This window comes from Actinomadura spongiicola (assembly GCF_003432485.1).
Classification (GTDB): domain Bacteria; phylum Actinomycetota; class Actinomycetes; order Streptosporangiales; family Streptosporangiaceae; genus Spirillospora; species Spirillospora spongiicola.
In genome coordinates this window covers 222346-335858 of record NZ_QVNQ01000005.1, presented here as the reverse complement: position 1 = coordinate 335858, position 113513 = coordinate 222346, and the positions used below count along the sequence as shown (strand labels likewise).

The 113513-nt window shown below is 72.2% G+C and carries 105 protein-coding genes, 2 tRNA genes and 1 riboswitch (2 of these 108 only partly in view); of the genes, 56 read left to right on the top strand and 51 right to left on the bottom strand.

The window, feature by feature from the left end:
• A protein-coding gene (locus tag D0T12_RS18025; RefSeq protein WP_233526145.1) for an ATP-binding protein crosses the window boundary here: on the bottom strand, window positions 1-497 show its 5' portion. 61 nt of this gene lie to the left of the window's left edge; 497 of the gene's 558 nt are visible here — the first part of the coding sequence; the start codon lies at window positions 495-497; its stop codon lies beyond the left edge, outside the window.
• 116 nt (window positions 498-613) lie between these two features.
• On the bottom strand, window positions 614-1279 hold the full coding sequence (locus D0T12_RS18020; RefSeq protein WP_117401093.1) for an MBL fold metallo-hydrolase: 666 nt from the start codon (window positions 1277-1279) through the stop codon (window positions 614-616).
• 187 nt (window positions 1280-1466) lie between these two features.
• Here D0T12_RS18020 and D0T12_RS18015 point away from each other — a divergent pair, with 187 nt between their 5' ends.
• The 3 genes from D0T12_RS18015 to D0T12_RS18005 all read left to right on the top strand — a co-directional run bounded on the left by D0T12_RS18015 (window position 1467) and on the right by D0T12_RS18005 (window position 6623).
• Window positions 1467-1958: a hypothetical protein gene (locus D0T12_RS18015; protein WP_147339538.1), complete on the top strand. Its 492-nt coding sequence runs from the start codon at window positions 1467-1469 to the stop codon at window positions 1956-1958.
• Between the two features lie 4 nt (window positions 1959-1962).
• A complete protein-coding gene (locus D0T12_RS18010) occupies window positions 1963-5832 on the top strand; it encodes a tetratricopeptide repeat protein (RefSeq protein ID WP_117400756.1) in 3870 nt (1289 codons plus the stop codon).
• A 95-nt stretch (window positions 5833-5927) separates the two neighbouring features.
• The gene (locus D0T12_RS18005; protein WP_117400755.1) at window positions 5928-6623 is read left to right on the top strand and encodes a Crp/Fnr family transcriptional regulator; all 696 of its coding nucleotides are present in this window, start codon (window positions 5928-5930) and stop codon (window positions 6621-6623) included.
• 25 nt (window positions 6624-6648) lie between these two features.
• Here D0T12_RS18005 and D0T12_RS18000 read toward each other — a convergent pair whose 3' ends face one another.
• Window positions 6649-7395, bottom strand: a complete 747-nt coding sequence (locus D0T12_RS18000) for a maleylpyruvate isomerase family mycothiol-dependent enzyme (RefSeq protein ID WP_158581525.1) — start codon at window positions 7393-7395, stop codon at window positions 6649-6651.
• 279 nt (window positions 7396-7674) lie between these two features.
• Here D0T12_RS18000 and uvrA point away from each other — a divergent pair, with 279 nt between their 5' ends.
• The 3 genes from uvrA to D0T12_RS17985 all read left to right on the top strand — a co-directional run bounded on the left by uvrA (window position 7675) and on the right by D0T12_RS17985 (window position 11858).
• On the top strand, window positions 7675-10512 hold the full coding sequence (gene uvrA, locus D0T12_RS17995) for an excinuclease ABC subunit UvrA (protein WP_117400753.1): 2838 nt from the start codon (window positions 7675-7677) through the stop codon (window positions 10510-10512).
• Between the two features lie 317 nt (window positions 10513-10829).
• Window positions 10830-11234 (top strand): Rieske (2Fe-2S) protein, encoded by a 405-nt coding sequence (locus D0T12_RS17990; RefSeq protein WP_117400752.1) that lies wholly within the window; start codon window positions 10830-10832, stop codon window positions 11232-11234.
• Between the two features lie 102 nt (window positions 11235-11336).
• Entirely contained in the window at window positions 11337-11858 is a 522-nt protein-coding gene (locus D0T12_RS17985) for a Rieske (2Fe-2S) protein (RefSeq protein ID WP_117400751.1), read from the top strand.
• Here D0T12_RS17985 and D0T12_RS17980 read toward each other — a convergent pair.
• Window positions 11845-13002: a mechanosensitive ion channel family protein gene (locus tag D0T12_RS17980; protein ID WP_158581524.1), complete on the bottom strand. Its 1158-nt coding sequence runs from the start codon at window positions 13000-13002 to the stop codon at window positions 11845-11847. The two genes, D0T12_RS17985 and D0T12_RS17980, sit on opposite strands and share 14 nt — an antisense overlap.
• A gap of 126 nt (window positions 13003-13128) precedes the next feature.
• Here D0T12_RS17980 and uvrC point away from each other — a divergent pair, with 126 nt between their 5' ends.
• The 10 genes from uvrC (at window position 13129) to D0T12_RS17930 (ending at window position 23765) form a co-directional block, all read left to right on the top strand.
• The gene (gene uvrC / locus D0T12_RS17975; protein ID WP_117400749.1) at window positions 13129-15102 is read left to right on the top strand and encodes an excinuclease ABC subunit UvrC; all 1974 of its coding nucleotides are present in this window, start codon (window positions 13129-13131) and stop codon (window positions 15100-15102) included.
• Window positions 15099-15977 (top strand): RNase adapter RapZ, encoded by an 879-nt coding sequence (rapZ, locus tag D0T12_RS17970; RefSeq protein WP_117400748.1) that lies wholly within the window; start codon window positions 15099-15101, stop codon window positions 15975-15977. The genes uvrC and rapZ overlap by 4 nt, the downstream gene beginning before the upstream one ends.
• Window positions 15978-16033: 56 nt before the next feature.
• Window positions 16034-16987 (top strand): gluconeogenesis factor YvcK family protein, encoded by a 954-nt coding sequence (locus tag D0T12_RS17965; protein ID WP_117400747.1) that lies wholly within the window; start codon window positions 16034-16036, stop codon window positions 16985-16987.
• Between the two features lie 62 nt (window positions 16988-17049).
• On the top strand, window positions 17050-18030 hold the full coding sequence (whiA, locus tag D0T12_RS17960; RefSeq protein WP_117400746.1) for a DNA-binding protein WhiA: 981 nt from the start codon (window positions 17050-17052) through the stop codon (window positions 18028-18030).
• Between the two features lie 160 nt (window positions 18031-18190).
• Entirely contained in the window at window positions 18191-19195 is a 1005-nt protein-coding gene (gene gap / locus D0T12_RS17955; RefSeq protein ID WP_117400745.1) for a type I glyceraldehyde-3-phosphate dehydrogenase, read from the top strand.
• Between the two features lie 79 nt (window positions 19196-19274).
• Window positions 19275-20462, top strand: a complete 1188-nt coding sequence (locus D0T12_RS17950; protein WP_117400744.1) for a phosphoglycerate kinase — start codon at window positions 19275-19277, stop codon at window positions 20460-20462.
• A 3-nt stretch (window positions 20463-20465) separates the two neighbouring features.
• Entirely contained in the window at window positions 20466-21260 is a 795-nt protein-coding gene (gene tpiA, locus D0T12_RS17945) for a triose-phosphate isomerase (protein ID WP_117400743.1), read from the top strand.
• A gap of 150 nt (window positions 21261-21410) precedes the next feature.
• Window positions 21411-21647 (top strand): preprotein translocase subunit SecG, encoded by a 237-nt coding sequence (gene secG / locus D0T12_RS17940; RefSeq protein WP_117400742.1) that lies wholly within the window; start codon window positions 21411-21413, stop codon window positions 21645-21647.
• A gap of 87 nt (window positions 21648-21734) precedes the next feature.
• On the top strand, window positions 21735-22103 hold the full coding sequence (locus D0T12_RS17935; protein ID WP_117400741.1) for an RNA polymerase-binding protein RbpA: 369 nt from the start codon (window positions 21735-21737) through the stop codon (window positions 22101-22103).
• A 250-nt stretch (window positions 22104-22353) separates the two neighbouring features.
• A riboswitch (ZMP/ZTP riboswitch) is annotated at window positions 22354-22438 on the top strand.
• 55 nt (window positions 22439-22493) lie between these two features.
• Window positions 22494-23765, top strand: coding sequence for a serine hydroxymethyltransferase (locus tag D0T12_RS17930; protein WP_117400740.1), 1272 nt, complete (start codon window positions 22494-22496; stop codon window positions 23763-23765).
• A gap of 3 nt (window positions 23766-23768) precedes the next feature.
• On the opposite strand, the gene D0T12_RS17925 is transcribed toward D0T12_RS17930, so the two are convergent.
• The gene (locus D0T12_RS17925; protein ID WP_117400739.1) at window positions 23769-24551 is read right to left on the bottom strand and encodes a class I SAM-dependent methyltransferase; all 783 of its coding nucleotides are present in this window, start codon (window positions 24549-24551) and stop codon (window positions 23769-23771) included.
• A gap of 118 nt (window positions 24552-24669) precedes the next feature.
• Between D0T12_RS17925 and D0T12_RS17920 the strand changes: the two genes are divergently transcribed.
• On the top strand, window positions 24670-25341 hold the full coding sequence (locus tag D0T12_RS17920) for a carboxymuconolactone decarboxylase family protein (RefSeq protein ID WP_117400738.1): 672 nt from the start codon (window positions 24670-24672) through the stop codon (window positions 25339-25341).
• The gene (locus D0T12_RS17915; protein ID WP_117400737.1) at window positions 25334-25942 is read left to right on the top strand and encodes a GNAT family N-acetyltransferase; all 609 of its coding nucleotides are present in this window, start codon (window positions 25334-25336) and stop codon (window positions 25940-25942) included. The genes D0T12_RS17920 and D0T12_RS17915 overlap by 8 nt, the downstream gene beginning before the upstream one ends.
• On the opposite strand, the gene D0T12_RS17910 is transcribed toward D0T12_RS17915, so the two are convergent.
• Both D0T12_RS17910 and D0T12_RS17905 read right to left on the bottom strand, forming a co-directional pair.
• A complete protein-coding gene (locus D0T12_RS17910) occupies window positions 25939-26703 on the bottom strand; it encodes an isocitrate lyase/PEP mutase family protein (protein WP_117400736.1) in 765 nt (254 codons plus the stop codon). The genes D0T12_RS17915 and D0T12_RS17910 overlap by 4 nt on opposite strands.
• A 100-nt stretch (window positions 26704-26803) precedes the next feature.
• Window positions 26804-27559, bottom strand: a complete 756-nt coding sequence (locus D0T12_RS17905) for an aspartate/glutamate racemase family protein (RefSeq protein ID WP_117401092.1) — start codon at window positions 27557-27559, stop codon at window positions 26804-26806.
• Window positions 27560-27657: 98 nt separating this feature from the next.
• Here D0T12_RS17905 and D0T12_RS17900 point away from each other — a divergent pair, with 98 nt between their 5' ends.
• Window positions 27658-28212: a helix-turn-helix domain-containing protein gene (locus D0T12_RS17900; RefSeq protein WP_117400735.1), complete on the top strand. Its 555-nt coding sequence runs from the start codon at window positions 27658-27660 to the stop codon at window positions 28210-28212.
• On the opposite strand, the gene D0T12_RS17895 is transcribed toward D0T12_RS17900, so the two are convergent.
• Entirely contained in the window at window positions 28209-28937 is a 729-nt protein-coding gene (locus D0T12_RS17895) for a phosphodiesterase (RefSeq protein ID WP_117400734.1), read from the bottom strand. The genes D0T12_RS17900 and D0T12_RS17895 overlap by 4 nt on opposite strands.
• Before the next feature lie 47 nt (window positions 28938-28984).
• Here D0T12_RS17895 and pdxR point away from each other — a divergent pair, with 47 nt between their 5' ends.
• Complete coding sequence (pdxR, locus tag D0T12_RS17890) at window positions 28985-30364, top strand: MocR-like pyridoxine biosynthesis transcription factor PdxR (protein ID WP_117400733.1); 1380 nt, start codon at window positions 28985-28987, stop codon at window positions 30362-30364.
• 4 nt (window positions 30365-30368) lie between these two features.
• Here pdxR and D0T12_RS17885 read toward each other — a convergent pair whose 3' ends face one another.
• Both D0T12_RS17885 and D0T12_RS17880 read right to left on the bottom strand, forming a co-directional pair.
• Window positions 30369-31037: a response regulator transcription factor gene (locus tag D0T12_RS17885; RefSeq protein WP_117400732.1), complete on the bottom strand. Its 669-nt coding sequence runs from the start codon at window positions 31035-31037 to the stop codon at window positions 30369-30371.
• 16 nt (window positions 31038-31053) lie between these two features.
• On the bottom strand, window positions 31054-32178 hold the full coding sequence (locus tag D0T12_RS17880; protein WP_117400731.1) for a sensor histidine kinase: 1125 nt from the start codon (window positions 32176-32178) through the stop codon (window positions 31054-31056).
• Window positions 32179-32312: 134 nt separating this feature from the next.
• Between D0T12_RS17880 and D0T12_RS17875 the strand changes: the two genes are divergently transcribed.
• Both D0T12_RS17875 and D0T12_RS17870 read left to right on the top strand, forming a co-directional pair.
• Window positions 32313-33815 carry an alpha/beta hydrolase gene (locus tag D0T12_RS17875; RefSeq protein WP_117400730.1) on the top strand — a complete coding sequence of 501 codons (1503 nt, stop codon included), beginning with the start codon at window positions 32313-32315 and terminating at the stop codon, window positions 33813-33815.
• Between the two features lie 199 nt (window positions 33816-34014).
• Window positions 34015-34386, top strand: a complete 372-nt coding sequence (locus D0T12_RS17870; RefSeq protein ID WP_117401091.1) for a VOC family protein — start codon at window positions 34015-34017, stop codon at window positions 34384-34386.
• Between the two features lie 44 nt (window positions 34387-34430).
• Here D0T12_RS17870 and D0T12_RS17865 read toward each other — a convergent pair whose 3' ends face one another.
• The 3 genes from D0T12_RS17865 to D0T12_RS17855 all read right to left on the bottom strand — a co-directional run bounded on the left by D0T12_RS17865 (window position 34431) and on the right by D0T12_RS17855 (window position 36546).
• Entirely contained in the window at window positions 34431-35009 is a 579-nt protein-coding gene (locus D0T12_RS17865) for a dihydrofolate reductase family protein (RefSeq protein ID WP_117400729.1), read from the bottom strand.
• Window positions 35010-35073: 64 nt separating this feature from the next.
• Window positions 35074-36075 carry an RNA polymerase subunit sigma-70 gene (locus D0T12_RS17860; protein WP_117400728.1) on the bottom strand — a complete coding sequence of 334 codons (1002 nt, stop codon included), beginning with the start codon at window positions 36073-36075 and terminating at the stop codon, window positions 35074-35076.
• Window positions 36076-36090: 15 nt separating this feature from the next.
• Complete coding sequence (locus D0T12_RS17855; protein ID WP_199487522.1) at window positions 36091-36546, bottom strand: MarR family winged helix-turn-helix transcriptional regulator; 456 nt, start codon at window positions 36544-36546, stop codon at window positions 36091-36093.
• Window positions 36547-36627: 81 nt separating this feature from the next.
• Here D0T12_RS17855 and D0T12_RS17850 point away from each other — a divergent pair, with 81 nt between their 5' ends.
• Window positions 36628-38133: an MDR family MFS transporter gene (locus D0T12_RS17850; RefSeq protein WP_158581523.1), complete on the top strand. Its 1506-nt coding sequence runs from the start codon at window positions 36628-36630 to the stop codon at window positions 38131-38133.
• Here D0T12_RS17850 and D0T12_RS17845 read toward each other — a convergent pair.
• From D0T12_RS17845 to tkt, 12 genes are all read right to left on the bottom strand, one after another.
• Window positions 38130-38792 carry a response regulator transcription factor gene (locus D0T12_RS17845; RefSeq protein WP_117400725.1) on the bottom strand — a complete coding sequence of 221 codons (663 nt, stop codon included), beginning with the start codon at window positions 38790-38792 and terminating at the stop codon, window positions 38130-38132. The genes D0T12_RS17850 and D0T12_RS17845 overlap by 4 nt on opposite strands.
• Window positions 38793-38801: 9 nt before the next feature.
• Window positions 38802-39230, bottom strand: coding sequence for a pyridoxamine 5'-phosphate oxidase family protein (locus D0T12_RS17840; protein ID WP_117400724.1), 429 nt, complete (start codon window positions 39228-39230; stop codon window positions 38802-38804).
• 73 nt (window positions 39231-39303) lie between these two features.
• On the bottom strand, window positions 39304-40455 hold the full coding sequence (locus D0T12_RS17835; RefSeq protein ID WP_117400723.1) for a sensor histidine kinase: 1152 nt from the start codon (window positions 40453-40455) through the stop codon (window positions 39304-39306).
• A 69-nt stretch (window positions 40456-40524) separates the two neighbouring features.
• Window positions 40525-40857 carry a cupin domain-containing protein gene (locus D0T12_RS17830; protein WP_117400722.1) on the bottom strand — a complete coding sequence of 111 codons (333 nt, stop codon included), beginning with the start codon at window positions 40855-40857 and terminating at the stop codon, window positions 40525-40527.
• Window positions 40858-40899: 42 nt separating this feature from the next.
• Window positions 40900-42093 carry a L,D-transpeptidase gene (locus tag D0T12_RS17825; RefSeq protein WP_233526144.1) on the bottom strand — a complete coding sequence of 398 codons (1194 nt, stop codon included), beginning with the start codon at window positions 42091-42093 and terminating at the stop codon, window positions 40900-40902.
• A 116-nt stretch (window positions 42094-42209) separates the two neighbouring features.
• Complete coding sequence (pgl, locus tag D0T12_RS17820; protein ID WP_117400721.1) at window positions 42210-42950, bottom strand: 6-phosphogluconolactonase; 741 nt, start codon at window positions 42948-42950, stop codon at window positions 42210-42212.
• Complete coding sequence (locus tag D0T12_RS17815) at window positions 42947-43891, bottom strand: glucose-6-phosphate dehydrogenase assembly protein OpcA (RefSeq protein WP_117400720.1); 945 nt, start codon at window positions 43889-43891, stop codon at window positions 42947-42949. The genes pgl and D0T12_RS17815 overlap by 4 nt, the downstream gene beginning before the upstream one ends.
• 18 nt (window positions 43892-43909) lie before the next feature.
• Window positions 43910-45460, bottom strand: a complete 1551-nt coding sequence (gene zwf / locus D0T12_RS17810; protein ID WP_233526143.1) for a glucose-6-phosphate dehydrogenase — start codon at window positions 45458-45460, stop codon at window positions 43910-43912.
• Window positions 45461-45662: 202 nt separating this feature from the next.
• Entirely contained in the window at window positions 45663-47360 is a 1698-nt protein-coding gene (locus D0T12_RS17805) for a phosphoheptose isomerase (RefSeq protein WP_117400719.1), read from the bottom strand.
• A gap of 134 nt (window positions 47361-47494) precedes the next feature.
• Window positions 47495-49174 (bottom strand): glucose-6-phosphate isomerase, encoded by a 1680-nt coding sequence (locus tag D0T12_RS17800; RefSeq protein WP_117400718.1) that lies wholly within the window; start codon window positions 49172-49174, stop codon window positions 47495-47497.
• Window positions 49171-50286, bottom strand: coding sequence for a transaldolase (gene tal, locus D0T12_RS17795; protein ID WP_117400717.1), 1116 nt, complete (start codon window positions 50284-50286; stop codon window positions 49171-49173). Before tal ends, D0T12_RS17800 begins: the two co-directional genes overlap by 4 nt.
• 51 nt (window positions 50287-50337) lie before the next feature.
• Window positions 50338-52389 carry a transketolase gene (tkt, locus tag D0T12_RS17790; protein WP_407642095.1) on the bottom strand — a complete coding sequence of 684 codons (2052 nt, stop codon included), beginning with the start codon at window positions 52387-52389 and terminating at the stop codon, window positions 50338-50340.
• A 536-nt stretch (window positions 52390-52925) separates the two neighbouring features.
• On the opposite strand from tkt, the gene D0T12_RS17785 reads away from it, so the two are divergent.
• From D0T12_RS17785 to D0T12_RS17775, 3 genes are read left to right on the top strand one after another with little or no spacing between them, the layout of a single operon-like run.
• Window positions 52926-53963 (top strand): heme o synthase, encoded by a 1038-nt coding sequence (locus tag D0T12_RS17785; protein WP_199487521.1) that lies wholly within the window; start codon window positions 52926-52928, stop codon window positions 53961-53963.
• A 33-nt stretch (window positions 53964-53996) separates the two neighbouring features.
• Entirely contained in the window at window positions 53997-55226 is a 1230-nt protein-coding gene (locus D0T12_RS17780) for a PrsW family intramembrane metalloprotease (protein ID WP_117400715.1), read from the top strand.
• A gap of 48 nt (window positions 55227-55274) precedes the next feature.
• Complete coding sequence (locus tag D0T12_RS17775; protein ID WP_233526142.1) at window positions 55275-56276, top strand: COX15/CtaA family protein; 1002 nt, start codon at window positions 55275-55277, stop codon at window positions 56274-56276.
• 4 nt (window positions 56277-56280) lie between these two features.
• Here the strand turns inward: D0T12_RS17775 and polX are convergent, their stop codons facing one another.
• The 5 genes from polX to D0T12_RS17750 all read right to left on the bottom strand — a co-directional run bounded on the left by polX (window position 56281) and on the right by D0T12_RS17750 (window position 61640).
• Window positions 56281-58005, bottom strand: coding sequence for a DNA polymerase/3'-5' exonuclease PolX (polX, locus tag D0T12_RS17770; RefSeq protein ID WP_117400713.1), 1725 nt, complete (start codon window positions 58003-58005; stop codon window positions 56281-56283).
• Window positions 58006-58078: 73 nt separating this feature from the next.
• Window positions 58079-58888 carry a proteasome subunit beta gene (gene prcB / locus D0T12_RS17765; protein WP_117401087.1) on the bottom strand — a complete coding sequence of 270 codons (810 nt, stop codon included), beginning with the start codon at window positions 58886-58888 and terminating at the stop codon, window positions 58079-58081.
• Window positions 58889-58980: 92 nt separating this feature from the next.
• Window positions 58981-59919 carry an EamA family transporter gene (locus D0T12_RS17760; RefSeq protein ID WP_117400712.1) on the bottom strand — a complete coding sequence of 313 codons (939 nt, stop codon included), beginning with the start codon at window positions 59917-59919 and terminating at the stop codon, window positions 58981-58983.
• A 3-nt stretch (window positions 59920-59922) separates the two neighbouring features.
• Window positions 59923-60639, bottom strand: a complete 717-nt coding sequence (locus tag D0T12_RS17755; protein ID WP_117401086.1) for an ABC transporter permease — start codon at window positions 60637-60639, stop codon at window positions 59923-59925.
• A 62-nt stretch (window positions 60640-60701) separates the two neighbouring features.
• Window positions 60702-61640, bottom strand: a complete 939-nt coding sequence (locus tag D0T12_RS17750) for an ABC transporter ATP-binding protein (protein WP_117400711.1) — start codon at window positions 61638-61640, stop codon at window positions 60702-60704.
• 209 nt (window positions 61641-61849) lie between these two features.
• Between D0T12_RS17750 and D0T12_RS17745 the strand changes: the two genes are divergently transcribed.
• The 13 genes from D0T12_RS17745 to D0T12_RS17685 all read left to right on the top strand — a co-directional run bounded on the left by D0T12_RS17745 (window position 61850) and on the right by D0T12_RS17685 (window position 74107).
• Complete coding sequence (locus D0T12_RS17745) at window positions 61850-63091, top strand: arginine deiminase (protein WP_117400710.1); 1242 nt, start codon at window positions 61850-61852, stop codon at window positions 63089-63091.
• Window positions 63092-63130: 39 nt separating this feature from the next.
• Window positions 63131-64126: an ornithine carbamoyltransferase gene (gene argF, locus D0T12_RS17740; RefSeq protein ID WP_456318667.1), complete on the top strand. Its 996-nt coding sequence runs from the start codon at window positions 63131-63133 to the stop codon at window positions 64124-64126.
• 44 nt (window positions 64127-64170) lie between these two features.
• A complete protein-coding gene (gene arcC, locus D0T12_RS17735) occupies window positions 64171-65106 on the top strand; it encodes a carbamate kinase (RefSeq protein ID WP_117400709.1) in 936 nt (311 codons plus the stop codon).
• Window positions 65103-66563 carry an amino acid permease gene (locus D0T12_RS17730; RefSeq protein WP_199487520.1) on the top strand — a complete coding sequence of 487 codons (1461 nt, stop codon included), beginning with the start codon at window positions 65103-65105 and terminating at the stop codon, window positions 66561-66563. The genes arcC and D0T12_RS17730 overlap by 4 nt, the downstream gene beginning before the upstream one ends.
• Window positions 66560-67504: a universal stress protein gene (locus tag D0T12_RS17725; protein WP_117400708.1), complete on the top strand. Its 945-nt coding sequence runs from the start codon at window positions 66560-66562 to the stop codon at window positions 67502-67504. The genes D0T12_RS17730 and D0T12_RS17725 overlap by 4 nt, the downstream gene beginning before the upstream one ends.
• A gap of 135 nt (window positions 67505-67639) precedes the next feature.
• The gene (locus D0T12_RS17720) at window positions 67640-68368 is read left to right on the top strand and encodes a helix-turn-helix transcriptional regulator (protein WP_117401083.1); all 729 of its coding nucleotides are present in this window, start codon (window positions 67640-67642) and stop codon (window positions 68366-68368) included.
• A complete protein-coding gene (gene sufB, locus D0T12_RS17715) occupies window positions 68365-69777 on the top strand; it encodes a Fe-S cluster assembly protein SufB (protein WP_117400707.1) in 1413 nt (470 codons plus the stop codon). Before D0T12_RS17720 ends, sufB begins: the two co-directional genes overlap by 4 nt.
• Window positions 69777-70910 carry a Fe-S cluster assembly protein SufD gene (gene sufD / locus D0T12_RS17710; protein ID WP_117400706.1) on the top strand — a complete coding sequence of 378 codons (1134 nt, stop codon included), beginning with the start codon at window positions 69777-69779 and terminating at the stop codon, window positions 70908-70910. The genes sufB and sufD overlap by 1 nt, the downstream gene beginning before the upstream one ends.
• Entirely contained in the window at window positions 70910-71227 is a 318-nt protein-coding gene (locus tag D0T12_RS17705; RefSeq protein ID WP_117400705.1) for a bifunctional 3-phenylpropionate/cinnamic acid dioxygenase ferredoxin subunit, read from the top strand. Before sufD ends, D0T12_RS17705 begins: the two co-directional genes overlap by 1 nt.
• 25 nt (window positions 71228-71252) lie before the next feature.
• Window positions 71253-72017: a Fe-S cluster assembly ATPase SufC gene (gene sufC / locus D0T12_RS17700; protein WP_117400704.1), complete on the top strand. Its 765-nt coding sequence runs from the start codon at window positions 71253-71255 to the stop codon at window positions 72015-72017.
• On the top strand, window positions 72014-73276 hold the full coding sequence (locus tag D0T12_RS17695; RefSeq protein ID WP_117400703.1) for a cysteine desulfurase: 1263 nt from the start codon (window positions 72014-72016) through the stop codon (window positions 73274-73276). Before sufC ends, D0T12_RS17695 begins: the two co-directional genes overlap by 4 nt.
• A 55-nt stretch (window positions 73277-73331) precedes the next feature.
• A complete protein-coding gene (gene sufU, locus D0T12_RS17690; RefSeq protein ID WP_117400702.1) occupies window positions 73332-73790 on the top strand; it encodes a Fe-S cluster assembly sulfur transfer protein SufU in 459 nt (152 codons plus the stop codon).
• Entirely contained in the window at window positions 73787-74107 is a 321-nt protein-coding gene (locus tag D0T12_RS17685) for a metal-sulfur cluster assembly factor (protein WP_117400701.1), read from the top strand. The genes sufU and D0T12_RS17685 overlap by 4 nt, the downstream gene beginning before the upstream one ends.
• A gap of 54 nt (window positions 74108-74161) precedes the next feature.
• Here D0T12_RS17685 and D0T12_RS17680 read toward each other — a convergent pair whose 3' ends face one another.
• The 3 genes from D0T12_RS17680 to D0T12_RS17670 form a co-directional block, all read right to left on the bottom strand.
• On the bottom strand, window positions 74162-74755 hold the full coding sequence (locus D0T12_RS17680) for a Uma2 family endonuclease (RefSeq protein ID WP_158581522.1): 594 nt from the start codon (window positions 74753-74755) through the stop codon (window positions 74162-74164).
• Window positions 74756-74943: 188 nt separating this feature from the next.
• Window positions 74944-76077, bottom strand: coding sequence for an EAL domain-containing protein (locus tag D0T12_RS17675; protein ID WP_233526140.1), 1134 nt, complete (start codon window positions 76075-76077; stop codon window positions 74944-74946).
• A gap of 70 nt (window positions 76078-76147) precedes the next feature.
• On the bottom strand, window positions 76148-76543 hold the full coding sequence (locus tag D0T12_RS17670; protein WP_117400699.1) for an ABC transporter permease: 396 nt from the start codon (window positions 76541-76543) through the stop codon (window positions 76148-76150).
• A gap of 151 nt (window positions 76544-76694) precedes the next feature.
• On the opposite strand from D0T12_RS17670, the gene D0T12_RS17665 reads away from it, so the two are divergent.
• From D0T12_RS17665 to D0T12_RS17655, 3 genes are read left to right on the top strand one after another with little or no spacing between them, the layout of a single operon-like run.
• Window positions 76695-77333: an AIM24 family protein gene (locus D0T12_RS17665; protein ID WP_233526139.1), complete on the top strand. Its 639-nt coding sequence runs from the start codon at window positions 76695-76697 to the stop codon at window positions 77331-77333.
• On the top strand, window positions 77333-77986 hold the full coding sequence (locus tag D0T12_RS17660) for an AIM24 family protein (protein WP_117400697.1): 654 nt from the start codon (window positions 77333-77335) through the stop codon (window positions 77984-77986). Before D0T12_RS17665 ends, D0T12_RS17660 begins: the two co-directional genes overlap by 1 nt.
• Window positions 77987-77988: 2 nt before the next feature.
• Window positions 77989-78750, top strand: coding sequence for an AIM24 family protein (locus tag D0T12_RS17655; protein ID WP_117400696.1), 762 nt, complete (start codon window positions 77989-77991; stop codon window positions 78748-78750).
• A 48-nt stretch (window positions 78751-78798) separates the two neighbouring features.
• Here D0T12_RS17655 and D0T12_RS17650 read toward each other — a convergent pair whose 3' ends face one another.
• Window positions 78799-79602 (bottom strand): VOC family protein, encoded by an 804-nt coding sequence (locus D0T12_RS17650; RefSeq protein WP_117400695.1) that lies wholly within the window; start codon window positions 79600-79602, stop codon window positions 78799-78801.
• A gap of 297 nt (window positions 79603-79899) precedes the next feature.
• Here D0T12_RS17650 and D0T12_RS17645 point away from each other — a divergent pair, with 297 nt between their 5' ends.
• Together D0T12_RS17645 and D0T12_RS17640 are read left to right on the top strand one after the other, a co-directional pair.
• Window positions 79900-81498: an ABC-F family ATP-binding cassette domain-containing protein gene (locus D0T12_RS17645; protein WP_117400694.1), complete on the top strand. Its 1599-nt coding sequence runs from the start codon at window positions 79900-79902 to the stop codon at window positions 81496-81498.
• 116 nt (window positions 81499-81614) lie between these two features.
• The gene (locus D0T12_RS17640) at window positions 81615-81827 is read left to right on the top strand and encodes a helix-turn-helix domain-containing protein (protein ID WP_021596738.1); all 213 of its coding nucleotides are present in this window, start codon (window positions 81615-81617) and stop codon (window positions 81825-81827) included.
• Window positions 81828-82010: 183 nt separating this feature from the next.
• Here the strand turns inward: D0T12_RS17640 and D0T12_RS17635 are convergent, their stop codons facing one another.
• Complete coding sequence (locus D0T12_RS17635; protein ID WP_233526138.1) at window positions 82011-83945, bottom strand: Xaa-Pro dipeptidyl-peptidase; 1935 nt, start codon at window positions 83943-83945, stop codon at window positions 82011-82013.
• A gap of 285 nt (window positions 83946-84230) precedes the next feature.
• Between D0T12_RS17635 and D0T12_RS17630 the strand changes: the two genes are divergently transcribed.
• The gene (locus tag D0T12_RS17630; protein WP_233526175.1) at window positions 84231-86240 is read left to right on the top strand and encodes an ABC transporter ATP-binding protein; all 2010 of its coding nucleotides are present in this window, start codon (window positions 84231-84233) and stop codon (window positions 86238-86240) included.
• A 5-nt stretch (window positions 86241-86245) separates the two neighbouring features.
• Here D0T12_RS17630 and D0T12_RS17625 read toward each other — a convergent pair whose 3' ends face one another.
• Window positions 86246-87202, bottom strand: coding sequence for a sulfotransferase (locus D0T12_RS17625; protein WP_117400692.1), 957 nt, complete (start codon window positions 87200-87202; stop codon window positions 86246-86248).
• A gap of 102 nt (window positions 87203-87304) precedes the next feature.
• On the opposite strand from D0T12_RS17625, the gene D0T12_RS17620 reads away from it, so the two are divergent.
• The 3 genes from D0T12_RS17620 to D0T12_RS17610 all read left to right on the top strand — a co-directional run bounded on the left by D0T12_RS17620 (window position 87305) and on the right by D0T12_RS17610 (window position 90178).
• Entirely contained in the window at window positions 87305-88084 is a 780-nt protein-coding gene (locus D0T12_RS17620) for an SIR2 family NAD-dependent protein deacylase (RefSeq protein WP_117400691.1), read from the top strand.
• An 88-nt stretch (window positions 88085-88172) separates the two neighbouring features.
• Window positions 88173-89279, top strand: a complete 1107-nt coding sequence (locus tag D0T12_RS17615; RefSeq protein ID WP_233526137.1) for a S66 peptidase family protein — start codon at window positions 88173-88175, stop codon at window positions 89277-89279.
• Entirely contained in the window at window positions 89276-90178 is a 903-nt protein-coding gene (locus tag D0T12_RS17610) for a hypothetical protein (RefSeq protein WP_117400690.1), read from the top strand. Before D0T12_RS17615 ends, D0T12_RS17610 begins: the two co-directional genes overlap by 4 nt.
• A gap of 334 nt (window positions 90179-90512) precedes the next feature.
• Here D0T12_RS17610 and yczE read toward each other — a convergent pair whose 3' ends face one another.
• Entirely contained in the window at window positions 90513-91139 is a 627-nt protein-coding gene (yczE, locus tag D0T12_RS17605; RefSeq protein ID WP_117400689.1) for a membrane protein YczE, read from the bottom strand.
• A 93-nt stretch (window positions 91140-91232) separates the two neighbouring features.
• Between yczE and yczR the strand changes: the two genes are divergently transcribed.
• Complete coding sequence (gene yczR / locus D0T12_RS17600) at window positions 91233-92696, top strand: MocR-like transcription factor YczR (RefSeq protein ID WP_117400688.1); 1464 nt, start codon at window positions 91233-91235, stop codon at window positions 92694-92696.
• 350 nt (window positions 92697-93046) lie between these two features.
• On the opposite strand, the gene D0T12_RS17595 is transcribed toward yczR, so the two are convergent.
• The 4 genes from D0T12_RS17595 to D0T12_RS17580 form a co-directional block, all read right to left on the bottom strand.
• On the bottom strand, window positions 93047-93481 hold the full coding sequence (locus D0T12_RS17595; protein WP_117400687.1) for a CBS domain-containing protein: 435 nt from the start codon (window positions 93479-93481) through the stop codon (window positions 93047-93049).
• Window positions 93482-93620: 139 nt separating this feature from the next.
• Entirely contained in the window at window positions 93621-95234 is a 1614-nt protein-coding gene (locus D0T12_RS17590; protein ID WP_117400686.1) for a phytoene desaturase family protein, read from the bottom strand.
• Between the two features lie 50 nt (window positions 95235-95284).
• Complete coding sequence (gene fdhD, locus D0T12_RS17585; RefSeq protein WP_117400685.1) at window positions 95285-96097, bottom strand: formate dehydrogenase accessory sulfurtransferase FdhD; 813 nt, start codon at window positions 96095-96097, stop codon at window positions 95285-95287.
• A gap of 50 nt (window positions 96098-96147) precedes the next feature.
• A tRNA-Sec gene (locus D0T12_RS17580) sits at window positions 96148-96243 on the bottom strand.
• A gap of 142 nt (window positions 96244-96385) precedes the next feature.
• Between D0T12_RS17580 and selD the strand changes: the two genes are divergently transcribed.
• Complete coding sequence (selD, locus tag D0T12_RS17575) at window positions 96386-97378, top strand: selenide, water dikinase SelD (RefSeq protein ID WP_233526136.1); 993 nt, start codon at window positions 96386-96388, stop codon at window positions 97376-97378.
• 82 nt (window positions 97379-97460) lie between these two features.
• Entirely contained in the window at window positions 97461-97763 is a 303-nt protein-coding gene (locus D0T12_RS17570; protein ID WP_117400683.1) for a GlsB/YeaQ/YmgE family stress response membrane protein, read from the top strand.
• Here the strand turns inward: D0T12_RS17570 and D0T12_RS17565 are convergent.
• Together D0T12_RS17565 and D0T12_RS17560 are read right to left on the bottom strand one after the other, a co-directional pair.
• Window positions 97760-99643 carry a propionyl-CoA synthetase gene (locus D0T12_RS17565; protein ID WP_117400682.1) on the bottom strand — a complete coding sequence of 628 codons (1884 nt, stop codon included), beginning with the start codon at window positions 99641-99643 and terminating at the stop codon, window positions 97760-97762. The two genes, D0T12_RS17570 and D0T12_RS17565, sit on opposite strands and share 4 nt — an antisense overlap.
• A 178-nt stretch (window positions 99644-99821) precedes the next feature.
• Window positions 99822-101264 (bottom strand): MFS transporter, encoded by a 1443-nt coding sequence (locus D0T12_RS17560; RefSeq protein WP_117400681.1) that lies wholly within the window; start codon window positions 101262-101264, stop codon window positions 99822-99824.
• A gap of 239 nt (window positions 101265-101503) precedes the next feature.
• Here D0T12_RS17560 and D0T12_RS17555 point away from each other — a divergent pair, with 239 nt between their 5' ends.
• Both D0T12_RS17555 and D0T12_RS17550 read left to right on the top strand, forming a co-directional pair.
• Window positions 101504-103267: a SelB domain-containing protein gene (locus tag D0T12_RS17555; protein ID WP_117400680.1), complete on the top strand. Its 1764-nt coding sequence runs from the start codon at window positions 101504-101506 to the stop codon at window positions 103265-103267.
• Between the two features lie 62 nt (window positions 103268-103329).
• A complete protein-coding gene (locus tag D0T12_RS17550; protein ID WP_117400679.1) occupies window positions 103330-104523 on the top strand; it encodes an RtcB family protein in 1194 nt (397 codons plus the stop codon).
• Between the two features lie 348 nt (window positions 104524-104871).
• Here the strand turns inward: D0T12_RS17550 and D0T12_RS37400 are convergent, their stop codons facing one another.
• The 5 genes from D0T12_RS37400 to D0T12_RS17530 all read right to left on the bottom strand — a co-directional run bounded on the left by D0T12_RS37400 (window position 104872) and on the right by D0T12_RS17530 (window position 108893).
• A complete protein-coding gene (locus D0T12_RS37400; RefSeq protein WP_407642094.1) occupies window positions 104872-105069 on the bottom strand; it encodes an HNH endonuclease in 198 nt (65 codons plus the stop codon).
• A gap of 378 nt (window positions 105070-105447) precedes the next feature.
• The gene (locus tag D0T12_RS17540) at window positions 105448-106812 is read right to left on the bottom strand and encodes a TROVE domain-containing protein (protein WP_117400677.1); all 1365 of its coding nucleotides are present in this window, start codon (window positions 106810-106812) and stop codon (window positions 105448-105450) included.
• Window positions 106813-107163: 351 nt separating this feature from the next.
• A tRNA-Ser gene (locus D0T12_RS35385) sits at window positions 107164-107234 on the bottom strand.
• 265 nt (window positions 107235-107499) lie between these two features.
• Window positions 107500-107949 carry a hypothetical protein gene (locus D0T12_RS17535; protein WP_117400676.1) on the bottom strand — a complete coding sequence of 150 codons (450 nt, stop codon included), beginning with the start codon at window positions 107947-107949 and terminating at the stop codon, window positions 107500-107502.
• Window positions 107950-108086: 137 nt separating this feature from the next.
• Window positions 108087-108893: an alpha/beta hydrolase gene (locus tag D0T12_RS17530; protein ID WP_117400675.1), complete on the bottom strand. Its 807-nt coding sequence runs from the start codon at window positions 108891-108893 to the stop codon at window positions 108087-108089.
• Between the two features lie 140 nt (window positions 108894-109033).
• Here D0T12_RS17530 and moaA point away from each other — a divergent pair, with 140 nt between their 5' ends.
• From moaA to D0T12_RS17515, 3 genes are read left to right on the top strand one after another with little or no spacing between them, the layout of a single operon-like run.
• Window positions 109034-110023 carry a GTP 3',8-cyclase MoaA gene (gene moaA / locus D0T12_RS17525; protein WP_199487517.1) on the top strand — a complete coding sequence of 330 codons (990 nt, stop codon included), beginning with the start codon at window positions 109034-109036 and terminating at the stop codon, window positions 110021-110023.
• A 5-nt stretch (window positions 110024-110028) separates the two neighbouring features.
• Window positions 110029-110583, top strand: a complete 555-nt coding sequence (gene mobA, locus D0T12_RS17520) for a molybdenum cofactor guanylyltransferase (RefSeq protein WP_117400673.1) — start codon at window positions 110029-110031, stop codon at window positions 110581-110583.
• 51 nt (window positions 110584-110634) lie between these two features.
• The gene (locus tag D0T12_RS17515; protein ID WP_117400672.1) at window positions 110635-110907 is read left to right on the top strand and encodes a DUF6457 domain-containing protein; all 273 of its coding nucleotides are present in this window, start codon (window positions 110635-110637) and stop codon (window positions 110905-110907) included.
• A 292-nt stretch (window positions 110908-111199) separates the two neighbouring features.
• Here the strand turns inward: D0T12_RS17515 and D0T12_RS17510 are convergent, their stop codons facing one another.
• The 3 genes in view from D0T12_RS17510 to D0T12_RS17500 are tightly spaced (at most 46 nt apart) and all read right to left on the bottom strand, a layout consistent with a single transcriptional unit that may run on beyond the window.
• Window positions 111200-111439 (bottom strand): hypothetical protein, encoded by a 240-nt coding sequence (locus D0T12_RS17510; protein ID WP_117400671.1) that lies wholly within the window; start codon window positions 111437-111439, stop codon window positions 111200-111202.
• Between the two features lie 46 nt (window positions 111440-111485).
• Window positions 111486-112838, bottom strand: a complete 1353-nt coding sequence (locus D0T12_RS17505; protein ID WP_117400670.1) for an FAD-dependent oxidoreductase — start codon at window positions 112836-112838, stop codon at window positions 111486-111488.
• Window positions 112828-113513 carry the 3' portion of a tryptophan 2,3-dioxygenase gene (locus D0T12_RS17500; RefSeq protein ID WP_117400669.1) on the bottom strand. It continues 130 nt past the right edge of the window, so only the last 686 of its 816 coding nucleotides appear in the window; the start codon falls outside the window, past its right edge; its stop codon occupies window positions 112828-112830. The genes D0T12_RS17505 and D0T12_RS17500 overlap by 11 nt, the downstream gene beginning before the upstream one ends.

The window sequence follows — 113513 nt, the reverse complement described above, 5'->3', positions numbered from 1 at the left end:
GACGCGGGCGGGAGCGGGTCGCCGCCACGGGCGCGGTCGACGAGCGGCTGCCAGCGGCGGCAGTGCCGGGCGAACGTCGCGGCGGTGACGACGCGGCCGCGGGCGATCTGCCCGGCGCGGGCGGTGGACGGGTCCACGTCGAGAAGGATGAGGTGGAGCCGGTTGCCGCGCCGCCGGGTCAGCCACGCGAAGAAGTGCAGGATGTGCGGCCAGGTGCCGCGGGTGTGCGCGACGACGCCGTGGCCCGCGATGATCGCGCGGGCGATCCGCCACACATGGGTGGTGTGGATGAGCGGCGTGCGGACCCGCGCGGGCAGGAAGCGCAGGCCCCGGGACCACCAGTTGCGGGCCTGGCGGGAGTCGATCACCCGGACGTCGCCCGCCGGGACGGGGAGCGTCTCGTCCCCGTCCAGGTCGTACAGGCGGTCGAGGAGGGTCGTCTTGCCCGCCCCCGGAAGCCCGGCGACGAGGACCAGGGAGCCCGCCGGGTAACTCAAGACAGGTCCCGGGTCCACCGCTTGGAGTTCGTGGATGGTCTTCTCCTGGTATCGGCCCGAAGTGTGGTTGAAGCAACGAACACCCGTGACCCGATGTTCCGTACGGGAGGCGGGGATCACCAACCGCGCGAGCGCCATTCGGGAAGCGAGGGACGCTCGCGACCGAGCGTGGAGTCCTTGCCGTGACCCGGGTAGAACCAGGTGGCGTCCGGGAGCCGGTCGAAGACGCGTTCCTCGACGTCCGAGAGCAACCGCGTGAAACGCGTCGGGTCGCCCCACGTGTTGCCGACGCCGCCGGGGAACAGGCTGTCGCCGGTGAACAGGTGCGGACGGTCGGCCAGTTCGCCCCCGGCGTCGTACAGCAGCGCGATCGAGCCGGGCGTGTGGCCGCGCAGGTGGATGACCTCCAGGGTCGCGTCGCCCACCTGGACGGTGTCGCCGTGCTCGACCGGCTCGGCGACCGGCTCGGGCAGCGCCTCGGCGTCGCGGGGATGGGCCACGACGGGCGCGCTGGTGGCGCGGACCACCTCGCTCAGCGCCTTCCAGTGGTCCTGGTGGCGGTGCGTGGTGACGATCCGCGCGAGCGGCCCGTCCCCGATCAGTTCCAGCAGGCGGGACGCCTCGTTGGCCGCGTCGATGAGCAGCTGCTCGCCGGTGGCGGCGCAGCGCAGGATGTAGGCGTTGTTGTCGTACGGGCCGACCGCCACCTTCGTGACCGTCAGGCCGGGCAGTTCCCGGACGTCGGGACGGCCGCCGACGTCGACGTTGCCGGTGTAGGTCAAGGAGTCCTCCCGTCGATCGTTGCGCTGACCATCTTCCAGCATCGGCCACCGTGATCTCCGCGAGATCCGGTACGAGGGCCGAATGAGTCACCAGACGCAGCCGAACCGTGCGCTCGTGGACGGACACGTCCGACTTGTGGGCGCACCATGGTCATTGGAAGATCAGGTGAGTGAGGACGGTGAAGGGTTGGTTACCTCATTCCGCCCCGGACCGGACAGGGAGACGCCGGAGGACATCCTCGGGCACGCCTGCACCCTGGTCCGGCTCTGCGGCCGGGACTCGGCCATCGCGGCGGTGTTCCTCGCCCTGGTCCTGGCCGGGACCGTGTCCCGGCTGGCGGCGGGCGTCCCCGGCCTCGCGGCGCTGGCGCTGCTCCCCGTGCTGGCCACGGCGTTCGTGATCTCGGCGTCGTACGCGGTCCGGTCGCGGCGGACGCTGGTGTCGGTGCTCGCCGAGGTCCGCGGCCGCACCGGCTCCCCGGTCGACCCGGGCGTGCCGTGGACGCCGTTCGGGTCCGCGGTCGCGCTGGACGACCGGGTCCGCGACGGGGAGCTGCGGCGGCTGCTGTCGGCGGCGCACCGCTGCGGCGAGCTGTCCTGGCAGGCCGTCGCGTGGGCGGCGGCCACCTCGGTGCTGTTCCTGTTCTGGACGCTGGCGGCGGCGATGGCGGGAGGGTGACCGGGTGATCGACGACGTGCTCTCCGGCGGGACGGCCCCCCACGCCACCCGGTTCAGCCTGGACGTCCGGCGCGGCAGCTTCTGGGAGCGGCTCGCCCCCACCGACCGGCAGGCCCTGCGCGCCATGGGGCGGCGCACCGACATCCCGCCCGGCGGGATGCTGTGCCACCAGGGGTCGGTCGCGCCCGCCGTGTACGTGGTGTTCAAGGCGTCGCCGCGCGCCGCGAGCAACGCGGTCGCCAAGGAGTTCGTCGACTCCAGCGACGGCGACGAGTCGATCATCGACCTGTTCGGGGCCGGGGACATCGTCGGCGTCCTCGGCCCGTGGGGGCATCCGCAGCGCGGCACGGTCGCCGCGCTCGACCATGTCGCGGCGCTGCGCGTCGACCGCCGCAAGTTCCGCAGCCTGCTCGCGGCCAGCCCGCAGGTCGCCGAGGCGATGATGCACGCCATCTCCGAGAGCGTCACCTACGGCGGGCGCCGGCACGCCGTCCGGGCCGCCGACCATCCACAGCGCCTCGCCTATCACCTGCTGGAGCTGGCGCACCGGTTCGGCGAGCCCGCCCCCGGGCAGGGGACGCGAATCCCGCTGAAGCTCAGCCAGGCGGAGCTGGCGAACTGGTCGGGCATCTCGCGGGAGACGCTGGTGCGATGGTTCCGGCTGTGGCGCGCCCGCGGGATCCTCGACAGCAGGCCGCGGCCGCTGACCGTCCTCGACACCGAACGGCTGCGCCGCGCCGCGAGCCCCTGGGGCGACGAGTGGCCCGCCGCCGAACGCGAACCCGGTCGGGAACGGCCCGAACCCACGACCGGCGCCGGGATCGCGGCGCGCGAACCGGTCCGCCTCCAGAGCCCGCCGCAGGTTCTGCTGCCCGCCGACAACCCCTACTTCGCGGGCCGGGCCGTCAGCCTCGGCAAGCTGGACCTGCTGGTGGGCCAGTCCGAATGGCCGCGCGCCGTGATCGTCCAGGGCATGGCCGGCGTCGGGAAGACGACGCTGGCGCTGCACTGGGCGCACCGGGTCGTCGACCGGTTCCCGGACGGCGTCCTGTTCGCCGACCTGCGCGGCACCCGCCGCAACCCCGTCACCCCGGCGGAGGCGATGGGGCAGGTGCTGCGCGCCGCGGGCGTGCCCGGCGACCAGCTGCCCCGGGCCGCCGCGGAGCTGGAGGCGCAGTGCCGGTCGCTGCTGGCCGACCGGCGGATGCTGCTGATCCTCGACAACGCCTCACGGCCCGAGCAGATCCGGCCGCTGCTGGCCGCTGCGACGTCCGGGCTGGTGGTCGTCACGAGCCGGCGGCGGCTGCCGGCGCTCCTGGAGGGCGCCGACATCCGGACGCTGGAACTGCGGGAGATGGCGACGCAGGAGGCCGTCGACCTCATCGCGGGCGTGCTCGGGCCGGGCGACGCCCGCGTCCGCGACGAGCACCGGGCGATCGAGCGGCTCGCCCGCGAGTGCGGGCACCTGCCGCTGGCGCTCGGCGTCATGGCGGGACGGCTCGCCGAGAACCCCGGCGAGTCCATCGCCGCGACCGTCCGGGAGCTGGCGGCGCGGGACGCGCAGGACGCGCCGCCGTACGGGCCGGGCCTGACGGGCGCGGGGCTGAGCGAGGGCGCGGCGCACGGCGCGTCCGGGCCGGGCCTGCAGGCCGTGCTCAGCCCGACGTTCGACGTCGCCTACCGCAGCCTGCGCGGCGACCAGCGGGAGGCGTTCCGCAGGCTCGGCCTCGTCACCGGCCCCGACTTCACGCCCGCCGCGCTCGCCGCCCTCCAGGACCGCACGGTCGCCGACGCCCGCGAATGCCTGGAGGGCCTCCGGCAGGCCTACCTCGTCCAGGACGTCGGGCCCGGCCGCTACCGGATGCACGACCTGCTGCGCGACTTCGCCCGCGAGCGCGGGCTGCGGGAGGACTCCGACGGCGAGCTGCTGACGGCGCAGCGGCGGCTGCTGGCCGGCTACCTCGCCGAGGCCCGCGCGGCCGGGGCGGCGCTGGCGGTGCGGCCCCGGCCCGCCGTGCACCGGGGGGAGGCGCGCAGCCGCCCGGCGGGCGCCGCCGAGCGCGCCACCGGGCTCGCCTGGTTCGAGTCCGAGCGCCGCAACCTCGTCGCCGCCGTCCACCAGGCCGCCCGGCTCGGCCTGCACCGCACGTGCTGGGAACTCGCCGACGCCCTCTTCGACTTCCAGGAGTTCCGGCGCTACAGCGAGGACAACATCGCCGTGCACCAGGCGGGCCTGCACGCCGCCCGCGCCGAGGAGGACTGGGCGGCGGCCGCCGTCATGCTGCACAACCTCGCCACGGCGCACTTCGAGCTCGGCGACTCCGTGCAGGCCATCGGGTACGGGGAGGACGCCCGGCGCGGGTTCCGGGCCGTCGACCCGCCCGACCGGTACGGGGAGGCCGTCACCCTCGCCACCCTCGCCGACGTGCACCTGGCGCTCGGCCGCTACCTGACGGGGATCGAACGTGCGCGCCGCTCCCTGGCCATCCACGCGAACCTGCGCGAGGAGGCGGAAGGCGGGGGCGGCGGCGCGGACGCCGGGATCGCCCGAGGCCACGACACCCTCGCCCGGGCCCACCTGGGCCTCGGCGACTACGAGCGGGCGCTGGACCACGCGGCCGAGGCGCTCGGCGTTCGGCGCCGGATCGACGACCAGCCGGGCGTGGCCGAGACCCTTCTCACGGTCGCGCAGGTGCACCGGCGGCAGGGCAGCGTCCACGAGGCGGTCTCGCACGCGCTGGAGGCCCTCTACATCCGGCAGGAACTCGCCGACATGCACGGCGCCGCGCAGGCCCTGACGGAGCTGGCGCGGATGAACGCCGTGCTCGGCCTGCGCGACATGGCCCGCAAGGACGCCGAACAGGCCCTGCGCACCTACCGGGCCCTCGGCGCGCGCCACGGCGAGGCCCGGGCGCTCACCACGCTCGGCATGCTGATGTGCGACGCCGCGAACTTCGTGGAGGCCTTCACCTACTGCGGTCAGGCGCTGCGCCTGCACCGCGACACCAGCGACCGGCACGGCGAGGCGGAGGCCCTCGCCCAGATCGGGATCGTCCACTGGCGCCTTGGCCGGTACCGGGAGTCGCGCGAGCATCTGCTGCGGGCCCTGGAGATCCGCCGCGAGATCGGCGACCAGCACGGCGAGGCCCACGACCTGGAGCACCTGTCGGTCGTCATGCGCCGCCTCGGCCGCCACCAGGAGGCGTTCGTCCTCGGCCTGGAGGCCCTCGACCTGTGGCACCGGCTCGGCGCGCAGGGCGGCATGGCCGGGACGCTCGGCAGCCTCGCCCGCACCTACTCGCGGCTCGGCCTGCCCGAGGACGCCGAACGCGCCGCGCGGCAGGCGCTGCGCATCCGCGAGGACAGTGGCGACTGGTACGGCCTCGGCGTCGGGAAGGACACCCTCGCCGCCGTGCTCCGCCGCGCCGGCCGCCCGCAGGAGGCCCTGGCACGGGAGTTGGAGGCCCTGCGCTACCTCGGCGAGGTCGGCGACCGGCACTCCGAGGGCACCGCGCTGGTCCATCTGGCCGCCATCCACCTCGACCTCGGCCACGCCGACGAGGCCCTGGAGACCGGACGGCGCGCCCTCGACCTCGCCACCGAACTCGGCGACACCCGCGAGCAGGCGTACGCCCTGCACACCATGGCCCGCGCGTCGCAGCTGCTCGGCAAGCACGCCCGCGCGGTCGAGCACGTCAACGCCGAGATCGTCACCCGCCGCGACATGGACGACCAGCGAGGACTGCGGCGGGCCCTGGAACTGCTGCGCGACTCCCATCTCGCGCTCGGCGACCGGGACGCGGCCGACGACTGCGTCCGCCGCGTCCGCGCCCTCGACAGCTGGCTCGCATCGGATCGATCCCTCGACATGTGACACACGACCCCTGACAAAGACCCCGAGATGTGGCATAAGACGTAGTCCATCGACGCAGCGCCGCGTTCACTGGACCCTGGCGGCGAGGAGGCGAGATGGAGAGCACGCGGTTCTGGGACGCGCTGCCCGTCCGCGCCCGGGACGCACTGCTGCGGGCGGGCGCCCCGGTGGTGATCAGACCCGGCGCGTTCCTGATGCGCGAGCACACCCGCGCGTCGCAGGTGTTCGTGCTGCGCTCCGGCGCGGTGCGGGTGTGGGCGGACCGCGCCGGCGACATGGCCGTCCTCGACGTCCTCGGACCCGGCGACCTGGTGGGGGAGCTGGAGGCCGCGGACGGCGGCGTCCGGCACGCCAACGTCGAGGCGCTGACCCGGGTGGAGGCGCTCGTGCTGCCCGCCGCGCGGTTCCGGCACGTCCTGGACGGCCATCCAGGCGCGGTGTGGGCCGTCGCCGCCGTCCTCGCCGAGCGGCTGCGCGACTCCAACGACCTGCGGACCGCGCACTTCCCCGACGACCCCGAACGCCGCCTCGCGACCCGGCTGCTGCGCCTGGCGTCGCGGTTCGGCTCTCCCGTCAAGGCGGAGCGGCCGGACGCCGTGACCGACGAGGGCGGCGTCCAGATCCAGGTGCCCCTCTCCCAGCAGGACCTCGGACGCTGGGCCGGGATGGGCCGCCGCAAGGTCGCGCAGATCCTCGCCGCCGAACCCGTCCGCGGCGGGATCACCGTCGCCCGCAACGCGATCGTCGTCCGCTCGGTGGACGCCCTGCACCGCCTCGCGGGCGACGACTGACAGTACGGCGGGGGAGGGCGGGGGGTCAGAACCCGGTGGGCTCGTGCGGCCACGGCGGCGGCACGGGCAGCGGGCCGTCCGGGCGCAGGGACACGCCCACGCCGTCGCTGCGGCCGCTCAGCCAGCCGAGCAGCGCCCGCCCCGACCCGGACGCCTCCGGTCCGCCGGGCGTCCAGCCGAGGTCGGCGGACTCGCCGTAGTCGGTGGCGGTGATCCGGAGCCCGTCCAGCTCGCCGCGCCTGCCCTCCGGCAGCGCCGCGATGTCGGTCAGGGTGCTGCCCAGCGCCCACCGGACGTAGGGCTCGGGCCAGTCGGCGGGCCCGTACCCGGCGGCGAGGTCGACATGGTGCGCCTCCACCTCGTGCCAGCGTCGGTACAGCGTGTACCAGGCGGGGTGCGGCCAGCCCAACATGGACTTCACCGGCACGTTCCAGGTCTCCTCGGGCAGCGCCCGCGCCGCCTCGACGAACCGCGCCGCGGTCGCGCGGACGTCCTCGGCCAGCTCGTCACGGCTCCGCCCGGCGCCCGCGTCCAGGTCGGCGTTGCGGGCGTCCAGGCTCGGGTACTGCGGGATCTCCACGCCCGTCCGCGCCGATTCGAGCAGGTTCCACAGCGAGTCGGCGTTGCGGGCGATGTGCGTGGCCACGTGGCCGCGGCTCCATCCGGGCAGCCCGGACGGGGCGCGCATGTCCTGGTCACCGAGCCCCGACAGCGTGCCGACGATTCGCTCCACGCCCGCCTCCAGCTCATCGATGACCTCACGCCAGTCCATGCGCTCCTCCTCGACGCCGTGGGGCCTCCATCCTGTCGCACGCGCCCGCGGCGTGCCACAGACGGTCCGGGTGTTCCGGTGGCAAGTGGTGTTCGAACACGTGTACGGTGCGAGAGTGCCGTCCGGACGGGCGGGAGCATCGTGAAATGCGGCGGCGAGCGCCGCTGTTATGGCCTTGGGGATTCCGGCAGGGGGATTCTGTCGCACCCCCTGGCTAGCCTTGAGACGGATCTGTCTCTCCCCATCGCCGCGCCCCAGAAGAGGAACCGGAACAACGCCGTGCATGACCGACTCATCGTGCGTGGAGCACGCGAGCACAACCTGAAGGACGTCTCGCTCGACCTCCCGCGGGACTCCCTGATCGTGTTCACCGGTCTGTCGGGTTCCGGGAAGTCGAGCCTGGCCTTCGACACGATCTTCGCGGAGGGCCAGCGGCGCTACGTGGAGTCGCTGTCGGCCTACGCCCGCCAGTTCCTCGGCCAGATGGACAAGCCCGACGTCGACTTCATCGAGGGCCTGTCCCCGGCGGTGTCGATCGACCAGAAGTCGACCAGCAAGAACCCGCGGTCCACGGTCGGGACGATCACTGAGGTGTACGACTACCTGCGGTTGCTCTACGCGCGGATCGGGCACCCGCACTGCCCCGACTGCGGCCGGCCGATCAGCAGGCAGGCGCCGCAGCAGATCGTCGACCGGGTGCTGGAGCTGGAGCCCGGCACCCGCTTCCAGGTGCTCGCGCCCGTGATCCGCGGGCGCAAGGGCGAGTACCTGGAGCTGTTCCGCGAGCTCCAGGCCAAGGGATACTCGCGGGCCCTGGTCGACGGTCGGATGGTCCGCCTGGACGACCCGCCCAAGCTGAAGAAGCAGGAGAAGCACGACATCTCCGTCGTGGTCGACCGGCTCTCGGTGAAGGACTCGGCGCGGCAGCGGCTCGCCGACTCGGTGGAGACCGCGCTCGGGCTCGCGGGCGGCACGATCGTCCTCGACTTCGTCGACCTGCCGGAGGACGACGAGCACCGCACCCGGATGTACTCCGAGCATCTCTACTGCCCCTACGACGACCTGTCGTTCGAGGAGCTGGAGCCGCGGTCGTTCTCGTTCAACTCGCCCTACGGCGCCTGCCCCGACTGCACCGGCCTCGGCACCCGCATGGAGGTCGACCCGGAACTCCTCGTCCCCGACATGGAGCTGACCCTCGGCGAGGGGGCGATCCAGCCGTGGTCGAACGGCCACGTGAGCGACTACTTCCTGCGGCTGCTGTCCGCCCTCGGCGACGCGATGGGCTTCGACCTCAATACGCCTTGGGAGAAGCTGCCCGCCAAGGCCCGCAAGGCAATCCTGAACGGGCACGAGACCCAGGTCCACGTGCGGTACAAGAACCGCTACGGCCGGACGCGCTCGTACTACACGGCCTACGAGGGCGTGATCCCCTACATCCAGCGGCGGCACGCCGAGTCCGAGAGCGACTCCAGCCGGGAGCGGTACGAGGGCTACATGCGGGAGATCCCGTGCCCGACGTGCCAGGGCGCCCGGCTGAAGCCGGTGGTGCTCGCCGTCACCATGGGCGGACGGTCGATCGCCGAGGTCGCGGCGATGCCGATCGGGGAGGCCGCGAAGTTCCTGCTGGCGATGGAGCTGAACGAGCGGGAGCGGCACATCGCCGAACGCGTCCTCAAGGAGATCAACGCCCGGCTCGGCTTCCTGCTGGACGTCGGCCTCGACTACCTCACCCTCGACCGGGCGTCCGCGACGCTCGCGGGCGGTGAGGCGCAGCGCATCCGGCTGGCGACGCAGATCGGCTCCGGGCTCGTCGGCGTCCTGTACGTGCTGGACGAGCCGTCCATCGGCCTGCACCAGCGCGACAACCACCGGCTGCTGGAGACGCTGCTCCGGCTCCGCGACATGGGCAACACGCTGATCGTCGTCGAGCACGACGAGGACACCATCGCCGCCGCCGACTGGATCGTCGACATCGGCCCCCGCGCCGGTGAGCACGGCGGCGAGATCGTCGTGTCCGGCACCGTCGAGGACCTGAAGAACTCCGAGCGCTCCCTCACCGGGGCCTACCTGGCGGGACGCCGCGAGATCGCCGTCCCGGAGATCCGCCGTCCCCGGACGCGGGGCCGCGAGGTCACCGTCAAGGGCGCCCAGCAGAACAACCTCCGCGACGTGGACGTGTCGTTCCCCCTCGGCGTCCTCACCGCCGTGACCGGCGTGTCGGGGTCCGGCAAGTCCACGCTCGTCAACGACATCCTCTACAACGCGCTCGCCAAGAAGCTGAACGGGGCGAGGACCGTCCCCGGCAAGCACAAGCGCGTCAACGGCATCGACCACCTCGACAAGGTCGTCCACGTCGACCAGTCGCCGATCGGCCGCACGCCGCGCTCGAACCCGGCGACCTACACCGGCGTGTTCGACCACATCCGGAAGCTGTTCGCGCAGACCACTGAGGCGAAGGTGCGCGGCTACCAGCCGGGCCGCTTCTCCTTCAACGTCAAGGGCGGACGCTGCGAGAACTGTTCCGGCGACGGCACCATCAAGATCGAGATGAACTTCCTGCCGGACGTCTACGTCCCCTGCGAGGTCTGCCACGGCGCCCGCTACAACCGGGAGACCCTGGAGGTCCACTACAAGGGCAAGACGATCTCCGAGGTGCTCGACATGCCGATCGAGCAGGCCACGACGTTCTTCGAGCCGGTCACGGCGATCCACCGGCATCTGAAGACGCTGAACGACGTCGGGCTCGGCTACGTCCGGCTCGGCCAGCCCGCCCCGACCCTGTCGGGCGGTGAGGCCCAGCGCGTCAAACTGGCGTCCGAGCTGCAGAAACGCTCCACCGGCCGGACCGTGTACGTGTTGGACGAGCCGACCACCGGCTTGCACTTCGAGGACATCCGCAGGCTTCTCGGCGTCCTGAACGGGCTGGTCGACAAGGGCAACACGGTGATCGTCATCGAGCACAACCTGGACGTCATCAAAACCGCCGACTGGATCATCGATATGGGTCCCGAGGGAGGCTCCCGGGGCGGTACCGTCGTGGCCGCGGGCACGCCCGAGGACATCGCCGAGGTGGAGGCCAGCCACACCGGCACGTTCCTCGGCAAGATCCTCTCGTGACCCCCGTGGGTCCGGGCGGAGAAACGCCCGCGGTTCGCCGGACCGCCGCTCCGCCGGGCGCGTGCGGTGAAGAGAGAGTGAAGAGAGCAGGACAAAGGCGCCGATAGGCCCCTCCCTCCTCGAGAGGGGACCGGTCTGACCCCGGGCATCTGGGAGAACCCGCGGGTCGGCCGCTGATCCCGGAGGCCCTCCCGAGGGAAGGGGGAGGGCCTCCGGGACGGACGCCTCGCTTTCCGGCGCCCGGCCGTTCGGGCGGCTTCCGCCTTCCCGGGCGGGTCGGCGCGCGACCTGGAACGTCGTCCAGGATCATGGCCGGTATGACTGACGAACAGGGGATCGGCCGCCGTGCGGTGCTGTGCGGCGCCGGAATCGTCGGCGCGGCCGCGCTCGCGGGGTGCGGCGGTGACGGGGAGAAGTCCACGGAGGAACTCCGGGGCAAGGAGATCGCGAAGACCGCCGACATCCCGGTCGGCGGCGGAAAGATCTACGGCGGCGACAAGGTCGTGGTGACGCAGCCGAGCCAGGGCGCGTTCAAGGCGTTCACGGCGGTGTGCACGCACCAGGGCTGCACCGTCGGCTCGGTGACCGACGGGCTGATCAAGTGCGACTGCCACGGCAGCGAGTTCGCGATCGCGGACGGGTCGGTGCGGCGCGGCCCCGCGGACAAGCCGCTGAAGGAGTACCCGGTGCAGGTCAAGGGCGGGGGAATCGTCGTCGGCTGACCCGCCGGACACCCCCGAAATGGTTCGGAATTGAACCACTTCGGTCCGGTGTACGTGCTTCCTGGTGACGTACCGAATTCGAGATGTCACCGGAGGGCGAGAATGCCACAGGGGTCCGAGACGCGGTCGGACGGAGCGGAGCAGGCGCCGGGGAACGCCCCGGCCGGGGGGAACACCCGGAGGGGCCTGCTCATCGGGGCGGGTCTCGCGGGCATCGCCGGGCTGGCGGCTGCGTGCGGCGGGACCGACGACGGCGGCGAGGCGGGCGACTCGAACGGGTCGGGCGGCTCGACCGGCGGCGCCCGGCCGAACGGGGGCGGTCAGCCGCAGGGCGGGGGCAGGGAGATCGCGAAGACCGCCGACATCCCGGTCGGCGGCGGCAAGGTGTTCGAGGACGCCAAGGTCGTGGTGTGCCAGCCGGCCCAGGGCCAGTTCAAGGCGTTCTCGTCGGCCTGCACCCACCGCGGCTGCGCCGTCGGCTCGGTGTCCGACGGCACGATCAACTGCCACTGCCACGGCAGCAAGTTCAAGATCACCGACGGTTCGGTGGCGGCTCCGCCCGCCGACGAGCCGCTGCCGGAGAAGAAGATCACCGTGCAGGGCGACCAGATCATGCTCGCCTGAGCGTGTCCGGGCGCGCCGGGCGGCCCCCGCCGGGGGCGGCCCGGCCCTCCTGCTCCCTACCGTCCGCGTCTCGGCCGTCCTCCCATGGGGCGGCCTCGACACGCAGGCGGGGGAGCGCCTCGGGGTGGTGGCGGCGGATGTGGGAGATGAGATGCTCGCGCACGTCGCAGCGCAGGTCCCAGGTGCTGGCCGAGTCCGCCGCGCTCATCATCGCCAGCAGCGTGACCAGCCCGTTCGGCTGGACGTCCACGACCTGGAGCATCCAGTCGCGCCGGTCCCACAGCGGGTTGTCCCGGAGCGCGGCGTGCAGCTCGGTGCGCAGCTCCTCGATCGGCACCGACCAGTCGACGTGCAGCTCCACGGACCCGAGCAGCCGGGACGAGTGGCGGGTCCAGTTCTCGAACGGCTGCTCCGTGAAATGCGACACCGGGAAGATCATCCGCCGGTCGTCCCAGAGCCGCAGCACCACGTACGACAGGGTCAGCTCCTCGACCCGTCCCCAGTGGCCCTGCGTGACGACGACGTCGTCGAGCCGCAGCGCGTCGCTGAACGCCAGTTGCAGCCCGGCGAGCAGGTTGCCCAGCGTCGGCCGCGCCGCGATGCCGACGACCAGCCCCGCGACGCCCGCCGAGGCCAGCACCCCCGCGCCGACCGCGCGCACGCCGGGGAAGGTGAACAGCGCGGCGCCCACCGCCAGGACCACGATCAGCACGGCGGCGATCCGGCGCAGCAGCAGCATCTGCGTGCGGGCCCGCCGGGCGCGCCGGTTGCGGTCGCCCTCGATACGGGTCAGCCGGGCCAGCGGCGGGTCGGTCAACGCGTAGCCGATCCGCAGCACCAGCCAGGTCGTGGCGCCGATCGCCGCGATCCGCACCGCCTGCCCGACCGCGTCCTCCGCCTGGTCTCCGAGCATCCGGTACGGCATCGCCGCGCCGCCGCCCACCACGACCGCGAACGCGAACGCCGGCGCGGCCACGCGCCGGGCGACGCGACCGGCCCCCGGCCACCGCGCCGACAGCCGTCCCGCCAGCAGCCGGCGCCCCACCTCCACGACGATCACCGACGCGGCCACGACGGCCGCGAGGACGATCCATGCCCACAGTGCGGACACGTCCGCGACGACCCCCTTCCGTTCTGGGGACAACCTGCGTCCGACTCTCCCTTTCCGAATGTTTTGCGGACATGTGACCAGCGGAGGGAGACCTCCGTCACCCCGGCCCGCGAAGCGCGCCAGCACGGCGTGTCGGCCCCGCCCACTAGGCTTTTGAACGTGGCAGACCCGGCGACCTACCGACCCGCACCCGGCTCCATCCCCGAGTCTCCCGGCGTGTACCGGTTCCGCGACGAGCACGGCCGGGTCATCTACGTGGGCAAGGCCAAGAGCCTGCGGCAGCGCCTGAACTCCTACTTCGCCGACTTCTCCACGCTGCATCCCCGCACGCAGACCATGGTGCGGACCGCCGCGCGGGTCGACTGGACGGTCGTCGCCACCGAGGTCGAGGCGCTCCAGCTCGAATACTCCTGGATCAAGGAGTTCGATCCCCGGTTCAACGTCCGTTACCGCGACGACAAGTCGTATCCGTACCTCGCCGTCACCCTGAACGAGGACTTTCCGAGGGTGATGGTGATGCGCGGCGCGAAACGCAAGGGCGTGCGCTACTTCGGGCCGTACTCCCACGCGTGGGCGATCAGGGAGACGGTCGACCAACTGCTGCGCGTGTTCCCCGTCCGGACGTGCAGCGCGGGCGTGTTCAAACGGCAGCACCAGCTCGACCGTCCCTGCCTGCTCGGCTACATCGGCAAGTGCTCCGCGCCGTGCGTCGGCCGGGTCACCCCGGACGAGCACCGGCTCCTCGCCGAGGACTTCTGCGACTTCATGGCGGGCCACACCAGCCGGTTCATCAAACGCCTGGAGCGCGACATGCGGGAGGCCGCCGCGTCCCAGGAGTACGAGCGCGCCGCCCGGCTCCGCGACGACGTCCGCGCCCTGGAACGGGCCCTGGAGAAGCAGGCCGTCGTCCTCGCCGACACCACCGACTGCGACATGATCGCCTTCGCGGAGGACGAGCTGGAGGCGGCCGTGCAGGTGTTCTACGTGCGCGGCGGCCGGATCCGCGGGCAGCGCGGCTGGGTCGTCGACAAGGTCGAGGACGTCACCACCGCCGACCTGGTCGAGCATTTCCTCATCCAGATCTACGGCGAGAGCGAATCGGTTCCGCGGGAGGTGCTCGTCCCGGCGCTGCCTCCCGAGGAGGACGCGATGACCGAGCTGCTGTCGGAGCAACGCGGCGGGCCCGTCCGGCTACGGGTGCCGCGGCGCGGCGACAAGAAGGCCCTGCTGGAGACGGTCGCGCGCAACGCGCACGAGGCCCTCAAGCAGCACAAGACGCGCCGCGCGTCCGACCTCACCACCCGCAGCCGCGCCCTCCAGGAGATCCAGGAGGCGCTGGAGCTGGACGACGCCCCGCTGCGCATCGAGTGCTACGACGTGTCGAACCTCCAGGGCACCGACGTGGTCGCGTCGATGGTCGTGTTCGAGGACGGTCTGGCCCGCAAGAGCGAGTACCGCCGGTTCACGATCAAGGGCGTGCAGGGGCAGGACGACGTCCGTTCCATCCACGAGGTCATCACCCGCAGGTTCAAGCGCTACCTCGCCGAGAGCGAGAAGACGGGCGAACTCGACCACCTGGGCGACGCTCCCGGCGACGAGGGCGCGCACCAGCCGATCGACCCGGAGACCGGCAGGCCCCGAAAGTTCGCCTACCCGCCGAACCTGGTGATCGTCGACGGCGGTCCGCCGCAGGTCGCCGCCGCCCGGCGGGCCCTGGAGGAGCTCGGGGTCGACGACATCGACGTGTGCGGCATCGCCAAGCGGCTGGAGGAGATCTGGCTGCCCGGCGAGGACGACCCGGTGATCCTGCCGCGCAACAGCGAGGGGATGTTCCTCGTCCAGCGGGTCCGCGACGAGGCGCACCGGTTCGCGATCACGTTCCACCGGCAGCGGCGGTCGAAGTCGATGACGGTCAGCGAACTCGATAACGTTCCGGGTCTGGGTCCGGCGCGCAGGGCGGCGCTGCTGAAACACTTCGGGTCGCTGAAGCGGTTGAAGGACGCGACACCCGAGCAGGTCGCCGAGGTCCCGGGCATCGGGCGGCGCAGCGCCGAGGGGATCGTCGCCGCCCTGCACGGCGGCACGGGGCCGCGGGGGGACGCGGACGGGGAGCACACGGGGAGACCGACATGACCAGTGAGACGAAGATCCCGGACATTGTGATAGTCACCGGAATGTCCGGGGCGGGCCGCAGCACGGCGGCCAAATCCCTGGAGGACCTCGACTGGTTCGTGGTCGACAACCTGCCGCCGGGGCTGCTGGCGACGATGGCCGACCTCGGCGGCCGGGTGAAGGACGCCGTCCCGCGGATCGCCGTGGTCGTGGACGTGCGCAGCCGCGCCTTCACCGAGGACCTGCACTCCTCGATCGCCGAGCTGGAGGCGCGCGGCGTCCACCCGCGCGTGGTGTTCCTTGAGGCGAACGACGCCGACCTGGTGCGCCGGTTCGAGAGCGTCCGCCGCCCGCACCCGCTCCAGGGCGACGGCCGTCTCGTGGACGGCATCGCCCGCGAACGCGAACTCGTCCGCGAGGTCCGCGCCGAGGCCGACCTGGTGATCGACACCAGCGGGCTCAACGTGCACGAGCTCCGCAACAAGATCATCGGGTTCTTCGGCAACGACACCGGCGAGTCCAGCCTCCGCGCGACCGTCGTGTCGTTCGGCTACAAGTACGGCCTGCCCGTCGACGCCGACCTCGTCGTCGACTGCCGGTTCCTGCCGAACCCGCACTGGGTGCCGGAGCTGCGGCCGAAGACGGGCCGCGACTCCGCCGTCCGCGACTACGTCCTCGGGCAGCGCGGCGCCAAGGAGTTCCTCGACGCCTACGCCGAGGTGCTGCGTCTTCTCGCCGACGGGTACGAACGTGAGGGCAAGCACTACGTGACGCTGGCCGTGGGATGTACCGGCGGCAAACACCGTAGTGTTGCCATGGCGGAACAGATCGCCGCCCGGCTGCGGGACGAGGGCATCGAGGTGCAGGTCGCCCATCGTGACCTCGGCCGCGAGTAGACCCCTGCCCGGTTCCCGGGGCGGGGGCCGGATGAGGAAAGCAGGTTGGCGGCACGGTGAAGCCCCACGGCCCGAGAGTCGTCGCGCTCGGCGGCGGTCACGGCCTCTACGCCTCGCTGTCGGCGCTGCGCCGCGTCACCGACCGGCTGACGGCGATCGTCACGGTCGCCGACGACGGCGGGTCCAGCGGACGGCTGCGCCGCGAACTCGGCGTCCTCCCGCCCGGCGACCTGCGGATGGCGCTGGCCGCCCTGTGCGGCGACGACGAGTGGGGGCAGACGTGGCGGGACGTCGTCCAGCACCGCTTCCGCAGTGAGGGCGACCTCCAGGGGCACGCCGTCGGCAACGTCCTCATCGTCGCGCTGTGGGAGCTCCTCGGCCGGGAGGGCGCGGTCGCGGGGCTCGACTGGGTCGGGCGGCTGCTCGGCGCGCACGGCCGGGTCCTGCCGATGGCGTCCGTCCCGATGGACATCGTCGCCGAGGTGCGCGGCGCCGACCCGGCCCGTCCCGACGCGATCACCCATGTCAAGGGGCAGGTCGCGTGCGCGAAGACGCCCGGCACCGTGCTCGGCGTGTCGCTGGTCCCCGCCGACCCGCCCGCCTGTCCCGAGGCGCTCGCCGCGGTCGAGGACGCCGACTGGATCGTGTTCGGCCCCGGCTCCTGGTTCACCAGCGTCCTGCCGCACCTGAAGGTCCCGGCGCTGGCCCGCGCGCTGGTGTCGTCCCGGGCCCGCCGCGCCGTCGCGCTGAACCTGGCGCCGCAGCCCGGCGAGACCGACGACTTCTCGCCGCAGACCCATCTGGAGGTGCTGCGCGCCCACGCGCCCGACCTCAACGTGGACGTCGTCCTCGCCGACGCCGGTGTCGTCGACGACCCGGTGGCCCTCGACAAGGCCGTCCAGGAGATCGGTGGACGTCTCGTGCTCGCGGACGTCGCCGCCGACGACGGGTCGCCGCGTCATGAACCCGCCCGGCTGGCCCAAGCCTTCGACAAGATATTCAGCGAGTGACGTCCGGTGGCGTCGGGATCGGCGACACTGCTGGAAGTCCGATAGGGGGAGGGGTCCAACTCATGGCGATGACCGGTGTGGTCAAGGACGAGCTGAGCAGGCTCACGGTCATGAAGCCGTGCTGCCGCAAGGCCGAGGTCTCGACGCTGCTGCGCTTCGCGGGCGGCTTGCACCTGGTCAGCGGACGCATCGTGATCGAGGCCGAGATCGACACCGGCGTCGCCGCGCGCCGCCTGATCAAGGACATCTCGGAGGTGTTCGGGCACACCTCCGAGGTCGTGGTGCTCGCGCCGAGCGGCCTGCGCAAGGGCAACCGCTACGTCGTGCGCGTCTTCCGGGACGGCGAGTCGCTCGCCCGGCAGACCGGCCTCATCGACAGCAACGGCCGTCCGGTCCGCGGCCTGCCCCGGCACGTCGTCGCGGGCGCGGCCTGCGACGCCGAGTCCGCGTGGCGGGGCGCGTTCCTCGCGCACGGCTCGCTGACCGAGCCGGGCCGGTCCATGTCGCTGGAGGTGACGTGCCCCGGCCCGGAGGCCGCGCTCGCCCTGGTCGGCGCGGCCCGCCGGCTGAAGATCCACGCCAAGGCCCGGGAGGTCCGCGGCGTCGACCGCGTCGTCGTCCGCGACGGCGACGCGATCAGCGCGCTGCTCACCCGGCTCGGCGCCCACGACAGCGTCCTCGCGTGGGAGGAGCGCCGGATGCGCCGCGAGGTCCGCGCCACCGCCAACCGGCTCGCCAACTTCGACGACGCGAACCTGCGCCGCTCCGCCCGCGCCGCCGTCGCCGCCGGGGCCAGGGTCGCCCGCGCCCTGGAGATCCTCGGCGACGACGCGCCCGAGCACCTCGTCAACGCCGGACGGCTCCGGCTGGAGCACAAGCAGGCGTCCCTGGAGGAGCTCGGCCAGCTCGCCGATCCGCCGCTCACCAAGGACGCCATCGCGGGCCGCATCCGCCGACTCCTCGCCATGGCCGACAAGCGCGCCGGCGACCAGGGCATTCCCGGCACCGAGGCGAACCTGACCGCCGACATGCTCGCGCCCTGATCCCCGGCGGACCCGGCGCGGGGCCGACGGCGCCGCACCCACCGGTGTCAGGTCGCCCGCGGTTGATTGGATAGGGTCGGGGACAGGGGGATCCCCTGATCGACCGTAGGCGACAGTCCGGCCGTGGCCGGGCGACACGATGTGCGAGGAGAGCCGTTCCGTGACCATCCGAGTAGGCGTCAACGGGTTCGGCCGGATCGGCCGGAACTTCTACCGGGCCGTGAAGGCGTCCGGTGCCGACATCGAGATCGTGGCGGTCAACGACCTGACCGACACCGCCACGCTCGCCCGGCTGCTCAAGTACGACAGCATTCTCGGCCGCCTCCCCGAGGAGGTGAGCGCCACCGACACCGAGATCGTCGTCGGCGGCAAGGCGATCAAGGCGTTCGCCGAGCGCGACCCCGCGAACCTGAAGTGGAGCGAGGTCGGCGCCGACGTCGTCGTGGAGTCCACCGGCTTCTTCACCGACGCCACCAAGGCCAAGGTGCACGCCGACAACGGCGCCAAGAAGGTGATCATCTCCGCCCCGGCGAAGAACGAGGACGTCACCCTCGTCCTCGGTGTCAACGACGACGCCTACGACCCGGCGAACCACACGGTGATCTCCAACGCGTCCTGCACCACCAACTGCCTGGCCCCGCTGGCCAAGGTCCTGCACGACAGCTTCGTCATCGAGCGTGGCCTGATGACGACGATTCACGCCTACACGCAGGACCAGAACCTCCAGGACGCCCCGCACAAGGACCCGCGCCGCGCCCGCGCCGCCGCGCTGAACGTCGTGCCGACCTCCACCGGCGCCGCCAAGGCCATCGGCCTGGTGCTGCCCGAGCTGAAGGGCAGGCTCGACGGCTACGCGCTGCGCGTCCCGGTGCCGACGGGCTCCGCCACCGACCTCACCGTGACGCTGTCCCGCGAGGTGACGGTGGACGAGGTCAACGCGGCGTTCAAGGCGGCCGCCGAAGGCCCGCTGAAGGGCTACCTCACCTACACCGAGGACCCGCTCGTCTCCACCGACATCGTCACCGACCCGGCGTCCTGCATCTACGACTCCGGGCTGACCAAGGTCATCGGCGACCAGGTGAAGGTCGTCGGCTGGTACGACAACGAGTGGGGCTACTCCAACCGTCTCGTCGACCTCGTCAAGCTCGTCGGCGCGCAGCTCTGACCGAAGCCCTCGACGCCGTGGCCGCGCACCGCACCGCGCGGCCACGGCGCGGCCGTGTACGGAAGGACACCGCAACTCGATGCGCACCATTGACGACCTCGACGTCGCAGGTCGGCGCGTCCTCGTCCGCGCCGACCTGAACGTCCCCCTGGACGGCGGCGCGATCACCGACGACGGGCGGATCCGGGCGAGCCTCCCGACGATCGAGACGCTGCGGGCCGGGGGCGCCAGGGTCATCGTCTGCGCCCATCTCGGCCGTCCCAAGGGGAAGGCGAACCCCGAGTTCTCCCTCGCGCCCGTGGCGGCGCGGCTCGGCGAGCTGCTCGGCGCGGACGTCGCGTTCGCTTCGGACGTCGTCGGCGACTCCGCCCGCGCGACCGTCGACGCGCTCGCCGACGGCGACGTCGCGCTGTTGGAGAACCTTCGCTTCGAACCGGGCGAGACCAGCAAGGACGACGCCGAGCGCGGCGCCTTCGCCGACCGGCTCGCCGCCCTCGCCGACCTCTACGTCGGGGACGGGTTCGGCGCGGTTCACCGCCGGCACGCGTCGGTGTACGACGTGCCCGGTCGGCTCCCGCACGCCGCGGGCGGGCTGATCGCCACCGAGGTCGGGGTGCTGAAGCGGCTCACCGAGCACGTCGAACGGCCCTACGCGGTCGTGCTCGGCGGCTCGAAGGTGTCCGACAAGCTCGGCGTCATCGACAACCTGCTCGGCAAGGCCGACCGCATCCTCATCGGCGGCGGCATGGTGTTCACCTTCCTCAGGGCGCAGGGCCACGAGGTCGGCACGAGCCTCCTCGAAGAGGATCAGCTCGACACCGTCCGCGACTACCTGCGGCGCGCCGAGGACACCGGCGTGGAGTTCGTGCTCCCCGTCGACGTCGTCGCCGCCACGGCGTTCTCCGCCGACGCCGACCACGGCGTCGTGGCCGCCGACGCGATTCCGTCCGACCGGATGGGCCTCGACATCGGCCCCGAGTCCGGCGAGCTGTTCGCCGCGCGCCTCGCCGACGCCCGCACGGTGTTCTGGAACGGCCCGATGGGCGTGTTCGAGATGAAGCCCTACGAGCACGGCACCCGCGCCGTCGCGCAGGGTCTCATCGACTCCGGCGCGTTCACGGTGGTCGGCGGCGGCGACTCCGCCGCGGCCGTCCGGCGGCTCGGCTTCGACGAGGCCGCCTTCTCCCACATCTCGACCGGCGGCGGTGCCAGCCTCGAATACCTCGAAGGCAAGACGCTGCCCGGCCTGCAGGCCCTGGAGGACTGACCGATGGCCCCCGCGAGCCCCGCCCGCAAACCGCTGATGGCGGGCAACTGGAAGATGAACAACAACCACCTTGAGGCGATCGCGCTCGTCCAGAAGCTGGCGTTCGCGCTCAAGGAGGCCGACTACGACGCGGTGGACGTCGCCGTGCTGCCGCCGTTCACCGCGATCCGCTCCGTGCAGACGCTGATCGAGGCCGACAAGTACCCGATCCAGTACGGCGCGCAGGACGTTTCCCCGCACGCCTCCGGCGCCTACACCGGCGAGATCTCCGCGGCGATGCTCGCGAAGCTGCGCTGCGGCTACGTCGTCGTGGGGCACTCCGAGCGCCGCCAGTACCACGCCGAGGACGACGCGCTCGTCAACGCCAAGGCCAAGGCCGCGCTCGGCGCCGACCTCACCCCGATCCTGTGCGTGGGCGAGGGGCTGGAGGTCCGCAAGGCGGGCGGGCACGTTCCGCACGTCCTCGCGCAGGTGGACGGCGGCCTGGAGAAGATCACCGCCGACCAGGTCCGGCGCCTCGTGATCGCTTACGAGCCGGTGTGGGCGATCGGCACCGGGGAGGTCGCCACCCCCCAGGACGCGCAGGAGGTCTGCGCCGCGATCAGGACGCGGCTCGCCGAGCTGTACGACGGCGGAGTGGCCGACGAGGTGCGTATCCTGTACGGCGGTTCGGTGAAGGGCGACAACGTCGCCAAGCTCATGGCGCAGGACGACGTGGACGGCGCCTTGGTCGGTGGTGCCAGCCTGGACCCGGGTGAGTTCGTCAAGATCTGCCGGTATCGGGATCTTCCCGTCTGATCTTCTTGATCAATTCGGGGTGAACCGGGGGTTCGTGCCGAACCAGCGGCCGGTTCGTCGTACCCTTCGTAGCTGACGGGTAAACCGCCCGGCCTGGTCCACCGTCCTGAACTACAGACCGTCCTGAACTAGAGACAAGGCGCTGAAATCGTGATCCTCGCATCGTCTATCGTGCTCATCGTCACGAGCCTGCTGATGGTCGTCCTCGTCCTCATGCACAAGGGCAAGGGCGGCGGCCTGTCCGACATGTTCGGCGGCGGCGTCTCGTCGTCCCTGGGCGGCTCGTCTGTGGTGGAACGCAACCTCGACCGGCTGACGATCGCCATCGGCGTGCTGTGGTTCGCCTCGATCGTCGTGCTCGGCCTGCTGTTCAAGGGCGACGCCTGAGACATCCGTCTCGACACCAAAGCGAACGCCGCGCCGTCCCAGCAGGAGGTAACGGGCGGCGGCGGAAGACCAAACGAGGAGTACTCCGTGGGTAGTGGCAACGCGATTCGGGGCAGCCGTGTCGGGGCCGGTCCGATGGGAGAGGCGGAACGTGGTGACGCCGCCCCCCGCGTGTGGGTGACCTTCTACTGCGCCAACCGGCACGAGACCCGCCCCAGCTTCGCGACCGACGTGGCGGTCCCCGAGACCTGGGACTGCCCGCGCTGCGGGTTCCCCGCCGGTCAGGACTCGGAGAACCCTCCGGCGCCGCCGAAGACCGAGCCGTACAAGACGCACCTCGCGTACGTGAAGGAGCGCCGCAGCGACGAGGACGGCGAAGCCATCCTCGAAGAGGCCCTGGCCAAACTCCGCCAGAAGCGCGCGGCTGTGAAGAAGGCCCTGGAAGCGGCTCGTTAGTTCTTGCATTTCTCTCCTCCTTCGGCCTCGGCGGGCCTCCATCGTCGAGAAACGCGGCGCGATCGCTGGCATCGCTCCGGCTCGCCTGGCCGCTCGCTGCGCGATCAGGTTCTCGCGAGCTCGAACCCGCCTTCGGACGCGATCGCAGTGGTCGGGGTCGTTGCGGGGTTGCGGTGGGGCTGGGGGCATGCCTTGAGTCGTGTTCTTCCCTGTGCGGGCTTCGCGCGGGGAAGGACAGGACTCGGTATGCTTGCCAATACGCGACTGGCGCAGTCAAGGTGGAGTCGACCACCGGGGAGCGAGCCGTCCGAACACCGCGCGCCTGGGTGTGCGGGCCCCTGACACCGGGGTGCCCGAGATCCCGGTGCGAGCAGTGCGGAGGCAACCGATATGCACGAACCGCCCGTTCCCCATCTGCGTGGCCAGGACCCTGAGATCGCGGGGCTCGTCGAGGACGAGGCGCGCCGCCAGTTCGAGAAGCTGCGGCTCATCGCGTCGGAGAACTATGTTTCGCCCGCGGTTTTGGAGGCCGCCGGGACGGTCCTGACCAACAAGTACTCCGAGGGGTACGCCGGGAAGCGGTACTACGAGGGTCAGCAGATCGTGGACCCGATCGAGACGCTGGCCGTCGACCGGGCGAAGGAAGTGTTCGGTGTCGAGCACGCCAACGTCCAGCCGTATTCGGGGTCGCCCGCGAACCTCGCCGTGTACATGGCGTTCCTGGAGCCCGGCGACCCGGTGATGGGCCTGTCGCTGCCGATGGGCGGGCACCTGACGCACGGCTGGTCGGTGTCGGCGACCGGGAAGTGGTTCCGTCCCGTCCGGTACGACGTGCGCGCCGACACGGGCCGGATCGACCTCGACCAGGTCCGCGACCTGGCGCTCAAGGAGCGGCCGAAGCTGATCTGGTGCGGCGGCACCGCGATCCCCCGGACGATCGACTTCCCGGCGTTCGCGGAGATCGCCCGGGAGGTCGGCGCGGTGCTGGCCGCCGACATCGCGCACATCGCGGGACTGATCGCGGGCGGCGCGCATCCGTCGCCGGTCGGCCACGCCGACGTGATCACCACGACGACGCACAAGACGCTGCGCGGCCCGCGCGGCGCGATGGTCATGTCGACGGCCGAGCACGCGAAGGCGGTCGACAAGGCCGTGTTCCCGGGGCTTCAGGGCGGGCCGCACAACCACACGACCGCGGCGATCGCGGTCGCGCTGCGGGAGGCGGCGCAGCCGGACTTCGCCGCGTACGCGCGGCAGGTCGTCGCGAACGCCAAGGCCCTCGCCGCCGCGCTCCTGGACCGCGGCTACGACCTGATCTCCGGCGGCACCGACAACCACCTCATCCTCATCGACCTGACCAACAAGGGCATCGGTGGCAAACCCGCCGCGCAGGCCCTCGACCGCGCCGGGATCGAGCTGAACTACAACGCCGTTCCGTTCGACCCGCGCAAGCCGTTCGACCCGTCCGGGCTGCGGGTCGGCACCGCCGCGATCACCACCCGCGGGCTCGGTGAGGACCTGATGCCGCGGGTCGCGGCATGGATGGACGAGGTCGTGCAGGCGGCGGCGAAGCAGGACGAGAGCGTCGTCGAGCGGGTCGCCGGACAGGTCCGGGAGCTGCTCGCGTCCTACCCGATGCCCGGGTGGACGGCCACGCCCTGACGGTCACGCCCCCCGCAGGATCGTGATCATTCGCCAGGCGGCGGGGTCGGTGAGCGCCACGGCGTGCTCACCGGCCCCGAAGTCGCCGTACCGGGCGACCACGTTCAGGTCGCCCGCGAGGCGGATCACCGCGTCCAGTTCCGTCGCCGTCCAGAACCGGTAGGGGACGACGTCGCGCAGCACCCGCGTCCCGTCCGGGCCTGTGATGGTCATCGTGACGTGGTCGTCGGCGATCTGGGTGACCGGGTCGAGCACGTCGCCGGGCTCGCCCCACCGGACGGTGGCGCGGACGCCGCCGCGCTCGACCTGCCAGCCCGTGCTGACGGTCGGTTCGTCGGTGAGGCGGTCACGCGGATGCGACATCTCCACGATGTAGAGGCCGCCGGGGGACAGGTGCGCGGCGACGCGGCGCAGGTGCGCGACGAACGCGTCCAGCGTCATCAGGTGCGACGTCGAGTCCAGCATGGTCACGACCAGGTCGAACCGGCGGCCCAGGTCGAACCGGGTCATGTCGTCCTCGACGACGGTCACGTCGACGCCGTCGCGTGCCGCCTCCCGGGACGCGTGGGCGCACATCGCCGGGTTCAGGTCGAGCGCGGTCGCGGCGACGCCGCGACGGGCGAACTCCCGGGCGTGCTCGGCGGGCCCCGCCGCCAGCTCCAGCACCGAGTCCGGCTTCAGCCGGTTCTCGGCGCACCAGTCGAGCAGGGCGTCCACCTCGGCGGACACGTCGCGGAACGAGCACGCCAGAGCGTACGCCCACGGATCGTCATAGATGCCGCTCACCCGCCCATCCTGCCAGCGCGCCGCCGGTGTCACGTGATCGCCACGTCATCGTGCGCCCGGGGTTTCACATTTCGGCGGGGGCTTGAGCCGCCCGGTCCGACCGCCTAGCGTGCGGTAAGTGATCGACCCCGTGAGCGGTGAGCATGTCAATGACCGACCTCCGCCAGGTCCGTCAGCGACCCGGCTCCCGCTGCTGCTCCCCGGTACCCTCAGCGACGATCAGCGCACCGTCTACGAGGCGGTGACCGGTGGTCCGCGTACGCAGGGCCGGGTTCCGCCCGCCGCGGTCGCCGACAGGTTCGGACGTCTGCTCGGCCCGTTCAACGCCATGCTGTACAGCCCGTCGGTCGGGTTGCCGTTGCAGGATCTCGGCGCCGCGCTGCGGTTCCGTACCGCGTTCACCAGACGCGAGCGGGAGATCGCGATCCTGGTCGTCGCCGCGCATCTGCGCTCCGACTACGAATGGCACGCGCACGAGCTGGTCGGGCGCCGCGCCGGGCTCGCCGACGACGAGATGGCCGCGCTTCGCGAGGGCCGCGCGCCGATGCTCGCCGACGTCCGGGAACGCGTCGTGTACGAGGCGGTCCGGCAGCTCGTCGCCGAGGACGACCTCGGCGACGCGGTGTTCACCGAGGCGGCGACGACGCTCGGCCGTCCCGCCGTCGTGGAACTGGTCACGCTCGTCGGCTACTACCGGGCGCTGGCGTTGCACCTGCGCGTGTTCCGGGTCGGTGTCCCGGACGGCGAGGCCGCGCCCGCCTGGCCCGCTGTGGAGGACGGAGATGAGTGAGGTGCTGCGGACGGTCCGGCTCGTGCTGCATCCGGTGTCGATGGCCGACCACGCCGCGTTGCTGACGCACTGGACGGGCCCGCTCGTCCGGCGCCACCTGTTCGACGACCGGTTGATCTCCGCCGTCCAGGTCGCCGAGATCATCGACGCCAGCGAGCGGGACTTCGCCACCGAGGGCTACGGGCTGTGGGCGCTGCGGCCGGCGAGCCGCTGGTCCGGCGGGATCGACGGCGTGCCGGGTCCGGACGCGGCCGGGCCCGGTGAGCCGCTGGTCGGCGTGGCGGGGCTCAGCCACCACGACGGGCCCCTCGGCCACGGCGTCGACGTGGAGATCCTCTACAGCCTGGAACCCGACCGGTGGGGCCAGGGCCTCGCCGCCGAGGCGTCCCGCGCGGTCCTCGACTACGCGTTCGGGGTGGTCGGCGTGCACCGGGTCACCGCGGAGATCGACATGGCGAACCCGGCGTCGGCGGAGATCGCTCTGCAACTCGGGATGCGCCGCCGCCCGGACGGCCCCGCCGGGCCCGACGGCGCCGCCTACTACGCGGCCGAACGTTCCCGCTGGGTCGGCTCCCGCCGCATCGTCGACGCCGTCCCCTAACGCCGGACGAGGTCCTGGACGTCCCCGTACGAGGGTGTGCGGCGTTCGGCGTCCTGCCCGGTCACGTGGAGCGCCGCCGCGACCGTGGCGCGCAACGCCTCGCGGAACAGCAGCGACCCCGTGCTCACGCGGTGGACGCCGAGGCGCGCCATCCGCTCGTACTCGGTCTTGCCCGGGATGAACAGCACGTTCAGCGGCACGCCCGCCACGTCGAGGACGGCGCGGATGTCGGCGTCGTCCACGATGCCGGGCACGAACACCCCGTCCGCGCCCGCCTCCGCGTACGCGCGGACCCGCCGCAGCGTCTCGTCCCGGTCCGGGTCGCCGAGCCAGAACGTGTCGGTGCGGGCGTTCAGGAACACCTGCGGCGCGGCCCGCTTCACCGCCGAGATGAGCGTGGTCTGGTGGTCGAGCGGCGCGAGCGTCCCGTCGGCGCGGCCGTCCTCCAGGTTGATCCCGGCGATGCCGAACGAGGCGAGTTCGGTGACGAGTTCGGCGACGTCCCCGATCCGCTCGGAGAAGCCGCCCTCGATGTCGACGGTGACCGGCACGGGCAGGCGGGCGAGGATGCTGGCGAGCGCGATGGTCTCGTCGCGGGTGCCGCCCGCCGCGTCGATCTTCCCGGCCGCGGCGGCGACGCCGAGGCTCGTCGTCCCGATCGCGGGGAACCCGGCCTCGACGAGCGCCGCGCCGCTCGCGAAGTCCCACGCGTTCGGCAGCAGCAGCGGACGGTCACCGTGATGCAGATCGTGGAACCTCACGGGTCGGCCTCCGTTCCGGACGGGCCGTCGCGAACGAACTCCGGCGGCCAGGTGGGGACGTTCCCGCCGGTCGGGATCGAAACGGGCGGGCGTCCCGAATCTAGGGCCGGGTCGTTTCGTCGTCCGCCGAAGCGTCGACGGGCCCGCCGCGCCAGGTGGGGAAGGGACGGCGGCCGACGGCCACGTCGAAGGCGGCGCGGGCGAGCAGGCGGGTGGAGTCGAGCGTCGGCAGCGGCGAGTCGCCGGGCGTCACCAGCAGCGGTATCTCGGTGCAGACGAGCGCGACGGCGTCGCAACCGCGTTCGGCGAGCCGCTCGATGACACGGACGTACTCGCGCCGCGACTCCACGGTGAACACGCCGTTGACCAGTTCGGCGAAGATGATCCTGTTGACGGTCTCCCGGTCGTCGGCGTCCGGGACCCGCGCCTCGATGCCGCGGGCGGCGAGCTCGCGGGGGTAGACGGGGCCGTCCATGGTGTAGCGGGTGCCGAGGACGCCGACGCGGGTGCGGCCGTCCCGGGCGGCCTGTTCGGCGACGACCCGCGCGATGTGCAGGCCCGGCAGCGGCAGGTCGTCGCCGGGACGTTCGAGCGCCATGTGCGCGGTGTTGTCCGGGCAGACGAAGAAGTCGGCGCCCGCCGCCGCGAGCCGCCGGGCGTTCTCGTCGAAGGTCGCCCGGATCGAGTCGTGGTCTCCGGCGTCCCACGCGGGCATGCTCCGCGCCATCGCGGTGAGGTCGAGCGTCACGTCCGGGTGGTCGTCGGGGCCCAGTTCGCGGAACCCTTCCTGGCAGAAGGTGCGCAGGCACAGCGCGGCGCCCTCCATGCTGTGGGCGAGGATGCCGAGATGCTTCATGCTCCAGTCCCCGTTCGGTGTGGCGAACACTCGTCCATTAGCATGAACAATCACGGCTGGGTTCGTCAAACCGAACATGTGGACTTCTGGAGCGAACGATGGGAAACGCCGACCTGATCGCGGTGATCGCCGCGTCCCTCCGGCGGGAGCGGGAGCGCGCCGGGCTGTCACAGACGGAACTGGCCCGCCGCGCCGGTCTCGCCAAGTCGACGCTGTCCCAACTGGAGGCGGGCACCGGCAACCCGAGCGTCGAGACGCTGTGGGCGCTCGGCACGGCCCTGGACGTCCCGTTCAGCCGTCTCGTCGACCCGCCCCGGGTGCCCGTTCACGTGATCCGCGCGGGGGAGGGCCCGGCCGCCCACTCCGACCAGGCCGACTACACGACCACGCTGCTCGCGTCCTGCCCGCCGAACGCCCGCCGCGACCTCTACCGCGTCACCGCCCAGCCCGGCGCCCGCCGAGTCTCCGACCCGCACCCGCCGGGCACGGTGGAACACGCCGTCCTCAGCACCGGCCGCGCCCTGGTCGGCCCGTCGGACGACCCGATCGAGCTCGCCCCCGGCGACTACATCACCTACCCCGGCGACGCCCCCCACGTGTTCGAGGCCCTCACCCCCGGCACCTCCGCGATCTTCCTCATGGAGCACGTCTAGACGGTGCGGTAGTGGGTGGTCAGGCGCCGGTCGTCGTTCAGGACGTGGAACGCCACACCCGGGGGAGCGTCATGGGAGGCGATGCCGCCCTCCTCACCGGGCAGCTTCAGCGTGGACGCCACTCCCGGCGCGACGAGCAGCGGGCGTCCGGCGAACGTCGTGACCGCCGCCGTGTGCGCGTGCCCGCACAGCAAGGCCACGACCTGCGGATGCCGCGCGACGACCGCGGCCAGCCGTTCCTCGCCGAACTGCCTGATCCGGTCCACGTACGGGATGCCCAGCGGCACCGGCGGATGGTGGAAACACACGAAGGTGGGAGCATCGGGTTCTCCGGAAAGACACCGGTCGAGCCAGTCGATCGTCTCCTCGACGAGGAACCCGTGGTCCTCCCCGGGAACCGTGGAGTCGCACATGGCGAACACCGCGCCCGCCACCCTGTGAACCTGGTTGATCGGCCCGTCATCCGGCGGCTCGTCCAGGAGCACCTCCCGGTACGGGCCCCGCACGTCGTGGTTGCCGGGGCACATCAGCACCGGGTGCGGGGACCGCAGCACCTCCCGCGCCTGCCGGTACTCGGCGGGCGCGCCATGGTCGGCGATGTCACCCGTGACGAGAACGGCGTCGAGCGGCACGGCGTTCACACGCTCCATGACCCATGCCGCCCGTTCGCGGCGGTGATCACCGCCGTTCAGATGCGTGTCGCTGAGCTGGGCGAAAACAAGCATGCCGCGAAATCTAGGCGGCCACCGGACCACGGTTAAGATCCGGTCTCATGCCGAAAAGTTGGGCCGGTTCGGGGATCGACCTTCATCTGGACCTCGACACGTCCGGTGGCCGCCGGACGGGCCTCGAACGCGCCCTCCGCGCCGCGATCCGGAGCGGGCGGCTCGCCCCCGGCGACACCGTCCCGTCGACCCGTGTCCTCGCCGCCCAGCTCCGCCTCTCGCGCGGCACGGTCACCGCCGCCTACGACCAGCTGACGGCCGAGGGCTATCTGACGACCGTCCCCGGCTCCGGCACGAAGGTCGCGGAGATCACCTCCGCGCCCCACGACGCACCTGGCGCGCGGGGTGCGGCCGAACCCGTCCACAACCTCCTGCCGGGACGCCCCGACCTCAGCGCGTTCCCCACGCGGGCGTGGCTGCGCTCGACCCGCCGCGTCCTCGGCGCCGCGCCGCCCGAGGCGTACGCGCTCGGCGACCCGCGCGGCCGTCCCGAACTGCGCGAGGCGCTGGCCGTCTACCTCGGACGGGCACGCGGCGTCCACGCCGACCCGGACCGGATCGTCGTCACGTCCGGGTACGCGCAGTCCCTCGGCCTGCTCGCCGAAGTCCTCTTCGACACCGGTACCACGACGATCGCGATGGAGGAACCGGGCCACCCGTTCCATCGCGAGATCGTCCGCAACCACGGACCGAAGATCGTCCCGCTGCCCGTGGACGACCTCGGCGCCCGCCCCGAGCCGGGCCTGGCGGGCGCGGCCGTCCTCACCCCGGCGCACCAGTACCCGTACGGCGCGACCCTCCACCCCGACCGTCGCCACGCTTTCACCGCCTGGGCCCGCGCCACCGGCGCGACGATCGTCGAGGACGACTACGACGGCGAGTTCCGCTACGACCGCCACCCGGTCGGCGCCCTCCAGGGCATGGCACCCGGCCACGTCGTCTACGCCGGGACCACGTCCAAGACCCTCGCCCCGGCGATGCGCCTCGCCTGGCTGGTCCTGCCCGCCCATCTGGTCGAACCCGTCACGGAGGCCAAACGTCTCGCCGACGCGCACACCCAGTCGCTCGGACAGCTCGTCCTCGCCGACCTCCTCGGCACGCACGCCTACGACCGGCACGTCCGCGCGTCCCGGCTCCGCTACCGGCGCCGCCGCGACCTGCTGCTGGCGGCGCTTCGCGACCGCGCCCCCCACGTCCGTGTGCAAGGCATCGCCGCCGGGCTGCACGCCCTCGTCCTCCTCCCGGACGACGGCGCCACCGAGCCCGAGATCGTGGAGCGCGCCACTAGACTCGGCCTCGCCCTGTTGCCGCTCCGCGACCACTGGCAGAACCCGTCCGACCGCCCACAGGGCTTCGTCATCGGTTACAGCACCCCGGTCGGCTCCGCCTATCCCACCGCCCTGGACGCCCTCTGCCGCGCCTTGTGAAGACTCAGGGCCAGCGCCGCGGACCTCGGGGCGTGCCGTCCAAGTAGGCGAGCACGGCCCGCACGCGCCGGTGGCCGGAATCGTCCGGGGCCAGGCCGAGCTTGGCGAAGATGTTGCCGATGTGCTTGTGGACGGCGTTGTCCGAGATCCGCATCCGCTCGGCGATGGTGGCGTTGTCGTGGCCCTGCGCCATGAGCGCGAGCGACTCCCGCTCGCGCGGTGTGAGGCCGTCCAGGGGGTCCCCGGAGCGGCGCGCGAGGAGTTGGGCGACCACCTCGGGATCCATCGCGGTGCCTCCGGCGGCGACACGGCGCAGGGCGTCGACGAACTCGGCGACCCGGCCGACGCGGTCCTTGAGCAGGTAGCCGATGCCGCCACGGCCGTCCGACAGCAGCTCCCCGGCGTAGTCGCGTTCGACGTACTGCGACAGCACGAGGATCGGCAGCGCGCCGTGCTCGCGGCGGGCCCGCAGCGCGGCGTGGATGCCCTCGTCGCGGAACGTCGGCGGCAGCCGCACGTCCACGATGGCGATGTCGGGCCGGTGTTCGGCGACGGCGTCGAGGAACGCCTCGCCGTCACCGACGACCGCGGCGACCTCGCAGCCCTTCGACGCAAGCAGCAGCTCAAGGCCGCTGGACAGCAGCACGTTGTCCTCGGCGATCACGACCCGCACGACGCCTCCCGAACGATCACTGTGCGCACGGTATCCGGACGGTGAGCGTGGTGGGCCCGCCCGGCGGACTGTCGAGCCGGACGGCGCCGTCCAGCGCGGCGACCCGCCGCCGTATCCCGATGATCCCGGTGCCGCGCGCCTCGTCGGCGCCGCCCCGCCCGTCGTCGGTGACCTCGATGGACAGTTCGCCGTCCGCGCGGTCGACCCGGACGGCCGCACGCGTGGCGTGGGCGTGCTTGGACACGTTCGTCAGCGCCTCGGCGATCACGTAGTAGGCCACCGCCTCCACGCCCGCCGGGAGCGTGCCCAGCTCGCCGAGCCCGACGCGGACCGGCACGCCCGACCCGGCGGCCAGCGCCGTCAACGCCCCGTCGAGCCCCCGGTCGGCGAGGATCGGCGGGTAGATCGTCTGGAGCACCGCGCGGAGCTCCGCCATCGCCTCCTCCGCTGTGTCGTGCGCCCGCTCGATCAGCGCCGCGACGGCGTCCGGGTCGTCGGCGAGCGTCTCGCGGGCGATGCCGAGCTGCATGGCGATGGACACCAGGCGCGCCTGCGTGCCGTCGTGCAGATCGCGTTCGATCCGCTGGAGTTCGGTGCCATGGGCGTCGACCACGCCGACCCGGCTCCTGGTCAGCACGTCCACCCGTTCGGTCAGGCGTTCGCGGGCGGACGGCGCGAGCACCGCCAGGCACATCCGCGCGTGGAGCCGCGCCATCACCGGAAGCACCCACCAGGCCGCCGCACCGAGCGCGGCGATCTGGACAACGCCCCCGACCAGCGCGGTCGCCCAGTCGCCCACCTGCATCTCGACGAACAAGGTGGGCCGCTCATCGGCGGGAAACGCCCACCACAGCGGCAACGCCACCGCAGCGACCACGATGTTGCCCAGGCACAGCAGCGCGGCCAGCCCGAACGAGAGCCCGACGGCAACGTGCGCGGGCGTCCACAGAACGGCCCGCCGCCCGCCCGACCACCCATCTGCCGGAACGCCGAGCAGCTTCCCGGCCCGTCGCCGGTGCCATGTCGCCCAGCCTCGGGCCGCCGCCGGGACGAGCATCACCGGCAGAGCCACCACCGTGGCGACGGCGGTGGCCAGCGTCCCCAGCAGGTAGGACGAACCAGCGAGCGCGCGGCTGCCCATTCACACCCCCATGACCTCGATCGGAGCATCATTGTCGACCGACCGTCGCCGCAGGACACTACAGCGGGCTGTAGCAAGGAACCTGCGGCCGGCTGTATCTGCGCGAAACCCCCGCCGCAGTAGCGTCCCTGACCATGGAATTCGTACGGAGAGCCCTGATCTCGGGTCTTGTCCTGACCACCCTTTCAACGACCGTCACCGCCCCGGCCGCGGCCGCGACCCACGGCGGTCCGTCCCCGCTCCGCTGGAAGCGCTGCGCCCAGGGCGCCGATGACATTCTCGGCAAGAAGCTCGACCGGGCGGGCGCGCGATGCGCGAAGCTCACCGTACCGCTCGACCACTCCGAGCCCGGCGGCCGCACCATCGAGTTGGCGATGTCCCGCCTCCCCGCCAAGGACCGCGCCCATCGCATCGGCACCCTGGTCCTCAACAGCGGCGGTCCCGGGGAGCCCACGCTGGGCATGCCCCTGGAGACGCACGCGGCCATGAAGGACGTCGCCGCCCGCTACGACATCGTCGGCCTGGACCCGCGATTCGTCGGACGCAGCACGCCCCTCGACTGCGGCTGGCCCATCGGCCTGTGGCTCCGCTCCGCCGGCTCGACCCGCGCCGGCTTCGACCACCAGGTGGCCGTCCAGCGCGACCTGGCCGAACGCTGCGCGCAACGGCACGCGGGCGTCCTCCCGTACGTCAACACGCGCGACACGGCCCGCGACCTCGACCTCGTCCGCCGTGCGCTCGGGGAGCGCCGGATCTCCTTCCTCGGCTACTCCTACGGCGCCTACCTGGGCGCGGTGTACACCCAGATGTTCCCCGGCCGCACCGACCGCCTCGTCCTGGACAGCGCGGGCGACCCGAACGAGTGGGGTCCCCGCGCCACACAGGGCACCGAGGACGAGGCGGAGAACGCGCTCCACGGCTGGGCCGCCTGGGCCGCCGAGCGCCACGCCACCTACGGCCTGGGCGCCACGACCACCCGCGTCCTGGCCACCGTGCACAAGATCGTCGCCACCGCGGAAACCGACCCGCTGAGAGTCGGCCCCTACGAACTGGACGACCAGGTGATCCCTTACCTGCTCTCCGTGGGCTCCGGCAACGACCGCCCCGATGCCCGCGCGGAGTTCGCCACCACCGTCAAGACCCTGAACGAGGCCGCCCACGGACGTCCAGCCGACCCGAGCCCCGAACTCGATGGGTTCCTCACGTTCGTGCTGACCCCTGCCGGCTCCCCGCTGGCGAGCCCGACCGCCGCGATCACCTGCGGTGACCGCGCCGCGCCACGCGACCCCGAAACCTACTGGAACGACATCCAGCGCAGCCGCGCACGCCACCCCCTCTTCGGCCCCCTCAAGCAGAACATCTGGCCCTGCGCGTTCTGGCCGAACCCGCCACGCGAGCGTCCGACCCAGGTCGGCAACCCGACCCCCGCCCTGATCGTGTCCGCCACCGGCGACCCCGCCACGACCTACGAGGGCAGCAAGGCCATGCACCGCGTCATGACCGGCTCCCGCCTCCTGACCCTCCGCGACACCACCGCCCACGGCATCTACGGCGAGTACGCCGACCCCTGCGTGGACGCCAAGGTCAACACCTACCTCGCCACCGGCACCCTCCCCACCACCGACCAGTCCTGCTGACCGCGCGTTCAGCGGCGTCGGACGGCGGTGATCGTCTCGGGTGTAGGTCCATTTCCAGTCGAAGCGCCCACGGCCGGGCTCGTCGAAGGACGTGCGCGGCGGTCTTGTCCAGGCCGGGGGACAGGACGTGACCCTGGCCGTGGCCGATGACGGTGTTAGGGTGCGCGGCATAGACCGATCATGAAACGGGGTGGCGGACATGGCGTGTCGGATCGGCGCACTTGTGCTCGACTGCCGGGACCCGGAGGCGCTGGCCGAGTTCTGGTGCGAGGTGCTCGGGTATGTGGTGCTGGACCGGGACGACGGTGATGTGGAGATCGGTCCACCGGAGGGCTCCGGTGGTCTCCAGCCGACGCTGCTGCTGAGTCGTGGCGACGATGTCAAGACGGGCAAGCTGCCGCTGCATATCGACGTCAACGCGACGGATCGGGATCAGGACGCCGAGCTGGAACGCCTGCTGGCGGCGGGTGCGCGGCACGCCGACGTCGGGCAGACCGGGGAGGAGAGCTGGTTCGTTCTCGCCGACCCTGAGGGGAACGAGTTCTGCCTGCTCCAGACTCGCCTTAGTTGATCGTCGGGGCGTCGCGCGGTCGCCGCCGCCGGGCTCGGGCCGGGTCAGGCCGGGGCGTAGCGGGCGAGGACGAGGTGCCGGCCGGGCAGCGGCTCCGAGTCCAGCAGCTGGAGCCGGACGGGTGACGGGCCGCCGAACAATGGGGTTCCGCCGCCGAGAAGGGACGGGCCGATCATGATGTGGAGTTCGTCGACCAGGCCCGCGGACAGCAGGTCGTGCCACAGAGTGCGGCTGCCGAACATCAGGATCTCCTTGCCCGGCTCGTTCTTCAGCTCGATGACGCGGGCGTGCGCGTCGGCGCGTTCGACGATCTCCGTGTTGGGCCAGGGCGCCGTCCGGTCGGGGGTGAGCGTGTCGGAGACGACGACCTTGTCGATGGCGTCGTTGAGCCGGGAGATCTCACGTTCGACGGCGGGGGCGGACGGGTCGTCGGCGACGGGCGGCCAGTAGGTCTTGAAGCCCTCGTAGGTGTCGCGGCCCAGCAGGAGGGTGTCGGCGGCGCGGAGGCGTGCGGCGTTGTACTCGTCGAACGCCTCGTGGAAGGGCAGGGCCATGACGTCCTTGCCCGGACCCTCGTAGAAGCCGTCCAGCGAGATGATGTTGACGACGATCAGCTTTCGCATGGTTTTCTCCCTCGGAACTGTGCTTTCACAGGGGGAGAGACACAGGATGGCGCGGATTCATCGGTCAGGACGGAGATTCTTCCGGTAGTCCGAAGAGCGGGTACAGGTTCGGGTCGAGGAACGTGGAGAGTTCGGTGATCCGGCCGTCCCGGACGCTGAGGACGTTGATGGGGCCGATCCGGAACCGGCCGTCGTGGGCGCCCTGGTAGCACGCGAAGGCGGGCTGCCCGTTGGCCGGGACGGGCACGAGCCGCCAGGGCGTCTCGAAGACCCGTTCGGCGAGGAAGCGGGCGACGTCGTCGCGGCCGTCGAACCAGGCGGGCAGCGGCGGCATCGTGAACCGGACGTCGTCGGCGAGCAGCGAGACGAGGGCGTCCACGTCGGCGCGTTCCCAGGCGGTGACGAAGGCGTCGATCAGCTCCCGTCGCCCGTCCGCGCCGAGAGATGACAGCTCGGCCTGCTGCGTGGTCGGCGGCATCCGATCTTGGACGGTTCTGCGTGCCCGTTGCAGGGCGCTGTTCACGGCGGTGGGCGTGAGGTCCAGGAACGAGGCCGTCTCCGCGGCGGAGAACTCCAGCACCTCCCGCAGGATCAGCACCGCGCGCTGGGCGGCGGGCAGGTGCTGCAACGCGGCCACGAACGCCAGCTCGACGTTCTCGCGGCGGGCGAAAGCGGCGGCCGGGTCCGGGGCGTCGGCGGCGACGTCGTCGGGCCACGGCTCCAGGAAGACCGGCCCGGGGACCGGTTCGCCGAGGTCGTGGACGTCCCCGCGCGGCGGCCCGTGGTCGGGGGAGAGGATTCGTTTCGGGCGCCGGGACGCGAGCCGCAGGCAGGCGTTGGTGGTGACCCGGTACAGCCAGGTGCGCAGGGAACTGCGTCCCCGGAATCCGGGCAGGCCGCGCCACGCGGCGAGCAATGATTCCTGGAGGGCGTCCTCCGCGTCCTGGACGGAGCCGAGCATCCGGTAGCAGTGCGCCTTCAACTCGGCCCGGTAGCGGGCGGCGAGGGCGTCGAACGCCGCCGAGTCCCCGTTGCGGGCCCTGGTCAGAAGCTCGGTCTCGTCCACACGCGTTGCCGGGCGTCAGTCGTCGTAGGTGTGGACGAAACGGGTGAGGAGGCGGGCGAACTCGGCGCGTTCCTCGTCCGTCCAGCCGCTCATGGCCTCGGCGAAATGCTTCTGGCGGGTGCGGCGGGTGGCCTCGACGACGGCGCGACCGGCGTCGGTCAGTTCCAGATGGATACGGCGACCGTCCTCCTGCGACGCGACACGACGGACATATCCGGACTTAACGGCCTCCGCCACGATGCGGCTGCCGCGCGAGGCGTCCACGCCGAGCCGGGCGGCGACCAGGCCGACGCTCATCTCCTGGCCGGTGTCGTCCGGGCCCTCGTCGATGACGTCCACGACGTGCAGGACCTGGACGTCGACGGGAAGGTTGTGCTCGCGGATCGCCGCCCTGCCGAGCCGCTGCCGCGCCATGCCGCGCCGCAGCTTGACCATGCTCCGTTCGACCGCGTCCAGTGCCTCCTCGCTCATGTCGATCAGTCTAGCCAAGTTGCGCAACGCATTCTCATGCATTAAGCATATAGTTGTCTAAAGCATATGAATGGAGTGTTCATGGTCGTCACCGCGCCGCCGATGACCCATCGGGATCGGCTGCTCGTGTTCGGCGGGCTGATGCTCGCCGGGTTGATGTCCTCGCTGGACGCGACGGTGCTCGGCACCGCGCTGCCCGCCATCGTCGGCGACCTGGGCGGGCTCGACCGGCTGGCCTGGGTGTCGACCGCGTACGTGCTCGCCACCACCGTCACCGTGCCCCTGTCGGGACGGCTCGGTGACCTGTTCGGCCGTCGTCCGATCCTCCTGGTCGGGCTCCTCGGGTTCATGGCGGCGTCGGCGGCGTGCGGGGCGGCGCCGTCGATGACCTGGCTGATCGCGTTCCGGGCCGTCCAGGGCGCGGCGGCGGGTTGCCTGCTGAGCTCGATGTTCGCGCTGTCCGGCGACCTGTTCGAGCCGAGGGAGCGCGCCAGGTACCAGGGGTACTCGGCGCTGATCTTCGCGGTGTCCAGCATCGCCGGGCCGCTCGTCGGCGGCGTCCTCGCCGACCACGCGTCCTGGCGGTGGGCGTTCTACGTCAACCTGCCGCTCGGCCTCGGCGCCACCGCCGCGGTCGTGCTGTTCCTGCGGCTCCCGAAGCCCGAGGGCAGGCCGCGCGTCGACTACGCGGGCATCGTGCTGCTCGGCGCCGCGGTCACCTGCTTCACCCTGCTCACCAGCTGGGCCGGGACGCGCCACCCCTGGCACTCGCCGGTGGTCATCGGGTTGGCGGCGGGCGCGGCGACGCTGTTCGCCCTGTGGGTCCTCGTCGAACGGACGGTCGCCGAACCGGTCGTGCCGCCACGGCTGTTCCGCGACCGGTCGTTCGCGGTGGCCTGCGTCGTCGCCGCCGTGGGCGGCGCGACCGGATTCGGGCTCGCGACGTACCTGCCGATGTTCTTCCAGGTCGTCGGGGGAGTGGGGGCCACGGAGTCGGGTCTGCTGCTCCTGCCGATGATGACCGGTCTCCTCGTCGCCTCCATGGGCGCCGGACGGTACATCGCGCGGACCGGGCGTTACCACCGGCTGCCCGCCGCCAGCATGGCCCTCAGCGGGCTCGGCGTCGCGCTGCTCGCGACCATGGACGCCGGCACCGGCCCGATCACGGCGGGCTGCTTCATGGCGGTGCTCGGCTTCGGCGCCGGGCTGTCCCAGCAGGTCGTCGTGCTCATCGCGCAGAACGCCGCGCCCCGCCGCGACCTCGGCGCCGCGAGCTCCGGGGTCTTCGCGACGAGGATGCTCGGCACCGCCGCGGGCATGGCCGTGTTCGGCGCCGTCGTGTCCGGCCGGTTCGCCGAGGAGGTCGGGCGCCGCGTCCCGGACGGTCACGTCCCCGCGTTCGACGACGCCGTCCGTCCCGCCGTGCTGGAGACCCTCCCCGGCCCGGTGCGGGACGGTGTCGCCGAGGCGTTCGCCGCCGCCTTCTCCGACCTGTTCCTCACCGGGCTTCCGCTCCTGGCGGTCGGTCTCGCGGCGGCGCTGCTGCTACCGAACGTGCCCCTGCCGCCGCGCGGCGGGAAGGACTAGTCGTCGAGGGCGGCGTCGTGGACGAGGAGCGCGATCTGAACCCGGTTGTTCAGTTCGAGCTTCGTCAGCAGCCGCGACACGTACGCCTTCACGGTCGCGACGCTCAGGGACAGCTCCGCGCCGATCTCGCTGTTGGTCCGGCCGCGTCCGACGAGCGCCGCCACCGCCCGCTCGCCGTCGCTGAGCCGGTCCAGCAGCTCCCGGGCGCGGGCGCGGCGAGGGTCGGCGCCGGAGTCGGCGACATAGGACATCAGCTTGCGCAGCACCGCGGGCGACATCATCGGCTCACCCGTCGCGACCTGGCGGATCGCCCGGACGATCTCCGGCGGCGGGGTGTGCTTGAGCAGGAAGCCGCTCGCGCCCGCCCGCATCGCCCGCATGATGTGGTCGTCGGTGTCGAACGTCGTCAAAATGATGATCTCGGGGGGTTCGCGGCGCGACCGCAGCAGCTCCGTCGCCGCGAGCCCGTCGACGCGCGGCATCCGGATGTCCATGAGGACGACGTCGGGCCGGTGCTGGTTGACGGCCGCGACGACCTCGGCGCCGTCCGCCACGTCCCCCACCACGTCGAGGTCGGGGGCGTTCGACAGCATCATCGTCAGGCCGGTGCGGACGAGCGCGTCGTCGTCCACGATCAGGACGCGGATGGGGGAGTCCATCCGGACACTTTATGGCCTGCGCACCCGCCGCCCGCTCACCTCCGTCGCCGCGAGCCGGAACCAGGCGTCACGCTCCCCGCCCGGCCACGGCTCGACCGCCGCGACCCGCGTGATCTCCTCCTCCGACAGGGGGTGCGCGCCGCCGCGCAGCAGGACGCTCCACCCCTCGTGGCTCGTCTCGTCGAACCGGTCGACCTGGAAGGCGGCCCGGACGTCCCCGCCGATCACGGCGGTCAGCAGGCTCCGGTTCAGCCGACCCGACACCGAGGTGCGGAAGATCACCGCGTCGCCGTCGAGGACATAGTTCACGGGGACGACCGTGGGCCCCTCACCGTCGTCGAACGCGACGCGCCCGACGGTGCCGCCGGCGATGAGCCGCAGGCATTCGTCGTGGTCGAGTTCTTCGAGGACGGGCCGGTCGGCGGAATTCGCAGCCATGCGTGCCCCCTTCCCCGCCGACCCCGCGGCCATGCCGATCTTCGGCGACAGACGATCTTCGGCGAGAGGCGCCCTAAAGGGGCAGCCGGGCGCGCAGGCGGAACCGGCCGTCGCCGGTGCGGCCGTGCTCCAGCGTCCCGCCGAGCAGCGCGACCCGTTCGGCGAGGCCGACGAGCCCGGCGCCCGCGCCGGGCATCGCGAGTTCGGGCGGGCCCGGCGGAACGGCGTTGACGACCTCGATGTTCAGGTCCGTTCCGGCATCGAGGGTCACCCGGACGGCGGCGCCCGGCGCGTGCTTGCGGGCGTTGGTCAGCCCCTCCTGGATGATCCGGTACGCGTGCCGCCCCACACGGGACGGGACGCGGTCCGGCTCGGGGACGTTCTCGTCCAGCGTGACGCGGCCACCGGCGCGCCGCGACTCCGAGACGAGGCCCGGCACGTCCGCGAGCGTCGGCTGCGGTCGCTCCGGTTCGGCGCCCGGCGCGTCGTGCCGCAGCACGCCGATCACCTCGCGCAGGTCCTCCATCGCCTCGAAGGCGCACTGCCGGATGACCCCCGCGGCCTCCCGCTGGTGGGCGGGGGTGTCCGGGCGGAACTCCAGCGCCCCGGCGTGCACGGCCAGCAGCGAGATCCGGTGCGCGAGGACGTCGTGCATCTCCCGGGCGATCCGCTCACGTTCCAGCAGCCGGGCCTCCTCGACCCGCAGCAACTGTTCGGTCTCCGCGGCGCGGGCCCGTTCCCGCAACGACTCGATGAGCTGCCGCCGCGACCGGACGAGCATCCCCACGGCGAGCGTCACCGTGTAGCCGAGGCCGAACACCACGGTCGACTCCCAGCGTTCCCGCGTGCCCATGTCGGCGTCCGTGATCTGGAACACCACCACGACGATCGCCGTGTTCAGCAGGGCCGTGCCGAGGGCGGGCCGCCAGGGCCGGTGGACCGCGACGGTGAACACGCTCATCGCCGTCGCGCCCCAGGAGACGGAGTTGGTGAACCCCAGGCACGTCAGGAACACCGCCACCCCGACCGGCCACCGGCGGCGCAGGAGCAGCAGCACCAGGAGACCGACCGACCCCAGCACCGCCTGCTGGACGTTGAAGAACAAGGAAGGGGTCCCCGGATAGGACTCGCGGGCGCCTTCCAGCACCACGAGACCGATCAACAGGGCGGTCGTCGTGACGGCGACGTCGCGCGCCCATTCGCGGGCGGACCTGCGGAGGATCACCCCACCAAGCTAGCCGCCGCATCCCCGCGCGGCAGTGGACGCAGGTCGGTGGCCCGTCGACTTTGGTATTCAGCCGACCTTGGCGACGGTGAGCAGGACGGCCGAGTCCTCCAGCGCCTCCAGGCTGTGCCGCGCGTCCGGGACGATCAGCAGATCACCGGAGATCCCGTCCCAGGAGTGCTCGCCGCTCACCAGCCGCACCCGCCCGCGCAGGACCACGATCGTCGCCTCGCCGGGGTTCTCGTGCTCCGCCAGCGTCGTGCCCGCCGTCAGCGCGATCAGCGTCTGCCGCAGGACGCGCTCGTGACCGCCGTAGACGGTGTCGGCGCTGCGCCCGGTGGAGCCCGCGGCGGCGCGCTTCAGATGGTCGCGAACCTGTGCGTCCAGCGAGAGCTTCTGCATGAGCCCAGTGTGCCAGTGGCCGCGTGGACGGCGGGCGGCGGGTCACGACAGGGGAGCGCTCGTGACGGGCTCGCCGACGGCGCCGCCCGCCAGCCAGTCCTGCCAGGACTTCGCCCACGGCGTGGGGCCGTTCCCGAACCGGAGTTTCCGGGACGTGCCGGTCACGTTGACGATGTCGCCGCGGTTCGTGAAGTCGTAGAACCACTTGGCGTCCGCGGGGGAGGCGTTCACGCAGCCGTGGCTGACGTTGTCCTCGCCCTGGGAGGTGGTCGACCAGGGCGCCGAGTGCACGAACGTTCCGCTGTAGGTGAGGCGGACGTTCCACTTCGTCGGGATCCGGTACTCGCCGGGGTTGCCGGTGGTCGCGGAGTCCATGACGATCCGGGCCGCCTTCTCCTGCGCGATCATCGTGCCGCTGTAGCTCTCGTGACCGGGTTTGCCGAGGCTGACCCTCATCGTCCGCACGGTCTCGCCGCCGTCGGTGACGGTGGCGCGGTGCTTCTTGGCGTCGATGGTGGTGATGTGCTTCGGGCCTACGGTGAAGGCGACGCTCCGGTCCTTCGTCCCGTAGAGGCCCGCACCGGCCTTCACGCCCGCCAGGTGCGCGATGACCTTCACCTTCTGCCCGGTCGGCCAGTACTCGCGGGGCCGGAAGTCGACCTCCCTGTCGCTGACCCAGGACCAGGCGCCTTCGACCGGCTTGGACGTCCGGACCTCAAGGGCCTTCTCGACCGCGACCCTGCCCGCCCTGGTCGGCACCGGTCTCGACAGCAGCAGTTGCACCGGCATGCCGACGCCGACCGTCTCCCCGTCGAGCGGCGACATGCCGCTCTCCAGCTTCTTCGCCGGTGTCAACGTCGTGAACGTGGACGTCGCGGTGACCGGGTCGCCGCCGTCGCCGGAACCCTTCGCGGTCACCGTGTAGGTCGTGGACGGACGCAGCGTCCACGACGACCTCCACGACGTGCCGTCCGCCGCGAGCGTCCCCGTGGCCGGGGTGCGCTTCGGGCCGTAGGTGAGGGTCACGCTGGTGAGCTTGCCGCCCTCGGCTTTGACGGTGACCGGTTGGTCGGGCGCGGTGCGCTGGGCTCCGTTCGCCGGGGTGATGGCCAGCTTCACCGCGTCCTTGTCGTCACCCCCGTCTCCGCCGCCCCCGCCGCCGGACGAACAGCCCGCGGCGAGCAGCGTCGCACCGGCGATCATCGCGCCCGCGGCCGCGGGCCGACCCTTGAGCATCAGCGATCTCCTCACGCTCGTACGCCCGTACCCATCTCAAGGTATGCACGGTTTTACGTGAGGCATGCGTGACTTTGGGGCCCGTTCGGGTGTCGCGTGACCGCCCCCGGGGGCCGTCAGGACGCGGCGGCGGCCCTGTCCAGCAGGAACAGGGTTCGTTCCCGTCCACGGGCCATGGCGACCGGCGCCACGGAGGGATCCGCGCCCGACAAACCGAGCCGGACCGCCTCCGCCTTCGACTCGCCGGACGCCAGCAGCCACACCTCGCGGGCCGCGCACAGCGACGGGAAGGTCAGGGAGATCCGGGTCGGCGGCGGCTTCGGGGAGTTCCGCACCGCCACCACCGGGCGCTCGTCGTCCAGCGCGGGCGTCCCCGGGAACAGGGACGCCACATGCGCGTCGGGGCCGACGCCGAGCATCAGCACGTCGAACGCCGGCACCGGGCCCCCGGAACCCGGCGCGGCTCGCAACCGCGCGGCGTACCGTTCGGCGGCCGCGTCCGGGTCGTCGCCGTCCGGGCCGTCCGACGCGGGCATCGGACGCACCCGAGCCGGATCGACCGGAACGTGGTCGAGCAGCGCCGCGCGGGCGCCGGTCTCGTTGCGCTCAGGATCGCCCGCCGGCAGGAACCGCTCGTCGCCCCACCACACGTCGAGACGGCCCCAGTCGACCGCGTCGCGGGCGTCGGTGGCGGCGACGGCGGCGAGGACGGCCGTGCCGACGCCGCCGCCGGTCAGCACGACCGACGCCGAGCCGCGCGCCGCCTGCGCGTCCACGATCCGCGTCACCAGCCGCGCCGCCGCGGCGGCGGCGAGCACCTCCTGGTCGCGGTGCAGCAGCACCGTCGGGTCGGTCACGATCCCGCCGCCCCGCCCGCGGGTTCCCCGCCCGCGAGGTCCTTGGCGAACCGGGCCGCCGCGTCGCGGTACACCTCGTCGGGGTCGAGCCGGCGCAGCTCCTCGGCCAGCAGCTCCGCCATCGGGCGGCGCATCAACGCCACCTGCCGGTCGGGCTGCCCCGGACGGCACAGCGTCGCGACCCGCCCGTCGGGACGGTGCACGATGATGTCGCCGCCGGTCGTCCGCAGCCGCACACCGGTGACGCCGGGACCCTCAGACACCGTCCGCTCCACCGGGACGCCGAGCCGGATCGACAGCCACGCCGCCAGCAGCTCCGCGCTCGGGCTGTCCGGCTCCGCCGTCACCTCCCCGGCCACGATCTCGTCGTGCTCCTGGTCGAGCGCGGCGGCCAGCAGCGACCGCCAGTTCGTCAGCCGCGTCCAGGTGAAGTCGGTGTCGCCGGGCCGGTACGCCCCGGCGAGCTGCGCGAGCGTCCCGAGCCGGTCGCGGGCCGCGTAGGAGTCGGTGACCCGGCGCTGCGCCAGCCGCCCGAGCGGGTCGTCCGCCGGGCTCTTCGGCACCTTGCCGCCCGGCCACCACGTCACCACCGGCGTGTCGGGCATCAGCAGCGGCACCACCACCGAGTCGGCGTGCTCGGCGAGCGGCCCGTACATGCGCAGCAGCACCGTCTCACCGGGCCCGGTCTCGCCCATGCGGATCTCGGCGTCCAGCCGCGACGAGCCGCCGCGCGGATCGCGGGAGATCACGGTCAGCACCCGGCACGGATGCTCGCGCGCCGCCTCCGTCGCCGCGCGCACCGCGTCGTACTGCGCCGACTCGTCCGTCACGATGATCAAGGTGAGGACCATGCCGACGGCGGGACCGCCCATCAGATGCCGCGACTGCGTCAACGCGTCCTGGATCTGCCGGGTGGTGGTGCCGGTCAGGTCGATGTTCATGCGAGAGCCCCCGTTCCTCTAGAGCCGCCGCCACGTGCGCCCGTCGCGCGCCATCAACTCGTCGGCGCTGTCGGGCCCGTAGCCGCCGGACTTGTACTGGTCGAGGCCGCCGCGGCCCGCCCAGAACTCCTCGATCGGGTCGAGGATCTTCCAGGACAGTTCGACCTCCTCCTGGCGCGGGAACAGCGGCGGATCGCCGATCAGCACGTCCAGCAGCAGCCGTTCGTAGGCCTCCGGCGAGGTCTCGGTGAACGACTCGCCGTAGGCGAAGTCCATGTTGACGTCCCGGATCTCCATCGAGGTGCCCGGCACCTTCGACCCGAACCTGACCGTGATGCCCTCGTCCGGCTGCACCCGCATGACCAGCGCGTTCTGCCCGAGCTCCTCGGTGTCGGTCTCGGAGAACGGCAGGTGCGGCGCCTGCTGGAACACCATCGCGACCTCCGTCACGCGGCGGCTGAGCCGCTTGCCGGTGCGCAGGTAGAACGGGACGCCCGCCCACCGGCGGTTGTCGATCTCCAGTTTCACCGCGGCGTAGGTCTCGGTGCAGGAGTCGGCGGGGATGCCGTCCTCCTCCAGATAGCCCCGGACGTTCACGCCGCCCTGCCAGCCCGCCGCGTACTGGCCCCGCGCCGTCGACGCGGCCAGGTCGCCCGGCACCCGCACCGCCGAGAGGATCTTGGCCTTCTCGGCGCGGACGGCCTCCGCGCTGAACGAGGTGGGCTCCTCCATCGCCGTCAGCGCCAGCAGTTGCAGGAGGTGGTTCTGGATGACGTCGCGGGCCGCGCCGATGCCGTCGTAGTACCCGGCCCGGCCGCCGATGCCGATGTCCTCGGCCATCGTGATCTGCACGTGGTCGACGAACGAACGGTTCCAGATCGGTTCGAACATCGTGTTGGCGAACCGCAACGCCAGGATGTTCTGCACGGTCTCCTTGCCGAGGTAGTGGTCGATCCGGAAGATCGACTCCTCGGGGAAGACGCGGTGGACGGTGTCGTTCAGCTCCTGCGCGGTCTTCAGGTCACGGCCGAACGGCTTCTCGATGACGACCCGCCGCCACGCCCGGTCCCTGGGCTCGGCGAGGCCGCTGCGCCGCAGCTGCTCGACGACCTCCGGGAAGAACTTCGGCGGGATCGACAGGTAGAAGGCGTAGTTGCCGCCCGTGCCGCGGCTGCCGTCCAGCTCCTTCACGGCCATCGACAGCGCGTCGAACGCGCCCGGGTCGTCGAAGGTGCCGGGGACGAAGTGCATGCCCTCCGACAGATGCGTCCAGACGTCCTCGCGGAACGGGGTCCGGGCGTGCGCCTTGACCGACTCGTAGGCGATCTGGCGGAAGTCCTCGTGCTCCCAGTCGCGGCGGGCGAACCCGACGAGGGAGAACCCCGGCGGCAGCAGCCCCCGGTTCGCCAGGTCGTAGATCGCCGGAAGCAGCTTCTTGCGCGACAGGTCGCCGGTGACGCCGAACAGGACGAGCACGCACGGCCCGGCCACGCGCGGCAGGCGCTTGTCCCGCGGGTCGCGGAGCGGATTGGCCGGGCCGGTCGATGCGCCGGTCAATGGGTCGGTCACGTGGTCCCCTTCGTTAGCTCTCGCTCGGATGGCCCCGTCTCCGGGACGGTCCCGCGCGCTCGTCCCTCTCCTCGGGCGGGTTCGAGCGGCCGGGCCGGCCCCGCCCGGCGGTCCCGCAGAGGCAGCCGTACCCGTTCGGCGGCCCCCTGCAACGACCCCCGGGCGGTGATGGCCGTCTCCCCCGAGACGACGGCGGTGAAGATCACGGTCTGCGCGCCCCCGCCACGTCCCGGACGGCCTCGATCAGTCTGCCCACGCCGTCCGCCGGGTCGCGCAGATGCAGCCGGATCACCGGGAACCGCCGTTCGCGCAGCGCCCGCAGCTCACCGAGCGCCCGCGCGATCTGCAGCTTCGCCAGGCTGTAGGGGCGGCCGGGGACGGGCTGCGAGGCGAGCACGTCGCCGGGCGCCGGGTCGCCGGTGATGATGAGGAACGCGCCGTTGCCCGGCCCGTCCTTGTGCACCGGTCCCGTCGCGTGCGGGTAGGCCGGCCCGGGCCCGTAGGTGACGGGACGTCCCGACGCGCGGGCGAAGGACGGCGCGAGGTACCGGCCGGAGAAGTCGCCCGACAGGTACGTCATGACCGACAGATACCCCTCGGACGGCACCGACGCGACCAGCCCGCCGAGAACGGTCCGCAGCTCCGCGCCCGGCGGCCACGGGAAGTCGGCGTGGACCTCGATGCCGTCCTCGACGTACACCGGCCGCTCGTCGGTCAGCGGACCGCGGCCCGCCGCCCGCAGCAGGGCCGCCGCGTCGTCCTCCGACTCCTGGACGACCGTGCTGCCCGCCTCGAACGGGTTCACGCCGAGCAGCCACCCGGCGACCGCCGTCGCGTACTCCCACAGCACGAACTGCGCGCCGAGCGGCGCCCACACGGAGGTGTCGGACTCCTCGTCGTCGGCCGCCGACCGCGGATTGATCGACACGCCGTGCACGTCGGGGAACGGGCCCCGCCCACCGGGCGGCTCGAACGTCACGACGCCCTTGCCGCGCTTGCCGGTGCCGACGGCGAGGAGCTGGGAGATCCAGGCGCTGAGCGCGCCCGGCCCGCCGGGCTCGCGCAGCACCATCTTGTCGCGGGCCAGGCCGCCGGGGCCCTGCTGCGCGCAGCCGCCGAGGACCGCGCCCAGCAACAGGCCGGGATTGTCCTCGTCCTTGGCCAGCGACGGCATCAGCGTCGCGGCCTCCTCCAGCAGCCTGTCGGTGTCGGCGCCCGCGAGGACGGCCGGGACCAGCCCGTACGCCGACAGCGCCCCGTAGTGACCCGGCAGGTACGGGTCGGTCAGCCCGATCCGGTAGCCGCACTGCCGGGCGTAGTCGTGCAGCGGGCTTCCATGATCGGTGATCACGAGGAACCGGTTCGCGATCTCCCGTTCGGACAGGCCACGCTCCCGGAACGCCGCCGTGAAGATCCGCCGGTAGGCGTCGCCCTCCAGCGACACGCCCGCCTTGCTGGCCAGGACGACCAGCGTCCGGTCGAGTCGCTCCATCGCGAACGCGAGCGGGGCGGTGTCGCTGCCGTCCAGGACGGTCAGCCCGCCCGGACCGCCGCGTCCGGACCGCTCGTCGGCGCGGCGCGCGGCCGCCACCGTGGGCGTGTGCGCCTCCACGATCGCCTGCGCGGCGAGGCTCTCCGCGCCCACGCCGATCAGCACGATGTGGTCGAGCCCCGAGTGACGCGCCTCCTCGACCAGGCCGTCCACCTGTTTGAGCAGGCCACGGGACGCGAACGGCAGGTCGAGCCAGCCGAGGCGGCTGTGGTCGACCGCGCGGGCCCCCCACAGCCGCGGGTCCTTCGCGGCCAGCGCGCCCGGCACGCCGCAGCTCACGAGGTGGTCTCGCGCCTGCAACGCCGATTCCAGCACGTCGCCGCGCGTCAGTACGTCGAATCCCGCCACCGTTCCCTCCTGCCCCCCATCGTTTCAGGAGAGAATGGGCATTCGCGACCATCTCCCACGATCTTTGTTGCGGCGTGATGACAGCGGATGACAGCGCCCTGGTCAGCGGGTGCCCGGCCGGCCCGGTGCGTCGGTCAGTCCAGCGCCTCGATCAGTTGGGCGATGCCCTCCGCGCGGTCGCGCAGATGGAGGCGGACGGCGGGATGCCCGAGCGACCGCACCACCCGCAGGTCGCCGAACGCCTGCGCGAGCTGCAGCTCCCCGAGGCTGTACGGGCGTCCCGGAACGTCGACGTCGTCCGTTATCGCACCGGTGACCTGGAGGAACACGCCGTTCGCCGGGCCGCCCTTGTGGTACTGGCCGACCGTGTGCAGGGCCCGTGGCCCCCAGCCGAACGTGACGGGCACCGGGCGCCTGCGGATCTTGGCGACCCGAGCCGCCAGCAGTGGACGCAGCCCGGCCGCCGCCGCGTCCCCGACCCGGTCCAGGTACGCCGTCACCGCGAGATACCCGCCGTCCGGGACGTCCTCCAGGATCACGTCCAGGGCCTCGGCGAGCGTTCGCGCGCCGCGCAGCGCGTCCCGTGGGCCGTGCACCTCCACCGCGCCCGACACCAGCTCCGGCGGTGTGCGCACCACCGTGGGCGCCGCGCCCTCCTCAGAGCGCAGCAGCACCGCCGTGCTCTCCCGCGACTCGCCGGTGTCCGGCTCGTCGAACGGGTCGACGCCGATGACCCGGCACGCCACCGCCGTCGCGTACTCCCACAGCAGGAACTGCGCGCCGAGCGGCCCGGCGACGCTCACGCCCGCCTCGCGGCCCGGCCCCGGCTCGTCGGGGCGCCGGCCGAGGATGACCCGGCGCAGATCGTCGGCGAGGTCGAAGCCGGGCGCGTCGACGCCCTCCACGACGACCGGCAGCAGCCCCCCGCCGTTCTTGCCGGTCGCGCCGCCGACCAGCTGCTCCGCCCATCCGGTGAAGCCGGCGAGCCCGGAGCCGTGGTCGGCGATGACCAGCTTGTCGCGGACGCCGAGCCCCGACGAGCCGAGCGCGGCGCCGAGCGCCAGGGCCGGGTTGTCGTACGGCTGCCGCAGCACCTCCGCGAACCGGGACGCCTCGTCCAGCAGGGCGTCCACGTCGACGCCCGCGAGCGCGGCCGCGACGAGGCCCCGCGCGCCGAGCGCGCCGAACCGGTCGTCGACGTCCGGTTCCGCGTGGACGAGGTTGTGCCCCACGTCGAGCGCGGCACGCTCCAGCGCCGACCCCTCCTCGGCCACGACGACGAACCGGCGGGCCAGCTCGGCGCGGCCGAGACCCGCCTCGGAGAACGCGCGCCCGAACACGCGGCGCAGCGACTCCGCCTCGACGCTCTCGCCCACCACGACCACCAGCGTCCGGTGCAGGTCGCCGGCCAGGACCCCCGACACCTCGTGCGGATCGGTGGTGTCGAGGACGATCAGCTCCGGCCCCCCGGCGGTCTCCGCGCCGGCCCGCGCGGTGCGGAACATCGCGTCCGCGGCGAGCGCGGACCCGCCCGCGGCGACCAGGACCACCCGGTCGAGCCCGGTGTCACGGGCCTCCGCCGCGGGCTCGGCCAGCCGGTCCGCCAGCGACCGCGAGGTCTCCGGCAGGTCCAGCCAGCCCAGCCGCCGGGCCGCCAGCGGGGCCGCGTCGGGCCCCCAGAGCTTGGCGTTCCCGGACGTCAGCGCACCCGGAACGCCGTCGGAGACGAGACGGTCCAAGACCGTCTCGCTCTCGTCGACGACGGCGCCGCGGATGGTGACCGAGATCCCCCCGGCGGTCACCACCGAGGTCACGCGCCGGCCCTCTTGTCCTCCAGCTCACCGGAGATGGAGCCGATCAGCTCCTTCCACGAGGCCGCGAACTTCTCGACGCCCTCCTCCTCCAGCACCCGCACCACGTCGTCGTAGTCCACTCCGACGGACTTCAACGCCGCCATGTGCGCGCGGGCGTCGTCGTAGGCGCCGCGCACGGTGTCGCCGCGCACCTGACCGTGGTCGGCCACTGCGACCAGCGTCGCCTCCGGCATCGTGTTGACGGTGCCCGGCGCGACCAGCTCCACCACGTACAGGGTGTCGTCGAGGTCGGGGTCCTTCACGCCGGTCGAGGCCCACAGGGGACGCTGGGGACGGGCCCCCGCGTCCTTCAGCGCCCGCCACCGGTCGGTGCCGAACTTCTCCTCGTACAGCGCGTACGCGAGCCGGGCGTTGGCGAGACCCGCCTTGGAGCGCAGCCCCTTCGCCTCCTCCGAACCGATCTTGTCGAGCCGCTTGTCGATCTCGGTGTCCACCCGGCTGACGAAGAACGACGCCACCGACGCGATCTTCGACAGGTCGTGGCCGTTCTCCCTCGCCCGCTCCAGCCCGGCGAAGAACGCGTCGATGACCTCGCCGTAGCGTTCCAGCGAGAAGATCAGCGTCACGTTCACGCTGATGCCCTCGGCCAGCGTCGACGTGATCGCCGCCAGACCCTCCTTCGTCGCGGGGATCTTGATGAACAGGTTGGGCCGGTCCACCAGCCACCACAGCATCTTCGCCTCGGCGGCGGTGGCGCGGGTGTCGTCGGCGAGGCGCGGATCGACCTCGATCGACACGCGGCCGTCGAGCCCGTCCGTCCGGTCGTACACCGGGCGCAGGACGTCGCACCCCCACCGGATGTCCCGGGTGATGATCGCCCGGGAGGCCTCCTCGACGTCCACCCCGAGGACCGCGAGGTCGCGGACCTGGTCGTCGTAGGCGTCGCCCTTGCTCAACGCCTTCGCGAAGATCGTCGGGTTGGACGTGACGCCGACGACATGCCTGTCCTTGACCAGCTCCGCGAGGTTGCCCGACCGCAGCCGCTCCCGGCTGATGTCGTCGAGCCAGATCGACACGCCCTCGTCCGAGAGCGCCTTCAGGTTGTCGCTCATCGTGCCTGCCTCCTAGTCGCCGGGCTCACTCGCCCGGCTCGGTTGCGGGGCTCAGTTGCCGGTCGTCTCGCCGCGTCCGGCGTGCTTGACGCACGCCTTGATCAGGCTGGCCTTCGCCGCCGCGACGATCCGCTCGGCGGTGATGCCGAACTGCAGGAACAGCGTCTTGTAGTCGGCGGACGCGCCGAAGTGCTCCAGGCTCACCGCCTCACCGGCGTCGCCGATGTAGGCGCGCCAGCCGAGCGCCACGCCCGCCTCCACGGACACGCGGGCGCGCACGCCGGGCGGCAGCACCTCCTGCCGGTAGGCGTCGGACTGCGCCTCGAACCACTCCACGCACGGCATCGACACGACCCGGGTCGGGGTGCCCTCCGCCTGGAGCGCGTCCCGCGCCTCCAGCGCGAGCTGCACCTCGCTGCCCGTCGCGATGAGGATCACGTCGGGCTGTCCGCCGTCGGCGTCGGCGAGCACGTAGCCGCCCTTCGCGGTGCCCTCCGCGGACGCGAGCGCGCCGCCGCGGTCGAGCGTCGGGAGCTTCTGCCGGGTCAGCGCGAGCCCCGCCGGACGGTCGGTGTGCCCGAGGATCGTCCGCCACGCGACCGCCGTCTCGTTGGCGTCGGCCGGACGGACGACGTCCAGGCCCGGGATCGCCCGCAGCGACCACAGGTGCTCGACCGGCTGGTGCGTCGGGCCGTCCTCGCCGAGGCCGATCGAGTCGTGCGTCCACACGAACGTCACGGGCAGCCTCATCAGGGCGGCGAGCCGCACCGCCGGGCGCATGTAGTCGCTGAAGACCAGGAACGTGCCACCGTAGGGGCGCGTGCCGCCGTGCAGCGCGATGCCGTTGCAGATCGCCGCCATCGCGTGCTCCCGGACACCGAAGTGCAGCGTCCGGCCGTACCGGTGCCCGGGGAACTCCTTGGTCTGGAACTCCTCCGGGACGAACGACGGCTCGCCCTTCATCGTCGTGTTGTTGCTCTCGGCCAGGTCGGCGGAGCCGCCCCACAGCTCCGGCAGCACCGGCGCCAGCGCGGCGAGGATCTGCCCGGACGCCGCCCGGGTCGCGATGTCCTTGCCGGGCTCGAACTCCGGCAGCGCGGTCTCCCACCCGGACGGCGCCGTGCGCGTCGAGATCCGGTCGTACTCGGCGGCCCGCTCGGGGTTCTTCGCCCGCCACGCCTCGAACGCCCGGTTCCACTCGGCGTGGTCGGCGCGGCCCCGGTCGGACACACCGCGGGCGTGCGCCAGGACGTCCTCGGGGACGTGGAAGCTCTCGGCCGGGTCCATGCCGAGGATCCGCTTGGTCGCGGCGACCTCGTCCTCGCCCAGCGCCGAACCGTGGATCTTGCCGGTGTTCTTCTTGTTCGGCGCGGGCCACCCGATGATGGTCCGCAGCGCGATGAAGGAGGGACGCGCCGTCTCGGCCTTCGCGGCCTCGAAAGCGGCGGCGAGCGCGGCGACGTTCTCCTCGTAGTCGCCGTTCTCCGTCCAGTCGACGTGGTGGACGTCCCACCCGTACGCGGCGTACCGGGCCCGGACGTCCTCCGACAGCGCGATCGCGGTGTCGTCCTCGATCGAGATGTGGTTGTCGTCGTACAGCAGGACCAGGTTCCCGAGCCGCTGGTGGGCGGCGAGGGCGCTCGCCTCGTGGCTGATGCCCTCCTGGATGTCGCCGTCGGACGCGAACGCCCAGATCGTGTGGTCGAACGGCGACTCGCCCTCGGGCGCGTCCGGGTCGAACAGGCCGCGTTCGCGGCGCGCCGCCATCGCCATCCCGACGGCGTTCGCGATGCCCTGGCCGAGCGGCCCGGTCGTCGTCTCCACCCCGGCGGTGTGCCCGACCTCGGGGTGGCCGGGGGTGAGGCTGCCCCACTTGCGCAGCGCCTTCAGGTCGTCCAGCGTCATCGGGTAGCCCGACAGGTACAGCTGGATGTAAAGGGTCAGGCTGGAGTGTCCGCAGGACAACACGAATCTGTCCCGGCCGGCCCAGTGCGGGTCGGTCGGGTCGTGCCGGAGGAACCGCTGGAAGAGGAGGTAGGCGGCGGGCGCGAGGCTCATCGCCGTCCCCGGGTGGCCGGACCCCGCCTCCTCGACCGCGTCCATGGCCAGGGCGCGGATCACGTCCACCGCCCGCCGGTCCTGGTCGGACCATTCAAACGTGCTGTTGTTCCTGCTCACGGAACGCCAGGCTCCTCTCGAACCGGTGTTACAGATCCACTCTGTGATGTTGTGCCGCCGTGTTCACGCCCGACCCGCCGCCCAGGACGATCCAGGGCGATCCAAGGGCGACAACGTCCGGCGGCGCGGCGCCTCTTCCTTGTTCCGGCACTCTCCTCCGGGCCCGTGCGGCCGCCCCGTCCGGGGTCCTCGGGGATCATGCCGCGCCCTTTTCGCGAGCCTATCGCGACCTTGCCCGGACGCCCGCGAGTCAATCGTCCCGGCGGGCGATCCGGGGTGTGATCCGTGACCCGGTGCGCGACTCCCGGAGGGGGCGCACTACAGTGATTGCGCGGTTGACGACAGCGGCCGCGGCAGGAACGAAGCCGGAAGTTGCATCCAGCCGAGGCCGGCCCGGGAACGCGGGGGCGCCGCCGAGGTGGTACGCGATTTCTCATCCCTAGTTGGACGTGGACCCGATTGTGACGGTGCTCAGTAACAAGCGCGGAGTCGAACTCGACGAGCTCGACGGCCTCGGCGGCCAGCCGCCGGTGGCGACGCCGACCTCGCTCGTGCCGGCGGACGCGCGGACGGCCGCCGAGCCGCTCCCGGACCCGGCCCCGGAGGTCCGCCCGTCGTTCGGCGCGAGCGTGCGCGCCTACGTCGCGCTGACCAAGCCGCGGGTGATCGAGCTGCTCCTGATCACCACCATCCCGGTGATGTTCCTGGCGGAGGGCGGCGTTCCCGAGCTGTCCACCGTGCTGCTGACGCTGGCGTTCGGGACCATGTCCGCCGGCGCCGCCAACGCGATCAACTGCTACATCGACCGCGACATCGACGCCAAGATGCGCCGGACGCGGCGCCGTCCGCTGGCCCGCCACCAGGTCACCCCCGCCCGCGCGCTGATCTTCGGGGTGGGGCTGGCGGTACTGTCCACCGCCGGGTTCCTGCTCACCGTCAACGCGGTCGCCGCGGCCGGATCGCTGTTCGCGATCCTGTTCTACGTCTTCGTCTACTCGCTGCTGCTCAAGCGGCGGACGTCGCAGAACGTCGTGTGGGGCGGCATCGCCGGGTGCATGCCCGTCCTCATCGGCTGGGCGGCGGTGACCGGCGGCGTCGCCTGGACGCCGCTCGTCCTGTTCGGCGTCGTGTTCCTGTGGACGCCGCCGCACACGTGGACGCTCGCCATGCGCTACCGCGACGACTACGCGGTCGCCAAGGTCCCGATGCTCCCGGTCGTCGCCACCGAACGCCGCGTCGTCACCGAGAGCCTCGTCTACACCTACGCCACCGTCGCGTGCTCGCTGCTGCTGTGGCCGGTCGCGGGGATGGGCCCGGTGTACGGCGCCGTCGCCGCCGCGCTCGGGCTGGTGTTCCTCGCCGAGGGGCACCGGCTGCTGCGGGCCGTGCGCGCCGGGGTGACGGGCGTCCACCTGCGGCCGATGCGGTTCTTCCACCTGTCCAACGTCTACCTGGCGTTGCTGTTCACCGCCGTGGCCATCGACCCGATCTTGTCGTAACGCTCTTCGCGGGCGGGCGGTTACGCTCGCCTCATGGTGCACGTGGACCCCAAGGCGGTGCTCGAGGGGCGGATTCCCGGCCGGCCCCCCATCGGCATGATCCTCGGGATGACCGTGTCGGGCGTGTGCGCGCTGATCGCCCTGGGCCTGACCGCGGCGTTCGGCGGGGCGGGCTTCTGGGTGGGTCTCCTGCTCGCCATCATCCCGATCCCGGTGCTGGTCGCGCTCGCGCTCACCCTCGACCGGCTGGAGCCGGAACCGCCGCGCGCCCTGGTCTTCTCCTTCATGTGGGGCGCGGGCATCGCGGTGCTCGGCGCGATCGTCCTCAACACGGCCGGGCTGCTGTACGTGACCGTGCCCGTCTTCGGGGAGACGGAGGGCCACCTCGTCAGCGCCACGATCGGCGCCCCGCTCGTCGAGGAGACGCTGAAGGGCGCCGTCCTGTTCGGCATGCTGTGGTTTCGCCGCAACGAGATCGACGGGTTCGCCGACGGGATCATCTACGCCGCCATGGTCGGCCTCGGCTTCGCCATGTTGGAGAACGTCACCTACTACATGCGGGCCTACGACGAGGGCGGCGCGCAGCAGCTCACGGCGGTGTTCGTCCTGCGGGGTCTGATCGCTCCGCTCAGCCATCCGCTGTTCACCTCGATGACCGGGCTCGGCGTCGCCTACGCCGCCACCCACCGCCGTGGCCAGTTCGCCGCGCCGGTGGCCGGGCTGTTCGCCGCGATGGTCCTGCACGGGCTGTGGAACGGCGGCGCCTCCCTCGGGCTCGGCGGCCTCGCCGTCGTGTACGCGCTGGACTTCTGCGTCCTCGTCGCCCTGATCGTCGTGGTGGTCGTGGAGCGCCGCGGCACCGTCCGCCGCATCGAGGCGTACCTGCCGATGTACGCGGGGACGGGCCTGGTGACGCCGCAGGACGTGCGGATGCTGCGGTCGATGCCGTCCCGGCGCGTCGCCCGCCGCTGGGCCCGCGCCGTCGGCGGCAGGACCGCGGCCCGCGCCATGACCGACTACCAGCTCGCCGCGACGGAGCTGGCGCTGCTGCACAAGCGCGCCGACCGGGGCGTGGCCGACCAGCGCTGGTTCGTCGCCCGCCGCGACTCCCTGCTCACCCTGATGTCGCTGGCTCGGCAGGCGTTCCTGCGCACGCCGCCGCGTCCGGGCGCGGTCGGGCCGCCGTGGGCGGGGCAGGGCCCGTCCGGGTTCCTGCGCCCCGACCGCGCGCCCGGGGGGCCGAACGGCCCGTACGGGACGTGAGCGGGGGGCGGATCCGGGTCACCGGCACCCGGCCATACGATGGGGGCCGTGGCGAAGCGACCGTCTCCCAACGTTCTGAACCGGGCCTGGAACGCCGTGTGGCGTCCGACGGCCGGGTCGCTGCGGCTGCTCGCGCTCCTCGGCGTCCTCGGCAACGTGGCCATCGTCGTCAGCGGCGGCGCCGTCCGCGTCACCAAGTCCGGGCTCGGCTGCCCCGACTGGCCGCGCTGCTCCGGTGACAGCCTCGTCCCGACCCACAACCCCGAGCACCACGTGCTCAATATGTCGATCGAGTTCGGCAACCGGCTGGTCACGTTCGTGGTGCTGGGGATCGGCGCGCTGGTGTTCGTCGCGGCGTTGCGGCTGCGTCCCCGCCGCCGGTCGCTGGTGTGGTGGGCGCTGGCACAGCCGATGAGCGTGGTGGCGCAGGCGATCATCGGTGGCGTCGTCGTCCTGACGAAGCTGCACCCCGCCGCCGTGTCCCTGCACTTCCTGGTGTCGCCCGCGCTGCTGGTGTTCTGCGTGGGCCTGTGGGTCCGCGCCGGTGAGGGCGACGCCCCGCCACGGGCCCTCGCCGGGCCGTGGACGCGCCGGCTCGCCGCCGCGCTGGTGGTGGCGTGCGCCGCCGTCCTCGTCGCCGGCACCGTCGTCACCGGCACCGGCCCGCACGCCGGTGACGCCGAGTCCCGCCGCTACGGCTTCGACATCACCGACGTCGCCCGTGTCCACGGCCTGCTCGCCTGGGCCACGACCGCCCTGACGGTGCTCACCCTGATCGTCCTGTACCGGACGGGCGCCCCGGCCGCCGCCCGCCGCCGCGGGGGCGAACTGGCCGCCGTCATCGTCGCGCAGGGCGCCGTCGGGTACGTGCAGTACTTCCTGGGCGTCCCGGAGGGCCTGGTGCTGCTGCACATGTTCGGCGCGGTGGTGATGTGGATCGCGGCGTTCCGGCTCGTGTTCGCGCTCCGCGACCGGGGGCCCGTCCCGGCCGCAGCGCCGGCGACCGCCCCCGCGGCGGCCCCGGTGGCCGAGTCGCCCCAGCCCGCCTGACCCGTCAGTCCGTCTTGCCTCGCAGGAACGCGCGGAGGCGGTCCAGCGGCCAGGTGTTGATGACGTCGTCGGGGGTCAGCCAGCCGCGCTGGGCGGTGCCGACGCCGTAGCGGATGTTGCGGTGGTGGCCGAGCGAGTGCGCGTCGGTGTCGACGGAGAACCGCACGCCGAGGTGCTTGGCGCGGCGGACCAGGTCGGCGGGCAGGTCGAGCCGGTCGGGGAACGAGTCGATCTCCATGGCGGTGCCGGTGCGGGCGGCGGCGCGGAACACCTCGTCCCAGTCGGCGTCGACCGGCGGGCGGCGGCCGATGCTGCGCGCGGTCGGGTGCCCGATGACGTGGACGTGCGGGTTCTCGCAGGCGCGGACGAGACGGCGGGTCATGGCGTCCCGGTCCTGCGTGAAGTGGGAGTGGACGGACGCCACGCACACGTCGAAGCCGGACAGGAAGTCGGCGTCCCAGTCGACACCGCCGTCGGGGTCGATGTTGAGTTCGGTGCCGTGCAGGAGCGTCAGGTCGCGGTACCGCTTCTGCAACTCGGCGATCCGGTCGCGCTGGGCGAGCATCTTCTCGTCCGTCATCCGCTGCATGACGAGGTTCGGCGCGTGGTCGGTGATCGCGTAGTACTCCAGGCCGCGGGCGTGCGCGGCGGCGACCATGTCCTCCAGGGACGCGACGCCGTCGGTGAGGTCGGTGTGGCTGTGCAGGTCGCCGCGCAGGTCCTCGACGGTGACGAGGCGGGGGAGCGCGTCGTCGAGGGCCGCCTCGATCTCGCCGGTGTCCTCGCGGAGGGTCGGGTGGATCCACGGCAGGCCGAGCCGCTCGTAGACCTCCTCCTCGGTGGCGGACACGATCAGCTCGTTCGACCCGGCGTCGAAGAGGCCGTACTCGGACAGCTTCAGGCCGGCCTTCACGGCGATCTCGCGGGTGCGGATGTTGTGCGCCTGCGACCCGGTGAAGTACTGGAGCGCGGCGCCCCACGACTCGGGCGGGACGACCCGCAGGTCGACCTGGAGCCCCTTGGCGGTGCGGATCGAGGTCTTCTTGTCGCCGCTCGCGATGACCTCGGCGACGAACGGCAGCGCCCGGAACGCCTCCATGATCGGGTGCGGGTCGCGGGAGGCCGCGAGGACGTCCACGTCGCCGATGGTCTCGCGCATCCGGCGCAGGGAACCCGCGTGGGCGCAGCGCTCCACCTGCGGCAGTTCGGACAGGGCGGCGACGATCTCGTCGGCGACACCGGCGGCGGCGTCGACGAGGACGCGTTCGCCGGAGCTGCGCATCAGGTCGATGCCGCGCAGGATGTTCTCCTCGGTCCGGGCGCCGAACCCCTTCAGGCCTTGCAGGCGCCCTTCCTTGATGGCGGTGGCCAGCTCGTCCACCGAGGAGACGCCGAGCTCCTCGTAGACGGCGAGGGCCTTCTTCGGGCCGAGGGTGGGGATGGCGGTCAGCGCCCGCACCCCGGCGGGGATCTGCGCGCGCAGCTCCTCGACCTGCCGGATCGTGCCGGTGGTGGTGTAGTCGAGGACCTTCTTCGCGATCGCCTCGCCCACGGTGGGGATCGCGCGCAGCCCGGCGAGGTCGAGGCCGGAGATGTCGTCCGGATGCCCGGCGATCGCCCGCGCCGCCTTCTCGTAGGCCCTGATCTTGAAGGCGTCGCCGCCGGTGATGGACAGCAGGTCGGCCAGTTCCTGGATGAGGGCCGCAGCCTCGTCGTTCGCCCGTGCCATGCCTTCGAGTCTAGGAGCCGGGTGTGACGTTCCCGGAGGGCCGGACGGCCCGGACGTGGAGCGAGGCGCGGCGTCAGCGCAGCGGCGCGACGGGCCCGTTGGGGTCGTCCATCCTGGCCCGCATGATCTCATCGGTGATCGCGGACACCTGCTCCTCCGGCAGGCGCCGGTAGCCGTCCTCGGTCACGGTCGCGATCGTCGGGTAGATGCGCCGCGCCGGGTCGGGGCCGCCCGTGGCGGCGTCGTCGTCGGCCGCGTCGTACAGGGCCTGGACGCAGACCGTCGCCGCGTCCTCGACCGACAGGTCGGGCCGGTACAGCTTCTTCAGCGACCCCCGCGCGTACGGGGAGCCGGAGCCGTCGGCGTGGAAGTCGCGGGCCTCCTGCGGGGCGCCGGTGATGTCGTAGGTGTAGATCCGTCCCTCGCCGGAGTCGGGGTCGTATCCACCGAACAGCGGCACGACCGCGAGCCCCTGCAACGCCTGCGCGAGGTTGGCCTGGATGACGGCGCCGAGGCGCCGGGCCTTGCCCGGCAGCGACAGCGGGACGGTCTCCATCTTCTCGTAGTGCTCCAGCTCGACCTGGAACAGCCGAACCATCTCCAGCGCGAGGCCGACCGTGCCCGCGAACGCGACGGCGGAGTGCTCGTCGGCGCGCTGCACCTTGTCCAGCTCCCGGTAGGCGATGCGGTTGCCCTGGGTGGCGCGGCGGTCGCCCGCCATCATCAGCCCGCCGGGGAACGTCAGCGCGAGGACGGTGGTGCCGTGCGGCAGTTCCGGCGCGTCCCCCTCCGGGACCCGGTTGACGGGCAGCAGCTCGGGGGAGTGGACGCGCAGAAGGTCGACGAAAGACGCCGACCCGGCCTCGAAGAACTCGGGCGGCATCCCCTGGTCCTCGCTCCGGCCCACCACGGCGGCTCCTCTCCCGCTGGACGTTCCCTTTGATCCCGATCCTTCCACACCGCACACCACTCCGCTCACGCCTCGGGCGCCTCCGGCGGATCTTGCTGGCTCCGCGCGGCGCCCGCGCAGGCGACGATGACGCAGCAGATCGCGAACCACTGCCGTCCGCTGAGGATCTCCCCGAGCAGCGCGGCGCCGACGAGCGCGGCGACGGCGGGTTCCAGGCTCATCAGGATCCCGAAGACGCGGGCGGGCATCCGTCGCAGCGCCTCCAGTTCCAGCGAGTAGGGGATCACCGACGACAGCAGCCCGACGCCGAGCCCGATCAGCAGCAGCCACGGGTCGAGGAGGGCGGGTCCGGCGGACGCGACACCGAGCGGCAGCACCGCGATCGACCCGACGACGCTGGCGAGGGCCAGTCCGGAAGTGCCGGAGAACCGCTGGCCGGTCGCGGCGGTGAGCAGGATGTAGGCGGCCCAGCACGCCCCGGCGAGCAGCGCGAAAGCGACCCCGACCGGGTCGAGGTCGGCGGAGCCGCCCCGGGCGAGCAGGATGACGCCGCCCCCGGCCAGGACGACCCACAGCGCGTCCCTGGCGCGGCGGGACGCGACGATCGACACCGTCAGCGGCCCGAGGAACTCGATCGTCACCGCCACGCCCAGCGGGATCCGCGCGAACGACTGGTAGATCGAGAAGTTCATCAGCGCCAGCGCCAGCCCGAAGCAGGCGGCGATGGCGAGGCTGGAGCGCGAATGGTCGCGCAGCACGGTCCGCAGCGCCCTGCGGGCCAGGAAACCCAGCACGATCGCCGATGTCAGCAGCCGGAGCGTGACAACGGCGCTCGGCGGCAGCCGGTCGAACAGGTGCTTGGCCATGCCCGCGCCGACCTGCACGGAGATGATGCCGAACAGGATCAGCGCGGGCGGCGGCACTGACCCGAGCGAGAGCGTCCGGAGGCGTCCGGTCGCCCGCGACGCGCCCTCGAAGGCCCCGGGCGCCTCAGCGAGCGCCATGTGTCATTCCCACCTGAAGAACCTCCCGGCCAGGACCAGACCCGCCGCGGCCCATGCCGCGAGGATGATGAGGGGCTTGCCGGGCAGGGCCGCGCCGCCTTGGAGGACGTCCCGCAGCCCCTCGGCCAGCGCCGAGATCGGCAGCAGCTCCAGGGCGCCGCGGACCCCGTCCGGGAACTTCTCCAGCGGGAACACGACGCCGCCGACGGCCAGCAGCACGACGTAGACGAGGTTGGCGGCGGCGAGGGTGGCCTCCGCGCGCAGCGTCCCGGCCATGAGGAGCCCGAACCCGCTGAACGCGGCCGTGCCGAGCAGCAGCAGGGCGAGCACCGAGCCGGGGTCGCCGTCCGGGCGCCAGCCGAGCGCCAGCGCCACCGCGCAGATCACCGCGGCCTGCACCGCCTCGACGGCGACGACGCTGAGGGTCTTGGCGGCGATGAGGCCGCCGCGCGGCAGCGGCGTGGCGCCGAGCCTTCTCAGGACGCCGTAGCGCCGTTCGAAACCCGTTCCGATGGCCTGCCCGGTGAACGCCGTGGACATCACGGCGAGCGCGAGGACGCCGGGCGCGAGGAAGTCGACGCGGCGTCCGGGGCCGAGGTCGAGCAGGGACGTGGCGCTGAACAGGACGAGCAGCACCACGGGGATGATCAGTGTCAGGAGCAGCTGCTCGCCGTTGCGCAGCACGGCGCGGATCTCGTAGCCCGCCTGGGACAGGACCATCCGCGGCAGCGGCGCGGCGCCCGGGGCGGGCGACAGGTCGAGCCGGGTGGGCGGCGGCGCGGTCACGAGCGGAGCTCCCGTCCGGTCAGTTCGAGGAACACGTCCTCCAGGGTGCGGCGCTCGATCCGCAGGTCCTCGGTCAGGACGCCGTGCGAGGCGCACCAGGCGGTGACGGTGGCGAGCAGCTCGGGCCGCACGTCGGCCTCGATGAGGTAGTGCCCGGCGGGCGACTCCTTGGCGGCGCTCCCGGCGGGCAGCGCCGCCAGCAGCTCCTCCAGGCCGAGGCCGGGACGGGCGCGGAAGCGCAGCTGCCGCTCGGCGCCGGTCAGCTCCTCGGGCGCGCCCTCGGCGACCAGCGCGCCCCGGTCGATGATCGCGACATGGTCGGACAGGCGCTCGGCCTCCTCCATGTTGTGCGTGGTGAGGACGACCGAGACCCCGGCGGCGCGCAGTTCCTCGATCAGCTCCCAGGTGGCGTGCCTGGCCTGCGGGTCGAGGCCGGTGGTGGGTTCGTCGAGGAAGACCAGTTCCGGCCGTCCGACCACGGCGACGGCCAGCGACAGCCGCTGCTGCTGCCCGCCCGACATGCGGCGGAACGGGGTGCGGGCGTGCTCGGTGAGGCCGAGCCGCTCCAGCAGCGCGGACGGGTCGAGCGGCCTCGTGTGGAAGGACGCCACGAGCCGCAGGAACTCGGCGGCACGGGCCGTACCGGGCACGCCCCCGGACTGCGGCATCACCCCGACCCTGGGCTTCAACTCCCGCGCGTCGGCGACGGGGTCGAGCCCGAGGACGCGGACCGTTCCGGAGTCGGCGCGCCGGAACCCTTCGCAGATCTCGATCGTGGTGGTCTTGCCCGCGCCGTTCGGCCCGAGCAGCGCCGTGACCGCGCCCCGGGCGGCGGTGAGCGACAGGCCGTCCACGGCCCGCCGCCCGTCGACCGCCGCGCCGTAGCGTTTGACGAGCGTGCGCAGCTCGACGGCGCCGTCTCCGGGGGGTGTCATGGCCCCGAGTCTAGGTCGGCGGGCCGACGGTTCGGCGCCCGGTCCCGCGCGACCCGCCGGACGGGAAGTGGATCTAGTTTCGCCGCCCGAGCCGGGGGAATTGACGGCCTGTCGCCGGGCGGCCCCGGGACGTGCGGTTCGTCGCCCTCACCGGGCCCCGGGGCGGTGCGCCGAGGCGGTCGGGCGAGGGGCCGGGCGAGGAGGTGGGAATGGCGTTCCATGTCGACTCCGAGGTCGGACGGCTCCGCGGGGTGCTGCTGCACCGGCCGGAGCTGTCGCTGAAGCGGCTCACCCCGTCCAATGCCGCGGGCCTGCTGTTCGACGACGTGCTGTGGGTCAAACGGGCGGTGGAGGAGCACGAGGAGTTCGAGGACGTGCTGCGCGCGCAGGGCGTCCGGACGCACCTGCTGCTCGACCTGCTGTGCGAGACCCTCGACAACCCCGAGGCGAGGATGCACATCCTCGACGCCGTCGTCGATCCGCACTGGTTCGGTCCGCTGGCGGTGGACGCGATCCGCAACTGCTTCGACGCCATGGACGCGACGGAGCTGAGCTCGTTCCTCGTCGGCGGCATCACCAGGCGGGAGATGCTGGAGCGGATGCCGGAGCCCGCGTCCATCGCCTTCCACTCCATCCCGCTCGACGGGTTCGTGCTGCCGCCGCTGCCCAACCACCTGTTCACCCGCGACACGTCCTGCTGGATCTACGACGGCGTGTCGATCAACACGATGCGCATGAAGGCCCGGCGGCGCGAGACGGTGAACATGGAGGCGATCTACCGGTGGCATCCGCTGTTCGCCGACGGCTACGACCGGCCCGAGACGGGCGGGTTCCACGTCTGGAACCGGGGCATGGAGATGGCCCCGGCGACGCTGGAGGGCGGTGACGTCCTGGTCCTCGGGAACCGCGCCGTCCTGGTCGGGATGAGCGAGCGGACGCAGCCTCAGGCCGTCGAGATGCTCGCCCAGTCGTTGTTCGCCGCCGATTCCTGTGACCGGATCGTCGCGCTGCGGATGCCGAGCAAGCGGGCCTTCATGCACCTGGACACGGTCCTGACGATGGTGGATCACGGAGTGTTCACCAAGTACGCGGGGATGGGCATGCTGCCGTCCCACACCGTCGAGCCGGGCGACACCGAGAAGGAACTGAAGATCACCGACCATCCTCCGGAGGAGATGCACCGGGTGATCGCGGCGGCGCTCGGCATGGACGACGTCAAGGTCCTCACCCCGACGCAGGACGTCTTCGCCGACGAGCGCGAGCAGTGGGACGACGGCTCCAACGTCCTGGCGGTCTCGCCCGGCGTGGTCGTCGCCTACGAACGCAACGCGACGAGCAACAACCATCTGCGCCGGAACGGGATCGAGGTCATCACGATCCGCGGCAGCGAACTCGGCCGGGGACGCGGCGGCCCGCGCTGCATGACCTGCCCGATCGAGCGGGACGCCTGACCGCGCGCCATGGGAGACCGGAACGGCGGAGACGTGTACATGGCCCTTCGGGGTCGCAGCTTCCTCAAGGAACTGGACTTCACCCCCGACGAGTTCGGGTTCCTGATCGATCTGGCGGCGGAGTTGAAGGCCGCCAAGCGCGACCGGGCGGAGCGACCCGCGCTGACGGGCCGGAACATCGCGCTGATCTTCGAGAAGGCCTCGACCCGGACCCGCTGCGCGTTCGAGGTCGCCGCGCACGACCAGGGCGCGCACGTGACGTACCTGGACCCGGGCGGCTCCCAGATCGGCCACAAGGAGTCGATGAAGGACACCGCGCGTGTCCTCGGACGCATGTACGACGGCATCGAGTACCGGGGGTCCAGCCAGCGCCTCGTCGAGGAGTTGGCCGAGTACGCGGACGTCCCGGTGTGGAACGGCCTCACCGACGAGTGGCATCCGACGCAGATGCTCGCCGACATGCTCACCATGCGCGAGCACAGCGCCAAGTCCCTGCGGGACGTCACGTACGCGTACCTGGGCGACGCCCGGAACAACATGGGCCACTCCTACGTGGCGGCCGGCGCCCTGCTCGGCATGGACGTCCGTATCGTCGCGCCGCGCGCCCTGTGGCCGGACGAGGAGACGGTCCTCGCGCCGTCGCACACGGTCGCCGCCACGACCGGCGCGACCCTCACCGTCACCGAGGACGTGGAGACGGGCGTGGCGGGCGCCGACTTCGTCGTCACCGACGTGTGGGTGTCGATGGGGGAGCCCGCCGCCGTGTGGGACGAGAGGATCGCGCTCCTCACGCCGTACCAGGTCAACGCGGACGTCATGCGGGCGACCGGCAACCCGGACGCGCGGTTCATGCACTGCCTCCCGGCGTTCCACGACAGGGAGACCACCGTGGGGGAGGAGATCTACCGCAGGACCGGCCTGGAGGGCCTGGAGGTCACCGAGGACGTGTTCGAGTCCGCCGCCTCGATCGTGTTCGACGAGGCGGAGAACAGGATGCACACCATCAAGGCGGTCATGGTCGCGACGCTCGGCTGAACGGCCGGACGGGCCGGCGTGCGGGCCGGAAGGGGGAGGGATCCATGCGCGTGGTCGTCGCGCTCGGTGGGAACGCGCTGGTGAAACGGGGCCAGACCCCGGACGCCCGGTCGCAGCGCGACAACGTCGACCGGGCCGTGCGGGCGTTGGCGCCGCTCGCCGAACGGCACGAGCTGATCGTCACGCACGGGAACGGTCCGCAGGTCGGCGTGCTGGCGCTGGAGAGCGTCAACGACCCGAACCTCACCCGCCCGTACCCGCTCGACACCATCGGCGCCGAGACCCAGGGCATGATCGGCTACTGGATGCTCCAGGCGTTGCAGAACGCGCTGCCCGGCCGCCAGGTCATGGCGATGATCAACCAGACGCTGGTGTCGGCGGTGGACCCGGCGTTCGAGGACCCGACCAAGTTCGTCGGGCAGGTCTACGACCGGGAGGAGGCCGAGAAGCTCGCCGCCGAGTACGGCTGGACCGTCCGGCAGGACGGGGACGGCTGGCGCCGCGTCGTGCCGTCCCCGCGGCCCCAGCGGGTGATCGAGACCCGGTTGATCCGGGAACTGGTCCGGCTCGGAACGGTCGTGGTCTGCGCGGGCGGCGGGGGCGTCCCGGTGTTCCGCAACGACGTCGGACGGTTGGAGGGCGTCGAGGCGGTGATCGACAAGGACCTCACCGCGTCCGTGCTGGCCGAGAGCATGGACGCGGACGCGCTGCTGATCCTCACCGACGTGCCCCGGGTGATGCGCGACTTCGGCGGCCCGAACGAGGAGGAGATCACCCACACCACGCCGCACGAGCTACGGGCCGAGAGTTTCCCCGCAGGGTCGATGGGCCCCAAGGTCGAAGCGGCGGCGAGCTTCGTCGAACGGACCGGCGACATGGCCGCGATCGGGCTGCTCGACCAGTGCGTGGAGATCCTCGAAGGCACCGCCGGAACGATCGTGACCCCCAACGCGACCTGGCCGCTGGCGAGCACGCTGTGACCCCCGGCACGGAGACCGGCCCGGCGTCGTTCGCGCGGAGCCTGCTGCGGACCAAGCCCGTCGACCGGATCGTCGCCGAGGGCGGGCAGGGCGAGGGCGGCGAGCTGAAACGGACGATGAGCCTGCTGCAGCTCACCCTGTTCAGCGTCGGCGCGACCCTCGGCACCGGCATCTTCGTCGTCCTCGGCGAGGCGGTGCCGCTGGCCGGGCCCGCGGTCGTGCTGGCGTTCGTCCTCGCCGCCGTCACCGCGCTGTTCTCCGCCCTGTCGTACGCGGAGCTGGCCGGGACGATCCCCGTCTCGGGCTCGTCCTACTCCTACTCCTACGCCACCCTCGGGGAACTGGTCGCGTGGGTGTGCGGATGGTGCCTGCTGCTGGAGTACGCGGTGTCGGTGTCGGCCGTAGCGGTCGGCTGGGGCGCCTACCTCAGCGCGTTCTTCGACGACGCGGCCGGATTCACGATCCCCGCCGCGCTGAGCGGCCCGCCGGGCGAGGGAGGCGTCGTCAACGTCCCCGCCGTGGTCGTCGTGGTGTTCGCCACGCTGCTGCTCCTGCGCGGCACGTCCGAGAGCGCAACCGCGAACACGATCATGGTGTTCCTGAAGGTCGGCGTGCTGTTGTTCTTCTGCGCCGTGGCGTTCACCGCGTTCGACTCCGGGAACCTGAGCTCGTTCGCGCCGATGGGCTGGGCGGGCATCAGCGCGGCGGGGTCGAAGGTGTTCTTCTCCTACATCGGCTTCGACGCCGCGTCCACCGCCGGTGAGGAGGCCAAGAACCCGCGCCGCGACCTGCCGCTGGCGATCGTCCTGTCACTGGCGATCGTGACGGCCGTGTACGTGCTGGTCGGGCTGGCCGCGGTCGGCGCCATGCACTGGGAGCGGTTCGAGCTGAGCGGCACCGAGGCGTCGCTGGCGCAGGTGCTGGACGAGGCGACCGGGCGGACCTGGCCCTCGATGATCCTCTCGCTCGGCGCGGTGATCGCCATCGCCAGCGTCGTCCTCACCGTCATGTACGGGCAGACCCGCATCCTGTTCGCGATGTCGCGGGACGGGCTCGTCCCTCCCGTGTTCCAGCGGGTGAGCCCCCGGCGCCGCGTGCCCGTCGCCAACACGATCATCGTGGCGGTGTTCATCGGGACGCTCGCCGCGGTGATCCCGCTCGGACGGCTGGTGGACGCCACCAGCATCGGCACCCTGTTCGCGTTCGCGCTGGTCAACGTCGGCGTCATCGTCCTGCGGCGGACGAGACCCGACCTGCCGCGCGGCTTCCGCGCCCCGCTCTACCCGGTGACGCCGCTGGCCGGCGTCGCGTTCTGCCTGTACCTCATGGTCGGCCTCGGCGGCGTGACCTGGACGGTGTTCGCGCTGTGGTGCCTGGTCGGGCTGGCCGCCTATTTCCTGTACGGCCGCCGCCACTCGCGTCTGGCGACCGAGCCTTCGGGAAAGGGGGCGGCATGACCGAGATGACGGTGCTCGTCGGCTACACGCCCGACGACCGCGGCGTCGACGCGCTCGCGCTGGCGGCCCTGGTCGTCCGGACGCTGGGCGCGCCGCTGGTGGTCGCCAACGTCCATCCGCCGCCGTGGCCCGCTCGCGGCCCCGGCTCGGTCGACGCCGAATGGGTCGGCTACCTCAGGTCGGAGTCGCGGGCGGCGCTCGACGAGGCCGCCGACCGGCTCGCCGAGACGGGCGTCCCGGAGTCCGCCGTGACCCGGCGCGTGCACGCCAACCGGGGCAGCGGGCGGGGGCTCATCGAGGTGGCCGGGGACGTCGGCGCCGACCTCGTCGTCGTCGGCTCGGCGCCGCGCGGGCACCGCGGCCGCATCGCCATCGGCAGCACCGCCGACCAGCTCCTGCACGGCTCGCCCGTCCCGGTCCTGCTCGCGCCGCGCGGGTACGCCGACACCGCGCCCGACCGGTTCGAGCGGATGACCATCGCCTACTGGCGCCGCCCCGACGTGGACGGGCCGCTGTCCGCGGCCGCCGAGTTCGCCGGGGCGCTGGGAGTGCCGCTGCGGCTGCTCACGCTGGTGACACGGCCGCCCGGGCTCGCCGCGAGGTTCGCCGAGAAGGGCGGCGCCCTGGACCGCCAGGTGGCGCGGGCGGACGAGGATCTCCGCGACGCCGCCGGACGGCTCGGCGGCGGCCCGCCCGTGGAGCGGCTGACCGCCGTCGGGACCGGCCTCGCCACGACGCTCGGCACGGTCGATATGCTGCGGGGCGAGATCCTGGCCTGCCTGTCCGGACACGACGGGCCGCTGCGCAAGGTCTTTCTCGGGGAGGGCTCCGGCAAGATCGTCCGCGCGGCGCCGTGCCCGGTGCTGCTCCTGCCGCGCGGGGCCGTCCCGCGGGGCGCCGCGGACGCGCGGGACCGAGACGCGGATCAGGTTGCGGATTAGGTAAGGCTTACCTGCGTGAGGCACGACATCGCGATTCCGCTGTTTGACGGGAAGGAATTACGGCACACTGATGTTGTGAAAAACGTGGACCAGGATCGGACGAGCACGACGGCCGCCGGCGCGCGGCCGTTCGGCCTGCCGTCCGTGACCGGGCACACCGAGCGCGACACCCGCGCGAGGGTCGCCCGGCTCATCCTCGAACACGGGCCCGTCACGGCGTCCACGCTGGGGGAGCGCGTCGGTCTCACGCCCGCCGCGATCCGCCGGCACCTGGACGCGCTGCTGGCCGACGGCATGATCGAGGTCCGCAAGGCGCGGACGCCGCAGACCCGGCGCGGCCGGGGACGTCCCGCCAAGTGGTTCGCGATCACCGACGCCGGGCGCAGCGCGTTCGTGCACGCCTACGACGACCTGGCGACCAGCGCGCTGCGGTTCCTCGCCGAGACGGTGGGCGAGCACGCGGTCGCCGAGTTCGCCCGGCGTCAGATCGCCGACCTGGAGCGCCGCTACCGGCCCGTCGTGCAGGAGGCCCCGCCCCACCAGCGGGTCCGCACGCTCGCCGAGGCGCTGTCGAGCGACGGCTACGCGGCAGCCGCGGCCCAGGCCCCACGCCCGGGCGGCGGCGAGCAACTGTGCCAGCACCACTGCCCGGTCGCGCACGTCGCCGCGGAGTTCCCGCAGCTGTGCGAGGCCGAGACCGAGGCGTTCAGCCGCCTGCTGGGCACGCCCGTCCAGCGACTGGCGACCATCGCCCACGGCGACGGCATCTGCACCACCCACGTCAGCCCCCGCTCCCTGTGCGGGACGGGCGACGAGGAACGACCACTGAACGGTGACGAGGAGTCCGGAGGCACCTCTCTATGACTACGGCTGCCCACCCCGAGCTGGAAGGGCTCGACAGGTACAAGTTCGGCTGGGCCGACTCGGACGAGGCCGGCGCGTCGGCGCGGCGCGGCCTGAACGAGGACGTCGTCCGCGACATCTCGGCCAAGAAGGGCGAGCCGGACTGGATGCTCGCCCTGCGCCTCAAGGGGCTGCGGCTGTTCGACAAGAAGCCGATGCCCACCTGGGGTTCCGACCTGTCGGACATCGATTTCGACAACATCAAGTACTTCGTGCGCTCCACCGAGCAGCAGGCGACGTCCTGGGAGGAGCTTCCCGAGGACATCAAGAACACCTACGACAAGCTCGGCATCCCCGAGGCGGAGAAGCAGCGCCTCATCGCGGGCGTCGCCGCCCAGTACGAGTCTGAGGTCGTCTACCACAAGATCCGTGAGGACCTTGAGGAGAAGGGCGTCATCTTCCTCGACACCGACACCGGCCTGCGCGAGCACCCGGAGATCTTCCAGGAGTACTTCGGCTCGGTCATCCCCGTCGGCGACAACAAGTTCGCCGCGCTGAACACCGCCGTGTGGTCGGGCGGCTCGTTCATCTACGTCCCGCCGGGCGTGCACGTGGAGATCCCGCTCCAGGCCTACTTCCGGATCAACACCGAGAACATGGGGCAGTTCGAGCGGACGCTGATCATCGCCGACGAGGGCTCCTACGTCCACTACGTCGAGGGTTGTACCGCTCCGATCTACAAGTCGGACTCGCTGCACTCCGCCGTCGTCGAGATCGTCGTGAAGAAGGACGCCCGCGTCCGGTACACGACCATCCAGAACTGGTCCAACAACGTCTACAACCTGGTGACCAAGCGCGCCGTCGCCTACGAGGGCGCCACCATGGAGTGGGTCGACGGCAACATCGGCTCCAAGGTCACCATGAAGTACCCGGCGGTGTACCTGCTCGGCGAGCACGCCAAGGGCGAGACCCTGTCGATCGCGTTCGCGGGCGAGGACCAGCACCAGGACGCGGGCGCCAAGATGGTGCACGCCGCGCCGAACACCTCCTCCAGCATCATCTCCAAGTCGGTGGCGCGCGGCGGGGGTCGCACGTCCTACCGGGGCCTGGTGCAGATCCAGGAGGGCGCCGAGCACAGCAAGTCGACCGTGAAGTGCGACGCGCTGCTCGTCGACCAGATCAGCCGGTCCGACACCTACCCGTACGTCGACGTCCGCGAGGACGACGTGGAGATGGGCCACGAGGCCACCGTCTCCAAGGTCTCGGAGCAGCAACTGTTCTACCTGATGAGCCGCGGCCTCACCGAGGACGAGGCGATGGCGATGATCGTGCGCGGGTTCGTCGAGCCCATCGCCCGCGAGCTGCCGATGGAGTACGCCCTTGAGCTGAACCGGCTCATCGAGCTGCAGATGGAAGGAGCCGTCGGCTGATGGGGCTCGACGTCAAGCCTCTCTCGACGCTGCACGACAAGGCGTCGTTCGAGGTCGCCGACTTCGACGTGCCGACGGGCCGGGAAGAGGAGTGGCGGTTCACGCCGCTGCGCCGCCTCCGCGGCCTGCACAACGGCACCGCGGAGGAAGGCGGCAAGGTCCTGCTGGAGGCCGAGGCGCCGCCGGAGGTGACCGTCGAGACGGTCGGCCGCGACGACGCGCGGCTCGGACGGGCCTACGTGCCGTCCGACCGGGTCAGCGCGCAGGCGTGGAACTCCTTCACCCAGGCCACGGTCGTGACCGTCCCGAAGGAGGCGGTCGCGTCCGCGCCGACCGTGCTGCGGCTGCGCGGCGAGGACGCCTCCGCCGCCGCCTACGGCCACACCACCGTGATCGTGGAGCCGTTCGCCGAGGCCACCGTCGTGCTGACGCACCGCGGCTCCGCCACCTATGCCGACAACGTCGAGTTCGTCGTCGGCGACGGCGCCCGCCTCTCGGTGATCAGCCTGGCGGACTGGTCGGACGACGGCGTCCACGTGTCCCACCAGCACGCCCGCCTCGGCCGCGACGCCCGGTTCGTGTCGCACAACGTGACGCTCGGCGGCGACGTCGTCCGGATCTCTCCGTCCGTCTCCTACGAGGGGCCCGGCGGCGACGCCGAACTGTACGGGGTGTACTTCGTGGACGGCGGCCAGCACCTGGAGCACCGCCTCCTCGTCGACCATGCCGTGCCGAACTGCCGCAGCCGCGTCGACTACCGCGGCGCCCTGCAGGACCAGGACGCCCACGCCGTCTGGATCGGCGACGTGATCATCCGCGCGGAGGCGGAGGGCACCGACACCTACGAGCTGAACCGCAATCTCGTCCTGACCGACGGGACGCGGGTCGACTCCGTGCCGAACCTGGAGATCCTCACCGGCGAGGTCGCCGGCGCCGGGCACGCCTCGGCGTCCGGCCGCCTCGACGACGAGCACCTGTTCTACCTCCAGGCCCGCGGCATCACCTTCGACCAGGCACGCCGCATGATCGTGCGCGGCTTCCTCGGGCAGCTGGTCGAACGCATCGAGGTCGTCGAGGTGCGGGAGAAGGTGCGGGAGGCCATCGAGGCGGAGCTCGACCGGGGGGCCGACTGATGGCGTACGTGAAGGTGTGCGCCCTGGGCGACGTCCCCGCGGACGGGGCGCTCGCCGTCGAGGTCGACGACACGCCCGTCGCGATCGCGCGCAGCGGCGACGAGGTGTACGCCGTCAACGACATCTGCTCGCACGCCGAGGTCTCCCTCTCCGAGGGCGAGGTTTACGACGGCACCATCGAGTGCTGGCTGCACGGGTCCTGCTTCGACCTGCGCACCGGCAAGCCCACCAACCCGCCGGCCACGCAGCCGGTCGCCACCTACAAGGTCAAGGTCGAGGACGGCGACGTCTACGTGTCGCTCGCCGCCGACGGCTGATCTACCACTAAGGACTACACGCACTATGGCCACGCTTGAGATCCGCGACCTCCACGTCTCCGTCGGCGACGGTTCCGACGGGGCGAAGGAGATCCTGCGCGGGGTCGACCTGACCGTGCAGGCCGGCGAGACCCACGCGATCATGGGGCCGAACGGCTCCGGCAAGTCCACCCTCGCCTACGCGGTCGCCGGGCACCCCAAGTACGAGGTGACGTCCGGGACGGTCACGCTCGACGGCGAGGACGTCCTCGACATGACGGTCGACGAACGCGCCCGCGCCGGGCTGTTCCTGGCGATGCAGTACCCGGTCGAGGTGCCCGGCGTGTCCGTCTCCAACTTCCTGCGCTCCGCCGTGACGGCCGTCCGCGGGGAGGCCCCGAAGCTGCGCGAGTTCTCCAAGGACATGAAGCAGGCGATGGAGAACCTGTCCATCGACCCGGCGTTCGCGCAGCGCAGCCTGAACGAGGGCTTCTCCGGCGGTGAGAAGAAGCGGCACGAGATCCTCCAGCTGGAGATGCTGAAGCCGAAGGTCGCCGTCCTGGACGAGACCGACTCCGGCCTGGACGTCGACGCCCTCAAGGTCGTCGCCGAGGGCGTCAACCGGTTCGCGTCCGGCGACACCGGTGTCCTGCTCATCACCCACTACACCCGCATCCTCCGCTACGTGAAGCCCGACTTCGTGCACGTGTTCGCCGGTGGACGCGTCGTTGCCGAGGGCGGCCCCGAACTGGCCGACGAGCTGGAGGAGCAGGGCTACGAGAAGTACGTGAAGGCGGGCGCGTCCCTATGAGCCTTCTGCCGGAGGAGCTGAAGAAGGACTTCCCGCTGCTCCAGCGCACGGTTCGCGGCGGGCGTCCCCTGGTGTACCTCGACTCGGGCGCGACGTCGCAGAAGCCGGTCCGCGTCCTGGACGCGGAGCGCCGGTTCTACGAGCGGCACAACGCGGCGCCGCACCGCGGGGCGCACCAGCTCGCCGAGGAGGCGACGGAGGCCTACGAGAACGCCCGCGCGTCCATCGCCCGGTTCATCGGCGCGTCGACCGCCGACGTGGTGTTCACCAAGAACGCCACCGAGGCCATCAACCTGGTCGCCTACGTGATGAGCAACGCCGCGACGGCGGGTCCGGAGGCGGAGCGGTTCGCGGTCGGCCCCGGCGACGAGGTCGTGGTGACGGAGATGGAGCACCACGCCAACCTCGTCCCGTGGCAGCAGCTCTGCCGCAGGACCGGGGCGACGCTGCGCTGGTTCGGCATCACCGACGACGGCCGCCTCGACCTGGAGAACCTCGACGACATCGTCAACGAGCGCACGAAGATCGTCGCGTTGACGCACCAGTCGAACGTCCTCGGCACCGTCCCGCCGGTGGAGCGGATCGCGGCCCGCGCCCACGCCGTCGGTGCCCTGGTCCTGCTGGACTCCGCGCAGGCGGTTCCGCACCAGCGGGTGGACGTCGCCGACCTCGGCGTCGACTTCCTCACGTTCTCCGGCCACAAGATGCTCGGCCCGACCGGCATCGGCGTGCTGTGGGGACGCGGCGAGCTGCTGGAGGTCATGCCGCCGTTCATCACCGGCGGATCCATGATCGAGATCGTCCACATGGACGAGACCACGTTCATGCCGCCGCCGCAGCGGTTCGAGGCGGGCGTTCCGATGACCGCGCAGGCCATCGGCCTCGGCGTCGCCTGCGACTATCTCGCCGAGATCGGCATGGACCGCGTGCACGCCCACGAGGTGGCCCTCACCGCCTACGCCCTCGAACGGCTCGGCGAGGTCCCCGGCGTCCGGATCATCGGCCCGGGCACCACGGAGGCCCGCGGCGGCGCCGTGTCGTTCACCGTCGAGGACATCCACCCGCACGACGTCGGCCAGGTCCTCGACGACCTCGGCGTCGAGGTCCGCGTCGGGCACCACTGCGCGTGGCCGATCTGCCGCCGCTTCGGCATCCCGGCGACGACCCGCGCGACGTTCTACCTCTACAACACGCTCGGTGACGTGGACGCCCTCGCCGACGGGGTGAGGCAGGCCCAGAAGTTCTTCGGGACCACCTGAGGAACAGTCCCCGGACCCGCCCTGTTGTAGCGAGAAAGGCCTCGGAAAGGACGACATGCAGCTGGAGGCGATGTACCAGGAGGTCATCCTGGACCATTACCGCAACCCCCACCACCGGGGGCTGCGTGAGCCGTTCGAGGGCGAGGCGCACCACGTCAACCCGACGTGCGGCGACGAGGTGACGCTGCGCGTCCACCTGGACGGCGAGGGCCAGGACGCCACGGTCGCCGACGTGTCCTACGACGCGATGGGCTGCTCCATCAGCCAGGCCAGCGCCTCGGTGATGTCCGACCTGGTCATCGGGAAGTCCGTCAAGGAGGCGATGGCGGTCGGCGAGGAGTTCCTGACGCTGATGCAGTCCCGGGGCCGGGACGTCGACGCCGACGAGGACGTCCTGGAGGACGCCATCGCCTTCGTGGGGGTCTCCAAGTACCCCGCCCGCATCAAATGCGCCCTGCTCGCCTGGATGGCGTGGAAGGACGCGACCGCCCGCGCACTCGGAGAGGCATCATGACCGAAACCACCGCCGTCCCCGAGGAGGAGATCCTCGAGGCCCTCAAGGACGTCGTCGACCCCGAACTCGGCATCAACGTCGTCGACCTCGGGCTGGTGTACGGCGTCAACCTGGACGACGAGGTGGCCACCCTCGACATGACGCTCACCAGCGCCGCCTGCCCGCTCACCGACGTGATCGAGGACCAGGCCCACAGCGCCCTGGAGGGCCTCGTCAAGGACGTCAAGATCAACTGGGTCTGGCTCCCCCCGTGGGGCCCCGACAAGATCACCGACGAGGGCCGCGACCAACTCCGCGCCCTCGGTTTCAACGTCTGACACCACCACACCGAGGCCACCCACACCGAGGCCGCGCCCAACCGGGCCGCGGCCTCACGTGTACCTGAGGAACTCCGAGGTGTCCAGCTCGCCACCGTCCATGCAGGCCAACCCGACGACGGGCTCCCCGAACTTGGTGGTGACGACCCGTTCGTACGTGCCGTCGGCCTTCTTCGGCCCGCTGAACAGCACGCACACCCCATCTCGGGGATCCACCAGCAGGTATTGCGGTGCGTTGGATCGGGCGTAACGCTCGCGCTTGCCCTCGTAGTCCGAGCGGTAGTTGCTAGGACTGACGACTTCCACCAGGAGCTCGGTTTCGTGCGCCCAGGGCTTGCTTCCCTGCCGTAGTGCTTCCGGGAGCACGATCAGGTCCGGGACGGGTTCCCTGGGCTCGGCGGTCAGTTGGAGGTCGGTGGAGATCTTGCAGCGACGATGCCGTGGCACCTGCTCCTTGATCTGGTCGATGATGTCCCCGTGTTCCCAGCGGGGCGCCGCGAGCATCACGAGCGAATCTCCGATGGACTCGAACTTGGAGAACGTGAGACCGCGCTTCTCGGCGAAATCGGCCAGATCCTCCAGCGCCTTGGCGACGGTGTCCTGGTCGAATCGATTGGTTACGAACCCATCTCCCGCGCGGTCGCCCATGTTCTCCAGCGTACTGGCCAACGCAGCGTACGGATTGTCGCCATTCACCGCAGGTGACGTAGTCGTCCTGGTTTCTCTTTGGAGTTGTATCATAACGCAAAGTTAACTTGCCCAAAGGGTTGAAGCGCATTGATCGACAGGTTTCGTTGACCAGCCGTGTCCAGGGGGCCGGTGGTGTGGGGGTGGTTTCAGCGGGACAGGCCGCGGATGAGGTCGGCGACGCGGACGATGCCGAGGCAGCGGCCGATCTCGTCCACCACGACCAGATCGTCATAGACGCGATCCTCCTCCCGTCCGGCGGCTCGTAGTGCCGCCACGGCGGGGACCGTGCGCGGTACCAGGCGCGGGTCGTCGGCGAGCCGCGCGGCGGGCCTGCGGGCGTGCAGGGCGTGACCGTAGGCACCCGACAGCCGTAGCAGGAACCGGGTCCGGTCGACCGTGCGGTGGGGCCGCTGCCGGTCGTCGACCAGCACGATGCTGGTGATGCCGGTCTCGGCGTTCAGGGCGTTCAGGACCTCCCCGGCGGTGGCCGTGTGCGGCAGCGTCACCGCGGGCAGCGTGAACTCCGAGACCCGCGGACCGAGGCCCACGTTCGGCGCCCGGGCGGGTTCCTCGGCGGCGACGGGTATGTGGACCGGCATTCCGGGGCGCCACTCCGGCGGCGCGAGCGCCGGGCCCTGGACGAGCCGCACCCCCGCGTCGCGCATGTGCAGCACCTGTTCCCGGGTCGCCATCTGCGGCGCCAGCACGTGCGTCTCCAGGCGGTGCGCCAGCTCGACCAGGCTCCCCACCAGCGCGGCGCGGCGCGGCTCGGACACCGCCCTGCGGGCCAGCTCGGCGTCGAGCTTCAGGAGGTAGGAGGCGCCCTCCACGAGCAGGTCGAGGGGCGCGTGGGCGGCGCCGAGACCGGCGAGCCCGACGAGGTAGCCGGTGCGGCGCAGGCTCGACAGCGCCGCGGTGACCGGCGGGCGGAGCGCGGGCGCGAACCCGCCCGACACGCAGATGATGATCTCCTGGGGGCGGCGTCCGGTGTCGACGAGGCCGCGGTGCAGCTCGGTGAGGAGGTCGTCGCCGTGAGCCAGGGTCTCGGCGCGCAGGCCGATCTGGAGGGGGAGCGGTGTGCCGAGGCCGGTGGCGGCGCGGGCCGCGTCCACGGCGCGGCGGGCGTCCTCGGCGGCGGGATCGGGCCGCGCCGGGCCGGCGAGGACGGCGGGGGGCGTGTGGGCCTCCACGGCGACGACGGTGCCGGCGCCGAGATCGACGACCGGGTGGAACACCGCCCGGGCCGGGAGGAGGGCGTCAAGGGCGTTGACGGCTGACACAGCCGCATCATGTCGCCCAACCGCCCGCGAAACCAGACTTGTCAGCCGAAGTTAACTCAATATTCGCGGTTCACAGGCTGCGACCACTGGCGAACGCCGACAGCAGGTACGTCGCTCCGGCTATGGCGGCGAGCCACACGTAGGGGGTGATGTCGCCGCCCCGCAGCGCCTGGACGACCAGCCCGCCGATCACCGCGACGGTCAGCACGTCCCCGGTCGTCGCCGCCGCTCTCAGATGCGCGCGTGCCCGTGTGCCCGACCCGAACCCCTCGCCGATCGGGAGGGTGGGCTCGTTGCGCCGGTACGCCAGGTACGCCGCGTAGCCGGCCAGCGCGGCGAGCGCGACGAGAGCGGTCCCGGTCCGCCCGTCGGCGGCCAGCACGGCACCGACCACGACACCCGCGGCCAGGACGATCCCGGGCACGGCCCACCTGGCGAGGCTGCGGTTCTCGGGAGCCATCCACATGGTGCTCATCCTTCCCGATCCGCGTGCGGGCGGACCGTCAACGCGCCGGGCCCGTCGATTGTGCGGGGACGATTCCTGACACCTCCGGGTGCGTGTCCTCTGGGGGGACGACCCCCCGCACTCCCCGGCAACGGATGTATGTTCTCGCTTCGTGGCGCAATTTCGATTGAACGGCTCAAAGATGCTCGCCGTCGATCTCGGCGGCGAGACCATCAGGGCATTGAACGGTTCCATGGTCGCCTACGAGGGCCAGATGTCGTTCAAGCGGCAGGGCATGACGGGCGGCGAGGGACTGCGGGGCGCGTTGAAACGCAGGATCGCCGGTGAGGGCATGACCCTCATGGAGATCAACGGGCAGGGCACGGTCTACCTGGCGAGCGAGGCGACGGAGGTGACCCTCGTCCAGCTGACCGGCGACACCCTGTTCGTCGAGTCGGAGAGCCTCCTCGCCCTCGACGGGAACCTCCAGACCGGTGTCCACTTCGTCGGGTTGCGGGGCATGGGCACCGGGCAGGGCCTCGCCACCACCAAGGTGGACGGGCACGGGACGGTCGCGATCCTCTCGGACGGTCCCGCGATCGCGCTGGAGGTGACGCCGCACGCGCCGCTCTGCGTCGACCCGCACGCCTACGTCTGCCATCACGGGCAGCTCCAGCAGGACGTCGTCACCGACGTCAACTGGCGGACGGTGCTCGGCCAGGGCTCGGGGGAGAGCGTGCAGTTCCGGTACCAGGGCCACGGCCTGGTCTACGTCCAACCGGCCGAGCGCGGCGGAATCCTGGAGGTCTGATGCCCGGTTACCAGTCCATCAACGCCAAGATGCTCCAGGTGCCGATCGGGCCGGGGCAGGAGGTCTACAGCAAGCGCGGCGCGATGCTCGCCTACGCCGGCCCGGTGTCGTTCGCGCCGACCGCGACGGCCGGGCAGGGCCTCGGCGGCACCCTCGGACGCGCCGTCGCCGGGGAGCGGACCGCGATGATGCACGTCACCGGCCAGGGCAGCGTCCTGTTCGGGCAGAGCGGCATGGACGTCACCGTCATCGACCTGAACGGCGCCGACACGCTCTACGTCGAGGCCGACCGGCTGCTGGTGCACGACGCGTCCCTCCAGGTCGGGACGATGTTCATGGGCGAGCAGGGCGGCGTGCGCGGCATCGTCCGCGGCGCGGTCACCGGGCAGGGCCTGTTCACCTCGACGCTCACCGGGCACGGGTCGTGCGCGCTGCTGTCGCACGGCGGCGTGATGGAACTGCCGATCGGCCCGCAGCGTCCCGTGCACGTCGACCCACAGGCCTACGTGGCGCACCGCGGGCAGGTGCAGAACAAGCTCACCACGGCCGTGGGCCTGCGCGACCTGGTCGGACGCGGCTCCGGCGAGGCGTTCCAGCTCGAACTGAGCGGCACCGGAGTCGTCTACATCCAGGCCAGCGAAAGGAAGATCTGACCGTGAGCACGTTCGGCACGCGGACCTGGAACCCTGGGACGCTTCCGTCCAACGACAACGTCAACCCGTATGCCTTCAGCGTCGACCTCAACGGGCAGTGGTTCGCGCAGAAGGGCAAGATGATCGCCTACTACGGGCAGATCAAGTTCGAGGCGCTGTCGGCGGGCCCGCTCGACTCCCTCGTCGCGCACACGTTCAACTCGCCGCTGTACGCGCAGGACTGGATCGTCGCGCAGGGGCAGGGCAAGCTCCTGCTCGCCGACCGTGGCTACGACGTGAACTCGTTCGACCTCGACAACGGGAACCTCACCGTCCGCGCCGGGAACCTCCTGGCGTTCGAGCCCGGCCTGGAGCTCAAACAGTCGATCATCCCGGGTTTCCTGACGTTGATCGGCACCGGACGGTTCGTGGCCGCCTCCAACGGGCCGGTCCACTTCGTCGAACCGCCGATCAGGGTCGACCCGCAGGCGCTGCTCGGCTGGGCCGACTGCCCGTCCCCGTGCCACCACTACGACCACTCCTACATGCGCGGGGCGTTCGGCGCGGCGCGGATGGTGTTCGGGATCGGCGGGCAGTCCGGTGAGGAGCACCAGTTCGACTTCACCGGCCAGGGCACCGTGCTGATGCAGTCGTCCGAGGCCGTGATGAACGAGGACACCCTGCTGCGTGACCTGGAGGGGCAGATCGGGCTGGTCGGCACGTCCGGCCTCCAGCGGCTCCAGAACACGATCAACCAGCGGCTGTCCGCCGAGCGGCAGGGCTGACCGGATCCGGACACCCGCGGGCGCGGGCGTCCGGACCGGCCCGCCGGTTCACGACTCCGGCGAGGGCGCGGGCTTCGTCAGGCGGAACGGGACGCCGAACGGGTCGCGCACGGTCGCGATGCGGCCGTACGGGGTGTCGACGGGGTCCTCCTCGACGGAGCCGCCGCCCGCGCGGACCCGCTCGACCGCCTCGTCGGTGTCGTCGACGACGAAGTAGGTGAGCCAGGACGCGACCTGCTCCGTGGCACCGCCGAGGACGAGGCCCTCATGGCCGAAGACCCCGCCGATGAGGCGGCCGTCCGGGCGGGCCAGGGTGGTGTAGTCGAGGCCCTCCGCGCCCGGCAACCGCTCGGCCCGGAGACCGAACACCGCCCGGTAGAACTCGCGGGCGGGCCCGGCGTCGCCGGGGACGAACAGATCGTTCCAGACGAACGACCCCGGCTCGTTCACGATCGCTGAGCCCGGGTGGGCGGTGCCCTGCCACAGGCCGAACTGCCCGCCGACCGCGTCCTTGACGATCGCCATGCGGCCCTGGTCCATCACGTCCATGGCCGCGACGACGACCTCCCCGCCCGCGTCGGCGACCCGCTTGACGGTGCCGTCGCAGTCGTCGGTGGCGAAGTACACGCTCCACCAGTACTCGGCGGGCTGGTCGTCGGGGTTCCGCATCATCCCGGCGATGGGCTCCCCGCGCAGCATGCACATGTTGTAGTGGCCGCCTTCGGCGCCCACGTCGTGGAACTCCCAGCCGAGCAGCGTCCCATAGAACGTCTTCGCCCGGTCGAGGTCGGGGACGCCGATGTCGAGCCAGTTCGGCGTGCCCTCCGGCTGGTTGCCCGTGACCTGCGTCATTCGACTTCACGCTCCTTCATGCAGGGACCCGGTCCCGCTGGTGTTCGCCGCATGCCCGTGTCCCAATCCTGGCCGCTCCCACGGGGTTCACACATCGGTGACACCCCGTCCGTACGGGAACCGGCGGCCCTTCGGCATGGCCGGTACCGGCCCGCCGTCACGTACACTGGGACGATGATTCAGCTCCCGAATTGACCGGCAGCCCCGGCGCGCCCCGGCCCGAGCCCCGCTCGTGACCGAGAGGCGCGCTTCTTCGTGCCTGTCCATCGAGCCGTCCCTCTGGGGAGCCCTGTCACTGTGATCATCGCGAAAGACATCGAGCTGCGCGCCGGGTCCCGGCTGCTGATCGAGGCCGCCACGTTCCGCGTCAACCCGGGCGACCGGGTCGGGTTCGTCGGGCGCAACGGCGCGGGTAAGACGACCCTCACCAAGGTGCTGGCGGGGGAGGCGCCGCCCGCCCAGGGCGCGGTGACGTCCTCGGGCACCATCGGCTACCTGCCGCAGGACCCCCGCGACGTCGACCTCGACGAGCTGGCCCGTGACCGCATCCTGTCCGCCCGCGGCCTGGACACGGTGCTCCGTGACCTGCGCGCCGCGGAGGACGCGATGGCGACGGCGACCGGCGCCGAGCGCGACCGGGCCGTGCGCCGGTACGGGCGGCTGGAGGAGCGGCTGTACGTGCTCGGCGGCTACGCCGCGGAGGCCGAGGCGGCGTCGATCGCCTCCAGCCTCGGCCTACCGGACCGGGTGATGACCCAGCCGCTCGGCACGCTGTCGGGCGGCCAGCGCCGCCGGGTCGAGTTGGCCCGCATCCTGTTCTCCGGCGCCGACACGCTGCTGCTGGACGAGCCCACCAACCACCTGGACGCCGACTCCATCGTCTGGCTCCGCGACTTCCTGAAGTCCCACCAGGGCGGCCTCGTCGTGATCAGCCACGATGTGGAGCTGCTGGACGTCGTCGTCAACCGCGTGTTCCACCTGGACGCCAACCGCTGCGTGATCGACGTCTACAACGTCGGCTGGAAGAAGTACCTCGACCAGCGCGAGACCGACGAGCGGCGCCGCAAGCGCGAGTCGGCCAACGCGCAGCGGCAGGCCTCTGCGCTGCTGTCGCAGGCCGACAAGATGCGCGCCAAGGCCACCAAGGCCAAGGCGGCCCAGCAGATGGACCGGCGCGCCAGGCGGCTGCTGGCGTCCGTCGAGGGCGAACGGCAGGCCGACAAGGTCGCCAAGATCCGCTTTCCGGATCCGGCGCCGTGCGGTCGAACTCCGCTCACCGCGGAGGGTTTGTCGAAATCGTACGGATCTTTGGAGATATTCACCGACGTGGATCTGGCCATCGACCGGGGCAGCCGCGTGGTCGTCCTCGGGCTGAACGGCGCGGGCAAGACGACCCTGTTGCGCCTGCTGGCGGGCGTCGACGAGCCCGACACCGGCGCCGTGGTGGCCGGACATGGCCTGCGGATCGGCTACTACGCGCAGGAGCACGAAACCCTGGACGTCGACCGGTCCGTGCTGGAGAACATGCAGTCGTCCGCGCCCGGCATGGCGCCCGTCGAGGTCCGCAAGATCCTCGGCTCGTTCCTGTTCTCCGGCGACGACGTCGACAAGCCCGCGGGCGTCCTGTCCGGCGGCGAGAAGACCCGGCTGGCACTGGCGATGCTGGTGGTGTCCAGCGCGAACGTCCTGCTGCTGGACGAGCCCACCAACAACCTCGACCCGGCCAGCCGCGCGGAGATCCTCGCGGCGCTGCGGACGTTCACCGGAGCGATCGTCCTGGTGACCCACGACGAGGGCGCGGTGGAGGCGCTCGCACCGGAAAGAGTGATTTTGCTGCCGGATGGGGTGGAAGACATCTGGAGTGACGAGTTTGCCGATCTGGTGGCCCTCGCGTGACCTGCGGAGTGACTTCCGCAGATCTTTTCTGGCCGAGTGGGTAGCCGAACCGCCGGGAATGACTGATCATGGCGGGGGATAACGCAGCGGTCACCACATCACTACGGGAGGTACTCGTGGCCGAGACCCTCAAGAAGGGCACCCGCGTGACCGGTGCCGAGCGCGACAAGCTGGCGGCGGACCTGAAGAAGAGGTACGACTCCGGCGAGAGCATCCGCGCCCTGGCAGCCGCCACCGGCCGCTCCTACGGTTTCATCCACCGGATTCTGACCGAGTCCGGAGTCAACCTGCGCGGTCGCGGTGGCGCGACCCGGGGCAAGAAGTCCTGACGGACCCCGGCCCCCGGATGAGCGCACGGCCCGTCGCCGTGGCCGGACCTTCCCGGTCCGGTCACGGCGGTGGACAGGTTTCGGGCCCGTCCCGCCAGTCGGTGGGACGGGCCCGAAACGCGTTCATCGGAAAAGTGCCGCGACCTCGGCCGGGGCACCTCCGAAACGATCCGCCCGACCGGGCTACTTGAGCACCTCGCGGCCGCCGCGCGCCAGCGGCAGCATGATCTTGCTGACGCCGGGCCGCACGCCGACCTCGGTGCCGGGACGGTGCCGCAGCGTGTAGTCGTGGTCGGTGGACAGCAGGATCACGCCCAGCCGGTGACCGGCCTTCACGACGTAGTCGGTCGGTTCGAGGTCCCAGCGGAACGTGTAGCTCTTGCCGGGCTCGATCGGTTCCGAACGGCTGAAGTCGCGCCGGTTCCGCACGTCCAGCCAGCCCCGGGTGATGATCTTGTAGGGGGCGGTCTCCATCCGGTGCCGCTGCCGGATCGTGCAGCCGACGTCGCCGGTGACGGTCTCCCCGAAGCAGACCTGCTCGTCGGTGTTGGTCCGGGCGCCCGTGGGACGGGTGTCGGTGCCGTAGTCGACCAGCAGCGCCGTCAGGTACGGCGACCGGCCGTCGAGCGAGGCCCGCACCGACATCGACGGGATGCCGTTCACCCGGACGGGCCCGCGCAGCGTCTCCGTCAGGTAGGCGAGCCGGTTCGGGTCGACCTGGTTCTCGTTGACGAGGAGGTCGTCGGCGGTGCGGGTCCTGCCGGCGTCGGTGAACGTCTGCGTCTCACCGGACCGGGACCGCAGCCCCAGGGTCCCCGGCTGGCCGTCCGGCCCCGCGTTCAGGCTGACGTCGACGGTGCGGGTGCCGGGCACGGGCCAGTCCTTCGCCGTCTCCCACGTGCCGTCCGGCCGCTCGACGTCCACCCGCGGCTCGCGCTCGACGCCGTTGCGGATGCCGTACAGGTAGCGGTCGAACCAGTGGTGCGTCTGCCGCAGCCACTCCTCGACGCGCCACCGGAACGGCGTGGCGTGGGCGGCCTGGTGCAGCCACAGCTTGCGCGGCACGCCCGCGTCCTTCAGGGCGTTCCACCACTGCACGGAGTTCTTGACCTTGACGTTCCAGTCGTTCACGCCGTGCACGACCATCACGGCGGCGCGCACCTTCCGTGCCTGGTCGACATAGTCGCGCTGCGCCCAGATCTTGCCGTAGTCGCCGGTCTCGCGGTCCTGCGTCGCGGCGATCTCGTCGATGATCTTCTGGCAGACCTCGGGGTTCTTGCGGGTCAGTACCACCTTGGCGAGGATGTCGAGGTCCTCGCCCTGGAAGCCGCCGGGCGCGACGACGCCGCCGCCCGCGCGGTAGTAGTCGTACCAGTTGGAGATCCCGGCGATGGGCACGATCGCCTTCAGGCCCTCGACGCCGGTGGCGGCCGCCATGTTCGGCAGCGTCCCGTTGTAGGACTGGCCGATCATGCCGACGTTGCCGGTGGACCAGTTCGCCTTCACCGGCGTGCCGTCCGGCGCCCAGCCCCGGGCGCGGCCGTTGAGCCAGTCCACTGCGGCCTTGGCGCCCGCCTGCTCGCTGCGGTCCCCGGACGTCGGGCAGCCCGTCGAGCCGCCCGTCCCGATGCTGTCCAGGTTCGCGATGGCGTACCCGCGGGGCAGGAAGTAGTTGTCGTAGTAACCGGGGAAGACCTCGGCGAGGCTCCGGAACGGGGGGGCGAGCGACCGGCCCTGCGCGTCGTCGACGTCGACCGGATACAGCGGGATGTCGTGGGTGCCGGCCCAGTACGGGCTGGCCTCCAGGATCGTCGGGACCTTCAACCCGGCGGTGTCGGTCTCCTTCGGCCGCATGATCCGCATCTGGACGCGGTCGCGTTCGCCGTCGCGGTCGCTGTCGACCGTGGTCTCGATCATGACGGTCTGCGTGACGGCGTCGGCGCGGGAGAAGACCGGCTTCGTTTCGCCGCCCCGCACCGTGACCGTCGGCGCCGATCCCGACCCGGGCGGCGCGGACCTCGGAGGTCCGGCCGCCCCCGCCGGCAGCGCGGTGAGGGCGAGCAGCGCGGCGGTGAGAAAGATCACGCCGGTGCCGCCTGACGGGAGCTTACGTTTCACTGGGGCTCCTGGGAGGTGTGAGCCAGAGGATGGGGACATCATTAACTCGCGGCGGCGCGGTGAAGTCCATAAGCACCGTGTTCTCATGCGCCGCCGGATCGTGATCATGGTGGCCCGGCACAGGACCCGGTTACGCCATGAGCGGACGCGGGAAGGCGGTCGTGCGGGCCCGTGTTGTTCCGGCCGGGCTCGACAGTGCTTACTTGATTACACGGGCTTTGATCAGGCCGGTTCGATCGCAGTCGTCGGATCACATCGGGGCGGACCACGGAGGCGCTTGTGGGAATGCCGGGAATGCCGGGCAACGGCTGGCAGGTGATGGCCTCGTTCCGCCGGGACGGGTCCGTCATGCAGCAGAAGCTCAAGCCCGGCACCGTCGGACGGATCGCCGGGTACGCCCGGCCCTACGTCCGTGAGCTGGTCCTGTTCCTCACCCTGAACTCGCTGGCCGCGCTGATCGTCGTCGCCAACCCGCTGCTGCTGAAGGCGATCATCGATCAGGGCATCGTGGCGGGACGGCAGGGCCTCGTCGTCTGGCTCGCCGCCGCCGTCGCCGGACTCGCCCTGGTGGAGGCCGTGCTCAGCCTCGCGCAACGGTGGTACTCCGCCCGCATCGGCGAGGGGCTCATCTACGACCTGCGCAGCCAGGTCTTCGCGCACGTCCAGCGCCAGCCCGTCGCGTTCTTCATGCGCGCCCAGACCGGCTCGCTCGTCAGCCGCCTCAACAACGACGTCATCGGCGCGCAGCGCGCCCTCACCACCACCCTGTCCGCGGTGGTGTCCAACGTGATCAGCCTGATCCTCGTGCTGGTCACCATGATGATCCTGTCGTGGCAGGTGACGCTGATCGCGCTGCTGCTCCTGCCGATCTTCGTCCTGCCGGCCAAATGGGTCGGCAAGCGCCTCCAGCGCGTCAGCCGCGAGCAGATGGTGCTGGACGCCGAGATGGGCTCGCTGATGACCGAGCGGTTCAACGTCGCGGGCGCGATGCTGGCCAAACTCTACGGGCGTCCCGCCGAGGAGGAGGAGAACTTCTCAAGCCGCGCCGCCCGCGTCCGCGACGTCGGGGTCGTCGCCGCCATGTACGGGCGGGTGTTCTTCACCGCGCTCACCCTCGTCGCCGCCCTCGCCACCGCCATGGTGTACGGCGTCGGCGGCTACCTGGTCGTGGACGGCACCCTCCAGCTCGGCACGCTCGTCGCGCTCGCGACCCTGCTCACCCGCATGTACGGCCCGCTGACCGCGCTGTCGAACGTCCATGTGGACGTCATGACCGCGCTCGTCAGCTTCGACCGCGTCTTCGAGGTCCTCGACCTGAAGCCGCTGATCCGCGACCGGAAGGACGCCCGCCCGCTGGCCGAACACCCCGCCTCCCCGGGCTCGAAGCCGGCCCCGTCCCTGCTGAAGGCGCCCTCGATCCAGTTCGACCACGTCCGGTTCGCCTACCCGTCCGCCGAGGAGGTGTCGCTGGCCTCGCTGGAGTCGATCGCCCGCACCGACACCGCCCCGGGACGCGAGGTCCTCCACGACGTCGACTTCACCGCCGCGCCCGGCTCGCTCGTCGCGCTGGTCGGCCCGTCCGGGGCGGGCAAGTCGACGATCACGCATCTGGTGTCGCGGCTGTACGACGTGTCCGACGGCGCCGTCCGGATCGGCGGCGTGGACGTCCGCGACGTCACCCTCGAATCGCTGCGCGCCGAGATCGGCGTGGTCAGCCAGGACGCGCACCTGTTCCACGACTCGATCCGCGAGAACATGCGCTACGCCCGCCCGGACGCCACCGACGAGGAGATCCTCGCCGCGCTGGACGCCGCGCAGATCGGCGCCCTCGTCACCGCGATGCCCGAGGGCCTCGACACCGTCGTCGGCGACCGCGGCTACCGGCTGTCCGGCGGGGAGAAGCAGCGCCTCGCCATCGCGCGGCTGCTGCTCAAGGCGCCGTCGGTGGTCGTGCTGGACGAGGCGACCGCGCATCTGGACTCCGAGTCCGAGGCGGCCGTGCAGCGCGCGCTGCGGACCGCCCTCGCCGGACGGACGTCCCTCGTGATCGCGCACCGCCTGTCGACGATCCGGGAGGCCGACCAGATCCTGGTGATCGACGGCGGCCGGGTCGCCGAGCGCGGGCGGCACGAGGAGCTGCTGCTCCAGGGCGGCCTGTACGCGGAGCTGTACCGCACGCAGTTCTCCCACCAGCGCGACGGAGCCTCGGGCAACGGGGTACCGGGCGACGAGGTATTGGGCGACGGGGTATCGGGCGACGGGGAGCGACGGACGGAGCCGCTCGGCGCGGAATGACCCGTTCAGAGGTCCGAGGCGAGGCGGTACCCGAGCCGCCGCAGCTCCGTGCCGGCCACCTTCTCGACCTGGGCGACCTGCCTCGCCGTCAGCCGCTCCCGCCAGGACCCGACGCCCCCGTCGTCGTTCTCGGCGGGACGGACCAGTCCCGACAGCGCGGCCCTGGAGATCGGCGCGTCGAGATACCGCGACAGGTCGTCCCCGACCCGGCGTGGCTTCCTGACGAGGTCCTCGTACCGGACGGTGAACAGCTGTTCCTCCGGGACCTGCCGGCGGAGCCGCGCGCTGAGCCGCACCGCCCCGCGCCACCGCAGCGCGCACTTGACGGCGGGCGCGGCGCGCGGCCAGCGGCTCCGCTCGGTGTGGTCCTCGACGCCGAAGAACGGGTTCGGGAACACCGTGTCGAGGTTGTCGAGCCCCGGTTTGAACCAGGCGAGGCAGCGCTCGTCGTCCAGCATGTCGGCGACCGCGTCCCGGCCGTCCCGGATCACCTGCACGAGCTGCGCGTCGGGGAAGGCGTCCAGCAGCACGTCCGCGCTGTAGATCAGATCGGGGGACGCGTCGGCGAACCGGGCGATGCCGCCGGGGTCCGCGCACGGCTCCGTCCCGTGCCCCGCCGCGGCGCCGGGATCCCCGGGCGCCCTCGGGGGGAGACCGGCCAGCTCGCGGCACTCCGGGGAGCACTGCGCGCAGCTCCGGGCCGACACGAGCCACGCCTCGGCGTAGGCGTCCCGCAGCACCCGCGCCGCGCCCGTCCCGCGCTCGGTCGCGATCGACGGCTGCCGGGCGAACGCGTACGTGACGCGCAGGACGCCGTGACGCCCGGTGGTCAGATGGAAGCCGCGGGAGCGTTTGATCGCACGCGCCAGCGGCTCCGCGCCGGAGTGCGGAGCACCCAGGATGAACACCGGGCGGCGGACCTTGGTGCCGTTGACCACCAGGATGTGCGGCGTCGACCTCATACCGGGGCAAGTTTGTCACCTTTTGAGGCCCGGCAGGCCCGTGACGCTCCGTAAAGGACGACGCGGGGCCGAACGGATCTACCCCCGATCTACCATGGTGGGGTGGACGCTCCCCGGACCCTCGCCGACTTCCTGCCCGTCGCCGAGGCGATCACCGTGCTGACCGGCGCCGGAATCTCCACCGACAGCGGCATCCCCGACTTCCGCGGCCCGCAGGGCGTCTGGACGAAGGACCCCACGGCGGAGGCGATGTCCACGATCGACGCCTACCTCGCCGACCCCGAGGTACGGCGCCGCACCTGGCGGGCCCGCCGCGACAGCCCCGTCTGGGACGCCGAGCCCAACGCCGCCCACGCCGCGCTCGTCGCGCTGGAGCGCGCCGGACGGCTCCGCGCCCTCATCACCCAGAACATCGACGGCCTGCACCAGCGCGCCGGCTCGTCCGCCGACAAGGTCATCGAGATCCACGGCACGATGCGCGAGGCGGTGTGCCTGTCGTGCGACCTGCGCACCCCGATGCCCGAGATCCTCGCCCGCGTCGACGCCGGAGAGGACGACCCGCCGTGCGTGTCGTGCGGAGGCGTCCAGAAGTCCGCGACGATCTCCTTCGGCCAGGCCCTCGACCAGGACGTCCTGGACGCGGCGATCATCGCCGCGCGGTCCTGTGACCTGTTCGTCGCGGTCGGCACGTCGCTGACCGTCCAGCCCGCCGCCGGGCTGTGCCTGGAGGCCGTCGACCACGGCGCCCTCCTGGTGATCATCAACGCGGCCGAGACCCCCTACGATGGGCTGGCCGACGCGGTGCTGCGCCGCCCGGTCGGCGAGACGCTGCCACGCCTGGCCGACCTCGCGCTCGGTGCCGGAAGGACGACGGGGAGATGATCTGTTGGCGGGTCGTGACCCGGCGCCCCTTCCACTGGCGTCCGGATCCTGACAAGCTCTATCCGTCGTGGTGCGAGGAGGGATCGGGTTGAACAGCGGGGGCGCCCGAGCGGAGGCGGCCGACGGGCCGCCGGTAGCGCCCGCCGCCGACCTGGCGGGCGGTGGGCGGCGAACACGGGAGACCCGCAGGTACGGGCGGTTGCGGCCCGGTGACCGGGTCGCGGTCGTCGCGCCCAGCGGTCCCGTCGATCCCGTCCGGTTGGAGGCCGGCCGCGCCGTCCTGCGCCGCCTCGGACTTGACCCGGTAGTCGGAAAACACACGTTGGACCTTGTCAACCTGGGCTCTTTGGGAACGGTCCGAAATGATTGGCACCGGCTCGCCGGAAGCGACGCCGACCGGGCCGCCGACCTGCAGGAGGCCTGGTGCGATCCAGAAATCCGGGCGGTGGTCTGCGCCCGCGGAGGCTACGGCGCCACCCGGGTTCTGGACCGCCTTGACTGGACGGCGCTCGCCGACGCGACAGAGGCGTCCCTCGCGGCGGGACGCGGCCCGAAGATCCTGCACGGCTGCAGCGACGTCACCGCCCTCCACGCCGCCTTCGGCGCCCGGCTCGGCGTCACGACCTCCTTCGGCCCGATGCCCGCCGGAGTGATCGCCGACCTCTCCCCGGCCGTAGAGCAGGACATGCCCGACGAAAGACTCCACGGCCTCCGTGCGGCCCTGTTCGGCGGTCCCGTCGCCCTGCCCGGCACGCACGCGCTGCGACCGGGACGCGCGGAGGGGCCGCTGACCGGCGGCACCCTGTCGCTCCTGACCGCCCTCCTCGGCACCCCGTACGCCCCACCGCCCGCCGCCGGGCACGTCGTCTTCCTGGAGGACGTGACCGAGGCGCCCTACCGAATCGACCGGATGCTCGTCCAACTCCTCCAGGCCGGCTGGTTCGACGGCGCCGCCGGGATCGCGCTCGGCTCCTGGCGCGACTGCGGCGACCCCGCCGAACTCGACTCGGTCTTCGCCGCGCGGCTCGGGCCGCTCGGCGTCCCCATCCTGGCGGGCGTCCCCGCCGGACACGGCCCGCACCAGCGCACGCTGGAACTCGGCGCCCCCGCCCTGCTCGACACGGGCGCCCTCGACCTCGGTGTGCCGGACGTCGGCGCGCTCACCCTCCCAGCGCTCCCAGGAGGTGCGCGATGAGCGGCCGCCATTCCCGTTCCGGCGCCAGTCCCGACCCGTGGGAGGACGGCACCCTCGACTCGCTGCTCGTGCTCGTGGCCGAGAGCCTCGGCTACAGCTGCCGCCCCGCCCCCGGCGAGATCGTCATGCTGGAGGGCCCGCGGCGCCTGCCCGTCAACATGCGTGACGTGCGGCAGTTGGCCCGGCTCGTGCCGCGCACCGACTGGCCCGCCGTCGTGTCCGACTACGTCACCACCATCGTCACCTCGATGGAGGAGCCGCTCGACCTCAGCGACTTCGACCTCGCCCAGCATCTGCTGCGCACCCGCATCTACCCGGGTGAGGCCGACAACGGCGGGCTCGCCGCCCGCCCGTTCGCACCCGGATTGATCGAGGTCGTGGTCGTCGACACGCCCACCTCCGTGCGGACCCTCAGCACCGAGGAGATGAACGGCTGGCCGGTGTCGGGCGACTCGCTGTTCATGCTCGGCCGCGCCAACGTCCGCGCGGACGGGCCCCTTCAGGTGGACGAACAGGACCTCGGCGACGTCCGCGTCTCCGTCCTGCACGGCTGGACGTTCTACGTCGCGACCCACCTGGCGTGGCTGGAGGAGTACCTGACGATCGGCCCGTACGGCGCGCTGGTCATCGCCCCCAACCGCAGCCTGATCGTCGCGCACCCCCTCCTCCTCGCCGAGGAGAACCCGAGGGCCCGCTACCGCGCCGCCGTGGCCGCGGCCACGGAACTCCAGGCGCAGGCCGACCGCGCCTACGAGGAGGGACCGGGCTCGCTCAGCCCGCACCTGTACTGGTGGCGGGCGGGTGAGATGACCTATCTGGAGACCCGCTACGAGGGCGACACGCTGGTGCTGCCCAAGAAGTTCTCCTCGGTCCTCACCACGCTCGCCGCGGAGCGATGACTGTATTTATTGCAGGCCCGGCCCACTGCGCTCGCCTGGCGGCTCGCTACGTGACCGTTCCTGGGGCGAACGCGACATCGCTTCGCGATCCGCCCGGCTCCGCTCGCCTTCGGCATCGCTGCACCGGGCGGGTCACGCGTTCGGCGCGGGCTGAGGTCGCTGTGTTGATTGCAGGACCGGCCTATTTCGCTCGCCTGGCGGGTCGGTGCGTGACCGTTCTTGGGGCGGGCGCGGCATCGCTTCGCGATCCGCCCGGCTCCGCTCGCCTTCGGCGTTGCTGCGCCGGGCGGGTAACGCGTTCGCGTGCGGGGTTGAGGTCACTTCGACACACGCGCTAGACGCCCGCCGGTTCCGGGGCGTTCTCCGTGGCGGTGGTCTCGGGCCTCTTGACCGTCAGCGCGGGGAGGAACACGTGGGTCAGCGGCCCGATCGCGAGCGCGTAGAGGACCGTTCCGACGCCGACGGTGCCGCCGAGCAGCCACCCGGCGGCCAGCACGGTCAACTCGATGCCCGTGCGGACGACGCGGAGGGAATGGCCGCGTGCGGCGAGCCCGGTCATCAGCCCGTCGCGCGGGCCGGGGCCGAGGCCCGCGCCGATGTAGCACCCGGTCGCGAACCCGCCCACCAGGACGGCGGCGACCAGGAACGTCCAACGGGCGGCGAGCGCGTCCGGGGTGGGCAGCAGCCAGAGGAACAGGTCCGCGAAGACCCCGACGAGGACGACGTTGCTGATCGTCCCGACGCCGGGCCGCTGCCGGAGCGGGATCCAGGCGACCATCACCAGCACGCCCACGATGATGATCCAGGCGCCGATGGACAGGCCGAGACGCCGGGAAAGCCCCTGGTGGAAGACGTCCCAGGGGTCGTTCCCCAGGTTCGAGGACACCTGGAGGGCGATGCCCAGCCCGTACAAGGCCAATCCCACGTACAGCTGCACGAGCCGACGCACCATCGAGGCCATTGTTACGCTCCAAACCATGAAAGTGACAAGCCTGATCCACCTTGCCCTGGAGTGGCCTGGTACTTACAGGGCCAATGTGAGAAAGTGGCTCGTATGGTCACGAGGTATGTGAGCGGCGCGCATCTGGCCCGGCTGCTGGGGGACGTGCCGCGGGAACGTCCCGTCTACGAGGCGCTCGCCCGGTCGGTGCGCGCCCTCGTGCTGGACGGGCGCCTCGCGCTGCGCACCCGGCTCCCGGCGGAACGCGACCTCGCCGCCGCGCTCGGCGTCAGCCGTACCACGGTCACCGCCGCTTACGACCGGCTCCGCGACGAGGGCTACGTCGAGAGCCGCCAGGGCGCGGGGAGCTGGACGGCGCTGCCCGCGGTGCGGATGTCGCCCCCCCAGGCGCAGGCCGCGGCGAGCGGCCGGTACGGACGGGCGCAGCCCACGCCCGACGACCCGTCGTTCATCGACCTCGGCTGCGCCACCCCCGGCGCCCCCGCGATCTTCGACGAGGCCGTCGCCGCCGCCGTCGCCGAGCTGCCCCGCTACAGCTCCGGGCCGGGGTACGAACCCGCCGGGCTGGCGAGCCTGCGCGAGATCATCGCCGACGGGTACGCGGCCCGTGGCGTCCCCACCCGCGCGGACCAGATCGTCGTCACCACCGGCGCGCAGCACGCTTTCACGCTGCTGACGCACGTCCTGGCGGAGCCGGGCGACGCCGTCATGGTGGAGCGCCCGACCTATCCGCACGCGCTCGGGGCGCTGCGGCGGCGCGGCGCCCGGCTCGTCCCGGTCGGGGTCAACGAGGGCTGGGACGTCGAGCAGGCGGCGGCCGCGATGCGGCAGGCGACCGTCCGGATGGCGTATCTCGTCCCCGACTTCCAGAACCCGACCGGGCACCTGATGTCGAGCGACGACCGGGCAGCGCTCGCCGACGCCGGACGGCGCGCCGACGCGTTCCTCGTCACCGACGAGACGTTCGCCGACCTCGCCCACGACCTCGACGCGCCCCGCGAGCCGCCGCTCGCCGCCTTCGACTCCGGCGGCCGCGTCGTCACCATCGGCTCGGCGTCGAAACTGCTGTGGGGCGGGCTCCGCATCGGCTGGATCCGCACCACGGCTCCGCTGGCCCGCCGCATCGTGCTGGCGCGCGAGCCGTTCGACATGGCGAGCCCGGTGCTGGACCAGTTGATCGTCCGGGAGTTGCTGTCACGGGTGGAGGAGGTGCGGGCCGAACGGGCGCGGAGTCTGCTGCGCAACCGGGACGCGCTCGCCGCCGCGCTGCGGGAGTTCCTGCCCGCCTGGGAGTTCCGGCTGCCCGCGGGCGGCATGTCGCTGTGGGCGCGGATCGGCGCGCCGATCGCCACGCTCCTGTCGGAGGGGGCGGAGCGGCGCGGCGTCCGGGTCGTCCCCGGCCCGGTGTTCGGGGTGGACGGCGTCCTGGAGGACTATGTCCGCCTGCCCTACGTCCTGCCGCCCGCCGCCCTGCGAGCGGCCGTCGAACGCCTGGCCCAGGCCCACCGCGACGCCGAGACCACCCCGAACACCCGCCACCTCCCCATATACGTCTGAGCGGCCCACCACCCTGGCCAGCGGAGCCACCCGGCGCACCCACCCCAGCTCGCCCCAACAACGCCGCAACAACCTCAGGGTCTGCGATCGCGTCCGAAGGCAGGTTCAAGCGAAGCGAGAACCTGATCGCGCAGCGAGCCGCAAGGCGAGTCGGAGCGATGCCAGCGATCGCACGCAGTTCACGACGATGGAGGGCGCGCAGCGCCCGAAGGAGGAGTGCACTGCCATGAACACAGCGAGAACCTGATCGCGCAGCGAGCCGCAAGGCGAGTCGGAGCGATGCAGCGATCGCACCGTGTTTTTCGACGATGGAGGGCCGCCAGGCCCGAAGGAGGAGAAAAATACAAAAATCACTGCACGTTCTGGATGTAGCCGACGAGGTGTTCGCGTTCGCTCTCCAGCTCGTCGATGGCGCTCTTGACGACGTCGCCGATGCTGACGATTCCGGCGAGTCGTCCGTTCTCGATGACGGGGACGTGGCGGAACCGGTGCTCGGTCATGGTGCGGCGGAGGTCCTCCACCTTGTCGGCGGGGCCGCAGCTGCGGACCTCCGAGGTCATGATGTCGGAGACGGGGCTGTCGAGCAGGACGGCGCCGCGTTCGTGCATGCGCCGTACCACGTCCCGTTCGGAGACGATGCCGGAGATCGACGCGCCGTCCGGCGAGACCACCACCGCTCCGATGTTGTGCTCGGCCAGGATGGCGAGCAGTTGCCGCACGGTGGCCTCGGGTCGCACCGTGGCCACCGCCGCTCCCTTCTTCCGCAGGATGTCGCGAATCCGCATGCCTCACGCTCCGGTACCGTTCCGGACCCTGCCGCAGGGTCTGTCCTGTCCTGTCAAGGTCGCACGTTCGGGGCGCGGAGGAAACCCCGTGGCGGTAAACCGTTTCAGTGCGGGTCCGAAATGTGGTCGCGTGGCGAGGTCATGGGGCGAGGAGGCGGGCCAGGGCGTTCAGGGCCGGGGTGAGGAGGCGGCCGGTGGGGGACGCGTGGGCGAGGGCCGCGCGGGCGGCGTTGGCGCCGCAGGCGCCGTGGACGCCGCCGCCGGGGTGGGCGGACGCGGACGCCAGGTACAGCCGCGCGATGGGTGTCTCGGGGCGGCCGAGGCCGGGGACGGGCCGGAACACGAACTGCTGGTGGAGCATCGCGGTCCCGCCGTTGAGGGCGCCGTTCGGGAGGCTCGCGTTGTGCTCGCGGAAGTCGGGGGGCGCGGTGACGCGCCGGTTGAGGATGAGGGAGCGGAAGCCGGGGGCGAGGACTTCGACGGTGTTCTCCAGGCGGGCGGCCATGGCGTCCCGTTCCCGTTCGTCCCAGGCGCCGGTGAGGCCGTCGGGGCCCGCGTCGCCCTTCACACGCTGCGGGACGTGCGTGTACGCCCACACCGATTCCGTGCCGGCGGGCGAGCGGGCGGGGTCGGCGGTCGTCATCTGGCCGAGGATCGTGAACGGCTCGGAGGGGAGGCGGCCGGTGGCGAGTTCGGCGCTGTACACGGTCATGGCGTCCAGGCCGGGGGAGAGGTGGACGGTCCCGGCCCGTGCCGCGCCGGGCGACGTCCAGGGGATCGGGCCGGACAGCGCCCAGTCGACCTTGAAGGTGGCGTGGTCCCAGTGGAAGCGCCGCATGTCCGCGCGGAGCGTGCCGGGGAGGTCGTCCCAGCCGACGAGGCCGCCGTAGAGCGCGGGCGCGGACACGTCTGCCAGCACCGCCTTGACGGCCCGGACGGCCTCGCCGTCCGCGGTCCGGACGCCGAGCGCGCGACCGTCGCGGACGACGACCGACGCGACGGGGACGCCGCAGCGGACGCGCCCGCCCCGGGACTCCAGCCGCCGCACCAGCGCCGCCGTCAACGCGCCCGCGCCGCCCTCGGGGACCGGCCAGCCGTGCCGATGCCCGAGCATGGCGAGGAGCCAGCCGAACACCGATCCCGCCGTGGTCTCGGGGAACATGTCGGTGTGCAGGGCCGATCCCGCGAGCAGCAGCGGGCCGCCCGGGTGGTCGAACTCGCCTTCGCCGAGGGTGCGCACGGGCGCCAGCAGGTCCCGCGCGACGCGGAGCCCGCCCGCGCGGCGCGCCGACACCGCCAGCGGCACCGCGGCCCGGACGGGCGGGAACGGGCCGAGCAGGGCGCGCACGAGTTCCTCGCCCATCGCGTCCCACGCCCGGCACAGCCGCAGCCACGCCTCGCCGTCGCCCGCGCCGAGCGCGTCGAGCCCGGCGGCCGTCGCGTCCGGGTCGCGTTCGAGGACGGCGCAGCGCCCGTCGGGCAGCGGATGCGCGAGGACGGCGGGCGCGTGCCGCCAGCGCAGCCCGTGCCGTTCGAGGTCGAGGGCCCGTATCGCCGGGGACGCGACGCCGAGCGGGTAGAACGCGCTGCACAGGTCGCTGACGAAGTCGGGGTGCACGCCCCGGTCGCTGCGCACCGCCCCGCCCGGTTCCGGTTGCGCCTCCAGGACCTCCACGTCCCAGCCCGCGTCGGCCAGCAGGTTGGCCGCGACGAGCCCGTTGTGCCCCGCGCCGACGATCACGGCGTCCGCCATGCTCCACCGCCTCCCGATGATCACTCTACGGGTACCCGGGAGGACGGTGCTCACGCGGTGAGGCGGTCTGCTCCCGCGTAGACGTTCATGGTCTCGCCGCGCAGGAACCCGACGAGCGTCATGCCCGCGTCCTCGGCCAGCTCCACGGCCAGCGACGACGGCGCCGACACCGCCGCGAGCACCGGGACGCCCGCCGCCATGGCCTTCTGCGTCAGCTCGAACGACGCGCGCCCGCTCACCAGCAGCACGGTCCCGGCGAGCGGCAGCCGTCCCCCGCGCAGCGCCCAGCCGATCACCTTGTCGACCGCGTTGTGGCGGCCGACGTCCTCCCGGAGCGCGAGCAGCCGCCCGTCGGAGTCGAACAGCCCGGCGGCGTGCAGCCCGCCCGTCCGGTCGAAGACCCGCTGCGCCTCGCGGAGCCGCTCCGGCAGCGCGGCCAGCAGTTCCGGCGTCACCCGGAGGGGGTCGCGGGCCACGTCGTACGGCCGGTCGGCGCGCAGCGCCTCGATGCTCGACTTCCCGCACACCCCGCACGCGCTCGTCGTGGTGAACGCCCTGGTCATCGAGTCGTCCGGGGGTGTCACCCCGGGCGCGAGGACCACGTCGAGGGTGTTCTGCTCCGTGGTGTCGGCGCAGTACCGCATCGTCGCCAGGTCGTCCGGGCCCGCGATCACGCCCTCGGCGGCCAGGAACCCGGCGACCAGGTCGAAGTCGTTGCCCGGCGTGCGCATGGTGATGGTGAGCGGCTTGCCCGCGACGCGGATCTCCAGCGGCTCCTCCACCGCGAGCGTGTCGGGCCTGCGTCCCCCCGCCCCGGATGTGCTCAGCCGCAGCACGGGCCTGCGCACGGTGATCCGCCCCATAACGGTCACCGTACCCGGAAACCGCAGCGTGGCGGCCTCCCGGGTGCCGGTGGCGGAGGCGTACGGGAATCGAACCCGCCGTCCCGAGGTCCTCGGGACCGTCGGCTTTGAAGGCCGGGGAGGCCACCAGGCACTCACACGCCTCCGCGAATGATCTTAGTCGGGGACGGGCCGGTCGGGACGGGGCGGGGAGGTTCGTGCAGGTCGGGACGGGGGCGCGCCCTCGGTGACCATACTCGTACTGTCCGTTTGTTGATCATATGCGTTAGTTGTGCGTTAAATCTTTCAGTGACACGCCTCGCCCCCGTCGCCCGCCTCACGCAGTACGCTCACGGCGCCGGCTGCGCGAGCAAGATCCCACCGGCGGAGCTGGAGCGGATGGTGGCCGGGCTCACCGGCGGCGACGACGCCCTCCTCGCCGGGGGTACTGACGGGGACGACGCCGCCGTCCTGCGCGTCGAGGGCGGTCGGGCGGTGGTGTCCACCGCCGACTTCTCCACTCCCGTCGTCGACGACGCCTACGACTGGGGCCGCATAGCCGCCGCCAACGCGCTCTCCGACGTCTACGCGATCGGCGGGGAGCCGCTGATGGCGCTGAACCTGCTCGGCTGGCCCCGCGACGCGCTGCCCGCCGAACTGGCCCGTGAGGTGTTGCGCGGCGGCCGGGACGCGGCGGCCCTCGCGGGCTGCGCGATCGCCGGCGGGCACAGCGTGGACGACCCCGAGCCGAAGTACGGCATGGCCGTGACCGGTGTCGCCGACCCCGACCGGCTGCTGCGCCTGGACGGCGGACGTCCCGGCGTTCCGCTGTCGCTGACCAAGCCGCTCGGCGTCGGGGTCCTCAACGCCCGCCACAAGGCCACCGGCCAGGTGTTCGCGCACGCGGTGGACACGATGACGGCGCTCAACGCCGCCGCGGGAGTGGCGGCTTTGGAACGCGGCATAGTCTGCGCCACCGACGTCACCGGGTTCGGCTTGCTCGGCCACCTCTACAAGCTCGCCCGGGCGAGCGGCGTCACGGCCGTCGTGGACGCCACCGCAGTCCCGTACCTGGACGGCGCCCGCACCGCGGTCCGGGACGGTTTCGTCCCGGTCGGCACCCGCCGCAACCTTGCGTGGGTGTCGCCGCACACCGACTTCCGCCGGATCTCCGAGGAGGAGCGGCTGCTGCTGGCCGACGCGCAGGTCTCCGGCGGCCTGCTGGTCGCGGGGGAGATCCCCGGCGCCCCCGTCATCGGCGAACTGGTCGCCCGGGGGCGCCGCACGCTGGTCGTCCGCTGACCTCCCGTGTCGCCCGCCCGGAGGAGGGTAGGGCGTCCCGTGACCGGGCCTTCACCGTGGCCTGGGACTTCGAGGAGCGCGCATGACCATCGGGGGGCTCGCCGCGGCCGTCGTCCTCGGCGCGGCGGTCGGGGTGCTGGGGCGGCTGTTCACGCCGGGACGGGAGACCATGCCGGTCTGGTGCACGATCGCGGTCGGCATCGTCGCGGCGTTCGCCGGCACGGGGCTCGCGCAGGTGTTCGGCCTGACGGGCGACGGCTGGAGCCTATGGGAGACGCTGCTGCAGATCTGCATCGCGGCCGTGGGCGTGCTCTTGGTGGCGCTGTGCTGGCCCAAACGGATCGTCCATCGAGGCCCGCCCCGCCCGAGACCGCCCGGGGCCTAGTCGTCGGCGCGTAGGACGGGACGGAGGGCGTCCAGGACGGTCATGTCCTCGATCGTGGAGGGGGCGGAGACCTCCCGCCCGTCGGCGATGCCGCGCATCACGCCGCGCAGGATCTTGCCGGAGCGGGTCTTCGGCAGTGCCGGGACGACCGTGACCTCCTTCAGCGCCGCGACGGGTCCGACCTGGTCGCGGACCATGGCGACCAGTTCCGCGCACACCTCGCCCGGCTCGGCCAGGACACCGTTCTTCAGGACGACCAGGCCGCGCGGCACCTGCCCCTTGAGCGGGTCCTCGACGCCGATGACCGCGCACTCGGCGACGGCCGGGTGGGAGGCGATGACCTCCTCCATCGTCCCGGTGGACAGCCGGTGCCCGGCCACGTTGATCACGTCGTCGGTGCGGCCCATCACCCAGACGTAGCCGTCCTCGTCGACGTGGCCGCCGTCGCCGGTGAGGTAGTGGCCCGGATGCTTGGTCAGGTACGACTCGACGAACCGTTCGTCGTCCTGCCAGAGCGTCGGGAGCGTGCCGGGCGGCAGCGGCAGGCGCAGGGCGATGTCGCCGTCCTCGCCGGGCGGGAGAGGGGCGCCGTCCGGGCCGAGGATCCGCACGGCGTAGCCGGGGACCGGCACCGACGGCGACCCCGGCTTGACCGGCATCGGTTCCAGCCCGCGCAGGTTCGCCGCGATCGGCCAGCCCGTCTCCGTCTGCCACCAGTGGTCGATGACCGGGCGGTCCAGGACGCGCGCCGCCCACCGGTAGGTGCCCGGGTCCAGGCGCTCCCCGGCCAGGAACAGCGTGTCGAGCGCCGACAGGTCGTACCCGGCGAGCAGCGCGCCCTCCGGATCCTCCTTCTTGATGGCGCGGATCGCGGTCGGCGCGGTGAACAGGGCCTTGACCCGGTGCTGCGCGGCGACCCGCCAGAACGCGCCCGCGTCCGGGGTCCCGACGGGTTTGCCCTCGTACAGGACGGTCGTGCAGCCGGTGAGCAGCGGCGCGTAGACGATGTAGGAGTGCCCGACGACCCATCCCACGTCCGACGCGGCCCAGAACACGTCGCCTGGCCCGACACCGAAGACGTTCTCCATCGACCAGCGCAGCGCCACCGCGTGGCCGCCGTTGTCGCGGACGACGCCCTTCGGCCGCCCGGTCGTCCCCGACGTGTACAGGATGTACAGCGGGTCGGTGGCTGCGGCGGGCACGCACTCGGCGGGTTCGGCGGCGGCGACGGCCTCGTCCCACTCCACGTCGCGGGGCCGGACGAGGTCGGCGTGCAGCTGCTCACGCTGCCGGATGACGCACCGCTCCACCTTGTGCTTGGCGAGGTCGAGGGCCCGGTCCAGCAGCGGCTTGTAGGGGACGACCCGGCCCGCCTCGATGCCGCAGGACGCCGACACGACCGCCTTGGGGCGGGCGTCGTCGATGCGGACGGCGAGTTCCGGGGCCGCGAACCCGCCGAACACGACCGAGTGCACGGCGCCGAGCCGCGCGCACGCGAGCATCGCGATGACCGCCTCGGGCACCATCGGCAGGTAGATGACGACACGGTCGCCGCGGTCGACGCCCTGCGCCCGCAGCGCCCCCGCGAACCGGGCGACGATTTCGGTCAGCTCGCGGTAGGTGTAGGACCGGACGGTCCCGGTGACCGGGCTGTCGTAGATCAGCGCGGGCTGGTCGCCGCGGCCCTCCTCGACATGCCGATCCAGCGCGTTGTCGCAGGTGTTGAGCTCGCCGCCGGTGAACCAGCGGTAGAACGGCGGGGCGCCGTCGTCCAGGACACGGTCCGGTGGGACGAGCCAGCGGACGTCCCGAGCCGCCAGGCCCCAGAAGCGGGTCGGATCGGCGATGCTGCGTTCGTACGCGGCCGTGTAGGCGCCCATGCTGTCCTCCCGATGGCGGGTTCCCCGGCCCGCGCTGTGCGACTCGGCCCTCTCCGTCGATCGGTCCGGTCTCCGGGTTCGGGCCGCCATCCCTATAGGGCATGGCGCGGGGCCCGTTCGTCAAGGCCCCGCGCCGCCCGGCGCCCGGTGACGGGCACGGTGACGGGCGGGGCGGGCCTCAGGAGTCGCGGTGGCGCAGGCCGTGCGCGACGGCGACGGCGGCGGCCGCGACGGCGCCTCCGGCGACGACCCAGAAGCACAGCTCGTAGGCGCCGAGGGTGGGCTCGCCGGTGCCGGGGGCGACACGCGCGGCCAGGATCGACGCGGTGACGGCGCCCGCGACGCTGCCGCCCGCGACGCGGACGAGGGAGTTGATCCCGCTGGCGATGCCGCTCTGGTCCATCGGGACGTGCTGGATGGCGAGGGTCCCGAGCGCCGCGTAGGCGATCCCGAACCCGGTGCCCTGGAGGGAGCTGAACACCAGGACGTCGTACACGTGCGCGTTCGACACGGCCAGCCAGACGTAGCACAGCGCGACGAACGTCGACCCGAGCGCGAGGGTGAAGGCGGGGCCGAGCCTGGCGGCGACCCGCCCGGCCATCGTCGAGGACACGAGCATCGTGACCGTGTTCGGGAGCATGTAGAGCCCGACGTCGAGGACGGAGCCGTCCAGCCCGTACCCGGCCGTCGCGGGACTGGCCTGCACGAAGCCGGTGATGAGCGTGAAGGCGGCGAACATGGAGAAGCCGAGCAGCGCGGATATGAGGTTGGCCGACAGCGACCGGCTGCCGACCAGCAGGTTCAGCCGCACCAGCGGCGCGCGGACCCGGAGCTCGATCGCCACCCAGGCCGCGCCCAGCGCCGCGGCGGCGCCGAACAGGCCGAGGACCCCGCGGGACGTCCAGCCCCACGCGTCGCCCTCGCTGATGCCGAGCAGCAGGCACAGCAGCAGCGCGGCGAGCAACGCCGCGCCCGCGTAGTCGGGCCGTCCGCCCGCGCGCCCGCCGACGTCGCGGGCGGCCCCGGCGACCAGCACCAGTACCGTGGCGGCGAGCGCGGCGGTGATCCAGAACACCGGATGATGGCTGGCGGTCCGGTCGGCGATCAGCCCTGTCACGATCATTCCGGCGCTGCCGCCGACGCCCATGGTGGCGCTGACCACCCCGATCGCCGTGATGATCCGCTCGCGCGGAAAGGTGTCCCTGATCATCCCGATGGCCAGCGGGATCAGCGCGGACGCGACGCCCTGCACCGCCCGCCCGGCGATCAGGACGCCGAGCGACTCCGACAGCGCGCAGATCACCGACCCGGTCAGCAGCAGGCCGAGGGCGAGCAGGATCATCCGCTTCTTGCCGTACATGTCGCCGAACCGCGTGAGCAGCGGGGTGGCGACCGCGCCCGCCAGCAGTGACGCCGTGAACACCCAGGTCACATCGGTGATCGGGGCGTCGAAGACCCGTCCGAACCGGGGCAGCAGCGGCAGCACGAGGGTCTGCTGCACCGACACGACCATCCCCGCCGCCGCCAGCGCGAGCAACGTGGGACCGGTGCGCGCGGGCCCGGCGGGAGCGCGCCCGAACTCGGCCGTGGCCGTCCTCCGGCGGGCCGGGACGCCGGTCATGCCCACCTCCCATTTGATTAGCTAAGTTAAGTAATCATATCGGCGCGGGGTGAACGCCGTCCCCACCGACCCCGGACGGTCGACGACTTCGAGGCTCATTCGGGGCGCCGTGACGCGGAGACCGTCCGGAACTGAATAGGGTTGTCCTTCGTGGACCTTCGTCTGCGCCGACCCCGTTTCGCCCCCTTTCGCAGCGCCCTCTTCGGCGTGCCCGGCGACCCCGCCCGGACGGGCCGCTGATGCAGGTCGTCACCACCGCCGGCCACGGTGGCCACGGCAAGTCCTCGCTCGTGCACGCCCTCACCGGCAAGGACCCGGGCCACGGCGGGAACACCGAGCGGCCCGGCGCGTGGACGGAGCTGCCCTCGGGACGGCGGGTCGCGTTCGTCGACGTTCCCGGCGGCGACCGCGCGGTGCCCGCCATGATCGCCGCCGCCGCGCCCGCGCCCGCGGTGCTGCTGGCCGTCGCCGCCGACGAGGGCTGGAAGAGCCAGTCGCAGGAGCATCTGGACGCGCTCGCCGCGCTCGACGTCCGGTTCGGGGTCCTCGCCGTCACCCGGGCGGACGCCGCCGACCCGACGCTGGCGCTGCGGCAGGCGCGCGAGCGGCTCACCGGCACCGCGCTGCGCGGTGTCGAGGCCGTCGCCGTCAGCACCGTCACCGGCGCCGGAATGGACGAGCTGACCGCCGCCCTCGACCGGCTCACGGGCCGCCTGCCCGTCCCCGACCCGGACGCGCCCGTGCGGCTGTGGATCGACCACGCCTTCACCGCCGGACGACAGAGCGTCGTCACCGGCACCCTCACCGCCGGGACCGTCGCGGTCGGCGACGAACTGCTGCTGATGCCGGCGGGCGAACGCGTCCGTGTCCGGACGATCGGCTGCGTGGGAGAGCCGCACAGGTCGGTCGGCGGCGTCTCCCGCGTCGTCCTCACCCTCCGCGACGTGGGCCGCGTCACCGCCGGGATGGCCCTCGTCACCCCCGGCGCCTGGACGCACACCGCGTCCGTCGACGTCCGCACCCGCTTCGGTGAGGCGTCCGGGAGGCTCGCGCGGCGGATGACCCTGCACCTCGGCTCGGCGGCGGTGCCGGTGCGGCTGCGTCCGCTCGGCCCCGACACGGCCCGCCTCACGCTGAACAGCCGGCTCGCGCTGCACCTCGGCGACACCGGCGTGCTGCGCGACCCGGACCGCCGCTCGATCGCCGGCGTGAGCGTCCTCGACGTCCGGCCCCCGACCCTCGTGCGGCGCGGCGCCGGGGCCGCCCGCGCCCGGGAGCTGGCGGCCTGGCCCGACCGGCCGGACGGCACGGTCGTGCTGCGCCGCCACGGCGTGCTGCGCCGCTCCGAACTGTCGCACATGGGCTGCGCGCCGCCGGCGGACGCCGTCCCGCTGAACGGCGAATGGGTCGCCGACCCCGCGCACTGGGAGTCGCTGTTCGAACGCCTGGCCGAGGAGGCCTCCCGGCACGCCGCGCGGAACCCGCACGCGCCGGGGATCCCCCTGGAAGACGTCCGGCTGCGGCTCGGCCTGCCCGCCCGGCAGCTCGTCACGGCGCTCGTCCGGCCGCCGCTGCGCGTGGAGGCCGGACGCGTTCACGGCCCCGCCCCTGGACCGTTCTGGGCCGCCGCCGTGGAACGTCTCAAAGCCGACCTGGCGGGCGCGCCGTTCGCCGCGCCCACCGCGGAACGCCTCGGCGAGCTGGGCCTCACCGGCGACACCCTGGACGCCGCCGAACAGGCGGGCGCCGTCCTGCGCATCGGCGACGAGGACGGCGGCGGCGGTGACGGCGGTGGTGACGGCGGTGGTGACATCGTCCTGCTGCCGGGCGCCGATCGGGAGGCGCTGCGGATCCTGTCCGGACTGCCGCAGCCGTTCACCCCGGCGCAGGCCGGAGACGCCCTGGCCACCAGCCGCCGCGTCGCCGCCGCCCTGCTGCGTCACCTGGACGGACTCGGCCTCACCGAACGCCGCCGCGCCGACTCCTCTCGAAAAACCGTTTGAACCCTGTCCGCCGACTCTGGCGTCATAGATCACGGTCCGGTTCCCGTCGAGAAGGAGAAGGCATGCCGTACCAGACGATCAAGGGCGGCCGCGTTCCCATCCGGATGTGGACCGACCCCGCCACCGTCGAGGACCTCGCCCTCGACCAGCTCCGCAACGTCTCCTCGCTGCCGTGGGTGGAGGGCCTCGCGGTGATGCCCGACGTCCACTACGGCAAGGGCGCCACCGTCGGCTCGGTCATCGCGATGCGCGACGCGGTGTCCCCGGCGGCCGTCGGCGTCGACATCGGCTGCGGCATGACCGCCGCCAAGTCGACCCTCACCGTCGAGGACATGCCCGACGACCTGTCCGGCCTGCGTTCGCGGCTGGAGAAGGCGATCCCGGTCGGCCGCGGCTCCCACAAGCAGGCCGTCGACCCGTCCGGGCTGCCGAACCTGAAGGAACGCGGCTGGTACGACTTCTGGAAGGCGTTCGAGGACCTGCACCCGGCCGCCCGGCCCCGCCTCGGCCGCGCCCACGCGCAGATGGGCACGCTCGGCGGCGGCAACCACTTCCTGGAGCTGTGCGCGGACGACGACGGCGCGATCTGGCTCGTCCTGCACTCGGGGTCCCGCAACATCGGCAACGAGCTGGCCGAGCAGCACATCGAGGTCGCCCGCAGGCTCCCGCACAACCAGGACCTGCCGGACGACGACCTCGCCGTGTTCATCAGCGGCACGCCCAAGATGGACGCCTACCGCCACGACCTGTTCTGGGCGCAGGAGTACGCGCGCCGCAACCGCGCGGTCATGATGGCGCTCGCGCAGAACGTCGTGACCAAGAGGTTCGGGGCGCGGCGCTGCCGCTGGGACCAGGCCATCTCCTGCCACCACAACTACGTGGCGGAGGAGGTGTACGACGGCGTCGAGCTGCTCGTCACCCGCAAGGGCGCGATCCGCGCCGGCGCGGGCGACCTCGGCATCATCCCCGGCTCGATGGCGACCGGCACCTACATCGTCCGCGGTCTCGGCAACGAGACGGCGTACAACTCCGCCTCGCACGGCGCGGGCCGCCGCATGAGCCGCAACCAGGCCCGCAAGCACTTCACCGTGGACGACCTGGTCGAGCAGACCAAGGGCGTCGAGTGCCGCAAGGACAGCGGTGTCATCGACGAGATCCCCGGCGCCTACAAGGACCTGGAGACGGTCATCGAGGCCCAGTCCGACCTCGTCGAGGTCGTCGCCCACCTCCGCCAGCTCATCTGCATAAAGGGCTGAGTCGTGCTGTGTTTAATTGCAGGACCGGCCCACTTCGCTCGCCTTGCGGCTCGCTGCGTGACCGTTCCTGGGGCGAACGCGGCATCGCTTCGCGATCCGCCCGGCTTCGCTCGCCTTCGGCGTTGCTGCGCCGGGCGGGTGACGCGTTCGCGCGCGGGCTGGGGCCAACTCGGAACAGGCCCTGAGCCCTGGCCCGCGACCCGGTGAGACCGCACCCGCGGACCAGGGGCGGCGAAAGTGAGAGAGCCCGCCTACTCCGAAGGCCTTCGGAGTAGGCGGGCTTTTTCACAGCCACGGCCAGGCCGCGTCCCGTCCGGCCTCCAGCAGGGGGATCAGGCGGAACGTTCTTCAGAGAGCGGCATCAGGAACATCGCCGTATCTGGCCAAGATGTCTTGCGCGAAGGCGAGGAGGTCTTTGACTCTCTTCCCCGCTGGTTGCTGACGGGTCCAGAGTTCCAAGTTCTCGGGCCGGTTGTCGTCACGGACACCGTTCTTGTGATGCACAGTCTCCGTGGCAAGGAGGGGGCGTCCCAGGATTCTTTCCATCACGAGTCGATGCTCACCTACCCAGCGGGGTGCGTCGCCATGGTTCTTACCGAGATAGACGAATCGGTAACCGTCACGTCGTATGTATCCCTGGGACGTTCCCTTCCGGGGGCCATCCAGGGGTGTTCCTCGCTTGAGGCGCTGGTAATGCATGATGCAGTATCCCTTGGCGCCGCCCTCCGTGGTCTCGGTGCAGGTGCCGTGCGCGCACGGCGTATCCGCTGGCCTCCATGCCTTCTTGGTGGCCAGCGGATCGCCGTTTACGGACCAGCGGCGATAGTGCGTGCCGCACCAGCCTCGGGCCTTGTGTGGTCTAGCGCATCCCTTAATGGAACACACTCGGGTAGTCATGTTGTCAATTGTACGGACTTCTGACCTCTACTGCTCCCACGGCCAGTCGGCCTTGGCTCCTGCTTCGAGCAACGGCAGCAGCCGAAATGCCGCATCGGTCATCCCGCCCAGCTCGTGCCGCGTGCCCGTCCCCGAGGGGATCGCGCCGTGCTGGTAGCTGGCGAGGTTGAACCCGTAGATCGGCACGTTCTTCGGCGCGGCGTCAGTGACGTTGCCCGCCCAGCCGCCGCCGAACGTCTGCATGTCCGACAGGATGATCACCCGGTCGTGCCCGGCGTAGGTGGCGCGGACCGAGTCGGCGATCTGCGTGCCTTGGCCGACCTCGCCGATCCGGCCGACGAACCGCTCGACCTCGCGGAGCACGGACGCACCCCGCCGTACGTCGTGGCGGAAGGTGCCCGTGGCGAAGCCGTGCAGGTCGACCCGGTTGCCGCGCGCTGCCAGGGTGACGCCGAAGAGGGCGGCCATCTGCGCGTAGTTCATCTTCGACCGCTCCGAGACGCCCATGCCGGTCATTGACGCCGAAGTATCCGCGAGTACGAGGGTGCGCCCCTCGAACTCCGGGACGTTCGCGGTGGCGGCGGTGAGGGCCTTGTCCAGGGCGTGGCCCCACCGCAGGCTTGGCGCCGCCAGGTACGCCGAGAAGAACCGGAACGGGAACTGCCGTGACCGCGCGACCTCCTCTGGGTCGGCGAGCCTGGCGGCGACCTGCTCGGCGACGGCGTCGCTCACGCCCGCCTCGTCGAAGTTGCGCAGGTTGCGCAGCACGGCCATGTAGCCCATCGTCGGGATCATCGCCTCCCACGCCCTGCGGCCCATCGGGCCCTGGAGCCAGCCGGCCAGCGACTCCCAGGTCATGCCCGCCGCGCCGAGCCGGTCGGGGCCGTCCGCGGCGAAGACCACCTGCCGGTCGGCAACGGGAACGGCCATCAGTTCGGCGCGGGCCCGCAGCATCGTGAGCCGCTCGGGGATCACGTCGCCGCGACCGTGGCGCCGGTCGAGGGCGTGCTGGAGAACGCTCGCCACGAGCTGCCGGTTGCCGCCGTTCAGCCCGGCCTCCAGGCGCGCCCGGACGGCCTCCAGCGCGGCGACGACGGGCGCCGAGCGCATGTTGGCCTCGCCGCGCAGCCACGGCAGGAAACCCGCCGTCCACGCGGGGTGCTTGACGGCGACCTGGTGGACGAGGTCGCGGAAACGGTCGTCGCGGTCGTCGGCGGACTCGTAGAAGGTCTTCTCGCCGACCATGTTCGCCACCGCGAGGAGGAAGAGTTCGCTCTTGGCGTCGCGGACGTAGCCGGGCGCGCCCTCGTAGGTGCGCCCGGAGGGCCTTCTTTCGGTGCTGACAGGGCCGGAGGCGGCCGCGCGGACGGTCCTGCGGTTGAACTTCGCCATGAATGGGGCTCCCTTCCGAATGGAGGGAGCCTTTGGCGTCGTGAAAGGGCACAAAGATCAAGCCGCGGCCACGGAATGACACGAACCGGGCACCCAGGTTGACCAAGGGGTATCGGGGGGCCTGTTCACGCGTCACCCGCGAGGTATGTGCTCCCTCCCGAGATCAAGTCGGCGCACGGATTGCCCTGCCAATAGGGCGATAGCCGCACGAGCGGCCACAAGGAATCGAACCTCGAAGTATCCGTTCGCCTGCGCACCGGGAGGTGCGTGTTCAGTTATGCCAGAGGTGGTGCCCGAGGTCAAGTCGATGAAGGAACGTAGCGCTCTACCTTTTGAGCTACGCCGGCCGTGAGCCGGCGACGGGACTCGAACCCGCAACCACTCGATTTCAATTCGAAGTATCCCTCATCTGCGCACCGGGCACCCTCTGGAGTTGTGGGCCCTTCCGAATTCGCAGAAGGCCTCGGAGCGAATTCTCTTCCGAAGGGCGAGGAACCCAGTAGATCAGGACGGGACGCGCGTGCACAACCGAATAGATGATGTTCGCCCACGGCGGGTCGCATTTCTCCACGACGGGGTTCGAACGGGACGGCGCCCGCCCTCGGAACGACGAGGACGGGCGCCGCCGGCCCGACATGGGCCGCGTTCAGTGAGAGGACGGAAATCGATGGACGGTGCGACGCTCGATCAGCACTCCGCGGGAACCAGAACCTCGGACCAGTCTCCGGTCTCGCTCTCGCTGGAGGCCTGGCCGCGCTCGCGGGCGTCACCACCGCACGCCCAGTCGAGGTTCGTGCTGAAGAAGTGGGTGTCGCCGCCGGGTCCGAGCGTCTTCGAACCGGTGGCGGTGGTCTCCCACGTGCTCGTCGAGTGGTTCCACCGCTGGATCGTGATGGACACGTCGGTCGCCGCGATCCCGCGGTTCCGCGCGTAGATGAACGGTTGGGTGCCGTACCCGGTGCTCCACGATCCGACGACTTCGCTGCACGTCTGGTACACGACGGGACCGAGATCGACCTCCGGCCCGCAGATGATCTCGGACGTGCGAGCGGAGGCGACCCCCGTTCCGCTCAAAGCGGTGACGAGCACCGCCGCCCCCGTGACCGCCGCCAGACGACGAGACCCCCGTAAGCCCATGCGAACCTCCTTGTGACGACCCGAAACGGCATGATCGCCGTCCCTTGATTTATCGGTCGTTTCGGGCGGCACATCAAGGCATGATCGATGACCGTTGCCGGTCGGCGATCTCAGGTTTGGACCGTTACGACGGTGGTTCAGGTGAGGACGCCCTCGACGAAGGCGGTGACGTCGGCGAGGACCTCCTCGTTGTTGGTCTCGTTGAAGATCTCGTGCCGGGCGCCCGGGTAGAGGCGCTCGGTGAGGTCGGTGCCGCCGACGGCGTCGAGGCCGACGCGGGTGTCCCGGGGCCGGACGAGCTCGTCGGCCGCGCCGTGCATGTAGAAGGTCGGAAGATCGCCGAGGGAGCCGTGCTCGTTGACGCGTTTCAGCGCGGTGTCCAGGGCCCGCACGGTGGGTTTCTTGAAGGGGCCGTGCCAGACCAGCGGGTCCTCGGTGTACGCCTTCCCGACGGCCGGGTCGCGGGACAGGAGGGAGGTGTCGATGGGCGTGTCCGGGATCTCGTCGAGGGGGAGCAGCTCGTCGACGACATGCCAGCGGCCGAGGACCGGGCCGGACAGCACCAGCGCGGCGAGGGCGCCGTCGTGCGCCTGCGCGTACCGGGTCGCGACCAGCCCGCCCATCGAGTGGCCGATCATGACGACGGGCAGGTCGGGGTGGTCACGACGCGCGGCCTCCACGACCGTGTGCGCGTCGGCGACCACGTCGTCGTACTCCTCGATGAGGGCGCGTTCCCCGGCGGACCGTCCGTGCCCCATGTGGTCGGGGCCGCAGACGGCGGCGCCGTGCCGGACGAGAACGTCCACGACATGGCCGTAGCGGCCGAGGTGCTCGCCGTATCCGTGCACGAGAACGGCGACGTACCACGGCTCGGCGGCCGACCAGAACCGGGCGGCGACGGCACCCCGCGTCCCCGCGAACTCCCAAACCCGTGCGGTGGTCACACAGCCTCCCTGATGCCGAACGGACCGCAACCGTCTCTCGTGATGCGACGGATCGTCAACCACCGCAATAGGCTGGAATGATCGACCGTAATCCCCGGCGGCCCACCAGCAGGGCCGGCGGTCTTCAGGAAGGGGCGCCCGTGCTGGTCGACACCTTCGGCCGTACCGCGACGGACCTGCGGGTCTCCCTCACCGACCGGTGCAATCTGCGGTGCTCGTACTGCATGCCCCCGGAAGGGCTGGACTGGCTGCCGAAGCCGGAACTGCTCACCGACGACGAGGTGGTCCGGCTCGTCGGCCTCGCCGTCCGGGAGCTCGGCGTCACCGAGGTCCGCTACACCGGCGGGGAGCCGCTGCTGCGGCGCGGCCTGCCCGGCATCGTGCGGCGCACGGCGGAGCTGGAGCCGCGGCCGCGGATCTCGCTGACCACCAACGGCATAGGCCTCGACCGGCTCGCCGGGCCGCTGGCCGAGGCGGGCCTGGACCGGGTCAACGTGTCCCTCGACACCCTCGACCGCGACACGTTCCGGCGGCTCGCGCACCGCGACCGGCTGGACGACGTCCTCGCCGGGCTCGTGGCGGCGCGGGCCGCGGGCCTGGACCCCGTCAAGATCAACGCGGTGTTGCTGCGGGGCGTCAACGACCACGAGGCCGTCCTGCTGCTGCGGTTCGCCCTCGACCACGGGTACCGGCTGCGGTTCATCGAGCAGATGCCGCTGGACGCCCAGCACGGCTGGACCCGCAAGGACATGATCACCGCCGACGAGATCCTCGACCGGCTGGCGGAGGGTTTCACCCTCGCCCCGGACATCGAGCACGACCGCGGCAGCGCCCCCGCCGAGACGTTCACCGTCGACGGCGGCCCGGCGACCGTCGGCGTGATCGGATCGGTGACGCGCCCGTTCTGCGGCGCGTGCGACCGGGTGCGGCTCACCGCCGACGGTCAGGTCCGCAACTGCCTGTTCGCCGTCGAGGAGTCTGATCTGCGCGGCGCGCTGCGCGGCGGCGCCACCGACGCGGAACTGGCCGACCGCTGGCGCAAGGCGGTGTGGGTCAAACGCGCCGGGCACGGCATCGACGACCCGTCGTTCCTGCAACCGTCCCGGCCCATGTCGGCGATCGGCGGCTGAGCCCGGTGGACTTCGACGCGGTCCTGCTCGCGGGCGGCCGGGCCCGCCGGTTCGGCGCCGACAAGCCCGCCGCCCCTGTCGGCGGCCGGACCCTGCTCGAATGGTCGGCGGCCGCCGCGGCGGGAGCGGGCCGCCTGATCGTGGTGGGGCCGCGGCGGGACGTCCTGCCGGGCGCGGTCGTCGTCCGGGAGGACCCGCCGGGCGCCGGGCCGGTGCCCGCGCTGCGGGCCGGTCTCGCCGAGGTGCGCGCGCCCCGGCTGGTGCTGCTGGCCGCCGACCTGCCGTTCCTGCGTCCCGCCCACGTCGCCCGGCTGCTGGACGCGGCGAAGGACCGGGCCGGGGCCGTGCTCGTGGACGGCGACGGCCGCGAACAGTGGCTCGCCGGGGCCTGGCGCACGACAACGCTACGGGACGCGCTCGCCGCCTACCCGGGCACGTCCCTGCGCGGCCTTCTCGGGCCGCTCGACCCCATCCCGGTCACGGTGCCCGAGGGCGACCGTCCCGCCTGGTACGACTGCGACACACCGGAGGACCTCGCCGCCGCCGAACGCCTGCTTTGATCGTCCGGGAGTGGGCAGGTCTCGGCGGGGACGACGTGAGAGAGGAGACCCATGTCGGTGCTCGAAGACTGGATCGACGCGGCCTGCCGTGAGCTGGGCCTGGAACGCGGCGACATCGACCGGGACCTGGTCCTGGACCTCGCCCGCGACGTCGCGCACGGCGTCGCGCGGCCGGGCGCGCCGCTGACGGCGTACCTGCTCGGCCTCGCCGTCGGTCGAGGCGCACCTGCACGGGACGCCGCGGCCCGCCTGACCGAGATGGCCGAGCACTGGAACACCCCCGAGGCCCCCGCCCCGCCGCCGGAAACCGTCCTCGACGCGTAATTTCGCAGGACCAGCCCACTTCGCTCGCCTGGCGGCTCGCTGCGTGACCGTTCCTGGGGCGAACGCGCATCGCTTCGCGATCCGCCCGGCTCCGCTCGCCTTCGGCGTCGCTCCACCGGGCGGGTCACGCGTTCGGCGCGGGCTGAGGCCACTTCGAAATAGGCCCTGACCCGTCCGACACCCCCCTGCCCGCCACGAGCTCCGCCCGACACGACTCGTGCTTGACGCGAGGTTCGCCCGATGTGAGGTCGGGCTGATGCGAAGTCCGGTCGACGCCAGGTCGGGGCGACGTTCAGGTGGGGGTGTCGGTGTCCGGGAATGTGTCGCGGTCGGCGACGGGGACCACGTCCTTGAGGAAGTCACGGCGGTCGAGGAACGCCGACAGGCTCTCCCGGTGCTCGTCGCACGCGAACCAGATCTTCCGCCGATCCGGGGTGTGGATCTTCGGGTTGTTCCAGCGCAGCGCCCACACGGCGTCGGCGCGGCAGCCCTTGGCGGAGCACTGCAGTTCGTCGGGGCCGGATTCGGTCATCCGGCAACTGTGGCACAGGCCGCGCGCCGCCCGCCCCACGCCCCGGTCAGTTCCCGCGGCGGCGGAGCGCTCGGGCGGTCAGGGCGAGGGTGGCCGCGCCCGCCAGGGCGGTTCCGGCGACGGCCGCGGCGAGGATCCGGTTCTGCCGTCTGATCCGGGCCGGGATCTCCGCGTACGGCATCGTCGAGAACGACACCAGTTCGTAGCGGGAGACGTAGCGGCCCGCGAGCCGCCGTTCCAGCGCGTGCGTCGCGGCCTGCTTCGCCCGGTAGACGGGGGACGACACGCGGTCGCGCATCTCGATGAAGTTGTCGAGGGCCATCTCGGCGATCGCGTCGGTGTTGGCCTTGCGCCGGTCCTGGTAGAGCGACAGCGCGCGCCTCCAGTCGCCGCCGGTCTCGGTCAGGCAGCGGTCGATCTCGATGCAGTCCTCGAACGCGCAGTTGGCGCCCTGCCCGAAGAACGGGACGATCGCGTGCGCGGCGTCGCCGAGCAGCGCCACGGCGGCGCCGTCCCCGAACCGGGTCCACGGCCGGCATCGGACGGTCACCAGCGACCCGACCGGGTTGTGCCGGTAGTCGTCGACCAGGTCGGGCATCAGGCCCGCCACGTCGGGATAGTGCCGCGCGAAGTACGCGGTCACCTCCTCGGGCGTGCCGAGCGCGTCGAAATCGCTCTTCGGCCAGAACAGCGTGCAGGTGAACGACCGGTCGAGGTTCGGCAGCGCGATCATCATGGAGGTGCCGCGCGGCCAGATGTGCAGCGCGTCCGGGTCGAGCGCGAACTCGCCGTCCTTCGGCGGGACGGTCAGCTCCTTGTAGCCGTGTTCCAGGAAGTCGGCGTCCTCGTCGAGGCCGAGGGACCGGCGGACCGCGCTGTAGGCGCCGTCCCCGGCCAGGATGACGTCCGCGGGCTCGGCGTCGGCGCCGTCCAGGAGGATCGTCCCGGCGGCGGCGTCCACGCCGGTGACGCGCTGGGAGAACCGCAGCGTGACGCCCGCGGTGGCCTCGGCGGCTTCGAGCAGCGACCGGTTCAGCTCGGCGCGGCCGATGGAGTTGATGGCGCGCTCGCCGTCCGCGCTGTAGGGCTGGAAGTTCCGGCCGCCCGACCGCGGGTGCACCATCCGGCCGTGCATGGGCAGGGCCTGCTTGAGCGCCTGGTCGCGCAGCCCCACCTGCTCCAGCGCGGCGAGGCCCCGCGCGGAGATCGCCAGGTTGATCGAGCGGCCGCGTTCGGCGCCGGCGATCCGCGGGTCGGGACGCCGCTCGTACACCGTCACCGGGACGCCGCGGCGGCCGAGCAGCACCGCCAGCAGGCAGCCCGCGAGGCCCGCGCCGACGATCGCGACCCGCTGTCCGTCACCCGCCTGCTCGTCACCCGCCTGCTCGTCACCCGCCATGGACCGGAGCCCCTTCCGCGCCGGTCGCCTCGGTCTGGGAGCGGACCTCCCACAGGTCGGGGAACGCGGGCGCGAACAGGGTCCGCCGCAGGTAGTCGGCGCCCGCCGACCCGCCCGTGCCGACCTTCGCGCCGATCGTGCGCTCGACCATCTTCAGGTGCCGGTACCGCCATTCCTGGACGCCCTCGTCCACGTCGACGAGCGCCTCGCAGACCTCGGCGGCGGGCCCGGACTCGTCGGCGTACACGGCGAGGAGCGCCTGCTGCACCGCCGCGTTCGGCTCCCACGGCGCGGACGGGTCGCGGTCGAGCGCCTCGCCCGGGACGGCGAATCCGCGTCCCGCCAGGTAGCGCAGCAGCGAGTCGAACATCGACGGGCGCGACACCGCGGCCCGGAGCCGCTCGTCGCCGCGCAGGTCCGACGTCGGGAACCCGCGCCGTCCGAGGACGGCCTCGATCTCCCGGAACTGGTCGCTCTGGAACCCGCTGGACGTCCCGAGTTCGTCGCGGAAGGCGGCGAACTGGCGGGGCGTCATCGTCTCCAGGATGTCCAGCTGCCCGACCACCGTCTTGAGGATCTTGGCGATCCGGCGGGCCGTGTGCAGCGCCCCGCCGCTGTTGCCCTCCTCCAGCCTGCGCTGCAGCAGCGCGGCCTCGTGCAGGATCTGTTTGAACC

Excerpts from the sequence above, each read along its gene's own strand:
- D0T12_RS17900 (WP_117400735.1), top strand. The coding sequence starts at position 27,658 with ATGGGAAACGCCGACCTGATCGCGGTGATCGCCGCGTCCCTCCGGCGG.
- D0T12_RS17550 (WP_117400679.1), top strand. The coding sequence starts at position 103,330 with ATGCCGTACCAGACGATCAAGGGCGGCCGCGTTCCCATCCGGATGTGG.
- D0T12_RS17555 (WP_117400680.1), top strand. The coding sequence starts at position 101,504 with ATGCAGGTCGTCACCACCGCCGGCCACGGTGGCCACGGCAAGTCCTCG.
- D0T12_RS17565 (WP_117400682.1), bottom strand. The coding sequence starts at position 99,643 with ATGGGCGCCTACACGGCCGCGTACGAACGCAGCATCGCCGATCCGACC.
- D0T12_RS17745 (WP_117400710.1), top strand. The coding sequence starts at position 61,850 with ATGGCGTTCCATGTCGACTCCGAGGTCGGACGGCTCCGCGGGGTGCTG.
- D0T12_RS17650 (WP_117400695.1), bottom strand. The coding sequence starts at position 79,602 with ATGACGCAGGTCACGGGCAACCAGCCGGAGGGCACGCCGAACTGGCTC.
- D0T12_RS37400 (WP_407642094.1), bottom strand. The coding sequence starts at position 105,069 with ATGGAAAGAATCCTGGGACGCCCCCTCCTTGCCACGGAGACTGTGCAT.
- D0T12_RS17780 (WP_117400715.1), top strand. The coding sequence starts at position 53,997 with ATGGTGCACGTGGACCCCAAGGCGGTGCTCGAGGGGCGGATTCCCGGC.
- D0T12_RS17880 (WP_117400731.1), bottom strand. The coding sequence starts at position 32,178 with ATGGGCAGCCGCGCGCTCGCTGGTTCGTCCTACCTGCTGGGGACGCTG.
- D0T12_RS17750 (WP_117400711.1), bottom strand. The coding sequence starts at position 61,640 with ATGACACCCCCCGGAGACGGCGCCGTCGAGCTGCGCACGCTCGTCAAA.
- D0T12_RS17685 (WP_117400701.1), top strand. The coding sequence starts at position 73,787 with ATGACCGAAACCACCGCCGTCCCCGAGGAGGAGATCCTCGAGGCCCTC.
- D0T12_RS17815 (WP_117400720.1), bottom strand. The coding sequence starts at position 43,891 with ATGAACATCGACCTGACCGGCACCACCACCCGGCAGATCCAGGACGCG.
- arcC (WP_117400709.1), top strand. The coding sequence starts at position 64,171 with ATGCGCGTGGTCGTCGCGCTCGGTGGGAACGCGCTGGTGAAACGGGGC.
- D0T12_RS17670 (WP_117400699.1), bottom strand. The coding sequence starts at position 76,543 with ATGTGGATGGCTCCCGAGAACCGCAGCCTCGCCAGGTGGGCCGTGCCC.
- fdhD (WP_117400685.1), bottom strand. The coding sequence starts at position 96,097 with ATGGGGCGGATCACCGTGCGCAGGCCCGTGCTGCGGCTGAGCACATCC.
- D0T12_RS17930 (WP_117400740.1), top strand. The coding sequence starts at position 22,494 with ATGCACGAACCGCCCGTTCCCCATCTGCGTGGCCAGGACCCTGAGATC.
- tal (WP_117400717.1), bottom strand. The coding sequence starts at position 50,286 with ATGAGCGACAACCTGAAGGCGCTCTCGGACGAGGGCGTGTCGATCTGG.
- D0T12_RS17990 (WP_117400752.1), top strand. The coding sequence starts at position 10,830 with ATGACTGACGAACAGGGGATCGGCCGCCGTGCGGTGCTGTGCGGCGCC.
- pdxR (WP_117400733.1), top strand. The coding sequence starts at position 28,985 with ATGCCGAAAAGTTGGGCCGGTTCGGGGATCGACCTTCATCTGGACCTC.
- sufC (WP_117400704.1), top strand. The coding sequence starts at position 71,253 with ATGGCCACGCTTGAGATCCGCGACCTCCACGTCTCCGTCGGCGACGGT.
- D0T12_RS17895 (WP_117400734.1), bottom strand. The coding sequence starts at position 28,937 with ATGCTTGTTTTCGCCCAGCTCAGCGACACGCATCTGAACGGCGGTGAT.
- D0T12_RS17825 (WP_233526144.1), bottom strand. The coding sequence starts at position 42,093 with ATGCTCAAGGGTCGGCCCGCGGCCGCGGGCGCGATGATCGCCGGTGCG.
- D0T12_RS17630 (WP_233526175.1), top strand. The coding sequence starts at position 84,231 with ATGCCGGGAATGCCGGGCAACGGCTGGCAGGTGATGGCCTCGTTCCGC.
- D0T12_RS17660 (WP_117400697.1), top strand. The coding sequence starts at position 77,333 with ATGCCCGGTTACCAGTCCATCAACGCCAAGATGCTCCAGGTGCCGATC.
- D0T12_RS17535 (WP_117400676.1), bottom strand. The coding sequence starts at position 107,949 with ATGGGCTTACGGGGGTCTCGTCGTCTGGCGGCGGTCACGGGGGCGGCG.
- tpiA (WP_117400743.1), top strand. The coding sequence starts at position 20,466 with ATGGCCCCCGCGAGCCCCGCCCGCAAACCGCTGATGGCGGGCAACTGG.
- polX (WP_117400713.1), bottom strand. The coding sequence starts at position 58,005 with ATGGCACGGGCGAACGACGAGGCTGCGGCCCTCATCCAGGAACTGGCC.
- D0T12_RS17915 (WP_117400737.1), top strand. The coding sequence starts at position 25,334 with ATGAGTGAGGTGCTGCGGACGGTCCGGCTCGTGCTGCATCCGGTGTCG.
- sufB (WP_117400707.1), top strand. The coding sequence starts at position 68,365 with ATGACTACGGCTGCCCACCCCGAGCTGGAAGGGCTCGACAGGTACAAG.
- D0T12_RS17505 (WP_117400670.1), bottom strand. The coding sequence starts at position 112,838 with ATGGCGGGTGACGAGCAGGCGGGTGACGAGCAGGCGGGTGACGGACAG.
- D0T12_RS18005 (WP_117400755.1), top strand. The coding sequence starts at position 5,928 with ATGGAGAGCACGCGGTTCTGGGACGCGCTGCCCGTCCGCGCCCGGGAC.
- rapZ (WP_117400748.1), top strand. The coding sequence starts at position 15,099 with ATGACCAGTGAGACGAAGATCCCGGACATTGTGATAGTCACCGGAATG.
- D0T12_RS17510 (WP_117400671.1), bottom strand. The coding sequence starts at position 111,439 with ATGACCGAATCCGGCCCCGACGAACTGCAGTGCTCCGCCAAGGGCTGC.
- D0T12_RS17985 (WP_117400751.1), top strand. The coding sequence starts at position 11,337 with ATGCCACAGGGGTCCGAGACGCGGTCGGACGGAGCGGAGCAGGCGCCG.
- D0T12_RS17625 (WP_117400692.1), bottom strand. The coding sequence starts at position 87,202 with ATGAGGTCGACGCCGCACATCCTGGTGGTCAACGGCACCAAGGTCCGC.
- D0T12_RS17680 (WP_158581522.1), bottom strand. The coding sequence starts at position 74,755 with ATGGGCGACCGCGCGGGAGATGGGTTCGTAACCAATCGATTCGACCAG.
- D0T12_RS17570 (WP_117400683.1), top strand. The coding sequence starts at position 97,461 with ATGACCATCGGGGGGCTCGCCGCGGCCGTCGTCCTCGGCGCGGCGGTC.
- D0T12_RS18000 (WP_158581525.1), bottom strand. The coding sequence starts at position 7,395 with ATGGACTGGCGTGAGGTCATCGATGAGCTGGAGGCGGGCGTGGAGCGA.
- D0T12_RS17540 (WP_117400677.1), bottom strand. The coding sequence starts at position 106,812 with ATGGCGAAGTTCAACCGCAGGACCGTCCGCGCGGCCGCCTCCGGCCCT.
- argF (WP_456318667.1), top strand. The coding sequence starts at position 63,131 with ATGGCCCTTCGGGGTCGCAGCTTCCTCAAGGAACTGGACTTCACCCCC.
- D0T12_RS17865 (WP_117400729.1), bottom strand. The coding sequence starts at position 35,009 with ATGCGAAAGCTGATCGTCGTCAACATCATCTCGCTGGACGGCTTCTAC.
- D0T12_RS17830 (WP_117400722.1), bottom strand. The coding sequence starts at position 40,857 with ATGCAGAAGCTCTCGCTGGACGCACAGGTTCGCGACCATCTGAAGCGC.
- sufU (WP_117400702.1), top strand. The coding sequence starts at position 73,332 with ATGCAGCTGGAGGCGATGTACCAGGAGGTCATCCTGGACCATTACCGC.
- D0T12_RS17590 (WP_117400686.1), bottom strand. The coding sequence starts at position 95,234 with ATGGCGGACGCCGTGATCGTCGGCGCGGGGCACAACGGGCTCGTCGCG.
- D0T12_RS17875 (WP_117400730.1), top strand. The coding sequence starts at position 32,313 with ATGGAATTCGTACGGAGAGCCCTGATCTCGGGTCTTGTCCTGACCACC.
- D0T12_RS17905 (WP_117401092.1), bottom strand. The coding sequence starts at position 27,559 with ATGAAGCATCTCGGCATCCTCGCCCACAGCATGGAGGGCGCCGCGCTG.
- D0T12_RS17610 (WP_117400690.1), top strand. The coding sequence starts at position 89,276 with ATGAGCGGCCGCCATTCCCGTTCCGGCGCCAGTCCCGACCCGTGGGAG.
- D0T12_RS17850 (WP_158581523.1), top strand. The coding sequence starts at position 36,628 with ATGGTCGTCACCGCGCCGCCGATGACCCATCGGGATCGGCTGCTCGTG.
- D0T12_RS17725 (WP_117400708.1), top strand. The coding sequence starts at position 66,560 with ATGACCGAGATGACGGTGCTCGTCGGCTACACGCCCGACGACCGCGGC.
- D0T12_RS17840 (WP_117400724.1), bottom strand. The coding sequence starts at position 39,230 with ATGGCTGCGAATTCCGCCGACCGGCCCGTCCTCGAAGAACTCGACCAC.
- D0T12_RS17855 (WP_199487522.1), bottom strand. The coding sequence starts at position 36,546 with ATGAGCGAGGAGGCACTGGACGCGGTCGAACGGAGCATGGTCAAGCTG.
- D0T12_RS17845 (WP_117400725.1), bottom strand. The coding sequence starts at position 38,792 with ATGGACTCCCCCATCCGCGTCCTGATCGTGGACGACGACGCGCTCGTC.
- sufD (WP_117400706.1), top strand. The coding sequence starts at position 69,777 with ATGGGGCTCGACGTCAAGCCTCTCTCGACGCTGCACGACAAGGCGTCG.
- prcB (WP_117401087.1), bottom strand. The coding sequence starts at position 58,888 with ATGCCGCCCGAGTTCTTCGAGGCCGGGTCGGCGTCTTTCGTCGACCTT.
- D0T12_RS17595 (WP_117400687.1), bottom strand. The coding sequence starts at position 93,481 with ATGCGGATTCGCGACATCCTGCGGAAGAAGGGAGCGGCGGTGGCCACG.
- yczR (WP_117400688.1), top strand. The coding sequence starts at position 91,233 with ATGGTCACGAGGTATGTGAGCGGCGCGCATCTGGCCCGGCTGCTGGGG.
- yczE (WP_117400689.1), bottom strand. The coding sequence starts at position 91,139 with ATGGCCTCGATGGTGCGTCGGCTCGTGCAGCTGTACGTGGGATTGGCC.
- D0T12_RS17755 (WP_117401086.1), bottom strand. The coding sequence starts at position 60,639 with ATGGTCCTGTCCCAGGCGGGCTACGAGATCCGCGCCGTGCTGCGCAAC.
- D0T12_RS17705 (WP_117400705.1), top strand. The coding sequence starts at position 70,910 with ATGGCGTACGTGAAGGTGTGCGCCCTGGGCGACGTCCCCGCGGACGGG.
- tkt (WP_407642095.1), bottom strand. The coding sequence starts at position 52,389 with ATGGACGCGGTCGAGGAGGCGGGGTCCGGCCACCCGGGGACGGCGATG.
- D0T12_RS17760 (WP_117400712.1), bottom strand. The coding sequence starts at position 59,919 with ATGGCGCTCGCTGAGGCGCCCGGGGCCTTCGAGGGCGCGTCGCGGGCG.
- whiA (WP_117400746.1), top strand. The coding sequence starts at position 17,050 with ATGGCGATGACCGGTGTGGTCAAGGACGAGCTGAGCAGGCTCACGGTC.
- D0T12_RS17950 (WP_117400744.1), top strand. The coding sequence starts at position 19,275 with ATGCGCACCATTGACGACCTCGACGTCGCAGGTCGGCGCGTCCTCGTC.
- D0T12_RS17870 (WP_117401091.1), top strand. The coding sequence starts at position 34,015 with ATGGCGTGTCGGATCGGCGCACTTGTGCTCGACTGCCGGGACCCGGAG.
- D0T12_RS17560 (WP_117400681.1), bottom strand. The coding sequence starts at position 101,264 with ATGACCGGCGTCCCGGCCCGCCGGAGGACGGCCACGGCCGAGTTCGGG.
- D0T12_RS17695 (WP_117400703.1), top strand. The coding sequence starts at position 72,014 with ATGAGCCTTCTGCCGGAGGAGCTGAAGAAGGACTTCCCGCTGCTCCAG.
- D0T12_RS17515 (WP_117400672.1), top strand. The coding sequence starts at position 110,635 with ATGTCGGTGCTCGAAGACTGGATCGACGCGGCCTGCCGTGAGCTGGGC.